The following is a 115,343-nucleotide window of genomic DNA, read 5'->3' as shown; positions in this document are numbered from 1 at the left end:
TTATTGCCATATATCGAAGCCAGCAAACAAGCCGGAGATAAACAAGGAAACGGAAAAATATTAATGGCAACCGTAAAAGGTGACGTTCATGATATTGGTAAAAATATTGTTTCGGTGGTTTTGGCTTGTAACAACTACGAGATTGTAGATCTTGGTGTTATGGTGCCTCCGGAAAAAATTATTGCTGCGGCGATTGAACATAATGTTGATATTATTGGTTTAAGCGGATTGATCACGCCTTCGCTTGACGAAATGGTGTATTTAGCTAAAGAACTAGATAAACAAGGAATTAAAATACCAATTATGATTGGTGGAGCAACGACTTCGCGCGCGCATACGGCCGTGAAAATCGCTCCGCAATACAGAGAAACTGTAATTCACGTAAACGATGCTTCTAGAGCCGTTACCGTTGCAGGAAATTTGTTAGATCATAATCGAAAAATATATGCAGCAGATATTCGTGCAGATTATGATGCGTTTAGAGAAACGTTTTTAAATCGTTCGAGAGATAAAAACTTCCTGTCGATTGAAGATGCCCGAAGAAATAAATTTCCATTAGATTGGTCTGAATATACACCAACAAAACCAAAAGTAATTGGCAAACAAATTGTTGAAGTTGACTTAGATGTTTTGGTTCCTTATATAGACTGGACGCCATTTTTTCAGACTTGGGAATTGCACGGAAAATATCCGGCAATTTTAACGGATGAGGTTGTGGGTAAAGAAGCTACTTCGGTCTTCGCAGATGCTCAGGCAATGCTGAAAGTGATTTTGGCTGAGAAAAAACTAAAAGCGAAAGGTATTTACGGAATTTTTCCTGCGAATCAGGTGGATGATGACGATATTGAATTGCGTGATGAAAACGGAAAAGTTTTAGAGAAATTCTTAACACTTCGTCAGCAGTCACAAAAAACAAAAGGCGCTCCAAACATCGCTTTAGCCGATTTTATTTTGCCAAAAGAAAGCGGAATAGAGGATTATATGGGAGCTTTTTGCGTAACCACAGGTTTTGGTGTAGACGAATGGGCAGCTGAATTTGAAAAAGATCTTGACGATTATAATTCGATCATGGTTAAAGCACTTGCAGATCGTTTTGCGGAGGCTTTCGCCGAATATCTTCACGAAAAAGTTCGTAAAGATTTCTGGGGTTATGATAGAGAAGAATCTTTAACGAATGAAGAATTGATTAAAGAAAATTATAAAGGAATTCGTCCTGCGCCAGGATATCCAGCTTGTCCGGATCACTTGGAAAAACCAACCATTTGGAAACTTTTAAATGTTGCCGAAGAAATTGGAGTAACCTTGACAGAAAGTATGGCAATGTGGCCAGCTTCATCAGTTTCTGGTTATTATTTCGGAAATCCAAAAAGCAGGTATTTCGGACTCGGGAAAATAAAAGAAGATCAGGTAGTAGATTACGCCAAACGACGCAACGTTCCAACAGATTACGCAAGTAAATGGTTAAACCCTAATATAGCAGACTAATTTGGTTGATGGTTGTTGGTTTTTGGTTGATAGATTTGAACTTAAAGTCCCATCAACCATCAACTATTAATGAACAACTAAAATGGAATACAGTGAATTGGGAGTTTGGCTGGAAGCTAGGAAATTAGTGAATTTACTATATGATTCATCTAAACTGTTTCCAAAAGAAGAATTATTTGGCTTGACAAATCAAATGAGAAGAGCAGCAATATCAATCCCTTCAAATATAGCGGAAGGTTGTGGACGTCAAACATCTAAAGATACAATACATTTTCTTCATATTTCAAGAGGATCTTTATATGAATTAGAAACGCAATATTATTTGGCACTTGATCAAAATTACATAGATCAAAATAATTTCAATATTGCTTTTGAACAGATTCAAACATGTAAAAAACTATTGAATGGGTTTATTAACTATTATAAAAAATTAATATAGTTGACGGTTGTTATTTTCACCTGCAAAATAAACCATCAACCATCAACCAAAAACTATCAACTATAAAGAATGAAAGTAACAGAACATATAGAAAACGCCAAAGGAAAAACATTATTCTCATTCGAACTTATTCCACCTCAAAAAGGGAAAAGTATTCAGGAATTATATGATAATATTGACCCGTTAATGGAGTTTCAACCACCGTTTATTGATGTAACAACTTCTCGGGAAGAGTATATTTATATCGATAAAGGCAATGGACTTTTGGACAAAAAGTTAACTCGTATGCGTCCGGGAACATTAGGAATTTGCGCTTCTATAAAACATAAATACAATGTAGATACCGTTCCGCATTTGCTTTGTGGTGGTTTTACACAAGAAGAAACCGAATATATGTTGGTAGATTGCCAGTATTTAGGAATCACAAATGTAATGGCACTTCGTGGTGATGCCATGAAAGACGAACAATCTTTTGTGCCAAAAGTTGGTGGTAACAAGTTTGCTATTGATTTAGTTCGACAAATCAACGATTTAAATTGTGGTAAATATCTGCATGAAGTGATGGATGCCGATAATAAAGCTGATTTCTGTATTGGCGTTGCGGGTTATCCGGAGAAACATTTAGAATCTCCATCTTTACAATCAGACTTAAAAAGACTGAAAGAAAAAGTCGATGCCGGAGCTGATTATGTGGTAACACAAATGTTTTTTGATAATGCGAAGTATTTTAACTTTGTCGAAAAAGCGAGAGAAATAGGCATCACAATTCCTATTATTCCAGGAATTAAGCCAATTGCAGTTCAAAGACATTTGCAAATTTTACCACAAATTTTCAGAATAGATTTACCAGAAGATTTAATTGATGCTGTAGACAAATGCAAAAATAACGCCGATATCAAACAAGTTGGAATCGAATGGGCAATTCAACAATCATTAGAATTAAAAGCTGCCGGAGTTCCTGTTTTACACTATTATTCAATGGGTAAATCTGAGAACATTCGCCAGATTGCAAGTCAGGTTTTTTAAACTTTAAACATAAAGTTTGTCATTTCGAGGAACGAGAAATCACATTAGAAACTCTTCAATCTTTGTCGATATACGAGTGCGATTTCTCCTTACTTCGAAATGACAAAAATGACTTTAAAACTGTTAGCGCGGTTGCTTCGTTCCTCGCAATGACAAAACAGCTTGAAATTTGTATTTTTTAATTTGGAATTTAATCACAACCACCATGAAACAAGAAGAATTAAAAGCCATAGCCTCTCAGTTAAAACATCCAACAGGCGAAAAAGGAATCGAAATGGGAAATATGATGAACGAAACGAACATCAATATGACACATCATTCGATTCAAAATCTACACATACAATCTGGAGATAAAATTTTAGAACTTGGACATGGAAATGCCGGGCATGTAGAATTTTTATTTGAACAAGCTCAAAATATAAAATATTACGGACTGGAAATGTCTGAATTAATGTTTCAGGAAGCGCGCCAAATCAACAGAAATTTTGTCTCTCAAAAACAAGCTTTCTTTTCACTTTACGATGGAAATAAAATTCCGTTTGAAGACGCTTTATTCAGTAAAGTATTTACAGTAAACACTATTTATTTTTGGGAAAATCCTGAGCAACTACTTTTAGAGATTTACAGAGTTTTACAATCAAAAGGAATTTTATGTATCACTTTTGCCGAAGAGAGTTTTATGAAGCAACTTCCTTTTACCCAATTTGAATTTGATCTTTACAGCACAGAAAAAGCCGAAAAATTAATTGAGAAAACACCTTTTAAAATTATTGGTAAAGAAACTTTAACCGAAAAGGTAAAAAGTAAAACAGGCGAATTGGTTGATAGAGATTTTACTACTTTAGTTTTAGAAAAATAATAATATTTTTTGCCATAGATTATGATGGTTTTATAGATTAAAAAATGTTCTTAAATCACCATAATCTGTGGCATCAAAAAATACCAAGTCAGTTTTTTGTAATCTTTTTTTGTGTATTTTCATTCTTTATTATTTAATCTTTCTCGATTGTAATCTTTAAAATATATGGAAGTTAAGAAAAACAATTTTTTAAAAAACTACAGCAGCATACTTTTGCTTTTGGGTGGTATCATTGCTGGAACTATTTTAGGTCTAACTTTTGGAAAAAAGATTGAAGTAATAAAACCAATTGGAGATATTTTCCTTAACCTGCTTTTTACAGCCATTATTCCTCTGATCTTTTTTACAATTAGTTCTTCTATTGCCAATCTGGAAAGAACCGATAAGTTAGGACGATTATTTGTTATAATGATAGTGGTTTTTCTAGGAACACTTCTTACTTCAGCAATCGTTATGATAATTGCAGTATATCTTTTTCCAATTCATCAAGATGTTATTCTTTCTAAAGTTCCGCTTGAGGCTATTAGCATGGGAAATACTGGCGACCAAATTGCAGGTTTGCTTACAACAAATGATTTTTTCGAATTATTGTCTCGAAAAAGTATGCTGGCACTAATTATTTTTTCATTTCTAATGGGTTTTTCGACCTTGCGCGCAGGAGAAAAAGGAAGCAGTTTTAAGAGTTTTTTAGACTCAGGAAACGAAGTCATGAAACAACTGTTAAATATAATCATGAAAATGGCACCATTGGGTTTAGGTGCGTATTTTGCTTATCAGGTTAGTTTTTATGGACCACAATTGCTTGGGACTTATGCCAAACCATTGGGTGTTTATTATGGAGCATGCCTATTTTATTTCTTTGTTTTCTTTAGTTTATACGCTTTTATAGCAGGAGGTAAAAAAGCTTTTGTCGTGTTTTGGAGTAATAATATAACACCAGCACTTACTGCGATAGGCACTTGCAGTAGTATTGCAACAATACCGGCAAATCTTGAAGCTGCCGAAAAAATGAAAATACCGGTTAATGTTCGAAATGTAGTTATACCGTTAGGAGCGCCATTGCATAAAGATGGTTCAAGTATGTCATCAATATTAAAAATAACGGTGTTATTTGCCATGTTTGGAAAAGATTTTACAGAACCAAGCACAATACTTTTAGCATTAGGAATTACCATTGTTGTTTCCATTGTAGAAGGCGGAATTCCAAACGGAGGTTATATTGGAGAAGTTCTGGCAATAACAGTTTATGGACTACCAATGGCAGAAGCTTTGCCCGTAGCAATGATTTTAGGAACACTTGTCGATCCAATTGCGACAGTATTAAACGCAAATGGAGATTTGATTTCGTCTATGATGATTTCTCGATTTTCTGAAAAAACAAAATGGACATAACAATTACTCAGCACAAATAAAATAAGTATAAATCTGCATAATCTAGAAGATCTTTCTGTACAAAGATTATGCATAAGCATTAAGATAGATATAATGAATTCAGCACTTCAGCACGATTTAGACCATATTGAAAATATTTTAGAAAAAGCAAAACAACAAGGAATTGATTTCTTGAATAATCTTGAGAATATTCCAACTTCCAACAAAGAATCGATTGATACAATACGAGAATTAAACCAATTAGGTTTAGGCGCATTAGGTACATTAGAAGAATTTAAAGAACGACTAGCGCCATTAATGGTTGCTTCTCCCGGGCCAAGATATTTAGGTTTTGTAACCGGAGGTTCAACTCCAGCTTCGATTGTAGGCGATTGGCTGGCTTCAGTTTACGATCAAAATGCTCAATCGATCAAATCACAAGGAGGAAATTCAGCTTTAATAGAATTTGAAACAATTAATCTATTATTGCAACTATTAGAATTACCAACATCATTTTCGGGCGGATTTGTAACTGGTGCAACAATGTCAAATTTTACCTGTTTGGGAGTTGCAAGACAATGGTTCGGAGCTCAATTGGGGAAAGATTTTGCCAAAAATGGAATTTCTGAAACCATTAATATTCTAACCGCAACACCTCATTCCTCATCAATTAAAACCTTATCGATGTTAGGAATAGGAAGTAACAATTACACCACAATTAAAACCATTGAAGGTAATCGTGAAGCTATTGATATTGCTGATTTAGAAAAAAACATTCAAAATTTAAACGGAAAGCCATTTATATTAATTTCGAGTGCCGGAACTGTAAATACTGCTGATTTTGATGATTTTAAAGCGATTTCGAGATTAAGAAAGAAATATAATTTCTGGTGGCATATCGATGCTGCTTTTGGTGGATTTGCAGCAGTTTCAGAAAAATTCAAACATCTTGTAGAAGGATGGGAAGGAGCAGATAGTATTACAATTGATTGTCATAAATGGTTAAATGTACCTTATGAAAGTGCTTTTTATTTAGTAAAAAAAGAGCATTTGAATCTTCAAATAGAATCTTTTCAGAATTCGAACGCGCCATATTTAGGAAATCCGTTAGAAAATTTTAATTACTTGAATGTAGTGCCTGAAAATTCTCGCCGTTTAAGAGCATTGCCAGTTTGGTTTTCTTTGTTGGCATACGGAAGAGAAGGTTTTCAGGATATTGTAGAAAATAGTACATTGCTGGCTCTACATTTTGGAAATGCACTTATTGAAGATGATAATTTTGAAATATTGGCTCCAATTCATCTCAATAATGTTTGTTTTACTTTAAAAGGAGATCATAATCAAGAAAAAGTAAGTGAGTTTTTGACAACTTTAAACGACAGAGGAAAGGTTTTTATGACGCCAACCGTATATCAGAACCGAAAAGGAATTAGAGCTTCGTTTGTCAATTGGCGTACAACAGAAAATGATGTTAAAATTGTTATAGAAGAACTTAAAGAGACTATTTTAGATTTAGAAATATAAGAGAAAAATACTTTTTTTTAAGCCCGCTTATTTGATAATCGGGCTTTTTTGTGCTCTTTTTTTTAGCTTTTAAGAAAATAATGCTTGAATGTTTTAACTTTTCGAATAGTAAATTTTAAGCTGATCTTAAGTTTAAGTTAATTATTTACTAAGGATGTTAAATTTTTTTATTGATTTCTCGGTTATACAGTTAATTACTATCCTTATTTAGAATAATTAAAAATAGTTTGGAAAAACTCTTTGAAGAGCCTAATTTTGTTGCCAATTTAATTTTCAAACCAAACTTAAATGATGCAAATAAATAGATTAATGCTCTTGATTGCGATTTTTTTTACTTCACTTCAAGGATACTCACAAAAAAGTAAAGTAACCTTAACAGGGATTATTTTAACAAATCTTGGTAAACCGGCCGAAGGAGTTTCGGTGGCCTTAAAAGGAACAACATATGCTATACTAACAAATAGTAAAGGAGAATATAAAATTAGTGCCGAGGCTGGCGATTATGTTTTATTGATTACTCATGTTGGTTTTAAAACCACAGAAACAGCAATCTTTTTAAAACAAGGAGGAAAGCCAACGCAAAATATTACAATGGAAGAAGATATGGCAACCTTAAACGAAGTTGCTGTAAAAGGAAAATCTAAAGTGCAAAGAGCGCGAGAGCAGGCATACAACATTACTTCTGTAGATCTTAAAAAAACATACAATACTTCTGCCGATTTAAATCAGGTATTGAACAAAACAACAGGAGTTCGTATTCGTGAATATGGAGGATTAGGATCTGCTTTTAATTTTTCATTAAATGGATTTTCAGGCAATCAGGTTAAATTTTTTCTAGACGGAGTGCCAATGGATAGTTATGGTTCTGCACTTACGCTAAATAATATTCCAGTAAACATGGCCGAAAGAATTGATGTTTACAAAGGGGTTGTTCCAATCGAGTTAGGCGCAGATGCTTTGGGTGGAGCGGTGAATATTGTAACCAATAAAAATGTAAATCGTTACATAGATGCTTCATACAGTTACGGTTCATTCAATACACACAGAGCAGCAATCAATACCAGGTTTTCTGGTCGCGACGGATTTATTGCTAACATTAATGCTTTTGCAAATTACTCAGACAACGATTATAAAGTAGATGTAAGCGTTGTAGATAAAAACACCTCAAAATTTTTGCCGGAGCAGAAGTATAAACATTTTCACGATGGCTATAAATCTGGAACAATAATGGCCGAAGCTGGATTTAAAAACAAAAGCTTTGCAGATTATCTACTTGTTGGTTTTGCTGTTGCCGGAAATAAGAAAGAAATTCAGCAAGGAAGAACAATGCAAAAAGTAGTTGGGCAAGCATTTACAGATAGTGAAAGTGTTATTACGTCTTTAAAATTTAAAAAGAGCGATCTTTTTACCAAAGGACTATCATTAAATATCAATACAACTTATGCTTTAGTCAACAATCGTTCAGTAGATACATCATCAAGAGTTTACGACTGGACAGGAAATTACGTGTACAGACAATTTGCCGGAGCCAATGATAAAGGAGAATTGGGAGACAAAACAATTTATGTTTATGATGAATTCAATTCGCAAGTAACAACAAATCTAAAATATCAAGTAAGCGACCAACACTCCGTTGCGTTAAATTATTCTTATTTAGGTTATAAAAGAAAAGCGACAAATGAATATTTAAAAGTAGTTGAACTTGGTGAGCCTACTATTAATAAAAACATTTTAGGATTAAGCTACAATTTTAGCGGTCTCGATAATCGATTGGCTATTTCCGGCTTTGGTAAAATGTTCGATTTATCTACAGAGATGATTGCAAATAGTATAACACAATCATCGTCATCTACAAATTACGGATATGGAGCCACATCCGCATATTATTTAACGGATAAACTTCAGATAAAAGGATCTTATGAGCATGCTTACCGTTTACCATCGGCTACAGAAATGCTCGGCGACGGATTAACAATAAACAGTAATATAGGTCTTAAACCCGAAAGTAGCGATAATGCAAATCTTGGTCTAGCGTTTCTTACCCAAAAAAGTAAAAACCAATTTAGTGCCGAGACAAGCTTGATCTACAGAGAAGCCAAAGACTTTATTCGTGAGAGACAAGACGGAGATAAAACAGTTTTCGAAAATCTGCAAAATGTACAAATAACAGGTGTTGACGGAGTTTTTAGATACGGATACAAAGATTTAATCAATTTTGAAATCAACGGGACATACCAAAAAAGTCTCAACAAAAACAAATACAAAGCAGGAACAACTAGCCCAGATGCATTATATGACGCACAATTGCCAAACGTTCCCATTTTTTACGGAAATGCTGATTTGACTTTTAATTTTAAAAACGTCAAATATCAAGGCGACAGACTTACGCTAAATGTGAGTGCAAACTACATCGACGCATTTTATCTGACTTGGCCAGTTTTAGGAAGCTTAGAAACTAAAAAAGCAATTCCGGAACAATTTACCGAAAACGCTATGATTGCCTATTCTTTTTTAAATGGGAAATACAATCTGGCTTTTGAATGCCGAAATATTACAGATGTAAAAGTGTACGACTACTTTAAAGTACAAAAACCGGGACGAGCTTTTTCGGTTAAGTTCAGGTACTTTCTTCAATAACTAAAATTAATAATAACCCTTAAATAATTATAATCATGTTTGTAAACAAATTCGCAAAATGCTTTGCATTGGCTTTTCTGTCAGTAACTATTTTTTCATGTAGCAGTGACGATGCTGCAAAAGACGAAACACCAGCAGTAAATGGTACTAAATACGTTGCATCTTATTGGTTGGCCGATTATACTCAGTATATATTAGATTTTAATTCTACAGATCAATTAATGATTGGAGAAATTAGTGCAAAAGGAGTAGGAATAGAAAAGGATGGAAGTTGTTTTCCGGTAAATAACACATTTTTTGCATTAACTACCGGAGATGAAGGATCAGTTTCATATCATCTTAATAGTGCTGGAAAATTAGTAGCCGGAGATAAACTTTCTTTCGAATCATCTTATGCTGTAGGTTATACAGATGATAAAAAAATGATCAATATTGGTGCGACATGGGACGGTAGTTCATCTGATTATGAATTGATGATTTACAACCCTACAACAGTTGCTATTGATGGTCGAAAATTCAACGACTTTACAGTTTCACCAGATAATAAAAAAGTATTGTACTGGCCAACAGGAGCTGCAGTTTCTGGAGACAAACTTTTTGTTCCGGTTTATATCAAAGATGTATCTGATGGAACAAACAAAGTATTATCATCTGATGCTATTGTGAGAATCTACAAATATCCTTCTTTAGATTATGTGACTACAATAAAAGACACTAGAACAGCTGCTATTGGAATGTATTATACTAATACCGGAATTGTACAAACAGAGTCTGGAGACATTTATACATTTTCGTCTAATGCTCGCGCTGGTGGTTACCCAGTTACAGCAGTTTCATCTGGAGTTTTACGTATTAAAAAAGGAGATGCAAAGTTTGATCCGGGATACTTTTTTGATCTTGAAGCAAGTTCATTAAAAGGAAAAGTTTTGGCTGCATACCCATTAGGAGGAGAAAAAGTTTTCATTTCTTATATTCCTAATACCATAGACGCAGTTAGTCCAGTTTACAGTTTCCTTAGAACAAATACACTTTTCAAATCTGCAATTCTTGATCTATCGGCTAAAACAGTTTTAGAAGTAACAGGATTACCAAATCACGGTGGAGATGAGTTTTTTGGTTTAGGAAGTTTATTTGTTGAAAACGGAAAAGCATACAAAAGTTTTGTAACTGGAGATCAGGCACGTGTTTATCAAATAGATATTGCAACAGGTACAGCAAAAGCCGGAGCACTTATCAAAGAAGGTCTTTATTTACCGGCAATTGGTAAATTGACTTACTAAATAAATACATTCTAAAATGGCTTGAGGTGTTATACAATAATCCTTAAGCCATTTTTTATATATCAATCTAATGTTGTTTTTCAAATACTAATTTCAATGAATATTTTTAAAAGCCGTTCAAGTAAACCACCCAATAAAGGAAAATCACGTTTTAGTAAAATCAATGCCTGGCTGCATTTATGGCTCGGATTGGGATCAGGAATAATAGTAGTTATCATGGCAATAACGGGTTGCATTTTAGTTTTCGAACACGAAATAAAAGAACTAACATCGCCATATTTAAATGTAGAAGCTCAAAGTCCGGACAAATTATTACCGCCTTCACAAATTTATGCAGCAGTTCAAAAAGTATTACCCAATAAAGAAATTCATGGAGTTTGGTATAATGGTTTAGATAAATCAATTAAAGTCGATATCGAATCGGATTCGCTGATTTATGTAAATCCGTATAACGGTAAAATTACAGGAATGGTAGACCATGAGGACTTTTTTCATATAATGGATGAAGGACATCGTAATCTTTGGCTCGATCGGGAAATTGGTTCGCAAATAACAGCTTGGGCAACCTTTATTTTCTTCCTTTTATTAATAAGCGGACTTATACTGTGGTTTCCTAAAAAGTGGAATAAAACAACCAGAAATAGTAGTTTTAAAATAAAATGGGATGCCAAATTTAAACGTCTGAATTATGATTTGCATAACGTTATGGGGTTTTATACGTTGATTTTAGCAATGCTTATTGCTTTTACCGGAATGTTAATGAGCTTTCATTGGTTGCGAGAAAGTACTTATTGGATTAGTGGTGGTTGGACCGACGAAAAAGATAAAAAAGAACAAGTTGTTGCGGTTAAAAAAGATACTTTATCCAAACAACAAATGGATAAGCTGGCTGCTGCCGATTTTCTTTGGAAGAAAGTACGAACAGAAATCGCCAAGGAAAATAAAGAAGCCGTTATTATTCATTTTCCAGATGATCCAAAAGAAGATTTTTATGTATGTACAGATATGTATAAAGGCGTTTGGAGAGATTTATATTTTGATTCGAAAACACTCGAATTGCTTCCAAAATCACATAAATATATTGGTGACGAACGTTTTTCAAAATGGTTAATGCGTTCCAATTACAGCCTTCATATTGGTGCGGTAGGCGGATTACCAACTAAGATTATTTATTTCCTGGCAAGTTTAATTTGTGCCAGTTTGCCCATTACAGGATTTTACATTTGGTGTGGAAAAAAGAAAAAGCAAAAAACCAGAGCGTAACTCTAGTTTGATTTTTATTTGTTATTTTTTGTTAGTTAGTTTTTAAAGTCTTTTGTGAGAAGTAATATTCTCCAAAAGACTTTTTCTTGTTTAAGAATTTAATATTAAAAGTTGTCAGGCTGAGCGAAGTCGAAGCCCTCAAAAGCGGGTAGCCCAACGTTATTGAGCTTCTTGCGAAGGATGGATTAAAATCCATCCCTACAATATGTTTTGTTCCTCTGGAACTTCTTAAAGAAAAATTCCGAAGGAATGATTTATATTGTAGCAAAGTCCCGAAGCTTCGGGATTAATCCGTTGTAAAATAAAAAATCAGCATAAAGCCATTTAAACCAGCATCATCTGCGTGCCATTTTTCGCCGTCTATTAATCTATCAACCAAAAACAGAAAGAGCCTGTTAACTACATACAGGCTCTTTTCCATCAAAAAAAAACAAAAACAAGGAAACTAAAGATCCAAAAACATTAGATTCTATAGGTAAAGGCAATCGTTGCAATGCGGTTGTCAAGATCATATCTTTTGTTGATACTTGTTTGTGCAATAACTGAGTTGATGTGGAAATTATTAGTATTAAAAATATCAGTAATGTTCAGTTTTATATTGCCTTTTTTAGACAATACCTGTTTCGAAATTCCGATGCTAAAATCAAAGAATGCATCTCTTTCATAAATACCAAGATTAGATTTTGATTGGTATTGAGCATTTGCTTCGGCTTTCCAGCTTTCAGTAATTGTAAATGAGTTTTGTACACTTAAATTTAGAGTTACAATTGGGTCAATTTTATCAGTATTCACAACATTGCCCATAAATTTATTTTCGAAAATATTAAATAGAGTATTTACAGACCACCATTTATAAATTTCGGTTGTATTGGTAATATTTGCCCCATAATTATAGGATTTGTCAACGTTAATTTGCGACGTTACTGTCGTGTTAGTTGCTGGATCATAAACATAAACTTCGGTAAAAACATCTTTAGTTTTACTGAAATACAATGAAGCCATAAAAGCACTTTTCCAGGCATATCCAATTTCTGTCGAATGAGTGATTTCAGGAACCAAATTTGGATTTCCCTGAGAGTAATTAAACGAATCATCATAAAAACGAAACGGATTCAAATCAAATTGGCTTGGTCTGTTTATTCTTTTGCTGTAAGAAGCGTGTAACGAGTGGTTACTACTTAATTCATACTTCAATGAAACACTTGGAAACCATTTTAAATAATCATCCTTATGCTCTTCATTTAAGGTTTTTTGTAAAATGTTTATCGCAGTATATTCAGTTCTTAAACCACCCTGAATATTAAAATTTTCCAGTTGATATTTATAATTGGCATAAGCCGCATAAATTTGTTCTTTATACTCAAAATGATTCGTAGAATTAAGATCAACAATCCATTGATTGTTATCATAATATTCGTAAACCGAAGGATTGTCATTGTTTTTTACACTTGCTTTAAATCCCCATTCAATAGATTGTTTTTCTTTTAAAGGATTTGTAAAGTCTACTTTTCCGGTAAAAACTTTTAATTGTGACGGAATATAACCTCGTCTGTCATTTACATTCGTTGTACTCGATGGATCAATGTTTTTTGCACTCTGAAACTGATTTGATCTAAATTTTGAAGTTTCATATTCAAAATCAAAAGACATATTTTTTCCTTCCGTATTAAATTTATGAACCCCAGAAAAAGCATACGTATAATCGTTCCATTTTTCTTTGCTGTCATTATAGGTCGAAGCATCAAATTGTATTTGATCTAATGCATTAAGTAACGTATTTCTACCGTTGGCAATATTTTCATAACGTCCAAGTTTTGCATCAATATAAACTTCTAAATTTGTTTTAGGAGAAACCTCATAAGTAGTTCCTATTTTAAAATTGTTAGAAGTCAACGGTTCATCAGTCGTTGAAGTTTGATGATTTTTTGTCGAAATAGTCTGGCGAGTATTATCTGTATATTGATTTTGATCAAATACTTTGCGTTCTTCTTCGCCTCTAAAAGTGTAGCTGTAGTTTCCGTAAACGCCAAATTTATCCTTGTTGTAACTAAGATTTACACCAGAATTTGTTCTGTTTTTTCGACCTCTTCCATAATTTGTAAAAACAGTTCCTTTAAGACCGCCCGCATTTGGTTTCTTTAAAATAATGTTGATAATTCCGGCTTTTCCGGTTGCATCATATTTAGAAGAAGGATTTGTAATAACTTCGATTTGTTTAATATTTGATGAGGTTGTAGACTTTAAATAATTAGCCAATTCTTTTTGCGAAAGCTGTGTTAATTTACCATTTATCATCACGCCAACACCTTGTTGTCCACGAATTGATAATTCTCCATCCTGAGACACCACAACACCCGGAGCGCGTGATAAAACATCGAGAGCAGTTCCTCCTTCAGAAACAATGCTATTTTCTACATTAAAAACTAATCGATCTGATTTTTGAGTATATAAAACTTTCTTTTTAGTAATTACAATTTCATCTAAAACGTTTATAGAGGTTTCGACAACGCTATCTTTCTCTTTTTCGGTCTGGGAAAATCCGTAGACCGAAAACGCAAGTATAATAGATGTTATAAAATTCTTCATGGTATTTTGATTTGATTTTATTGGAGTAAGGTTTTAATGTATTTGAGTATACGAATCTGTAAAAAATAAATACCTTTTTTATCGTTGTCAATAGATGTTTCTATTTTAAAACGATTTGTTCTAGTCTATCAGAAATTTTTTTTTGAAGATTAAAAAAAGGCTTTGATATCTTGAAAAATAAGGATTTAATAGTATTGATTATAGAGAACATCGGTGTGGTATTTTGAAGTTTCAGAGTTCAAATATATAACTATTTATAATAAGTCTAAATAAAAATAGTTAAAATTTGCAACAAAAAACCATAACGAACTGATAGTTAGTTGTTCGTGATTTAGATAAAAAGTAAAAAATAGAATTAAAAATCAGATTTTTGATAAAAAATCCAGTAAAAATAGGGCTTCACGCTTCGACAAAAAGTTGAGGTGAGAGCGGAATGTTTCATAAACAAAAAAGCCAATTCTTCAAATAGAAGAATTGGCTTTTAACCGTAAACTGCGACTATAAACTGTGACTTATTTAGTAATTTCTCTAAAGACAGCTTCCAGATTTTTATTTTTCTGATTTAGTTGTAATGTTTTTAAACCATTCTCGTTGGCGAAATCAAAAATAGCCGGACGCATATCTTTTTCGGCAACAAAGATCAATTCCCAAGTCATATCGTGAATGTTTCTGTATGATGTAATATTTTCAAGCTTTGCCAAAAGTTGTTCTTCGATTTGATAATCAAATTCGACTTCGATTACCTGTTCTTTATTTTCAGAAACCAAATGATCTAGTTTTTTGTCGGCAACAATTTGTCCTTTGTCAATAATAATGACACGATCGCAAATTGCTTCAACTTCCTGCATAATATGTGTCGAAAGAAAAACCGTTTTATCTTTCCCGACATTTTTAATAACATTTCGAATTTCCATCAACTGATTTGGGTCTAGACCAGTAGTTGGTTCGTCTAGAATTAAAACATCTGGATTGTGCAATAAAGCGTTGGCAAGTCCCACACGCTGGCGATATCCTTTAGATAATTGTCCTATTTTTTTATGACTTTCGTTTGACAGACCTGTAAGTTGAATAACTTCTTCGATTCTTGATTTTGGAACCTGATAAACATCGGCATTAAAAGCCAAATACTCGCGAACATACAAATCCAAATACAACGGATTATGTTCTGGTAAATATCCAATCGAACGTTGAACCGCTTTTGTATCCGTCATAACATCATGACCATTTACAAGAGCTGTGCCATCATCTGAAAGTAAATAAGTCGTCAAAATTTTCATCAACGTAGATTTTCCTGCTCCATTTGGACCCAGAAATCCAACAATTTCTCCTTTCTGAATAGAGAATGAAATTGAATTCAATGCTTTTTGAGTTCCGTAACTTTTTGATATGTTGTTTACTTCTATCGACATGACTTTTTATTTGCTACAAAAGTAAACAGAAATATTATTGATTACTAAATTTAGCCTTTTAAAGAATTTCTAATTTTAGGAATTATATATTTCAATTTTAAAAAAGCACTCCAATTGGAGTGCTTTTTTTGTGCACTAAGTAAAATTAATAAGTAGTAATTTGTATTAAAAGCTGAGTTTGTAAACTATGTGTTTGGTTTTTATCAAGTAATTGTAAATGTGAGTTTTCTGAATTTAATGAGCAATGTGATGGCATCGTTGTTGTTGAATAACTGTAAATTTTAACTTATAAAAAAACTATGAAAAAAATGCTACTTATTCTTGCATTAGCTATAGCTAGCTTTGCAAACGCACAGAAAGGAACAGTTTTAGTAGGAGGAAACATTGGTTATACTTCTGAAAAAGCCGATCGAGAAATCTCATCGGTAAAAACAAATACTTTTCAATTTTCTCCAAAAGTTGGTTACCAATTTCATGATAACTGGACGGCGGGAGTTGAGTTTATGATACAGTCTTCAAAAACTAATAATGGCGGGGCTGAAGGGAAAGCTAATAATTTTAAAGCTGGAGCATTTGTACGTTATACGGTGCCTTTGAGTGAAACTTTTTCAGTTTTTGCTGATTTAGGAGCTGGTTTTCAAAATCAAAAAGTGAAAAATTATGAAAATGGATCACTTGTATCGGATAATAAAGCTGACGGTTTATATGCAGGTATAACTCCAGCTTTATTTATTAATATGAAGAAGGGTTTTGGTTTAAATTTTAGTATTGGAGGTTTAGGCTACGAAACATTAAGTTATGATAAAACTGACGTAGATTATAATAAATTCGATTTCAATTTTGGAAAAACAGTAAACATTGGAATTTCTAAAAACTTCTAAATTTAGATTTTAAGGTAAAATAGAAAAGCACTTCAAACGAAGTGCTTTTTTGTTGATGAAAGATTTTATGAAAACGGAAATTTTCTGCTTCAAAAAAATAATACCAACCTAAACGAAATCGGAATTAATTCATAACTACAAGAGTTCCGATTTCGCCAGTTGGCACTAAAAACAAAAATATATCTAAATAAAAAAATGTAACTGTTTATGCCAAATCTCAAAGCGATAAAATTCAGCCACAGATTAAAAGATTTTCACAGATTTCTTAAAGAACAGCTATAAAGTATGTCTTAATCTGTGCAATCTGTGGCAAAAAAAGACTTGCTACTAACACAGTTAAATAAAAATTATGAAACAGGATTTTCAACAGCGGCTCTCATTTCCTGAGCGGCAGCAACCATTTCGATTAAAGCTTTTTTGGTTTCCTCCCAATGACGTGTTTTTAAACCGCAATCAGGATTTACCCATAATTGATCTACCGGAATAACCGCCGAAGCTTTTTCTAACAAACGAACCATTTCTTCGCTTGACGGAACACGTGGAGAGTGAATGTCGTAAACTCCAGGTCCAATTTCGTTTGGATATTTAAAATTGGCAAAAGCATCTAAAAGTTCCATTTGCGAGCGCGAACATTCGATCGTAATAACATCGGCATCCATATCGGCAATGTTTTGAATAATGTCGTTAAATTCGCTGTAACACATATGTGTATGAATTTGGGTATCGTCGTTTACGCCACTTGCCGAAATTCTAAAAGCCTTTACAGCCCAGTCTAAATAATTTGCCCATTCTTCTTTTCGCAACGGTAAACCTTCGCGAATTGCAGGTTCGTCGATTTGAATAATTTTGATTCCTGCTTTTTCCAAGTCAACAACTTCGTCACGAATCGCCAAAGCAATTTGCGTACAAGTTTCAGAACGCGGCTGATCGTTACGAACAAACGACCATTGCAAAATCGTTACAGGTCCTGTTAGCATTCCTTTAACCCATTTTGGCGTTAGAGATTGTGCATATTTCGACCATTTTACCGTCATAGGGTTTGGTCTCGAAACGTCACCATAAATAACCGGAGGTTTCACGCAACGGCTTCCGTAACTCTGTACCCAGCCATTTTTTGTAAAAGAAAAACCAGCCAATTGTTCCCCAAAATACTCCACCATATCGTTTCTTTCGAATTCTCCGTGAACAAGTACATCAATTCCGGTTTCTTCCTGAAAACGAATCGTAGCTTCGGTTTCTTTCTCGATTAGTTCGTTGTATTGTTCAGTAGTTAACTCACCTTTTTTAAATTTTGCTCTCCAGCTTCTCACTTCAGCCGTTTGAGGAAAAGATCCAATTGTAGTTGTAGGGAACAAGGGCAGGTTTAAGGCTTCGATCTGACTCTTTCTTCTCGTAGCAAAAGTACTTTTACGTTTGTCATCAGAAGCTGTAATTCCGGCAACACGCGTTTTAACTTCGTTGTTATGAATTAATTTTGATGTTTTACGATTTTCGTTTGCAATTCTATTTTCTTCAAAATCAATCGAGTTTTTAATGTCAATTTCGTTAGAGGCGAATTTTTTTAATAAAACAACTTCATTAATTTTTTGTTTTGCAAAAGCCAGCCATTGTTTAATTTCGGGAGTTAGAATTACATCGTTTGTTTCTAAATCTAAATCGCATGGACTGTGAATTAAAGAACAAGATGGAGCAATAAGAATTCTGTTTTCTCCCAAAGCATCAGTTGCTTTTTTGATTAACTCTAAAGATTTTTTAAAGTCATTTTTCCAGATATTTCTTCCGTCAACAACTCCCAAAGAAAGATTTACGTTTGAAGCCAATTTTCCAGATTCTAAAATATCATCTAATTGAGACGGACAACGTACTAAATCTAAATGAAAAGTATCAACAGGCAAAGCCAAAGCAGTTTCTAGATTTTCTCCAAAACAATCAAAATAGTTCGCTAAAATAATTTTGATATTTGGGAAACGCTCGTTGATTTCGTTGTACACTTTCGTGAAAGTATTTCTTTCTTTATCCGTTAAATTCAAAGCAAGGAACGGTTCGTCTAGCTGAATATATTCAACATTTTCGGCTTTTAATTTCTCGAAAATTTCGAAATAAACCGGAAGCAATTTATCGATAAGATCAATTCTATGAAAACCTTCTTCTTTCTCTTTTCCTAAAAGCAAATAAGATATTGGCCCAATTAAAACAGGTTTTGTAGTAATTCCTAAAGCATTTGCCTCTTTAAATTCAGTAATTACTTTTTCTGAAAACAGTTCGAATTTTTGGTTTTTTGTAAATTCAGGAACAATATAATGGTAATTGGTATCAAACCATTTTGTCATTTCCATTGCTACAACATCTTGTCCGTCTCTTTGTGCGCCTCTTGCCATAGCAAAATACAAATCGATAGGCGAGTTTGTTTTAGCAAGTTCTTGATAACGTTCCGGAATTGCTCCAACAGTTAGTGTTAAATCTAAAACTTGATCGTAAAAAGAAAAATCATTAGACGGAATCAGATCTACACCAGCTTCAGATTGTAAATGCCAGTTTTGGCGGCGAATATTTTTTCCGGCTTCGATTAATTCGTCGACAGCTATTTTTCCTGCCCAATACAACTCAGAAGCTTTTTTTAATTCTCTGTTGCTCCCAATTCTTGGATAACCTAAATTATTTGTTTTCATTTTTTATTTCAGTATTTTTTACTGAACAAATTTATTGTATTAGATTTTAAAACTTATATTTGGCAAATATTTCAGTAAAATGTATTTTAAAATTAGTTTATTGGAGATTATTTTACTGATGAAATCTTTTAAAAAGAACTTTAGCCGTAAAAAACACTATGGAAAATTTAGATAATACTGATTTATTGATCTTAAAATACCTTCAGGAGAACTCGAATATTAATACAAAAGACCTTGCGAGCAAATTATTCCTGACCGTGACGCCAGTTTATGAGCGTATAAAGAGGTTAGAACGCGACGGATTTATTACTAAATATGTTGCACTATTAGATAAGAAAAAAATGAATCGGGGAATGACCGTTTTTTGTAATGTTCGTTTAAAAGAGCACGCCAAAAATGTGGGAAGCAATTTTGTAAAAGATATTGTAGCACTTCCTGAAATTATCGAATGTTATAATATTGCAGGCGATTACGATTTTATGCTAAAAATTTTGGTAAAGGATATGGAGAGTTATCAGGATTTTGTAATGAATAAATTGTCTACAATCGAAAACATCGGAAACACAAATAGTATTTTTGTAATGGGCGAAATTAAACATAGTACTGCTTTAGAATTTTAAAATGTTTTTTTGCCACAGATTATAATTATCGTTATGTATAAAATTTTAGCCACGAATTTCACGAATTTTCACTAATTAATTTACCCGCAATGATTTGTGTTAATTCGTGAAATTCGTGGCGAACAAAACATTTAATCTTTTAAATCAAATTAATCTGTGACATATTTTATCCTAAAAATAAACTGTACTTTTGATCCTCGATCTAAAATCTAAAATCACAAATCTAAAATTAAACATGAACTGGGAACAACTTTTATCACTAAAACGCCAAGGCGATACTAGCAAAAGATTGCGTGTAGAACAAGATGATACTCGTTTAGGCTTTGAAGTAGATTATGACCGAATTATATTTTCGGCGGCGTTTCGATCTTTACAGGATAAAACTCAGGTGATTCCGCTTTCTAAAACAGATTTTGTGCACACCAGATTAACACATAGTTTAGAAGTTTCGGTAGTTGGGCGTTCGTTAGGGCGTTTGGTAGGAAAAAAAATTATAGAAAAATATCCGTATTTAAAAGAAGTTCATGGTTATCATATGAACGATTTTGGAGCTATTGTTGCTGCGGCATCTTTGGCGCATGATATTGGTAATCCGCCTTTTGGACATTCGGGCGAAAAAGCCATTGGAGAGTATTTTTCGATAGGAAACGGATTAAAACACAAAGAGCATTTAACACCAAAACAATGGCAGGATTTAATTGATTTTGAAGGAAATGCCAATGGTTTTTCAGTATTGACTGCAAGTCGTCCCGGAATTGAAGGAGGACTTAGAATTTCGTACGCGACTTTGGGTGCTTTTATGAAATATCCAAAAGAAAGTTTGCCTAAAAAGCCAACCAATAATATTGCCGATAAAAAGTATGGTTTCTTCCAGACTGATAAAACATTTTTTGAAGCTGTTGCCAAAGATATGGGAATGATTGCCAATAAATCTGGAGATGATATTGGTTTTGAAAGACATCCGCTGGCTTATTTAGTTGAAGCGGCAGATGATATTTGCTACACGATTATCGATTTTGAAGACGGAATAAATTTAGGTTTGGTTTCTGAGGATTATGCTTTAGAATATCTAATCAAACTTGTAAAAGACAATATTGGAGTTGCAAAATATAAAACGTTAACCACAAAAGAAGATCGTATTAGTTATTTACGTGCTCTTGCCATTGGAACTTTGATTAACGACGCCGTAGATGTTTTTATTGAAAATGAAGAAGCGATTCTAGCCGGACAATTTCCTTTTGCCTTAACAGATAAAAGTAAGTACAAAGCGCAAATGAATGATATTATCAATTTGAGCGTTGAAAAAATCTACCAGAGTAGAGAAGTTATCGAGAAAGAAATTGTTGGTTATCAAATTATCCAGACTTTATTGGATAAATTTATAACAGCTTTTAATAATAAATATGAAGGAACAGCATCAAACTACGATAAATTACTTTTGAAAATGTTGCCTGAAAAACATCATTTAGAGAAAACAAATTTGTACGAGCGTTTACTGCATATTTGCCATTATGTTTCGCTATTAACAGACGGAAATGCGTTAGAATTGTTTGAAACCATTAACGGAAGAAAGAATAATTAATCCAGTAATTCGAATTGGATTTAAAAATAAAAATGCCCTATAAAAGATATTTTATAGGGCATTTTTAGTACTCGTTAAGGAGTTTTATTATTGAAAAGCGTAAACCAGACCAACACCTAAAACTTGTCTTAACTGCATTCTTGGTCCGTCGTTAACCTGACTTTTTGATCCTGTAGTTGGATCAATAACATCTTTTTTGGTTTTAATATCATCATCATAAACCAAGTGAACACCAATATTAGCTTTTACATAAGCATTAACAACAAGATCTAAACGAGTGTCGTAATCAATATCGACATTTCCAAATTTATTCAAATAGTCTGTATACAAACTCAATCTGTTTTCGTAAAATACGTTTTTGTAAATTTCGTTCTTCATATATCCCGTAACCAAAATACCAAATTCCGCTTTTACTTTTTGTCCGTTTTCAATCAAAATTTGTTGAGTTGGATCAAGAGGATTCGGCGCATAAACAGCTTTTTTAACACCAAATGATCCTTGATTTGCTAAGTCCTGATCTAGAACTAAAGTGGTTTTTAATGTTATTGGAGAGAAATAAAAAGTTCTGTTTTTCTTTTTATTTGAGTTTTCAGCTCCAGCTCCTAAAAAGATATAAGCCGGTGCAAAAGGTTTAGAGATAGCAATATCTCTATTTGGGTAATTGTATCCGTTGGTAAATTGAGTGTTAAAATTAAATTTTGCAGAATAATACCAATTTGTAATCGAGTCTTTTCTAAAACCATAAGTAGAGTTTAGTAAAAAAGCATCATCGGTTTTTCTTAGTTCAGTACCATCTTGCTTATTCAAACCATATTTTACAATAAGTTCGTTCGCCCATTTGTGATTTCCTTTAATGTAAGTTCTTCCAAATTCGCCCTTAAACAAACCAGAAATAGAACTTGTTCCCCCGGCACTCCAGTTCACAAAAGCAATTTCGGAAATATCAAAACCCACCTGATTTTTTTTAGTCCAATTAGTTGGAAGCGGAGGTAATTGATTCGGGTCTAAAGTCGTTTGTATAATTTGAGCAAAGTTATTTGAAGTACACAAAAGCAATAGAAGCAAAAGGGTAGAACGCAATAATTTCATTATGATTTTAGTTTGTTTTGGTGTTGCAAAATAATTATTTTAGATCGTTTGGAAAAGATTTATCAAACTTTTAACGTCAATTTTACACAATTGTTGTAATTGATTTACCGTTCCGTGCTCAATAAACATGCCAGGAATGCCCAGCACTTCAATTTTATTCTTGAAATTATTTGAAGCCGAAAACTCTAAAATAGCACTTCCAAAACCGCCATTTACAGTACCGTCTTCTATAGTAATTATTCGATCGTAATTCGAAAAAACATCAAGTAACATGCCCGTATCCAATGGGTTTATGAATGGGAAATCGTAATGTGCGATCGCATCTTTGTTTTCAGATTCATTAATGGCTAAGATTACATTATTACCAATTGTTCCGGTAGATAAAACAGCCGCTTTTGTTCCGTTTTTTAAACAAAATGCCTGACCAATTTTTACTTCTTCATAATGTCCGAAATTTTCTACTTCCCAATTTGCAATAACACCTCGGCCTCTTGGATAACGAATCGCTATAGGATGATTTAATCCTAATTGAGCTGTATATAAAATGTTTTGCAACGCAATTTCATTAATTGGTGCATAAATTATAATGTTTGGGATTGCGCGCAAATAAGCAATATCAAAAACGCCGTGATGCGTAGCGCCGTCTTCGCCAACCAAACCAGCACGATCTAAACAAAAAATAACAGGTAAATCTTGCAAAGCAACATCGTGAATAACCTGATCGTAAGCGCGTTGTAAAAATGTCGAATAAATATTGCAATACACAATCATACCTTGCGTTGCCATTCCGGCTGCAAGTGTAACGGCGTGTTGTTCTGCAATTCCCACATCAAAAGCACGTTCCGGAATTTCGTCCATCATGAATTTTAGAGAACTTCCAGATGGCATTGCCGGAGTAATTCCGATGATTTTTTCGTTCTTTTTGGCCAAATCTAAAATAGTTAAACCAAAAACGTCCTGATATTTAGGAGGTAAATTTTCCTCAGATTTTAAAATGATTTCTCCGGTCGAAGCATCAAATTTTCCGGGCGCATGGTATTTAACCTGATTTTCTTCGGCTTGTTGTAAACCTTTTCCTTTTGTAGTAACAATATGAAGAAATTTTGGGCCTTTTATATTTTTTAAGCGATTAAGTTCTTTTATTAAATTAGGAAGATCATGACCATCAATTGGACCCGAATAATCAAAATTTAAAGATTTAATCATGTTGTTCTTCTTCGGGTTTTTTCCTTCTTTTACAGCAGTAAGATATTTTTTGAGAGCCCCCACACTTGGATCAATTCCAATGGCATTATCATTTAAAATAACCAACAAATTAGCATTTGTAACTCCGGCATGATTTAAACCTTCAAATGCCATTCCAGATGCAATAGAAGCATCGCCAATAACTGCAATGTGTTGTTTTTCGAAATCGCCTTTTAAATTAGAAGCAATTGCCATTCCTAAAGCTGCCGAAATAGATGTTGAAGAATGACCTACACCAAAAGTATCGTAAATACTCTCACTTCTTTTTGGAAAACCAGAAATACCGTTTAGTTGTCTATTTGTGTCGAAATTTTCTCTTCTTTCCGTCAAAATTTTATGCCCATATGCTTGGTGACCAACATCCCAAACCAGTAAATCGTTGGGAGTATTAAAAACATAATGCAATGCAATGGTCAATTCAATCACGCCCAAACTGGCGCCTAAGTGACCTTCTTTTACAGAAACGATATCAATTATAAATTGACGTAATTCCTGTGCGACTTCCGGTAGTTGAGTTTCAGAAAGTAAGCGTAAATCAGCCGGATTGTATATGTTTGAAAGTAAGTTGCTTTTCATTGTAAGGTAAAAAGCAAATTTACGGTTTTAAATTTAAATTTCCTTTTTAGATTACGTAGCAACACTCAAACGATATTTATTTGGATATTGGCTCGGGCAGCGTTATAGTATTGTTTTGTATAACTAATGGTAAAAAAAATCTCGTTCTAATTTTTTTGCCATTATATAATGCAGATACCCATTTAGGAGATAATTGTAAAACCCTAATGGTTTCTTTTTCCAGCGCTTCATCAATCGCTTCAATTTTTTCGTTTGATTCACGATAAATTTGATTTGGTTTAACATAAGTTAAGGAGCCATCTTGTTCTACCACAAACGAAATTCTAATTTTATTGTAAGTTTCAGAATTGTTTTCAGGAATCTTAAATGTATTGGTTAAGAAAGTATAAAACTTAGAAAGGCCTCCAGGAAACTCAGGAGCAATTTCAATTGCTATACCGCCATTCATTATAATTTGTTCTTCGGCTTTTTGGTTTGTAGTAGTCTCGACGCAATTTGTTGGTACTGGTTTTACAAGTTCAGCAGAAGCAACTTCTGTTGATGAAACATTTTTAGTTGCGTTCTCATTTACTGAAACTGCATTTTCGACTTTAGGTTGTTCATTACTTTCTCCCGTTTTAAAAACTTGCATAGAGGTAATTTTCGAAAATTTCCTTTTTCTTTTTTTTGGATTCAAAGTATCGAGCTCAAGAGTAATTGGCAGATCATAAAAAGTTCTAACTTTTTTTCCTTTGGTTTCGCCCGGAGTCCATTTTATAGATTTTTCTAAAACCCGAATGGCTTCTTCTCCAGTTCCAAAACCAAGATCTTCAATGATTTTTATTTCATCTAGTTTTCCGTCTTTTTCAATAACGAAAGACATTTTGATTACGCCAGTAGATTTCTTTAACTTTTTAGGTATTTCATATTCAGATCTAAACCTTTCATAAAATAAATCTTTTCCTCCAGGATAATCTGGCGAAACATCAATTCCCATACCGCCATAAACCGTATCGTCTACATAATCGTCAGTGTAAGTTATTGCTTCTCCACATTTTGTTTTTGTAAGAGAGAATGTTTTTTCTTTTTTAAGAGCAGAACGGCTTTTACGTTTTGTTGTTTTTGTGTCGCTAGCTTTTGATGATTGATTATTGACATCAAGCGTGTCGTTAGAAGTAGTTTTTACAACAGGAGAATCTTCGACAACTTCAATCTTGTCAATTTTTTGTTTGTTTCCGTCTTTATCCTGACAACTAAACAAAGTAGTTCCCATGGCAATAAACAATGCCAATAAAAACATTTTATGATAATGCGTTTGTGTATAAAGAATACGACTCGGAATTTGAATAGTTATCGAGTCTAATTGAGATTTTCTTATTCTTCCGCAGACATTTTTGTCCTGATTCTGAATAAAAAAATGCTGAATTTCTTCCGGTAGCATTTCGGTAAAATCGATAACCGTTTTTGAACAACTCAAACAAAACCTACCATTTTCATTTGGCGTCATTTTGTCCCAGTTTTCTGTACAAGGTTCCGGAATCGATAATTTGTATTTTTTATGCATTGTTTGAATATCAAAAAATAAATGTAATAAAAAATAAACAGTAAAACCTTATTTTTGCCATTATGATAAATCCTTTCACCGACGAATACTTCATGAAAAAAGCTTTGCAGGAAGCTGAAATGGCTTTTGATAAAGGCGAAATCCCTGTTGGAGCCATAATTGTTGTAGCCGATAAAGTAATTGCAAGAAGTCATAATTTGACAGAATTACTGAATGATGTTACAGCTCACGCCGAAATGCAGGCGATAACTGCTGCTGCCAATTTTCTTGGCGGAAAATATTTAAAAGATTGTACTTTATATGTTACCCTCGAGCCTTGCCAAATGTGTGCAGGCGCTTTGTACTGGAGTCAGATTTCTAAAATTGTTTTTGGAGCACGCGACGAACAAAGAGGTTTCATGACAATGGGAACAAAATTGCATCCAAAAACTACCGTAGTTTCGGGTATTATGGCCAATGAAGCAGCAGATTTAATGAAACGTTTTTTTATTGAAAGACGTAAATAATCCTTCTTTTTTTTAGCTTAAAAAAATAATTTAACCTAAAGAATTTTCCTCTTAAAATATTTAGAAAAATATTATACATTTACTACAATATAATTGGCATTTCGTTAGTTATGCTTTTAACAATGAAATGTTAAAACGTTCTGTCAATTTTTAAATTTGTAACCCATTAACTCTAAATAAAAGTGAAAGCAAAAGGATTAGTTCTCGTGTTTTGTGTGTTTTTTATTTTTCAATCTTGCGGCAGAAAATCAGCAGCCGATTTCAATTCCGATTTTTCATTATTCAAAGAGTATATAGTCAGTTTCACGGGGGGAATAGTCTCGTCGGAATCTGATATTAGGGTGGTTCTGGCTTTCGATAAAAAAGAATGGAAAGCCAATCAGGTTTTAGACAGCGATTTGTTTGATATTTCTCCAAGTGTCGATGGTAAAGTGGTAGCGCTTTCTCCTAATACAATTGCATTTATTCCCGAGAAAAAGTTAAAGCCCGGAACAGAATATCAAGTTACTTTAAACTTAGATAAACTGATTACAATTCCGAAAGAGAAAGAAAAAATACTTTCAGAATTTAACTTTACAGTCAAAACCATAAAGCAGGATTTTACCATAAACACGGCTGATATTCAATCGTACAGTAAAGAATATCAATATTTAAATTGCGTATTAAAAACAGCAGATAATATTGATATAGAAACGGCTAAAAAACTTGTTGAAGCAAAACAAAAAGGGAATAATCTTAAAATTAAATTCGAAAAAAAATCGGGTTCCGGAAAAGAATTCAATTTTATAATCGATAGTATTCAGCGTTATTCCGAAGCTACAAACCTTGAAATTTTGTACGACGGAAGCAGTTTTGATATCGATCAGAAAGGTCAAATTGATGTTCCGATTACAAATGTAAACGAATTTAAAATCGTAAAGGTCGAAGTTCCGGACGGAAGCAATCAATCTGTTTTAATTAATTTTTCTGAACCTCTTGAAAAAGGTCAGGATTTTAAAGGATTAGTTTCGATTCAGAATGCTAACAATTTAAAATTCTCAACTCAGGGAAATCTATTGAAAGTTTATTTTAGTAATGAAAAAACACCCGTAAAAAAGGAAGTTCCGGTTGTTGTAGAAGAAGCTTCGGTTTCGCTCGCAGATTCAACAACAATTGTAGTAGATAGTGCTGCAGCGGTCGTTGATACTCCAGTAGAAGTTGTTCAAAATGAAGAATCAGAACCGGAGCAAATTTTAGCGGGAGATTTATTAGTCGAAGTTTTTCAGGGAATTGAAAGCCAGTATGGCAAAAAAATGGACTCCAATTACAATGAGAAAATCACTTTTGACCAAATAAAACCAAGCGTTCGTTTTATTAAGAACGGAACAATTTTACCGAGTTCTAATAATTTAAAATTAAATTTTGAAGCCGTAAATCTTAGTGCTGTCGATGTAAAAGTGTATAAAATTTACAAAAATAACATCTTGCAATTTCTTCAATACAACGAATTAAACGGTAGCCAGAATCTCAAAAAAGTAGCACAGCCAGTTGCGAAAACAACTTTAAAGTTAAGCGAAAATAAACTTGTAAATCCGAGTAAATGGAATACGTATGCTTTAGATTTATCTAAAATAATTACGCCGGAACCTGGTGCAATTTATAGAGTTGAATTTGTGTATAAAAAGAAATATTCTTTATACAAATGCGAAACCTCAGACGGAGATCAAAATGATGAAGAGGAAGAAGAGGTTGATGAAAATGACGTAAACTACAGCGGAAACTCTTACGACGATTATTATTACGATGATTATGAGTGGAGAGAAAGTCAAGATCCTTGCTCAGGTTCATATTATTACAATGCCAGAATTGCAACCAATATTTTGGCAACAGATTTAGGTGTAATTGCCAAAAGAGGCGAGAATAAATCGTATTTATTTGCCGTAAATAATATTGTAACCACAGAACCAATTTCGAACGCAAGAGTTGAATTGTATACCTATCAGCAACAAAAAATTGCAACTGCCGCAACAAATAGTGAAGGGATTGCTTCATTTCAATTGGATAAGTTCGCCTATTTTGCAATTGTTTCATTAGGAAATCAATCGACTTACGTGAAGTTAGACGACGGACTTTCGTTGTCTGTCAGTAATTTTGATGTTGCGGGAGAGACTTTGCAAAAAGGCTTAAAAGGATTTATTTATGGAGAACGTGGCGTTTGGCGTCCGGGCGATAATTTGTATTTGTCCTTTATCTTAAATGATGCCTCGAATAAACTTCCAAAATCGCATCCAATTAAATTTAGATTGAATGATCCAAACGGAAAAACCGTTTATCAAACCATTCAAAAAACAAACGAACTAAATCATTACGCTTTTACAGTTCCAACAAGTGCTGAGGCGCCTACAGGAAATTGGGAAGCGATGATAAGTGTTGGTGGAGCTAAATTTTATAAAAGCATTAAAATAGAAACGATTAAACCAAATCGTTTAAAAATTAAAAATACATTCTCACGAAAAACACTTTCGTCATCTTATCCAAACACAAGTAATCTAGAGGTGACTTGGCTTCACGGTGCAATTGCTAAAAATTTGAATGTGGAAATGCAGGCTAAATTTTCGCAACAAACCACAACTTTTAAAGGATATGAAAAATTTACTTTTGATGATTTAGTACGTAAGTTTAGTACAGAAGAAATCAATGTTTTCTCTGGAAAGCTGAATGAAAACGGAAAAGCTTCTGTAAACATTCAACCAAAATTACAAGGTCAGGCACCGGGAATGCTTCGTGCTTCATTCATCACAAAAGTATATGAAGAAGGAGGAGACTTTAGCACAGATGTAATTTCGACAACCTATTCACCATATAAAACCTATGTTGGGATAAAATCGCCAGAACCTAATAAATACGGCATGCTGGAAACCAGAACGAATAATCGTTTTGAGATTGTGACTGTTGATGAAAATGGAAGACCAAAATCTGTTAGAAATCTTGAAGTAAAAGTGTATAAAGTAGAATGGCGCTGGTGGTGGGATGCATCGAGTGATAATTTATCTAATTATAATTCGTCGAATGCGACCACATCATACAAAACATTTATCGTGAATACCGACTCAAGCGGAAAAGGATATGTTCAGTTTTCATTAACTGATGAAGAATGGGGACGTTATTTAGTACGAGTTTCAGATAATACAGATGGTCATGCAACGGCATTAACCGTAAATATCGACTGGCCAATTTGGTCTGGAAAAACACGCAACACAGATGCATCTACAGCAAATATGTTGGTTTTTTCTACAGACAAGAAAAACTATGCAGTGGGCGAAAAAGCACAAATATCTTTTCCGTCAAGTGAAGGCGGACGCGCTTTGATTTCGATCGAAAACGGATCAAAAGTAGTACAGACAATTTGGGCAAAAACTCAAAAAGGCGAGACAAAAGTTCAAGTTCCAATTACATCAGCAATGGCTCCAAACGTGTATTTTAATATCACATTATTACAACCGCATGCTTCGACCAAAAATGATTCGCCAATTCGTATGTACGGAATCGTTCCTATAGAAGTTGTAGACAAGAATACTATTCTGGCGCCAACAATTTCAATGCCCGATGTTTTAAAGCCGGAACAGCCTTTTACAGTAAAAGTAGGCGAAAAAACAGGCAAAGAAATGACCTATACAATTGCAGTTGTCGACGAAGGTTTACTAGATTTAACACGTTTTAAAACGCCAAATGCATGGGATAGTTTCTATGTGCGTGAAGCTTTAGGTGTTAAAACATGGGATATTTACGATGATGTAATAGGAGCATATGGCGGAAAAATAAATCAAATTTTTAGTATTGGTGGAGATCAGGATTTAAGTGGTGGAAAAGCTAAAAAAGCAAACCGTTTTAAACCTGTGGTATTGTATTATGGACCTTTTAAATTAGAGAAAGGACAAACCAAATCACATCAATTAAAATTACCAAAATATATTGGTTCAGTTCGAACTATGGTAGTTGCCGGCGATGCAAATACAAGTGCTTACGGAAGTGTCGAAAAAGCAACTCCGGTTAAAAGTCCGTTGATGGTTTTAGCTTCATTGCCAAGAAAAATTTCGCCTTCAGAAAAAGTGACCATTCCGGTAACAATTTTTGCAACAGAAAATAATATTAAAAATGTTTCCATACAGATCAAAACCAGCAATGGATTAAAAGTGATGGGAAGTGCAACCCAATCGTTAACATTTACCCAGCCAGACGAAAAGATGGCATATTTTAATTTAGTTGTAGGCTCGGCAACAGGAATTGCCAAGGTGCAGGTAATCGCGACTTCTGGAAAAGAAAAATCAGTTTATGATGTCGAAATTGATATGACAAATCCCAATCCGGTTACGAATACTTTTACTGATGTAATTTTACCTCCAAATAGTACCAAAACGATTTCATGGAAAACTTTTGGAGTTGAAGGAAGTAATAAAGCAAGACTGGAAGTTTCGTCAATGCCAACCATGAATTTAAACGGAAGATTGCAGTTCCTTATTCAATATCCTCACGGATGTGTAGAGCAAACAACCTCGTCAGTTTTTCCACAGTTATATTTGAATGATGTAGTAGATTTAGATGCTACTCGTAAAGCACTCATTCAAAAAAATATTACAGCAGGAATTACCAGATTAGGAAGTTTTCAACTTTCAAATGGAGGTGTATCTTATTGGCAAGGTAATGCAATTGCCGATGATTGGGGGACTTCATACGCTGGGCATTTCTTGATAGAAGCCGAGAAAAAAGGGTATGTTTTGCCAATTAACTTTAAGTCAAAATGGATTTCGTATCAACAGAAAGAAGCAAAACAATGGCGTTTTGAACCAAAATATGGTAATGATTTGGCACAAGCTTACAGATTATACACTTTGGCTCTAGCCGGAAATGCCGATTTATCTTCGATGAACAGACTGCGTGAAACCAAAGGTATTTCGAACGAAAGTAATCTGCGTTTGGCAGCAGCATATGTTTTGGCCGGACAAAAATCAGCAGGATTGAATTTGTTTTTGCATAGTAAAATCGAAGACGAATCAAGCAATTATAATTACTATTATTATGGTTCTACGGCAAGAAACAGAGCGATGGCTTTAGAAACAATGCTACTATTAGGACAACAACAAAAAGCATTTGCAATGGCAACAAAATTAGCCAAAGAAATGTCAAATAATGAATGGATGAGCACGCAAACAACTGCTTACTGTTTATATGCAATGTCAAAATTTGCGATTAGTAATGGACCTAAAGGTATTAATGTTCAATTTAGTAAAAACGGAAAAGGAGAAACAATAAGCACGCAAAAAACAGTTGCAGACAGAAGTTTAATAGTTCAGGCAGGTTCTAATAGCGTTACACTCAAAAACCTTAAAAAGAATACTGTTTATGTTCGTGTTTTAAACACAGGAATATTACCAATTGGACAGGAAAATGTGATCCAGAGTAATGTTTCAGCGTCTATTGTTTTCAAAAACAGAAAAGGAAGTGTTATTAATGTTTCTAAAATTAGTCAAGGAACTGAATTTATTGCCGAAGTTACAGTTAAAAATCAAAGAAATGAGCACATAGAAAATGTGGCATTGTCGCAAATTCTTCCGTCAGGATTCGAAATTGTAAACACTCGTTTTACAGATTACGGAGACGCAACTAATAATATTGCCGACTATATTGATATTCGCGATGACAGAACTAATTTCTATTTTGGAATGAAAGCCGGAGAAACAAAAGTGTTCAGAATCCTGTTAAATGCATCTTATTTAGGGAGTTATTATTTACCTGGCTTACAATGCGAAGCAATGTACGATAATACATTCCTGGCCAGAACAAAAGGATTTTGGGTTGAGGTAGTAAAATAAATTTTTTTCTAGCCACAGATTACACAGATTAGCACAGATTTTAAAATCTTTTTTAATCCTTTAATCTGTGGCAAAAATCTTTGCGAACTTAGCGAATAACTTAGCGCCTTTGCGATAAAATAATCAGCATTGAAAAATAAATTAAAAGCGTTCTTGCAACGCATTATAAACTGGATAAAAAAGAATAAAATAAAATCAGCAATTGCATTTCTGCTCTTGCTGATTTATTATTTTTCTATCCCTAGAACTTTATTTAAGGAACCTTATTCTACGGTAATTGAAAGTAAAGAAGGTGAATTGTTGGGCGCAAAAATTGCTCGAGACGGACAATGGCGTTTTCCTGCACAAGATAGTGTACCTGATAAATTCAAAAAATGTATCGTTTATTTTGAAGACGAATATTTTTATAGACATCCAGGTTTTAATCCTGGAGCAATGGTAAATGCTTTTAAACAAAACAGAAAAGCAGGAAAAGTTGTTAGAGGTGGAAGTACATTAACCCAACAAGTAATTCGTTTATCCAGAAAAGGAAAAGGAAGAACATATTTTGAAAAATTTATAGAAATTATTCTGGCAACAAGATTAGAATTAGGTTATTCTAAAAATGGAATTCTTGAAATGTATGCCGCTCACGCTCCGTTTGGCGGAAATGTTGTGGGGCTTGAAATGGCCTCGTGGCGTTATTTTGGAGTACAATCGAACCAGTTATCTTGGGCCGAGAATGCTACTTTGGCCGTGTTGCCAAATGCACCAAGTTTAATTTATCCGGGTAAAAATCAGATAAAGTTATTGAAAAAACGCAACAGGCTTTTGCTGAAATTACATCAGGAAGGAATAATCGACAAGCAGACATATGATCTTTCAATTGAAGAGCCATTACCTCGAAAACCTTATGATTTACCTCAAATTGCTCCTCATTTATTGCAAAGAGTTGCAAAGAGTGAAGAAGGAACACGTGTAAAAACGACGATTGATTATGCGTTGCAAAACAGAGTCAATCAGATTGCAAAATATTACTACAATCAGTACAGACAAAATGAAGTTCATAATTTGGCTATTTTGGTAATTGACGTTCAAAACAGAAACGTAATGAGTTATGTTGGAAATGCACCAACAGATAAAGATCATCAAAAAGATGTAGATATTATTGATGCACCAAGAAGTACAGGAAGTATTTTAAAACCGCTTTTGTATGCGGGAATGCTCGATGATGGCGAATTATTGCCAAATACTCTGATAGCAGATATTCCAACGCAAATTGCAGGTTATACGCCTCAAAATTTTAATCTCACATTTGATGGTGCTGTTCCTGCGCATCGTGCTTTGTCGCGATCTTTAAATATTCCGGCAGTTTTAATGTTGCAGGATTTTGGAGTGAATAAATTCTATGAAGAATTGCAAAAATTCAAATTAAGAGATATCAACAAAACGCCAGATCACTATGGGTTATCACTTATTTTGGGAGGTGCCGAAAGTAATTTGTGGGATTTATGCAGAACATATGCAAATTTATCTTCAACAGTAAATTATTATACTAAAAATCAAGCTAAATACCGAACAAAAGAGTTTGCAGAGTTGAATTATAAAAATGATTTTGAACCTGATTTTGGTTCAGAAAGTGATCAGAAGAATATTTTGGGTGCTGGATCGATTTGGTTAACCTATAATGCAATGGAAGAGGTTAACAGGCCAGAAGGAGATGAAGCCTGGAAGTTTTATGATAGTTCACTAAAAATTGCATGGAAAACAGGAACGAGTTTCGGGAATAGAGATGCTTGGGCAATTGGAACTAATTCAAAATACGTAGTAGGAATTTGGGTTGGAAATGCAACAGGCGAGGGAAGACCAACTTTAACCGGAGTTACAAGTGCAGCGCCTATTTTGTTTGATGTTTTTAATTTATTACCACGACAAAAGTGGTTTCAAACGCCTTATAAAGATTTAGATGAAGTTGAAGTGTGTCGTTTGAGCGGTTATTTAGCCAAAGAAGATTGTCCGAAAATTAAACAATGGGTTCCTAAAAAAGGGAAGTCTACAGTAGTTTGTCCTTATCATAAAAGAGTGCATTTAGATAAAACAGAACGTTTTCAGGTAAACAGTAGTTGTGAAAGTGTCGACAATATTGTGACTAAAAGTTGGTTTGTACTGCCTCCAGTTATGGCTTGGTATTACAAAAGTCAACATATAGAGTATTTGCCTTTGCCGCCGTTTAAGGAAGATTGCCAAGGAACGCAAACCACAACAATGGATTTTATTTATCCAAAAACGAACAGTAAAATCTATTTAACCAAGAATTTTAATAGTGAAGTTCAGCCAGTAATTCTTAAAGTTGCTTATTCAGAACGTGATAAAGAGCTGTTTTGGTATGTTGATGATGTCTATAAAGCAACAACAAAAACGTTTCATGAATTGCCAATTATACCAACATCTGGTATACATTATATCACGGTTGTAGATGCTTTTGGGAATGAAATTAGGAAAAAAATAGAAATTGTGAGGGAATAAATGAAAATAAATCCCAATTTTTTAAATTCCAAATTCCAAAACGAATAGTTTAAAATTGTTGCTAAAAATTTTTCCGCCACGAATTCACGAATTTAAAATTATAATAATTCGTGAATTCGTGGCGGAAAAAAAGCCATAAAAAAACCGCCAATCTTTCGAGAGGCGGTTTTGTTTTTTATTCTGAAATAACATTTCCTTTTTTATCGTAGAAATGATATTCTAAGTACGTGTAAGCGTCACGAGGTATGATTTTCACCCATTTCTTATGCTCAAAAAACCATTTTGAACGTAATGATGGAAAACCTTGACTGAGGTATGCAGCCACAAATGGATGTACATTAAGTACAACATTTTTGTGGGTTTTTAATAGTCTGTCTAGATCAGATTTGATTCTGTCAATGATTAAAATTGGCGCTTCAATTTCGCCATTTTCATTGTTCGGATCTTCTTCTCTAGTTTTAATATTAACTTCTGGTCTTACGCGTTGTCTGGTAATTTGAACTAAACCAAATTTACTAGGCGGTAAGATTTTATGCTTTGCTTTATCGTCGCTCATTTCTTCTCGCAAGAAGTCGAACAAGACTTTCCTATTTTCAGGATTTGACATATCGATAAAATCTACTACGATTATTCCACCCATATCACGCAAACGAAGTTGTCTGGCAATTTCAGCGGCAGCAATCATATTTACTTCCATGGCGGTGTCTTCTTGATTAGTCGCCTTATTAGAACGATTTCCGCTGTTTACGTCTATAACGTGAAGAGCTTCAGTGTGTTCAATAATAAGATATGCGCCTTTGCTCATAGAAACCGTTCTTCCAAATGAAGTTTTGATTTGTCTCTCTATATTGTATTTCTCAAAAATTGGAGTGTCATTTGATTGATAAAACTTAACAATCGATTGTTTTGAAGGTGCAATTTCTTGCAGATATTCCTTCGTTTGATGGTACAACTCTTCGTCATCTATTTGAATACCACTAAAGGTATCATTAAATACATCTCTAAGTATTGAGGAAGCTCTGTTAAGTTCTCCTAATACTTTTGATGGATGATGAGCAGTTGGTAATTTTTTACACATTGCAGTCCATCTGCCAAGCAGGTTCTGCAAATCTTTTTCTAATTCGGCTACGTTTTTGCCTTCGGCTACTGTGCGAACAATAACACCAAATCCTTTTGGTTTGATAGATAATACAAGTTTTTTTAGACGATCCTTTTCCTTTTTGTCTTCTATTTTTTGAGAAATAGAAACGCGGTCAGAAAACGGAACGAGAACAATAAATCTTCCTGCCAATGAAAGCTCAGCGCTTATTCTTGGACCTTTGGTAGATATAGGTTCTTTTACAACTTGTACTAAAACAGATTGATTGGCACTTAAAATATCAGTAATGATGCCATCTTTGTCAATCTCTTTTTCAAACTGAAAGGTTTTTAGGGAGAAATCTTTTAATTTACCTGCGCTTACAAGTTTTATGAATTTCAGTTGGGAAGCTAAGTTAGGTCCTAAATCGTGATAATGTAAAAAGGCATCTTTTTCGAAGCCTACATTTACAAAAGCAGCATTAAGTCCAGCAACGGGTTTTCGTATTTTGGCAATAAAAATATCACCAACCTGAAAGTTGCTTTTCTCTTCTTCCTTGTGTAATTCAATTAGTTTTCCATCTTTTAATAAGGCAAAATCTACGGCTTCAGAACTAGATCTAATGATTAATTCTTTATTCACACTGTAAATTTTTATCTGTTTTTTCAGAAAATAGAGTATAGAGAGAAGAGTATAGACTTTTAAAAAAAATCTAAAATCTAAAATCTAAGATCTAAAATCTTATCTACAGATGGATTAAACAATATTTTTAACAGGTATTGAACCCGGGGAAAAGAAGATTGGTAGAGAATCGAGCAAAGAAAATAGATTTTGTCTATGTTCTTTTTTCTTTTCTCTCTTCAGTCTTTTTTTCAATTTCAATGAACGTTTAAAAAGAAAAAAGTAGTTTAAAACTACTTTTTCTTTTTGTGACGGTTAGCTCTCGCTCTTTTTTTACGTTTGTGAGTTGCTACCTTATGTCTCTTTCTTTTTTTACCACTTGGCATATCGTGTCGATTTTATGATTAATTAATATTATTTTGCTTCGTTATTAGTTTTTACTCCTTCTACAAAAACTTTTGCAGGTTTAAAAGCAGGAATGTTGTGTGCTGGAATTTTGATAGTGGTGTTTTTAGAAATGTTTCTTCCAGTCTTTTCAGCTCTAGTTTTCACTATAAAACTTCCAAATCCTCTTAAGTAAACATTGTCTCCAGTCTCTAATGAAGTTTTAACTTCTTCCATAAAAGTTTCTACTGTTGCTTGAACATCTCCTTTTTCAAGACCTAGTTTCTCTGAAATTTTCGCTACGATATCTGCTTTCGTCATTTTCTTTCCTATTTTATTTTATAAATGGTGTACTATTTTTTTGAGTTTGCAAATATAGGAATTAAAAAAATAATTAATCAAGCTAAATCGTTAAATTTTAATTACATAAACATTTACTTTTGTATTCTAAGTATTTTGCAATGAATTTTTCTAACATATTGATAAAATGGTATTTACAAAACAAACGTGATTTGCCTTGGCGAAAAACGACCAATCCATACCATATTTGGCTCTCAGAAATTATGTTGCAACAGACTCGAGTTGCGCAAGGAATGCCCTATTTTTTTGCTTTTACAAAGGAATTTCCTACGGTATTTGATTTAGCAAATGCCTCAGAAGAGCAGGTTTTGAAACTTTGGCAAGGATTAGGGTATTATTCTCGTGCCCGAAATTTGCATAAAACGGCTCAGAATGTCGCAAATGACCTAAATGGAATTTTCCCTTCTAATTATAAAGACTTGTTAAAATTAAAAGGTGTTGGTGAATATACTGCCGCAGCAATTGCTTCTTTTTCTTATAATGAAGTTGTGCCTGTTGTCGATGGAAATGTATTTCGGGTGCTGTCGCGCTACTTTGATATCGAGTCGGATATTGCCGCACCTGCAACTAAAAAAGAATTTACAGAACTGGCTTTCGAATTAGTGCCAAAGGATAATCCTGCAATTTTTAATCAGGCTGTAATGGAGTTTGGTGCTTTGCAATGTGTGCCTAAAAGTCCTGACTGTTCAATATGTTGCTTTAATGAGAGTTGTGCAGCACTGCAAAAGAAGAAAGTAGCGGTTTTGCCTGTAAAATCGAAGAAATTAAAAGTAACAAATAGATTCTTTAATTATTTAATTCTGGAAGATGTTGTGGGGAATACTCTAATTCAAAAAAGAACAGCAAAGGGAATTTGGCATAATTTATATGAATTTCCACTTTTAGAAACCAATGAAATTATTGATTTTGATGCAGTTTCGAAAGCGGTAACAAATGATATTTTCTCTTCTTATACAGTATTAAGTATAGAAGAATGTAATGAAGCGACAGTGATTCATAAACTTTCGCATCAGCATCTTCATATTCAGTTTTGGAAAGTAAAGATTCAAGAAGTGATAGTTAATGGAGTAAACTTCGATAATGTAAAGACTTTTCCTTTTCCTATTGTGATTTTTAATTTTATAGAAAAAAGTCTTGTGTTAAAATAGTTTTAGCTTTTTTAGTTTGTATTATGTTTGTAAAGGAAAAGTTAGAAAGTATCAAAAACAAACATGTAAATGAGTTTAACTTGTAAAAAAGAAATATGAAGCTATTTTTAAGGATTTTTCTTGTCTGCGCTATTTTAGTTAATTCGAATGCTGCTTTTTCTCAAAAGAGGAATGTAATAGAAGGTAGGACATTAAATGAAATACAAAAAGATACTGTTTTATTTGTCACTGGTATGTTAGATAAGAAGTATTACGAATTCCCTGAAATTTTTGCTGTAGTGATCGATAATAAATTTAGAATCAAAAAAACTTTCTCTTATCCACATAGATATTTTTTAGCTTGGGCAAGTGAACGAAACAATGTTCCGTTTCATTCAGAGTCATTTTTTCTTGATAATTCTACAAAGACAATTACTGTTGGTTTAAAAAACGAGACAGTTGGCAATTCGTCTTTAGAATTTACGAAAAAGTTTATTCCGTATATGCTAAAAGGAACTAATGTTGTAGAAATTGAGACTTACGAGTACGAGCACGGACTTGAATTTGATTCTAAATTAATTAGTTATATCAGACAAAATCCAGATTCATATGTTGCATTGTGGTTTTTAATTGAGCGATTTGAAGATGCCGGTTTCTCAAAGGTTTATGAAGAGGCGATTGATTTATTTTCTGATAAAATGAAAACCGGTAAGCTTTGGGGTATTATTTCGAAAGAGATAAAAAATACAAGAATCAGACAGAATGAAAAATTTCCGCAATTCGTATTGAAAGACATTGATCTTAAAAGTGAAAAAATAATATTGCCGGAAAAGAAGATTGTTTTAATTGATTTCTGGTTCAGTAGATGTAAACCTTGTTTGGCACAATTACCAAAACTAAAAGAAATATATGAAAGATTTGCAAGTACAAATAAGTTTGAAATAATTGGCATCTCGACTGATAAAGCCATAAATATTGATTTGTGGAAGAAAAGAGTGAGTGATAATCAATTAAAATGGAAGAGCTTTTTAGATGAAAATGCATTTGAATCAGATAAAGAAAAGATTAGAAGTTTTCCAACAAATTTCTTGGTGGATGCAAATGGCGTTGTGATTAAAAAAAATATCTCATTACTGGATTTAGAGGAGTTTTTAAATAAAAATTTGAAATAATTAAAATGAAAGATAGCATTGTTTTTAAAGTTGTAATGTTTTTGTTCTTTTCGACCATAATGATGAGTCAGTCTAAGAGGGATTACTTTTCTGTTACTGGTATAACTCACGGAGACTATAGCGGATATCTTTATATGGATTATAATGATACAAGAGATAGCTGTAAAGTTGTTAATAATCAATTTTATTTTAAAGGTAAAATGCCAATTATTGGTACAGGATCTTTTATTATTGGAAAAGGACCTACTATAATGACCCAAGATTTCTATTTGGAAAATGAGGATATAAACTTGGAGCTTACGCTTACCAAAAAGACAGTTAGGAATGTTGAATATGATTGGGTAATAATTAATTCAGTTTCAGGAACAAAAACAAGTTCTATCCAGAAAGATTACGAAATGTTTAAGGCAAAACATGAAAAGGATAAAAGCTGGCAGGCGAAACGTTATGATAAATTAGATTCAATAGTTTCGAAACATCCTGATCACCCTTATAGTTTAGGTTTGTTAGTTGAAGCATCTTAGGATTCTTTGGCTAATAAGCAAAGATTGCAACAATTATATCAAAAATTAGATTTAAGTTCACAAGATCCTCAAGATATATTGAGATTGAGAAAAAATATTTTTGCAAGTTTGAAAATAGGAAAACCTATGACAAATTTTGAACTTCCAAACGAAAAAGAAAAGTTGATTAATACAAATCAATACCGAGGCTCAGTATTATTAATAGATTTTTGGGCTTCGTGGTGCGCTCCATGTCGGGAACAAATTCCTAAAGTTAAAAAGCTATATGAGAAATATAAAAATAAAAACTTTAAAATTTTGACCATTTCTCTTGATAAAAGCAAAGAAAAATGGGTTTCTGCATTGAAAAAAGAAGATATGCTATGGGATAATGTTCTTGAAAGTAGAGATTTTTCGAGTCCAATTGTAAAAGAATATGAAATAATTTCTATTCCGTCTTCTTTCCTGATTGATGCAAATGGAATAATTGTTGGCAATGACATGACAATTACAGAATTAGACGATTATCTGAGTAAAAATCTAAAATAACGGTTTTTCTATACATCATTGAAAAATAAAAATATTTCATAAAGTGGGGTTGTTAGGTATATTTCTGAAGAGTAATTCATGCATTTCTATTTATTATCTTAAAAGTCAGTTTTAAACCGTAATATTTAATAGATAAAATAAGAGTTGTTTGATTTTCAGTTATTTAAAAGTTTTTAGTTTTCCATTTGTAATTTATAATTTTATTGAAAAGCAAGAAATAAATTGCTAAAAAAATGTATCTTTGAGGGAAATACCATTATTAAACTATGAACGGAACATTAAATAAAGTGATGTTAATTGGCCATTTAGGCGATGATATAAAAATGCATTATTTTGATGGAGGAAATTGCATTGGGCGTTTTCAGTTAGCTACAAATGAGGTTTATATTAATAAAACGACTAACGAAAAAATAACTTCGACAGAATGGCATAATTTAGTTGTGCGTAATAAAGCTGCCGAAATTTGCGAAAAATATCTTTCGAAAGGAGATAAAATATATGTTGAAGGACGTATAAAATCCAGACAATGGCAAGCTGAAGACGGTACGACAAAATATACAACTGAAATTCAGGTTACCGAGTTTACTTTCTTGACAACCAAAAAAGAAACCGGAAATCATAAGCCAAATAGCGATTCAGAATCCGTAAAAAATACTAACTTTGACGCGACCAATGAAAGCTTACCTATAAATGATTTGCCTTTTTGATTGTTTAACTAATATATTTTAATTTGGACCCAGAGCCCAGTTTGTTTTTTGCTACTACTTTAGACATCAATTTAATAATTGGTTTTGTCGGAATTTTTATTTTGCTGTTTTTATCAGCAATTGTCTCAGGTGCCGAAGTTGCACTTTTTTCTTTATCCCAAAAAGACATTGACGAAGCGTTGCAAGAAAATGTTTCAAAAGGAAAAATTATTTCCAATCTTTTAGATAAACCCAAGAAACTTTTAGCAACATTATTAGTAGCCAATAACTTTTTTAATATCGGAGTTGTTATTTTGTTTTCTTTTATAGGACAAAATATTTTTGCCAATATTAGTTCTCCAGTACTTAAGTTTATTCTCGAAATCATAGTTGTTACTTTTCTGATTTTGTTATTTGGAGAAGTTTTGCCAAAAGTTTATGCTTCTAGAAACAATATAAAGTTTGCAAAACGCATTGCTTATCCAATGGCTTTTTTAGATACAATACTTTCTCCAATAAGTTTACCTATGCGAAGTGTTACTCTATATTTGCATAATAAATTGGGGAAACAAAAAAATAATTTTTCAATCAATCAGCTTTCGCAAGCACTGGAACTTACAGATTCTGAAGGAACCTCGAGTGAAGAACAAAAAATACTCGAAGGAATAGTTTCTTTTGGAAATACAGATACCAAGCAGGTTATGAGTCCTAGAATCGATATTTTTGCATTAGAAATATCCGAATCTTTTGCTTCGATTTATCCTAAGATAATTGAAAAAGGCTTTTCGAGAATTCCTGTTTATCGCGACAATATAGATCAGATTGAGGGAGTTTTATTCGTAAAAGATTTATTGCCACATATTGATAAAGAAGAGTTTGATTGGACGACTTTAATTAGAGAAGCTTTCTTTGTTCCTGAGAATAAAAAGCTGGATAATTTACTAAAGGATTTTCAGAGCCTAAAAAGCCATTTGGCTATTGTGGTTGATGAATATGGAGGAACATCTGGTTTAGTTTCTTTAGAAGATGTTATCGAGGAAATAGTAGGAGATATTAGCGATGAATTTGACGATGAGAATTTAAACTACTCGCAAATTGACGAAAAGAATTTTCTTTTTGAAGGAAAAATTAACCTGAAAGATTTTTACAGAATCATTGATGTTGATGAAGATGTTTTTGAATCTAAAAAAGGCGAAGCCGAAACATTGGCAGGTTTTATTTTGGAGATTTTAGGTAATTTCCCAAAAAAAGACCAAAAAGTAATTTTTGAAAACTGTGTTTTTACAATAGAAACAGTAGACAAAAAGCGTGTAAAACAAATAAAAGTAACGATAGATTAAAATGCTAAAAAAAACAATTTCAATAGCGACAATTTTACTGGCATTGACTGTTTTAAGTTGTAAAGATGATGTGGTGCCAAAGCCGGCAGGTTTCTTGCGTTTAGATTATCCTGAAGCAAAATATGTTGGTTTTGAAAATAATTGTCCCTTTAGTTTTGAAATGAACGAGAACGCGATTATTAAAGGCGAAAAAAATTGCGGATTTGCAATTACTTATCCTAAAATGAAAGCGACAATATATTTAACTTATAAGCCCGTAAATGGCGATATAAATAAATTGCTTAAAGATGCTCAAAAATTAACTTACGAGCACGTTATTAAAGCAGATGATATATTAGAACAGCCGTATTTAAACCCGCAAAAAAAGGTTTATGGTATGTTTTATCAAGTTGACGGAAATGCGGCTACAAACTCTCAGTTTTACGTTACAGACAGTACAAAGCATTTTATAACAGGATCTGTTTATTTTTATGCAAAGCCAAATTTCGATTCGATTATGCCAGCGGCGAGTTATATCAAAAATGATATGCAAAGACTAATGGAAACATTGAAATGGAAATAGAAAAATTTGAACATAAAAAAAGCAGCTCAATTGAGCTGCTTTTTTTATGTCTTAAATAAGAAAAATCCCGATTGTTGTTTGGAATTTAAAAAAGGATTGAAATTTATTTTTTAAGATTTGATATTCGAAACCTTATATGTTTTTCCGTCTCCTGTTGCCTGAACAGTTTTGGTTAAGTTTTCTTGATTTAGAACCGTTTTGTCAAAGACAACTGTAGCAGTTTTTTTATCAAAATCAACAGTTGCTTTATCTACTCCGTCAAGATTCGATAATTCTTTTTCGATAGTTTTTGCACATCCCATAGCGCAAGTCATTCCTTCGATTTCGAAGCTTGCAGTTTGTAAATTTTCAGCAGCGATTGCTTTGTGTTCTTTTGGAGTCGACGTTTCCGTTTTTATATTCGCTAAGTTTTTATCTTCTTCTTTTTTACAGCTTACAAATACTAAACTTGCTATTGCTACAGTAGCTATGATTTTTGTGAATTTCATTATAGATGATTTTAATTTACAAATAGTGTTCTTTGCAAAATTAATAAAAAGGAAGAGGTCAGTTCGTAAAATTATTACAAATTTGCACTAAAATATCATTTATGGATGCAAAACAATTAAAATGGGCTTATTTACTCGTGCTTTCGCTTATCTGGGGAAGCTCTTTTATTTTAATAAAAAGAGGCTTAGTTGGGCTTACAGCAGTTCAGGTTGGGTCGTTCAGGATAATTTTTGCAGCTTTATTTTTGTTGATAATAGGCTTTAAAAGCTTGAAGAAAATATCCCGTCGTCAATGGAAATTTGTTGCCATAACATCGTTTTTTGGAACTTTTACACCGGCTTATCTTTTTGCAATTGCCGAAACTCAGGTCGATAGTTCGATTGTAGCCATTTTAAATTCGCTTACACCTTTAAATACTTTAGTGTTAGGGATTCTTATTTTTGGAATTCAGTTTCAAAAACGACAGGTTTTAGGTGTTTTTGTGGGTTTAGTAGGATGTCTTTTGCTGGTTTTAAGCGGAGCATCGGCGCATCCAGGACAAAACTATTATTATGTACTTTTAGTTGTAATTGCTACGCTTTGTTATGCAATCAATGTCAATTTGATTAAAAAATATTTATCAGATCTGAATTCGTTGAGTATTACAACAGGAAATTTTGCTGTTTTGCTTTTGCCGGCACTAATTATCTTAAGTACAACCGATATTTTGCAAAGAGTAAATCTAGAAGCAACACAACATTCTATTTTGTTTGTAATGATTTTAGGCGTCATGGGAACTGGAATTGCAAATGTTTTGTTTTTTAAATTAATACAAATGTCATCGCCAGTATTTGCAACATCAGTAACTTATTTAATCCCGATAGTTGCCTTTTTCTGGGGATTATTAGATAATGAAATGCTAACGCCAATTCAGTTTTTTGGTGCTTTTATTATTTTAATTGGAGTTTATTTATCGGCTAAAAAATAAAGTTTGTTTATAAAATGTAATTTGCTATTCTAATATTTTTTAGGAGCTAATCCCGCTATCCGTTTCAATCTTTTGTGGCAAAACCCGCCACAAAAGGATTTCCACTTCTATCGGGGCTAGGACATTCATTTTCATATAAATATTTTCGTTAAGTTTGTTGTTCAGTATTTATTAATAAAATAAATATTGTCTAAGAATTGTTAAAATCTTATCGCAAAGTTTGTCATTTCGACGAAGGAGAAATCACACTCGTAATTCGCAAAGATTAGAGATTTTATGAACGGAGCTTTATGTGTGATTTCTCCTTCGTCGAAATGACAAACTGCTTTTAAAAAACAATAACCCTCATAGGATGATGGCATTATTAGAAATAATTGCAAAAGCTTAAACGGCGAAGAATATCTTAGCAATGCGGTTTTTGTGTTTTTTTTTAAAAGAAAATTCTTACTTACATTAAGGTTTTTTAGGTATCTTTACTGTCCTAAATGCAAAAAAATGAACTCAAAAAATTTACCCGTGTGGTATGGTGGCGGTATTGGAAACAACTGCAACGCTCTTTTTGCAGCGTAGGACACCTAAGCTACGCGGGTTCTTATTTCCTAAACCTAAATGCAAAATTATGAGTACAAACAAGCTTTCAAAAGAAACAGAATTACGATTAGCTGATTTTTTCAACAATTCAATTGATCCAAAACTTATGGCAAAAACACTTCGAAAAGTAAATTATTTATTAGCCCTAAGTGTAATGCGAGAATCACAAATTCTTGAAGATGAGAAAATAAGTCTTGAAAATGGCTTTTATTGGCTGAATGAATTAGCAGAAATTTTAAATCCTTACCTAGATTCTGAATGTTAAATAATAAAGGCTGTCGATTATGACAGCCTTTTTTTTGTTTATGTTATGTCACCCTGAGCGATCCCGAGGCTTCGGGAGAAGGGCGCTTCAATTGGAACGTGGGCTTCGACTTCGCTCAGCCTGACAAACTCTAAGCTGAAGTAATCTGCATAAAAAAAGGCTTTGTCAAAGTTTAAACTTTGACAAAGCCTTTAAAAATCTCAGTGCCTCAGAACCTTTGTAATTTTTATCGTCTGCACCTTTGAACCTTCCTATAAAAAATCTGATTCAGAAACTCCTTCGTTAATCTTAATTTCAGACATTTTAATGTCTAATTCAAAACCAACATTCTGAACTAAATTAAAAGGAACTTTTACACCTTTTACTTCTTTATAGTTATTAAAGTTTGTTATTTGAGTTGTTGATTTTCCAGCTTGTTCGCGAACTTTAGATTCAGCTACTTTTAAACCAGATTTAACATCATAATAATAAGTTGTTTTACCATCTTTTATAGCATAAGCATCGCTTCCGTTAATTGGCTCAATTGCGTCAACTTTAAGATCAGTTCTTTTACTTAATTGTAGTTCTTCAAATGGAGCAGCGTTTGCTTTCATTTCAGCAAGATCTGCGCCTTCAAGATTTTTGCGTTGTCCTTGTTGTTCGATATAAGCACCTTTGTCGTTAACAACCTGTTTCATTATATTCATAGTTCCCATAGCAAGAGAAACCATCATTTTTCCTTTTGAATCTAATTTAGAAGTAAAAGTTAATGGAGTAGGAGCTTGTGGAACAGTTGTGCTTCCTGTCATAGCAAGAGTTTTTACGCTAGAAACAGCTTTTTCGCCACCAATTGCTTTTAGATAATTTTCAAAAACAGTTTTTGCTGTAACTCCTGCTGGAGCTTCTTTTTTAGTAGCTGGTTTTTCGATAGGATTTCCGTATTTGTCAAAATAGTAAATCGGAATTTGAAGTTTTTCTAAACCAGTAAGAACATCAGATCCTTTTCCTGCAATAACAATTCGCATATTATCCAATAAAAAATATTTGTTAGCAACACGATAAATATCATCTGCCGTAACACTGTTTATTGTTTGAATGTATTTTTCGTAGAAATCAGCAGGTAGTTTTTCTGTTTCGATATTCAAAGCATAACGCGCAACAGTTTGTGGTTTTTCAACTTGCATTACAAATCGCCCAATATATCCTGCTTTTACATTTTTTAAGACATCTTCAGAAACTTTTTCAGTTCTGATTCTTTTAATTTCTTTTATAAATTGAACTACAGCGCTATCAGTAACTGTATTTCTAACTGCTGATGAAGCTCTGAATTTAGTAACATATTTTCCGCTTCCAATGCTCGAGCTTGCGCCGTAAGTCCACGCATGTTGTTCGCGTAAGTTCATGTTTAGGTAACTATTGAAATCTCCTCCTAAAATTTGATTTGCAATTACAGCAGGGAAAAAATCAGGATCGCTCATTCTTAAGTTTACAGTGTTTACCAATGAAATCTCAGATTGAACTGCATTTGGAACATCAACAAAATCAATTTGAAGTTTAGTTACATTTTCCGGATTTGGATAAGTGTTTTTTGGAGCAGCTTGTTTTTTCCATCCGCCAAAAAGTTTTTCTACAGCCGCTTTTACTTCTTTAAACTTAACATCTCCAATGATTACCAAATAAGCATTTTCTGGAACAAAGTAAGTAGCATAATTTGTCTGAACATCTGCAAGAGTAACGTTTTTCAGTGTTTCTTCAGATAAGTATTCTCCAGAAGGATGGTTTTTTCCAAAAGCAAGAACATCAACTACGCGATTTGCAATAGCAGGAACACTTTTCTCATCGGCTTTAAGACCTTCTAATAATTTAGCTTTTTCTTTGTCAAACTCAGTTTGAGTAAAGTTAGGTTGAAGAGCGCCTTCGGCTAAAAGTTCTAGAACTCGTCCAGAATATTTAGAAAGGGAACTAGCGTAAGCGCCTGATGATGAAAAATTAATGTTAGCGCCGTAAAAGTCAATCTCTTCGTTAAAAGCTTCTTTCGTAGTTTTTTTAGTTCCGTTACCAATTAAGCTGCTAGTCAATTCGTCAACACCTTTTTTATTTCCTTCCGTAAAAGGAGCATTGTCTAGGGTTAAATTAAAGCTTACTCTAGGTAGTTTATGATTCTCTACCACCAAAACCTTCATACCATTTGCCAAAACAAAAGTTTGCGGTTTCTTGATGTTGACGACTGGCGAAGGGCCTGGTTTTGGTTGTGGACGATCTTGTGCTTGCATAATTCCAGTTAGGAATAAAAGGATTAAAAATGTATGTATTTTTTTCATGATTCGATAGTCTTAATTTTGAGCTTTTGTTGAAGGGATATAATCTAAAATTAAACGTTGGTTCGGGTTTAAGTACTTTTTGGCAACTTCTCTAATCTCTTCTCTTGTAATAGAGTGGTAAAGATCAATTTCGGTGTTGATAAGATTTACATCTCCATAAAGTAAATAATAAGAAGCAAGATTTTCAGCAATTCCTTCTACGCTAGCATTTGCATTCACAAAATTATTATCGAATTTATTCTGCAATTTTTGATAATCTTTTTCAGAAATCAGGTCAGTTTGGATTTTTACAATTTCTTCATCCATTTCTTTTAAAATGTCTGCAGTTGTGTTTGGTGCCATTGGCAAGCCATACAAAATGTACATTCCATAATCTTCCTGACTAAAACCGACAGCTCCAATTTGAAGCGCCATCTTTTTATCATCAACTATTTTTTTGTACAATTTAGAACTTTTTCCGTCACTAAGGTAAGATGAGATTAAATCTAAGACTCTCGCATCTCTAGTTTTCATTGATGGAGTTCTGTACGAAGCAACAATCATTGGAATTTGAATGTTTGGATCTTCGTAAGTTGCTTTTATGGTTTGGTTTATTGGTTCTTCAACAAAAGTTTGTTTTTTCACCTCTTCTCCTCTAGGAATTGGAGCAAAATACTTTTGAATCCATTCTTTCGTTTTAGCTTTATCGAAATCTCCTGCAACTACTAAAACTGCATTGTTTGGTGTGTAGAATTTCTTGTTGAAAGCTTGAAACTCTTCAAGAGTTGCAGCATCCAAGTCTTTCATCGAACCAATAGTTGTCCAGCGGTAAGGATGATTTTTGAACATGTTTTTCTTAACCTCCGGAAGTATGTTTCCGTATGGCTGATTGTCGTAACGCATTCTTTTTTCTTCCTTAACAACTTCATTTTGTGTTTCTACACCAATTTTATTAATAATAGGATGCATTAAACGCTCAGATTCCATCCATAAACCAAGTTCTAAACTGTTTGATGGAAAAACTTCATAGTAGTAAGTTCTGTCGTCAGAAGTATTAGCGTTATTTACTCCGCCATTTGCAGTGACGATTTTCATCCATTCACCGCGTTTTATATTTTGAGTTCCTTCGAATAATAAATGTTCAAAAAAGTGAGCAAAACCAGTTCGGTCAGGACGCTCGTCTTTTGAACCCACATGATACATAACTGAGGTTATTACAACCGGAGCAGATGGGTCATTGTGTAAAATAACATGCATGCCGTTATCTAAATTGTATTCTTCAAAAGCTACCTTTTGAGCGTGAGCCACTCCGCCGAGCATTAGTGCTGCACTTAACATCATTATTGAATTTTTCATAAAGATTAATAAATTTATATTTACCTAATAAGTAGGTAGCAAAGAGTTGAATATCGTTACACCAAAAATAACTTTTTTTAATTATGAATTTAAGATTCATCCTGATTTTCGTTATAATTTAACAGTCTTTTACTTCTAAACTAATTTTCAAGGACTATAAAAGCCCTTGAAAAACAGACTTTGAGACGAAATAAATATTTTTAGTTTTAGAGATTGCACAGTAAATTATTAATTGTATATTTGCAACCTTAAAAATCAATAAATCAATTTGGTATGTATGCAATCGTAGAGATAGCAGGGCAACAATTTAAAGTAAGCAAAGACTTAAAGGTTTATGTTAACCGTTTGGCTAACGAAGAAGGTTCAAGTATTTCATTTGACAAAGTTCTTTTATTAGACGATAACGGAAACGTAACTTTAGGCGCCCCAGCTATAGAAGGTGCTTCAGTAGAAGCTAAAGTGTTACAACACTTAAAAGGAGATAAAGTAATCGTTTTCAAAAAGAAAAGAAGAAAAGGTTACAAAAAGAGAAATGGTCATAGACAATATCTTACTCAAATTGTAATTGAAGGTATTACTGCAGCAGGAGGAACTAAAAAAGCAACAGCTAAAAAAGCAGTTGTAGCAGAAGATGCTCCGGCAACTGAAGTTGAAGCAGCTCCAAAAGCAAAAAAAGCAGCAGCTCCAAAAGCAAAAAAAGAAGCTACTAAAGAATAATAACAATATTTAAACTCATACGTCATGGCTCACAAGAAAGGTGTCGGTAGTTCGAAGAATGGTAGAGAATCAGAATCAAAACGTTTAGGCGTTAAGATTTTTGGAGGTCAAGCTGCTATTGCTGGGAACATCATCGTTAGACAAAGAGGTTCAAAACACAATCCAGGTGAAAATGTTTACATTAGTAAAGATCACACACTACACGCAAGAGTAGCTGGAGTTGTTAAGTTCCAAAAGAAAAGAGATAACAAATCTTATGTATCTATCCTTCCATTCGAAGCATAATCATTAGATTACTTATTATAAAAACCCGTTCTGAAAAGATCGGGTTTTTTGTTTTTATTAGTTTTAGATACATCGCTAAGTCTTTGCGAGGAACGAAGCAATCTCACTTTACAAGATTAATTTTTTGTTAATGAGGTATGCGGTTGCTTTGCTTTTCACAATGACAATGATTATGGTTTAAAACCTGTTAGGTCTAAACAATAATACAGATTAACTTTTCGGAGTTTATTGCAAAGATCCCCCGTTTTTCGGGATGACAAGATTGTGGTGATAAAAAAAACCTTTGTCAAAGTTTTAAACTTTGACAAAGGTTTTTATAGTTTTTAAAATAAGAAGTCAGGTAAAAATTGGAATTTTAAAATTTTAAGAATTTAATTTTTAATTCTCTGTGTCTTTAGTTTCTTCCAGATCTTCCGTTTTTCTTCCCACTTTTACTTTTGGACTATTCTGAGTTCCTGTTACGGTCAAAGGAATTCCAAAAATACCAAATGGAGGAAGGCCTAAACGCATTTTTAAGTTCAGTTTTCCGTCTAAGCTTGTTGTGCCTTCAATTCTTGGTCTGAAGCCGGCAAACTTAAATTTAAAACGTTCTACAGTCATAATATTGTTTTTGATTGTAGTTTTAATGTCGACTTTTGATAAGTCTGGATTTTTAATAGATTCCGTGTTTGTTTCTTTGCTTACAGCATTAAACATTTTTAAACCTCTTACTTTTACATCTTTTATAGAAAGTGTTCCGCCGCCAACAAGCGATGGGTAAACGGGATCCATGTTTCCGTTTAATCGTCCTTTTAATTGATAATCGACAGAAACAATACCTTGCGCTTTTTCTGCCGCGCTGGCCATTTTTCTAAATACTTCAATTTCATTGTAAGCTCGCTTGATATCAAAATCAGTTGCTTTAATAGCGTATTCAAAATTGGCTTTTTGAGTTGTTAATGCTTGATAAGTGGCATTCATATTAACATTACAGCCAATTAAATTAAAGCCTGTATTTTGCATCGTCAATTTTCCTTTATTCATATTCAAAGATCCCGTCGCATTTTGAAGATTTAATTTGTCGAAATTTACTTTTTGAGCATTCGCTATAAATTGTAAATTCAAATTGGTCGGAATTATGATCACTCCTGTTTGTGCAGGTTGCGCTTGAGGTTTTGTTTCTGTTTTAGCTTCTGTAACTGTTGTGTTTGTTGGGGTGCTCGACATGAACTCATCAACGTTAATGTATCTTGATGTAACTTTAAAAGAACCTTTTAAAACGCCTGTTTTTGTGGTTACATAATTGAAAACATTTTGTAGATAGCCATTCATTTTAAAATCTGATTGACCATAAGCTGCTAAGAAATTATTGAAAGACATTTTATCCTGATTGATCTTAAAAATACCTTCTTTGATAATAAATTTTTGAGGTAAATATTCAGATGCAATCCCAATGTTTCTTAATTCAAGAGTTCCTTTATTGTAAAGTTTGCTATAATTTCCTTTCTCGGCATCGCTTTGGTTTCCTTTTAAAACCAAATCAGCTTTTACAAAACCATCTAAGTCAAGACCCTTTTGAGAGAAAACTTTATAGATTTTATTTACATCAAGTTCGCCTTTGGCCGTAATGTCATAAGTTAGATTGTTGAAGTTACTTAGATCTGCTTGTATAAAAACAGGTTTTCCTTCAAAGGTAAATTGAGTTGGTTTTAAGCTAACTTTCAAATCGTCAAAAGTTCCTTTTTGGTTCTCAATTTTAGATTTAATTGTAATATTTGTAATTGGATTTGGGTAATAAGGTGTTTTTAAGTATCCATTTTCTAAATCTACAATTCCGTTTGTAACGGGGAAAAGTTTGTTTTTTAGATCAAATTTCCCGTTTGTTTTAATATCTCCGGCTAATATTCCTTTTAGAACAATGTTTGGAATGCCAAGAGCAGTAATTAATTTTTCAAGATCAATTTTAGCTTTAAATTCACCATTAATATCTGGAGTATTAACACCTTTAACGTAGAATTTTGATTTTAAGTAATCTTTGTTGATGTTTAACGACAGATTCTTAGCATCGACAATTGCAAGCTCTGGATTTAAAGATGGAACAGTTGTTTTGATGTCTAAATTAAGGTTTGAAACTGGAAAAGAACTTTTGTTATAATTGACAAATCCGCTGTCTATTTTTACGTCTAGATTAAGATCCGGTGCTATGTTTTTTGACGCAATATAATCTCCTTTTAGTGTAAAAAATAAATTTGTGTTTCCTTTTAATTCTGTTTTAGAAAGCCATGTAATGTATTTTGGAGGAAAAGCGGTAAAAACATCATGTAAATCGCTGTTGTCTGATTTTATGACAAAATCCATATTGTAGCCATCTTTTAGGAAATTGAATTTTCCTTTAAAATCGACTAATAGCTGATTGATTTTTAAGTTGTTTTGTTGAAAAAAGAAAGACAATGAATTTACGTTTACTTTAGTAATTAAATCAGCATCAATTTTTTTGTTCATTAAATAAGGTTCATTTTCATAAACGATATTTAGTTTTTCAATTTTGGCTTTTGAGTACAAATCAAAAACGGCTTTGTTTAGATCGCCTTTTCCTAAATAATTAAATCCAAAAGCATCAAAATGAACTTTGGTAGAGAGGTCGTCGTATATAATCTTACTGTTTAAAATTTCAATTCGTTCTAGTTTTAAAGCTGTTTCTGTACTGTCTTTTGGGTTTTGTTCTTGCGAAGATGATTTGTAAACATTGTAGTTAGCTTCTCCCTTTGCGTTTACTTTTACATTGATAAAGGCATCAGATAAATAAATCTGATCTATTTTAACTTCTTTGCTAAATACTAAACTGGCAACATTTATCCCAAAAGAAACCTCTTTAGCGGTAAGGAATTTTTCATCTTTATATGGAGCAGATCCATTTAAATGTAAATCACTTAAAGTTAAAGTTAATGAAGGGAAATGATGAAAAAATGAAATCGAAACATCAGAATAATTAAGTTCGGCACTTAGTTTTTCGTTAGCTGTTTTTTTAATTTGTTCCTTGATCTTATCTGCAAAAACTATGGGCGTTAAAAATAACAGTCCTAAAATAACAACAAAAGTAATTCCCAGGTATTTAGCCGTTTTTAATAAAATGGTCTTCGCTTTATTTGTAGACATAACAAATTGTGGTATTTATAGGTAAAATGTAAATTAAATTTGAATTGATGTATTATCCGTGAACAGTTTCACTTTTTCCGTAATTGGTGATAATAGAACCTTCATATTCAATCCATTCCTTCCAGCGTTTATCAATATCAATATTGTCTGTGTATTTTCGTGCAAATCCTAGAAAAGTAGTGTAATGTCCAGCTTCGGAAATCATTAAATCACGATAAAATTTTGCCAATTCTTCGTCTTTTATGTTTTCAGAAAGTACTTTAAAACGCTCGCAACTCCTAGCTTCAATCATGGCAGAGAATAATAAACGATCACAAAGAGCATCTTTTCGGCTACCGTCTTTTTTCATAAATTTAAAAAGCTCATTTACGTAATGATCTTTTCTTTCGCGCCCCAAAGTTAATCCTCTTTTTTTGATGATATCGTGTACCATTTGCAAGTGTTCTAATTCTTCGCGCGCTATAACAAGCATTTCGGTTACTAACTCTTCTAGTTCAGAGTTGTAAGTAACTAAGCTTATTGCATTTGAAGCTGCTTTTTGTTCGCACCAAGCGTGATCTGTCAAAATTTCTTCGATATTTGACTCAACGATATTTACCCAACGAGGGTCTGTGGCTAATTTTAATCCTAACATAATTTTATTGAAAAAAGTATTCTGCAAAATTAGTCATTTTTACAACTGAAATTTAGGAAATATCGTGTAAATACGCTCAAAAAAGTATTATTTTGTAGTTACAAACAATTAAAATGGAACAAACTAAAAAACTTTTAATCATTGGCTTTGTGTGGCCGGAACCTAATTCGTCTGCTGCTGGTGGACGCATGATGCAATTGATTTCGATTTTTGCAGAAAATGGATTCAAAATTACATTTGCAAGTCCGGCTTTAGATAGTGATTTTATGGTCGATTTATCTGAATTTGGAGTTGAGAAAAAATCAATTGAATTGAATAGTGCTAGTTTTGATGATTTTGTAGTCGAGCTAAATCCTGATGTTGTTTTGTTTGATCGTTTTATGATCGAGGAGCAATTTGGCTGGCGTGTTTCTGAAAACTGCCCAAAAGCCATTCGATTATTAGATACTGAAGATTTGCATTGTCTAAGGACAGTAAGGCAAAAAGCATTTAAAGAGAATAGAGTTTTTGAGTTGAGAGATTTGTTGTCTGAAGAGGTTGCAAAGCGCGAAATTGCTAGTATCTTAAGATGTGATTTGTCTTTTATTATTTCTGAATATGAAATGCAGATTTTGAAAGAGATTTTTAAAATTGATTCTAGTTTACTGCATTATCTTCCTTTTTTGGTTGATGAAATGTCTGACGAGGATTTGCAAAAATTGCCTTTGTTCGAAGATAGACAGAATTTTGTTTTCATCGGAAATTTTCTTCACGAACCAAATTGGAATACGGTTCAATATCTAAAAGAAACGATTTGGACTTTAATAAAAAAAGATTTTCCGGAAGCTGTTTTGGAAGTTTATGGTGCTTATCCTTCGCAAAAAGTATTGCAATTGCATCAGCCTAAAAATGGTTTTTTTATTATGGGTAGGGCTGAAGACGCTAATGAAGTGGTTAAAAAAGCTAGAATTGTTTTGGCGCCAATTCGTTTTGGTGCAGGTCTTAAAGGAAAGTTATTAGAAGCAATGCAATGTGGGACTCCAAGTGTGACAACTACAATTGGTTCTGAAGCTATGCATGATCATTTGCCTTGGAATGGTTTTATTACTGATGATATTCTTGAATTTGCGAAACAAGCTGTTGCTTTATATCATGATAAAAATTTGTGGTTAAAATCTCAAAAAAATGGAATCGCAATTGTAAATGAATGTTATCAAAAAGCGAATTATTCCGATCAATTAATTAATGTGGTTAATGCTTTGTTGGATGATTTAGAGAATCATCGTCTTCATAATTTTATGGGAAGTTTATTGCAGCATCATGCTTTAAAAAGTACTAAATACATGGCAAAGTGGATTGAAGCTAAGAACAAGAATTAAAAAAAAACCGATTACAAACGTAATCGGTTTTTTTGTCTCAGTTTGCAGTCTCAGTTTTCGGTCTTAGTAAACAATTTAGTGCTGTCTGACAACTGCGACTGAAAACTGAAAACTATTTCAAAATGCCTTCAACTGCCTGAACAGTTGTTGCGTGATAGCCAGATTTTGCTTTGTTGAAGATTTGTTTTGCCCAGATTTTTCCTTCTGGAGTTTTTGCCATTTCTTTATAAAGCATCATTACAGATCCTGTTCTGCTAATTCCAATTAAAAATTGTTCAATAGCTGGATTTGCTGCTTTGTATTGGTGACTGATTGCTTGTACAAACCATTGGCGTTTGATGATAAAATTTCCTCCTTTTGTAAAGTTGAATTCGGCATCAATAGCTTCCATTTCTTTTGGTGTAATATCTGTTGGAAGATGATCTATAAAATACTGTTTTTCACTTGTTGTTGTAATCTTTTTGGCTAGACCTTTTACGCCTGTTTCTCTCCAGTTTTTTTGGATTTTATCAATAGCGTCAAATTCGGCAGAGCTTACGGGGGTTATGTTTGATGGAGTTCCTGGTTTGTAAATCCAGTCCTCAGCTTTTATTTTATCTGCAAGTGCTTTGTCTCCTTTTATAAGATTCTCGTTGTAATATTTCAGAAAATCTTCTGTCGTAATAGATTTAAAAGCGTGAGCATCGAAGTAATTCTTGATGAAAATATCAAATTTTTCACGTCCAACAGCATTTTCGATTACTCTTAAAAATGCATATCCTTTTACATAAGGAATCATGCTAATTCCGTCATCCGGATTTCTTCCTGTAAGACTAACTTTTAATCTCGTGTCAGGGCTTGTGTCGCCATATTCGGCTACGTTGTCAATTAACTCTTTGCGGGTAATTACATTTTGCATGTCAAATTCCTTCTTGCCGAAAATAGCTTCTCCAATGCGGTGTTCTACATAAGTTGTAAAACCTTCGTTTAACCAAATATCATCCCAAGTTGCGTTTGTAACTAAGTTTCCGCTCCAGCTATGGCCTAATTCATGTGCTAGTAGGCTAGTTAGTGAACGATCGCCAGCGATAACACCTGGGGTTAAAAAAGTTAAGTTTGGATTTTCCATTCCGCCATAAGGAAAACTTGGAGGTAAAACCAAAACATCATAGCGTCCCCAACGATATGGGCCGTAAAGTTTTTCGGCGGCAACAACCATTTTTCCTAGTTCAGCAAATTCCCAAGCTGATTTTTTTAACATTGATGGTTCTGCATAAACTCCAGTTCTGTTGTCGATAGATTGAAATTCGATATCTCCAACTGCGATTGCCATTAAATAAGAAGGAATTGCTTTGTCTTGTTTAAAAGTATAAACACCTGTGTCATTTTTCTTCTGAGGGTTTACAGCACTCATTACTGCTAATAAATCTTTAGGAACGGTAACTTTTGCATTGTAAGTAAAACGAATTCCCGGAGAATCCTGACATGGAATCCATGTTCTTGACCAGATGCTCTCTCCTTGAGAGAAAAGAAAAGGTTTCTTTTTGTCTGCAGTTTGCTCAGGTTTTAGCCATTGTAGTGCAACAGCATCTTTGGTTGTGCTGTAGTAGATATTTACTTTGGTTGTATTTGGTTCAATAGTAATATGAATTGGTTTTCCGTGAAATTCCATGTCTTTTCCAAGTTCGAATTTGGTTTCTTTTTCGTCGTCTCCTAAAGTTACTTTGGTAATATTGAGCGTATTTTCGTCGAAGATAATTTCGTTTCCTTTGCTCACATTGTCAATTTGCCAAGAAGCTTTTCCGGAAATAGTTTGCGTGTCAAAATCAACTTTGATATCAAGATCTAGATGTTTTACTACAGCAAGTTCTGGTTTAGAATAGCTGTGTTCGTCTATAGTAACTGCTGATTTTTCTGTTTGATCTTTTTTCTGGCAGGCTAGTGCTGTCAGAAATAAAGTAGCAAGGATTAATTTTTTCATTTTATGAAGTATTGAATTAGTGGAGGAAAATTAAACAAAAAATCCCGTTTTGAATAAACAAAACGGGATTTTATTATGAATTACCTTCGATTAAGCTTAAGTTACCTTATGCTTCGCTCAGGTTGACAAATTATGCCAGCATTGTAACTGGGCTTTCGATGTATTGTTTTAATGTTTGTAAGAATTGAGCGCCAGTTGCACCATCAATTGTTCTGTGGTCACATGCTAATGATAACATCATTGTGTTTCCAACTACGATTTGACCGTTTTTAACTACTGGTTTTTCAACAATTGCACCTACAGAAAGGATGGCAGAGTTTGGTTGGTTGATAATTGAATTGAATTCAGTAATACCAAACATTCCAAGGTTAGATACTGTAAAAGTACTTCCTTCCATTTCTTGTGGTCCAAGTTTTTTGTTTTTAGCTCTTCCTGCAAGATCTCTTACTGAAGCACCAATTTGAGATAAACTCATAGCATCTGTAAATTTCAATACAGGAACTACTAATCCGTCTTCAACAGCTACGGCAACACCAATATTAACGTGGTGGTTTATGATGATAGCATCTTCTTTCCACTGAGAGTTAATTTTTGGGTGTTTTTTCAATGCTAAAGCACAAGCTTTAATTACCATATCGTTAAAAGATACTTTTGTATCTGGAACGGTATTGATTGTTGCTCTTGAAGCCATTGCGTCATCCATGCTTACTTCGATCACTAAGTTATAGTGAGGTGCAGTAAATAATGATTCAGCTAGACGTTTAGCAATAATTTTACGCATTTGAGAGTTTTTGATCTCTTCAGTGAAAACTTCACCGGCAGGAACAAATACTTTTGGCGCAGCAGGTGCAGCAGTTTCTGCTTTTGGTGCAGCGGCAGTTGCTGTTGCAGTAGGTTGTGCTTGTGTAGATGGAGTAAAGTTTTCGATATCGCTTTTTACGATACGTCCGTTTTCTCCAGATCCTTTAACCTGAGTTAATTGGATTCCTTTGTCAGAAGCAATTTTTTTCGCTAATGGCGAAGCTAAAATTCTTCCTCCATTTGAAGTTTCAGCAACAACTTCTGGTGCTTTTTCGGCAGTAGGAGCGGCTTTTGCTTCTTCAGTTGCAGGAGCACTTGCAGTTGTAGCGCCTCCGGCAGTATAATTGCTGGCAATTCCAGAAACGTCAGTTCCAGCAGGCCCAATGATAGCTAGTAAACTATCAACAGGAGCTGTATTTCCTTCTTGAATTCCTATGTATAATAATGTTCCTTCATTGAATGACTCAAACTCCATTGTAGCTTTGTCTGTTTCAATTTCAGCTAGTATATCACCTTCAGCAACAGCATCACCAACTTTTTTCAACCAAGTTGCTACTGTTCCTTCAGTCATAGTATCGCTCAAACGAGGCATAGTTACAACTACAACACCTTTTGGTAATTCAGTTGCTGCTTTTGCAGGAGCGGCTGTTTCTGTTTTAGCTTCGGCAGCAGGAGCAGCATCTGTTTTAGGAGCTTCAGCAGCTGCAGGAGCATCTCCACCAGCTAAAAGAGCAGAAATATCTTCTCCTTCGTTACCAATAATTGCTAATAATGAATCAACAGGAGCAGTTTCTCCAGCTTGAATTCCGATATGTAAAAGAGTTCCTTCGTTGAAAGACTCAAATTCCATTGTTGCTTTATCTGTTTCAATTTCAGCAAGGATGTCTCCTTCGCTAATTTTGTCGCCTACTTTTTTTAACCAAGTCGCTACCGTTCCTTCCGTCATAGTATCGCTCAAACGAGGCATTGTTACTTTAATCGCCATGATGTTATAGTTTGTGAGGTGTAAATGGATAGTCTTCTTGTGCGTATACTACATCGTATAATTGTTGCAATTCTGGATATGGAGATTCTTCAGCAAATTTCACACACTCTTCAACTAAATCTTTAACTCTTTGGTCGATTGCTTCGATTTCTTCTTCTGTAGCATATTTTTGATCCATAATTACATCTAAAACCTGAGTAATAGGGTCAATTTTTTTGTACTCTTCAACCTCTTCTTTAGAACGGTATAATTGTGCATCAGACATTGAGTGTCCTCTGTAACGGTACGTTTTCATTTCAAGGAAAGTTGGTCCGTCTCCACGACGAGCTCTATCGATAGCTTCAGTCATTGCTTCGGCAACTTTTACAGGATTCATTCCGTCAACTGGTCCGCAAGGCATTTCGTAGCCTAAACCAAGTTTCCAAATGTCTGTGTGATTTGCAGTTCTTTCAACAGAAGTTCCCATTGCATAACCATTGTTTTCAACAATAAATACAACTGGAAGTTTCCATAGCATTGCCATGTTGAAAGCTTCGTGTAATGAACCTTGTCTAGCAGCTCCATCACCAAAGTAAGTCATGGTAACACCACCAGTTTCAAAATATTTATCAGCAAAAGCTAAACCAGCTCCTACCGGAATTTGTCCACCTACGATTCCGTGTCCTCCATAAAAACGGTGCTCTTTAGAGAAAATGTGCATAGAACCTCCCATACCTTTAGAAGTTCCTGTTGCTTTTCCTAATAGTTCAGCCATTACTCGTCTAGGATCAACTCCCATACCAATTGGTTGTACGTGATTTCTGTAAGCGGTAATCATTTTATCTTTAGTCAGGTCCATAGCATGCAAAGCACCTGCTAATACAGCTTCCTGACCATTGTATAGGTGTAGAAAACCTCTAACTTTTTGTTGAATGTATAATGCTGCAAGTTTGTCCTCAAACTTTCTCCAAAGTAGCATGTCTTCGTACCACTTTAAATATACTTCTTTTGTAACTTCTTTCATCTGAATTCTTTCTTTTGCTAAAGTTTGTTTGTGTTATCAATTGTTGCCTATAACGCAAAATAGTTTCCTCCCACAAATTTGCGCCCGAAAGGTCGGGATGCAAAAATAAGACATTCCTATTAAGAAGTAAAATTTAAAAGGTACTTTTTGGCTTTTTTTTACAAGAACTTTTTATCAAACATAAAAGGAAGCAAATTTTTTAGGGATGCTGATTTGTAAACTTCGCCAATTTCGCCCATAAAATAGATTTCAATAGGGGTATCTTGTTTGATTTCGTATTCTGCAATAGATTGTCTGCAAGAGCCACACGGCGGAATTGGGGCAGTAGTTTGATTGGTATCTGAGGCAGCTGTGATTGCTATTTTTAAAATTTTAGCTTCAGGATAAATACTTCCTGCATGAAAAATGGCAACTCTTTCTGCGCATAATCCCGATGGATAAGCAGCATTTTCCTGATTTGATCCTAAAACTATTTTTCCGTTGTCTAAAAGTAATGCCGCTCCAACTCTAAATTGAGAATAAGGTGCGTATGCTTTTTTACGAATTTCAACGGCTTGATTCATTAGGTCCTGAATTTCTTTTGAAAGTTCTTCCAGTGAGTTATAGACAGAGAATGATGATGTAATGCTTATTTCTTTCATTTGTTTTTATGGGAAAAAAAATCCAAATCTCTAAGAAATAGAAATTTGGATTGTTATTGTTTTTTATTTTATATGTTTAGTAAACTTCGTATTTGTCTCCAAAGTTAAAGGTTAAAGAAAAACGAAGTGTGTTTTCTAACGGATTTTTAACTTTTGATGTTGAAAATAAGTATGAAACATCGATTTTTACGACATTGTATTTAAATCCGGCTCCTAAAGAGAAAAATTGTCTAGCTCCTTTCATCGGACTTTCATGAAAATATCCTGCGCGCAATGCAAAAGCGTCCTGATACATGTATTCTGCACCTAGGCTATAAGTGATTTCCTTTAATTCTTCACTGAATCCTCCTGGAGCATCTCCAAAAGATTTAAAAATTCCAGAAACCCAACCTATGTCTTTGTAGTTTTTGTAGTTAGTCGCGTCTGCTTGTTCTTGAGAAATATCTCCCGGATCTGTAAAGTCTCCGTCTCCATTAGCATCTACAGGTGTTCCAGGTCCTGGAGGAGTTGGTACTAAAAGTTTAGTAAACTCCAAGCTCACTGCAACTTTATTATAATCGTCTAAGATAAAATCAAAACCTCCTCCTAATCTTAAGTTAGTTGGTAAAAAGTTAGAGCTTAAATTGTCGTTGTCGTAGCTTATTTTTGGACCAATGTTTTGCATGTTGAAACCAGCTCTCCATCTACCGTTAAAGTCATTATATGCAATTTCTTCTGATTGATAAAATCCTGCAACATCTACTGCAAATGAACCAGCTGCTGTTGCGTCAATATCTTCAGAGGCGATTTTTAAATTAGAACGTATGTATCTACCGGCAACTGCCATTGAAAATTTTTCGCTCAATTTTAATGAGTAAGATCCGTCTAATGCAAATTCATTTGGAGAAACTATTCTTGCAGCTTCATTAGGGTCTCCGGTTGTTCTTAGTTCGATATCTCCAAAACCAAAATAACGTAGACTTCCTGCAAAGGCACTTTTTTCATTGATTTTGTTGTAATAAGTTACTTGTCCTAATGAAATGTCGTTTGCTAGATCTGTTAAATAGGGTGTGTAACTAATTGAAAAACCTTGTTTGTCAACTGAAAAAGCATATTTTGCTGGATTCCATTGTTGAGAGAAAGCATCTGCAGATGTTGCAACACCTTGATCTGCAAGACCGGCTGCTCGGGCGTCTGCTGCAACTAGTAAAAATGGAACTCCGGTAGTAATTGGACGTTCAATAGTTTGCGCTTTCGCAAATGAGATAATGAATAAACAAATTAATAATGGTGATATTTTTTTCATTTATAGATAGAGGGTTTTTTTGTGGTGCAAATATATATATTATTATAAGATGACAAGCTTTTCATATTTTTCTGCTTTTTTATTTGTTAAATTAGATCTAACAGTAAGCTTATAGATGTAAACGCCTTTTCCTATTCGATCTCCAAAATCATCTTTTCCGTCCCAGGTTATTTCTCTTGATAAAAAACCTTCTGTTGTAATTACCTGATTTTTTGTCCAGACTACTTTTCCGGTTATAGTCATAACTTGAACTTGTACATCTAGAGGTTCATAAGGTCTGTTGTGAGAGAACCAAAACTGCGTGTAGGTTGAAAAAGGATTTGGATAATTAAGAACGTGTGATAGTGTTAATGTTTCATCTCCAACAACTATAAATTGTATTTCACTCGTTACAGGATTGTTGTAAACATCCCATGCGGTAAAACTTATTGTGTGCATTCCCGGGGCTAAGTTTCTTAACGGAAAACGTAGATTTCCGTTTGTATAATCGTCTAATTTTGTTTGATAATAATCATTTAAAATATATGGATTACTAACGTCGCCGTCTAAAATTGCTACAATATCATGTCCGATTCCGCTTGCTGTATTTATACCGTTTTCATCTTCAAGAAACGCCAATAAAAAAGGTGATTCATTTGTAATTCCGCCAGATACAAAAGTTTCATCGTTCATATATAACTTCACTTTTGGACTTATATTGTCCTGTGGTGCATTTTCATTTATTCCTCCTATTTTTATAGTGGTATTGTATCCAGATTGGTTTTCCAGAAGTTGATTTTTTTTCGCATAAAAACTAATTCTGCCATAATCAACAGGAATTCGAATGTCTCTTGGAACAACAAAGCTAAATTCAAATTGTCCATTTGTGACAGATGAATTTCCTCTAAAGATTGTTTCTCCAAGGATTTTAAATGACATTGCAGGGCTATATCCGTCGTTGTTTAGAGTGGAAGTTGTAATTAGTTTGTCAAAAATAGCAGTTGATAATTCTCCGTTGTAATTGCTTAAAATGTTATTGTTTTCATCTGTAACTTCCCCTGTAATTTTAATTTTTGCTAAAGATTTAAAATCAGGAATTGGCTGAGAAATCACAACGTCATTTACTTTTGTTAAATTAATTCTCGGTTTTGGAATTGCCAGCATTAAAGCGGGATCTCCAATATAAAAAATAACATTACTGGCAGAGCTTGGACTTTCGTTTTTTGAAATTCTTAGTGATTCAGAAATGGCAGTATATTGGTTTGATTCATACGAGAATAAATTTTTATTCAAGACGTCATTAAAATCTTCGGCATTGGGTTGTCCTATTTCACGAATAGTTGTTAGCATTGAAATGGCACCGCCTTTTGGATTCCAAAAAATGTATTCTCCGGCTGTTGGTCGCGTAGGGTCGTCAAATCTTGAAAACTCGCAAGTAATAGTTATAAATAAAGGATATTTGTATTGATTGCTTAAATTTTGCCCGTCAGATTTCTCCCAAATTCTTTCGCTTGCTAATCCATCTTCACCTCCGTGACCTAGATAATTAAAGACTAAAGCTCCTTTTTCAAAAGCGTTAAAAAAATCAGTTCTTGCTTTCGGGTATCTTGATCCTCCGGCTGAAGCTTCCTGAGTATAGGAGTCTAGGAGAATTTTGTCTACATTAAAAAAAGGCTTTTTAGTAGAGATAAGATCGGCTAGACTGTTTTGACGTGCTTGTAAAGTGGCATCTGAACTTTTGTCAGAATCGTCACTAATTAATACGAGATTGTTTCTCCAGTTTCCATAAGATTTCGTGTCGTGATATTCTAAGACTTTATTCACCATTTCTTCGGCCTGTGCATTGTCAGAAATTAACATTCTGCCTACGGCAATATCAATTCCCCCAAAAAATGAAATGTCATTTCCTTCGTTAGGATCCATGCGTCCATAAAAATCATCAGATGCAAATGAAGCTTCGCCAACGGTATTGCTTTTTAAGGCATGATATATAGGTACAATATTTTCGTTGTTTGTAATTCGATTTTTATAGTCAAAAGAAGCGTCTCCAAATAAATTCAAGAATTTAATTCTTTTTTCGGGTGCAGATGCATTGTTGTAGATATACTTTATGAAATTCCTAATGGCTGCAACGTCTTGTTTCCCAGATGAGAATTCTTGATAGATATTTTCTAATGCAATTACTTTTACATTTAAATTAGAATGAGTGCGATGAAAATTGGCTAGTTTTTCGGCTTGAGAAACTAGAAATTTAGGTGCTACTATTACATAATCGATGTCTTGAAAAGTGTTTTGACTGTTTCTGAAAACAGTTCCTTTTAAGTTTTGATTTATGACTTTTGGTTGACTTTCTTTTAAAGGAGTGAAATAGTCGGCAGGGTCAATTGCGATATATTTTCTGATTTCTCCTAACGGAGCTTTAAAGCTAAAAGTTGCCTGATTTTGATTTTCTAGTTTAGATACATTATATAGGTCTGTAATATCCCAAATTTGTGATATTCCTGTTGCGTTTCCAATAGTGTAATTTACAATTCCTGCGGTCGAGCCGGCAAGGTCGTATTGAAATTTAAATTGTTTTCCTGTACCAAGTAGTTTTCTTTTGGCAATTAAATTGATGTAATCTAAATATCCTTTTGATCCCGGAACACCGTTATTATTATAGGTGAGTTTTATTTTTATGCTTTCGGCTCCGGTAAATGTACTTTGAAAAGGAGAGTTTAAAGTTTCAAATTTAATATCTGAGTTGGCTACTAATGCTTTAAAATTTAAGGTGCCAATATTTTGATTGTTTGATGATATGACAAATGAAGTAGGGGTAAAGGCTGCCGAAGCTGCATTTATCTGTATTTTGACGGGAACTGATGTTTCTATATTTGGAAAACTGAATGTAAATTCTTGTTCTTGAGTTATATCAAAAGATTCACCGTACCATTGACGTCCTAAATGAGCAATGTTGGTTTTGTCGACTTCATGGAATTGATAGTCGTCAAAAGTGTTTAGTTCTAAAGTGCTGCTATTAGTTGGTTGGTTTAGGTTTGGAATTCGTTTTCCTTCATTGCCAATAACTGTTACATAATAATAAGATTTGGTGTCGTATGCATTAATGTTTGTTAGGCTCTCGTCGCTCCAGTTTTCAACTCCTTCGGCATAAAATAGGATGTAATCTTCATTGTTAAAAATGCCATCGTTTTCTCCGATAATCTGAATTGTGTTTTCCATTAAATCTTCTGGATAGTACGCGTCATTGCCTAGAGGGAGCATTCTGCCTCCATTTCCATAAATTTTAATTCTTCTTGGGTCTACTTTGCTAGGGTCAAAGCCTAGGCTTTGCAGAAATGATTTTGAGAGTTTGTAAACGCCGGATTTTTCAATGTAAAAACGATACCAATCTCCCGATGCTAAAACTGAATTGTAAACTGAATTGGATTTTTGAAAGGAAGAAGAGTTGCTGTTTTTTGCTGAAGAAGGACTCATATTGTAGGAGAATGATCTAATTCGTTTAAAACCATTTCCGTCCTTTATAATAGGTGATAAAGAAAGGAATGTTTGCTTTTTGTCTCTAGAAGTTGTTGTTATTAACGTTTCATTTGGTTTTTGAGGAATGTTGGGTAGTGATAAGTCACCTAATTCAGTAACTGAAATAGATTCGTAGATGACGTTTGTAATTTGTATTGAATTATTGCCCGAAGAACTTGACTCGTTTAGATTGAGTAACAATGTTATGCTTTTTTTAGTAGTATCGAAACGAAAACTACTTCCTGAAAAATACGGAATTTGTATTTTAGAATCGCCAAAACTCATCTCTTTTTTATTTTGCCAATCCAACGTGAAGTTCCCATTTATCTGAGAAAATGAGATAATTGGAAGTAAAAAAAGATATAGTGCTAAGGCTTGTTTCATAGGTGCGTAAAATGGTTTTAATCTAAAAATATTTTAGTAAGTAAAAATATAGTATTTCATGTTATAGTAAATAATAAAAAGTATATTTTTGCGTTCGTAACTATAGGTTATTTTCTGGTAAAAAACAGCTAAATAAAATTATTAGAACGGATGTTGCTAATTAAATGTTAATTATTATATTGCAGCACCTAAATTTATCACCTAAGAATGAGTATGAAAGTAAACAAAATTGTAGTCTTGCAATTAATGATGTCAATGGTATTGATGTTGGGCACGGCTAGTTGTAGCAAAAAATCGAGTTCCACTCACGCTTCCAGAGCAACTGGTTGGGATGTAGATAGTCAGAATGGAACTGCTGCCAGAAATGCAGGAAAAAAACAACAGGCAGGACCTGGTTTAGTTTTTGTTGAAGGAGGTACGTTTACTATGGGTAAAGTACAGGATGATGTAATGCATGATTGGAATAATACGCCAACTCAACAGCACGTTCAGTCTTTCTACATGGACGAAACTGAAGTTACAAATGGTATGTACTTAGAATACCTAGAGTGGTTAAAGAAAGTTTTTCCACCAACAGAAGAAAATTACAAAAATATTTACGAAGGAGCATCTCCTGATACATTAGTTTGGAGAAATCGTTTAGGATATAATGAAACGATGACTAACAACTACTTAAGACATCCTTCATATGCAAATTATCCTGTAGTAGGAGTTAACTGGATTCAAGCTGTTGAATTTAGTAAATGGAGAACTGACCGTGTGAACGAAGCAGTTTTAGAAAAAAACAAATACATTAAAAAAGGAGCTAAAACTCAAGATGTAAGCGCTGAAAGTTTGTTTAATACTGAAGCTTACTTAGCATCTCCATCTACAACTTATGGTGGTAACGAAGAATTAGTTTTAAAAGTTAATCCAAACGGAAGAAAACCAAAAGCAGGAAAAGACGGTGTAGTACCTGAAGAGAAAAATGTGTATGCACAACGTTCTTCTGGAATTATCTTACCAGAATACAGACTTCCTACAGAAGCAGAATGGGAATATGCTGCTGCTGCTGATGTTGGGCAAAGAGAGTACAATATTTACAAAGGACAAAAGAAATATCCTTGGTCTGGTGACTATACTCGTTCATCTAAACGTAAAAACAAAGGCGATCAATTGGCTAACTTTAAACAAGGAAACGGTGATTACGGTGGAATTGCAGGTTGGTCTGATGATGGTGCAGATATTACAAATGCTGTAAAAAGCTATGCTGCCAACGATTTTGGATTATACGATATGGCTGGAAACGTAGCCGAATGGGTTGCTGACGTTTACAGACCTATTATTGATAATGAAGCAAATGATTTTAACTATTTTAGAGGAAATCAATATGCTAAAAACAAAATTGGTAAAGACGGTAAAATTGAAATCATTACTAAAGATAATATCCAATACAAAACTTTAAGTAACGGTAAAAAAGTTGCAACAAACTTGCCAGGAGAAATTGCTCAGGTTCCAGTTGATGAGAACGAAACTTACTTGAGACAAAACTTCACAACAAGTGATAACATAAATTATAGAGATGGTGATAAACAATCATCTAAATATTTTGACTTTGGAGATCCTGAATCAGGATCAAAAGCAGATCAAGCAATGTACAACTCTCCTAAACATAATGTAACTACAGATAGTTTAGGGAAAATGGTTAGAAAATATGACAACTCTAGTAAACGTACAACGTTAATCGATGATAACGTAAGAGTTTACAAAGGTGGTTCTTGGAGAGACAGAGCATATTGGTTAGATCCAGCTCAAAGAAGATATTTCCCTCAAGATATGGCAACAGATTACATCGGATTTAGATGTGCAATGTCAAGAGTAGGTGCAAAATCTGAAAAAAGAAAATCACCAAGAAATTAAGTTTTAGAAATTTCAACATAAAAAAATTCCAAATTCCAAAAGCTGAATATTTCAGTAAGGAATTTGGAATTTTTTTATTGTTTTTTTTCTACTTTTATGACCTATAAAAAAATGTGTAAATGAATATTCAAGACATTCATAATTTGTTTTTACAATGTAAATCAGTTTCAATTGATACGCGAAAAATTGAAAAAGATTCTATGTTTTTTGCTATAAAAGGCGAAAATTTTGACGCAAATACTTTTGCTGCTTCAGCATTAGAATTAGGTGCTCTATTTGTTGTTATTGATAATGCATCTTATGTTATAGATGAGCGAACTATTCTTGTCGAGAATAGTTTAGAAACATTACAGGAATTGGCAAAGTTTCATCGTGCTTATCTAAAATTGCCAATAGTAGCCTTGACTGGAAGTAATGGAAAAACAACCACTAAGGAGCTTATAAATGTGGTTTTGTCTAAAAAGTACAAAACGAAAGCTACAGTTGGAAATTTAAATAATCATATTGGAGTTCCGTTAACTTTGCTGTCTTTTACAAAAGAAACAGAAATTGGAATTGTTGAAATGGGTGCGAATCACAAAAAGGAAATTGAGTTTTTGTGCCAAATCGCACAACCTGATTTTGGTTATATTACCAATTTTGGAAAAGCACATTTAGAAGGTTTTGGAGGTGTTCAAGGTGTAATTGAAGGTAAAAGCGAGATGTACCAATATCTTGCTAAAAACGATAAATTGGTTTTTGTAAATCTAGAAGACCCAATTCAGATTGAGAGGTCTAGAGGAATTAAAACCTTTACTTTTGGTGTCAATAATGACGCTGCTGATATTAAAATAAAAGGTATTAAAGCAAATCCGTTTGTAGCAATCGAATATGACAATTTTAATGTAGAATCTCATTTAATTGGACTTTACAATGCTAATAATATCAATGCAGCAGTGGCAATGGGATATTATTTTAAAGTTGATGAAAATGACATAAAACAAGCTATTGAGCATTATATACCTGAGAATAATAGGTCTCAGTTGTTGAAAAAAGGAAGCAACCAGATTATTTTGGATGCTTATAATGCAAATCCTAGTAGTATGGCCGTTGCAATTACTAATTTCTTGCAATTAGAAGGTAAGAATAAAGTAATGATTTTAGGCGACATGTTTGAGCTTGGTGAAGAAAGTGAGCAAGAACACAAAATACTTGTTGACTCATTATCCAATCAAAAAGAATCTGTTTGTTACCTGATTGGGAAATCATTTTATGAGAATAAAGTCTCGGATGAAAATCTTCATTTTTACGAAACTTTTGATGCTTTTTCAGCTCACCTTAAAACAATTCATTTTAACGAAAGTACGATTTTAATAAAAGGCTCAAGAGGGATGGCGCTGGAACGATCGTTAGATTATATAGTATAAAAAAAACAAAGCCATCAGCCACAACTAATGGCTTTGTTTTTTTTGCTTAAATGCTCATTAAGAAACCAATTAAATTCTCTTTTTTATTTAGTCCGAGTTTTTTTCTTAGACGATATCTGGCCAGTTCAACTCCTCCAGTAGAGATGTTCATGATCTCTGCAATTTCTTTAGTCGACATATTCATTAATAAATAAGTTGCCAAATCGAGCTCTCGTGGAGAAATAGTTGGGTATTTTTCTTTTAATCGTTTCAAGAATTCAAAATGCACGTTTTTAATATGCTTTTCTAAATCCTTCCAACTTTTGTCTGTGTTTACTTCTTTTACGATACTTTTATTTAATTTACTCACTTGAAATTTTGTTGAATCATCCAGTGCTTCAACATCAATTTCTTTTAGTTTATGTATAATTCCATTTAAGATTTTATTCTTTTTTACTACTTGCAAAGAATTGTTTACGAGTTCTTTGTCTTTTGCTAAGATTTTTATTTGAAGCTTGTCATTTTTTAGTTTTTCAATTTCTTTTTCAAGATCATATTGTTCTTGTCTTATTTTTGATTCTTTTTCAAGATAAAGCCTTCTTTGTTCAATAGTCTCATAATATTTATTCTTTCTAATCTTCATTTTAATCTGATTCGAAATGATATAAATACTTATTACAATAAGTACAAAGTAAATCATAAGGGCTAGAAAATGTCTGTACCAAGGTGGCGAAACGGTAAACGAAAGTACAGATGGTTCAGATTGAATTCCGTAACTATTTCTAACCTTTACTTTCATGGTATAATCGCCTTCACGTAAATTAGTATATTCTTTAATTGATATAGTCGACCAATTACTCCATTTATCATCAAAAGGCTCTAGTTGATAAGAAAACTGAACGTTTTCGAGATTTTCATAAGTAGGCGAAGAAAAGGTAAATCGAACATGATTTGAAGAATACGGAATTCGAATGCTTTCAGATTTAGTTTGATTATTTCCTAAAATTATAGTGTCGCCCGGGAACGAAAAACTGCGAATGAAAGCCTTTGGTTTTGTTACAAAATTATTAAGCAGTTCTGAATCGTAATGCGCCAAACCATCTGTAAGTCCAATAAATATATTTTTAGAGTCGATTGTGTTTACAGATAGATAATTGCTAACCAAATTACCGGTAAGGTTCGAAAACGGTGCAACAATATTCTTGTAATGATTGTTTTGCTTCATTAAAACCCCTATAGACTCATCAAATGCATACCATAAATTAGATTGTGAATCTTGACTTAAGGCATTTATAGTTGGGATGTTTTTAAATAAATTGGATATCTTTTTGTCTTCGTAAAACAAATCCTGCTCTTTAGAAAACTTATAAAAATGATTGTTAGTTTGAAAATATATTTTTCCGTCAATTTTCTGAATACTTCCAATGTTCCTATAATTTGACGATAATTGATTTATTTTTTTGATAGTCGAGAAATTTGTCAAATCATCACTAAGTTGCATTCTATAAATAGATTCATCTTTTTTAAGCCAAAAATAAGATTCATCAAGTTCGAAACTATTCGACGATTTGTCGAAACCATTTATTTGATTTTTAAAAGTTAAACCATTTGGTGTTTTTTGAAAAATGGCAAATCCATCATAATTAGAGCCAATGTAAAAGCCCGGATGACTTGGAATTTTCTTAAGCCCAAAATATCCCTTAGAATCAATTATACGAGTAACTCGTCCGCCTTTTATAACTAATGCGCCTCGGTTATTAGAACAAATAAGTTCATTGTCAATAACCTGAACATTCCAGGATTGTGCCGTAGTGCCTTCTACGAGTTTGAAAACGTCTTCTTTAAAATTACTATTCCACGCATGATAAAATACTCCCTGATTGGTCGCTACATATAGATTTCCTTCATAAATAACAGAGGCGTAGACCGTACTAATGTCGTAGCTAAAGCCAAAATAAGTAAAAGGAGAACTCTCGTTTATGTAAGCGATACCATTGTCAAGTCCAAGCCACAGATTGTTTTTATTGTCTATGAACGAAGATAAAACCGTGTTGTTTTGTAAACCCTTTTTTCGGTTAACATGCTGAATTATTTTTCCATTAAAATCACAGATAATAATACCATCTAAAACTGAATTTAAAACAATTGAGTTTTTGTTTATAATAGATCCTCCGAGAGAATTGTTTTTTTTGACAAAAGCATTGGCCTCCGTGTCCCAAGGTTTTAAATTATTGTCTTCATAAATAAATAAGCCTTTTTCTAAAGTTATAATTAAAGTTTTGTCCTTAGTTAAAGTGTACATTCCCCATATTTCGGTATTGTTTAAGCTCGTCGTGTTTGGTAAACTGTATAATTTGCCATCTCGATACTCTAAGATGCCTTTTTCTACATCTTGAAAGTAAAGCCTATTGTTTACTACAAATGAAAATTGAAATCGTTTAGGGGCTTTGAGTATAGTAAGTTTTCCGTCTTTAAATAAATATGCTCTTGCAAAAGACTGAAAAATGATTTGATTATTTAAGGAATGAATTTTCCAGATAAAATCAATGATTTTGATTTTTTTACTATCTACTCTTTTTGCTAGAGAAGTATATTTTAATTTTCCTTTAGAATCAGGTTGAAAATATCCAAATTCATTATATCCTCCAACGTAAATTTTACCTGAATCATCAATTTTTAAGCATCGAACAGAAGTTAAATTAGGTAAAGGATACTTTCGCCAGGACGAGCCATCAAATTGCAAAAGGCCATTGTTGTTTGCAAAATATAGGTTTCCGTTTTTGTCTTGTCCTATATTCCAGTTCTGCGTACCTCCCTTGTATTCGTTTCGCTTGTAATTTCTTACATCAGGAACACCGATGTTTTTAACTTGTCCAAAAAATGGTATTATGAATAATATAAAAAAAGTAATAATAAAATATGATTTTATCAATTTCATGATTTTTTCGATTTATTTCAGGTTTTTGGATTTAGTTTATTGATTTTCAGGTATTTATTTTGTGAATGATCGTGCTATTTCGATGTAGTAGCGTCTTTTTTTAATAAAAATAAGCATTCTAATACAATGTAGTGTTTATTTTTATAATTAACATTTTAATAACATCTAAAAAAAATATTTTAAATTATTGATTAATAGGTTTTTATAAAATAAATGATGTGTTTTTGTAATGTAATAAAATTTACTTTGATGTGTTTTTGTAATGAATTTTAATTATCAATAGTAGAAAATTAACATTACTATTGCATTGAATTACTAATTAATTAACCAAAATTTTTAGAAAAATGAAATTAAGAAAATTACTTATTTTTTGCATTTCATCTTTATTATTCTCGGTTGTAGCTGTGGCTCAGGATGTCACAGTAAACGGAATTGTAAATGATGAAAGTGGAATGCCAGTTCCAGGTGCATCTATTGTACTAAAAGGTACAACTAAATCAACGGCATCAGATTTTGATGGAAAATTCCAAATTCAAGTGCCTTCAAATGGTATTTTGACGGTTACTTTTATTGGATACACAACAGTTACAGAAGCTGTAAACGGAAGAACAAAAATTACAATTCAATTAAAACCTGAATCACAATCATTGAGTGAAGTTGTGGTAGTAGGATATGGAACTCAAAAGAAAGCGGTTGTTACAGGAGCAATCTCTAGTGTAAAAGCAGCTGATCTTGAAAAAGTGCCAAACGGACGTGTAGAGCAAGCACTTCAAGGTAGAGTTGCCGGTGTAACAATTGCATCAAGTTCAGGTCAGCCTGGAGCAGCATCTACTATTCGTATTCGTGGTATAACTACTTTTGGAGACGGAGGTAATAATCCGCTTTGGGTAATTGACGGTAACGTTGTCGATGCTGGAGGAATTGGTTTCTTAAACCAATCAGATATTGAGTCTATTGAGGTTCTTAAAGATGCTGCATCTGCTGCAATTTATGGAACTCGTGCTGCAACTGGAGTAATTTTAGTGACAACTAAAAAAGGGAAATCTGGAAAAATAACAGTGAATTACACTGGTTTTTCAGGAGTTTCTTCTCCGGCAAAAAAGTTAGATTTATTAAATTCAACACAATACGCTACAATAATGAATGAAAAAGCCGTAGCAGATGGTGGAACAATTAGATATCCAAATCCTAATTCTTTAGGAGCAGGAACAAATTGGCAAGATGCCATTTTTAATAATCAGGCTTACAGATATTCTCACGAATTAAGTATTAGTGGCGGAGGAGAGTTCTCTACTTTTTATGCTTCTTTTGGTATTCAGGATCAACAAGGTATTGTAACAAGTGATATCTCTAATTATACTAAAAAGAGTTTTCGTTTAAACTCTACGCACAAAATATCTAAGTATTTTACTTTTGGACAAACTTTTGGTTTTGCAAGAGAGAAAACGTTGGATATTGGAAATAAAAATAGCGAATTTGGTGGACCTTTAAGTTCTGCAATCAACCTTGATCCAACTACACCTTTAGTAGTTACAGATCCTGCGGTTGCAAATGCTTCTCCATATTCTACAAATCCTGTGATGCGTGACGCAAATGGAAACCCTTACGGAATTTCTAGTGTTGTAGGTCAGGAAATGACAAACCCTCTAGCATATGTTCAAACAAGATTAGGAAGATACAATTGGGCTGATAATTTTGTTGGGAATGCTTATCTGGAAGCAAACATTACTGATCATTTAAAAATTAGAACTACTCTAGGAGGTAAAATTTCGTACTGGGGAGAACAAGGATTTACGCCAGTAAGTTTCTTAAGTTCAAACGTAAGTACATTAAAAAATAGTTACTATCAAATAAATAGACACTCATTTAACTGGAACGTAGAAAACGTTCTTACTTATAGTAATAAATTTGGCGATCATAACATTAATGTGTTAGTAGGACAAGGATCTTATGTTGAAAACATTGGTGGAGAAACCACAAATACAATGTTTGGTTTACCAATTTCTAGCTATAAAGACGCATCGTTTGATTTTGATATTCCGCAATCAGATAGAACAAGTGCTACTGACGATTACATTCAACATAAAGTTACGTCATTATTTAGCCGTTTAAATTACGATTACAAAGAGAAATATCTTGTAACAGGAGTAATTCGTCGTGATGGATCAACTCGTTTTGGAGGAAACAATAAATTTGGAGTTTTCCCTTCATTCTCTTTAGGATGGGTACTTTCAAAAGAAGGTTTTTGGAAAGAAAACAGTGTAGTTAATACTATAAAATTCCGTGGAGGTTATGGAGTTGTAGGTAATGATAACCTTACTGATTTTAGATACCTTTCTTTAGTATCTGGAGGGTATAATTATTCTTTTGGAAACACAGGATCTATTACAACAGGTTATGCTAATGTAACGCTTGATAATCCTGATTTGAAATGGGAACAAACTTCTCAAACAAGTATCGGATTTGATGCAAGACTTTTCAATGATTTTAATCTTACTATCGATTATTACAAAAAAAGAACAACAGGTATCTTGAGACCAGTAGTTATTCCAGGATTTGTTGGAGTTGCTGAGCAACCATGGGCAAACGTTGCTAATATGGACAACAGCGGTTTAGAATTTGAACTTGGATACAAGAAACAATTAGGTGAGTTTAATTTAGGAATTAACGGAAACGTTGCTTACTTAAAAAACGAAATCACTTATGTAGGACCAGATAACGATTATATTATTGGAGATGCTACATTTCAATCTATGGGACCAGTTACAAGAACTCAGGTTGGACATTCTTACAATGAATTCTTTGGTTACAAAACCGCTGGAATCTTTCAAAATCAAGCAGAAATCGATGCTTACAAAAATGCAGCAGGAGGCATGATTCAACCAACTGCTAAACCTGGAGATTTCCGTTGGGTAGATAATAATGGCGATGGTTCGATCTCTGATGATGACAAACAATATTTAGGAAGCAGTATTCCAAAATATACTTTTGGTTTAACAGTAAATTTAAACTATAAAAATCTTGATTTTATGGCTTTTGCTCAAGGAGCGGCCGGAAGCAAAATTTTTCAGGGATTACGCAGATTAGATATCTTAAATGCTAACTATCAAACAGAAGTTTTAAATCGTTGGACGGGAGAAGGAACTTCAAATGATTATCCTAGACTTGGTAACAATGACGGAAATGGAAACTTTAGTAAAATGTCTGATTTTTATCTTGAAAGCGGAGATTATGTACGTCTAAAAATTGTTCAGGTAGGATATACACTTCCGCTTAATTTATCGTCTAAAATTGGTGCAGATAAGATTCGTTTCTATGTTACAGGAGAGAACTTATTCACTTTTACAAAATACACTGGATATGATCCTGAAATTGGAGGTCAAGTATTTGGTGTAGATAAAGGTATCTATCCACAAGCAAAATCTTTCATGCTTGGAGCTAACTTACAATTTTAATACATAAAGAATCATGAAAAATATAAAACTTAAATATATATACATTGCAATTGCAATGGCTGCATTAGGAGGATCTTGCTCTGAGGATTTCGTAACGATTGAACCAAAAGGATCTTTTCTTTCGACAAATTATTATAAAAATGAGCAACAAGCAACCGCTGCACTTGTAGGAGTTTATGATCCTATTAGAAAAAATACCGGTGGTTTTGAAAACATGGTAGCCATGTTAAATGCTGGTTCAGACGATTTTTATGCTGGAGGTGGTGGAGCATCAGATGGTGCAGGAATTCAAAATTTCTCGACACACTCACTTACTTCAGTAATAATTCCGGGTAGTTACTGGAACGATCATTACCAAGGAGTTTACAGAGCAAATGTTTTATTAGCAAATATGGCAAACGTAGATATGTCTGATGCATTAAAAGTTAGATTTACTGCTGAGTCTAAAGCTTTACGCGGACTATATTATTTTAACTTAGTTAGAATGTTTAAAAACATTCCGTTAATTCTACAGCCATTAACAACAGCTTCAATTGCAACTGTAGAACAAGCAACTCCGGAAGCGATATACGGTCAAATTGAAAAAGATTTATTAGAAGCAATTCCAGGTTTACCAGCAAGCGTTGATGTTGCAACAGAGTCTGGACGTTTAACAAAAGTTGCTGCTCAAGCATTGTTAGGTAAAGTTTATTTATTTGAAGGGAAAAAAACGGAGGCAGCTGCAATACTTGCTCAGGTAAATGGAACTCCGGGACAACCAAATCAATACGGAAACAAACTGTTACCGAACTACAGTGATTTATGGGTTACAACTAATAAGTTCAATGCTGAATCATTAATCGAAGTATCTCATACAAGTGCAGGTAACTCTGATTGGGGATTCTGGGGAACAGGAAGAGACGAAGGAAACTCATTAAACGTTATGGTTGGACCTAGAGGTTATACCAGACCGGCAAATTCTTCTGCGCCAGACCTTCCTTCAGGATGGAGTTTTAGTATTCCTACTCAAAAATTATATGATGCAATCAAAGCAGATCCAAGATTTGGAGCTACAATTTTTGATCTGAAAGCTTTAAAAGCAGCAGGTACTGCAAGCTATATTCCAGGTTATCAGGACACAGGATATTTCTTGAACAAATACCTTCCAAGACAATCAGATGTTCGTACTGGTGGTGGAGCTGCAGAGTTAAACTACAGACAAAATTCATACATCATTAGACTTGCCGATACTTATTTAATGGAAGCCGAAGCATTAGGTTCAGGGCCAAGAGCACAAGCTTTATTAGATGCAGTTAGAAACAGAGTTGGTTTAACACCAGTTCCTGTAACATTGGCGGCGATTAAAAATGAGAGAAGAATGGAGCTTGCAGGTGAAGGTCATAGATTTTTTGACTTAGTAAGATGGGGTGATGCAGCAGCAGCATTAGCTGATAGAGGATTTAACGCTGGTACTGACGAGATTTTCCCAATACCATTTGTAGAATTAAAAGGAACAAAATTGAAACAAAATCCTAATTACGAATAGCCATTTACGAACCAAAAAAATAAAAATAATGAACCTAAATATAAATATAAAAAGAGGAGTTTTCTTAATGCTGGCATTAGCATTAGGAACATTAACAAGTTGCGACGACGAAGTTGGCAATGGCAATGGTTTAACAGCTACTAGTGTCGATCCTTCATTTACCATCACTCCGGTTGCAGGAGAAGTCAATACATATATATTAACGGCGCAAGCTAAGGGCGTTATTGCCTCTAAATGGGATATTGGATACGGTCCGTATATGGGAAAAATGGTTGAAAAAATTGTACTGCCAGATGCCGGTAAATATACCGTAACACATACCGCTATTGCAGCTGGAGGTTTTACACAGCAAGTTTCGCAAGATATAGTAGTAGCACAATCTGATCCAAGTAAACCAAATCTAGTAAAAGGAGGTTTCTTTAATGATGCAACAGATGTTGCAAAATGGACCATACTAAAACTTAGCGCAACAGGAGCTGCTTTTTGGGATTTTAAACCAGGAAGCGCAACACTTCGTTCTCCGGGAGGATGGGCGCAAGAAGGTATTTATCAGGCAATTGATGTCGTAAAAGATAAAGAATACACAATCGATATGCTTGTTTCATCAGCAAGTGGTTCAGATGAAACATGGTTTGAAGTTTACGCAGGTAAATCAGTTCCTGAACTTGGTGTAGAGTACAAAGACAACAAAGTAATGGGTTTAAGTACTTGGGATGGCTGTGCTAAGAGCGGTTTTTTGGGTAGATTATCGATCGTAGGATGTGTAAAAAACGATGCAACAGCGTCAGTTTCCAATGTAGTAAATTTGATATAACAGGTAAAATTTATTTACTTATTCGTTGTGGAGGAAACACATTTACCAAAGACGGAATTACAGTAGGAAGAATCGAAATGCGAGCAAAATAAGTTTAAGTTAAGTTTAAGTTTGGTTGTAAATAGCCCATAATCACTATGAGTATGGGCTATTTTTAAATCCTTTAGGCGAGCAAAAAGTGTTTTTATAGAAGAAGAGATTCATTAAAAACGTCAAATTAGAATTTAAAATAATAAAGAAAGAATGAGAAAAAATAGTTTTAAGATTCTCTTTTTTTTGTTTTCGTTAACGGCTTTTGCCCAGCAACCCAAAGCAAAAAAAGAATTTACGACCAATGGAAAAAAAGTAAAGGTTTATACAACAGCCGAGAATTCGAATTTAAGAATAACAGCTACAGACGATTTAACTTTTTCGGCTGCAAAACAACCTTTAGAGATCGAAACCTCCGTTTTTGTTGAACCATCAAAAAAGTTTCAAACCTTCATGGGAATTGGAGGAGCGATTACTGATGCGAGTGCCGAAATATTTGCTACACTTTCAAAAGAAAAACAAACAGAATTTTTAAATGCCTACTATGATAAACAAAAAGGAATAGGCTATTCATTGCTAAGAACCACGATACAAAGTTCTGATTTTAGCAGTGCAAGCTATTCTTACATCGAAGAAGGAGACAAAGATTTAAAAACGTTTTCTATAGATCACGACAAGCAATATCGTATACCATTAATTAAGCAGGCGATACAAACTGCGGGTGGAAAATTAACCACATATGTAGCACCTTGGTCACCAAATGCATTCATGAAAAGCAATAAAAATGTACTGAAAGGCGGAACATTATTGCCGGAATATTACCAGACTTGGGCCAATTTTTATGTCAAATTTATAAAAGCTTACGAAAAAGAAGGAATTCCAATTTGGGGAACATCAACACAAAACGAACCAATGGCAGTTCAAACTTGGGAATCGTGTATTTATACCGCCGAAGCTGAAAGAGATTTTATCAAAAATTTTCTTGGGCCAACTTTAAAAAAAGAAAAACTAAACAACATAAAAATTATCGCTTGGGACCATAATCGTGATTTAATGAATTATCGAGCAAATGTAATTTATTCTGATCCCGAAGCTTCAAAATATGTTTGGGGAATGGGTTTTCATTGGTACGAAAACTGGTCAGGAGGTTCATCAATGTTTGAAAATGTTGCAAAAGTAAATGAAGCATATCCAAACAAAGGATTGTTGTTTACAGAAGGTTGTGTAGAGAAATTTGATGCCAAAAAATATCAATTCTGGGGCAACGGCGAAAGATATGGTATTTCGATGATTAATGATTTTAACAACGGAACAGCCGGATGGACAGACTGGAATATTCTTTTAGATCAAAACGGAGGACCAAACCACGTTGGTAATTTTTGCTTTGCACCAATTCATGCCGATACAACTACAGGAGAACTGATTTACACACCGTCTTATTATTATATTGGACATTTTTCAAAATTCATTCATTTGAATGCCGTAAGAGTGAGTTCAGCCGTGAGCAGAAGCGGTTTATTAAGCACTTCATTTTTAAACACAGATGGAACAATGGCAACAATAGTTATGAACCAAACCGATAAAGAAGTTACTTATAATTTGATTATAGCAGCCGAAAAAACAATAGTTAAAATTCCTGCACACGCAATACAAACACTTGTTTATTAGTAAGCTGTAGTAAATGCGAGGGTTAATTTGAATCATCCACTTTAGCCCTCATTACTTTAAATTAAAATAAAAGTCATCAATAGAATTTAATAGTACCAAAACCAGTACTGCAATTAAATTATTACTCATCAAAAAATGACGAGAATTCCTCGATTAAATCAAACTCAAAAGTTCAACATCAAAACACAAAAATCAACAATTTTTATAATTGTAGATTTAGAAAACACACACTATACAAACCACTGTAAACTAGTTGCCCTACTAACTAAAAAATATAAAAATGAAACTAAATTTTAAAAACACTATAAAAGTATTATTTCTTGCAATAGCCGTTTTTGCTCAGGCAAAATGTTCTTCGTCTAGCGATACCGTAGATCCGCCACCTGTTGTACCGCCAGTTGTAGTGCCTCCCGTAGTGGTAACCAATGATGTCGATTTTTGGTTGACAAAAGGGAATCAGAGCGTTTTATTAGCAAAACAAACAGGAACGTTAGGCTTTGGTACAACTACAAATACATACACAAATATCGAAGTAAATGCTTCTCAAAAATACCAAACTGTAGATGGTTTTGGATATACATTAACCGGCGGAAGCGCAGATGTAATTAATCAATTAAATGCATCAAAAAAGAGTGCGCTTTTACAGGAATTATTTGGCACAGGCGAAAATTCAATAGGAATAAGTTATCTCAGAATCAGTATTGGAGCATCAGATCTAAATGCCGCACCTTTTACTTATAATGATCTTGCAACAGGAGATACAGATTTGACTTTAGCAAAATTTAGTTTAGATAAAGATAGAGCCGGAGTAATTGCGTTGCTAAAAGAAATTCTAGCCATAAACCCAAAGATTCTAATTCTGGCAACACCTTGGTCAGCGCCACTTTGGATGAAAGATAAAGACAGTTTTATTGGCGGAAGACTGCAAACTCAATATTATGATGTTTATGCAAAATATTTTGTAAAATACATTCAGCAAATGAAAGCCGAAGGAATTACAATCGATGCCATTACACCTCAAAACGAACCTTTGCACGACGGAAACAACCCGAGTATGTATATGTCAGCTTTAGAACAAACCAACTTTATAAAAAATAATTTAGGCCCGGTATTTAAAGCGGCAGGAATTACCACAAAAATTATAGCCTACGATCATAATTGCGATAATCCAAACTATCCGAAAGCAATTCTGGCAGATGCAGATGCATTTCCTTACGTAGATGGCTCAGCGTTTCATTTATACGCAGGAGATATCAGCGCGCTTTCTAATGTTTACAATTCTTATCCAACCAAAAATGTTTATTTCACGGAACAATGGACCTCATCGGCAGGTGAATTTGCGGGAGATTTAAAATGGCACGTTCGAAATGTAATTATTGGTTCAATGCGTAATTATAGTAAAAATGCACTAGAGTGGAATTTAGCCAACAACGGAGCTTTCGAACCTCACACAGCAGGCGGTTGCAATATGTGCAAAGGCGCGCTAACCGTAACAACAAGCGATACTTTTCAGCGCAATGTTGCGTACTACATTATTGCACATGCATCAAAATTTGTTCCGGCTGGTTCCATAAGAATTGATAGTAACTCAAGCGGAAATCTACAAAATGTTGCTTTCATCACACCATCTGGTTCAAAAGTATTAATTGTTGAAAATGATGGAACGGCAAACGAAATCTTCAATATCAAATTCAATGGTAAATGGGTTACAACATCATTAGATGGAGGCTCAGTGGCAACTTATACTTGGAAATAATCCTATAAATTAAAAACAGATTTTCAGATGAAAAAAGCATTTATAGCATTACAACTTTTGCTTTCGATTACGTCTTTTGGGCAAGGTTTTTTACATAGAGACGGACAAAAAATTGTTGACGGAAACGGGAAAAACATACTACTAAGAGGACTTGGTCTTGGCGGATGGATGGTACAGGAAGGATATATGATACAAACCCAACCTTTTGCAAGTCCGCAATATGTTATCAAACAAAAAATTCAGGAAGTTATTGGCGAACAAGGAACAAAAGAATTTTACGCAGCATACAAAGCAAACGGAATCACCAAGCGCGATGTCGATTCGCTTGCGGCTTGGGGTTTCAATTCGATTCGTTTACCAATGCATTACAATTTATATACACCATCGATTCAAGAAGAAAAAAATGGCGAAATTACCTGGATAGAAGAAGGATTCACCATGACAGATAATTTGCTAAAATGGTGTGCGGAGAATAAAATCTATCTTATTTTAGATTTGCATGCAGCGCCGGGCGGACAAGGAAACGATGCCGCAATATCAGATTACGACACCACAAAACCATCACTTTGGGAGAGCGAAGCCAATCAGAAAAAAATGATTGCTTTATGGAAAAAGCTAGCCACTCGTTACAGGGATAATCCTTGGATTGGAGCTTACGATATTATCAACGAACCAAACTGGAATTTTACAGGAACCAATAAAAATGGTTGCGACGAAAATTCAAACGGACCTTTAAGAGATTTAATGGTTCGTGTTACAAAAGCCATTCGCGAAGTAGATACCAACCATTTAATTTTTATAGAAGGAAATTGCTGGGGAAATAATTACAACGGAATTTTTCCTTTATGGGATGATAATATGGCGTTGAGTTTTCATAAATATTGGAACTACAATACCAAAGAATCGATTCAGAAAATGTTAGATTATAGAACCCAATATAATGTTCCGATTTGGTTAGGCGAAAGCGGAGAAAACTCTAATGTTTGGTTCAAAGATGTACTACGATTAATGGAAACCAATAATATTGGATGGGCTTTTTGGCCAATGAAAAAAATCGAAAATATTGCAGGCGTAGCTTCCGTAACCAAAATACCGGAATATGATGTTTTGTTGAATTATTGGAAAGATGGCGGACAAAAACCATCCGTTGAATTTGCCAAGAAAACATTAATGAAAATGGCAGATAATTATAAAATGGAAAACGTAACCGTAAAACCAGATGTAATAGATGCCATGTTCAGACAAGTACAAACAGACGACACTAAACCCTATAAGACAAACGCAATTCCAGGAAAAATCGCCGCAACTCATTATGATCTTGGTACGAACGGATACGCTTATTCTGATACAGATTTTGTGAACTATAGAGTTGAAACAGGAAATTTTGAAGAGTGGAATAAAGGAAATACCATGCGAAATGATGGAGTTGATATTTTGCCATGCAAAGATGCAGGATCAAACGGTTATCAGGTTTCCTTTATCGAAGATGGAGAATGGCTACAATTTACAACCCAAGTTGCAAAACAAAATACATACAAAGTGGCAATTCGATATTCAAGTGAAAAATCAGAAGGAAAGCTTTACTTAGAAACAGAAAACGGTAAAAAGTCAGCAACCATTACACTTCCAGTAACTGGCGGAAATGACAAATGGAAAACAGTTGTTTTAACGGGAATGGAATTGAATAAAGGAATCAATAAAATCAAAGTAGTTTTTGAAAAAGGAGGCTTCAATTTGAATTATTTAGACTTTTCAGAAGCAAAAAAAGATTCTTCAAAAAAATAATAAAACCAACACAAATTAGCGACGATGAAAATAAATAATCTCTTAGAAAAAATAGGTGTTTTTGCATTTGTCTTATTGTTTGCATTTCAGTCCTGCAGCAGCGGAAGCGACTCTGGCGAAGGAACACCAGTAAATCCACCACCTTCAAATTTATCTGTTCAGATAGAGGTAACAGGAAAAACAGCCGACAAACCTGAGGGTGACGGAAGCGGAAAAATTCATTTAACCATTACAGCATCCAATGCAACTTCGTATAAAGTTCTGCTAGACGGTCAGTTAAAAGAATTAACAACAGGCGATTTAACCTATATATTTACAGCTTCGGGTACAAAAACATATCCTATAATTGTTTCCGCCTATAATGCCGCAGGTCAATTTGTAAGTTCTACCACCTCAATAACTATTAATGTATCCAGAAAACTGCTTTGGTCAGACGAATTTGATGCTGATGGAGCACCAAATACCTCCAAATGGGGTTATAATACGGGAACAGGCGACGGTTGGGGAAATAACGAATTAGAATATTACACCACAAGACCAGAAAATGTAATTATTTCAAACGGAACTCTAAAAATCAAAGCCATAAAAGAAGAGTATATGGGAAGCCATTATACCTCAACAAGAATGCTTACAAAAGGTAAATTTTCGTTTAAATACGGTCGAGCCGAAGTTCGTGCCAAACTGCCAGTTGGAGGCGGAACGTGGCCGGCATTCTGGATGTTAGGCGATAATATTGATACAGTAGGTTGGCCATTATGTGGCGAAGTAGATATTTTAGAATCAGTAGGAAATAATCCAAACGTAAACCATTCGTCATTACATTCTCCGGGACGCTCTGGAAATACACCAGATACAGCCATAACAACAGTACCAAATTCAGCCACAGAATTTCATGTTTACGCTGCCGATTGGACAGCCGAAAGTATTAAGTTTTATGTAGACGATAAATTGTTTTACACCTATGCAAATAGCAGTACAACACCTTTTAATCAAAACTTTTTTCTGATTCTCAATTTGGCAATGGGAGGAAACTTTGGAGGAACAGTCGATCCTAATTTTACCAGCGCAATATTCGAAGTAGATTATGTAAGAGTATACAATTAACATAACTTTTAAATTAATTTGTTCCAGTAAAGTCTCTGAAATAGTAGCTTTACAGGAATAAAATTTTTTAACATGAAAAAGATAAATACAATTGTTTTAGTGCTAATGCTACTTTTAGTTAGCGGTTCATTTTACGGTCAAAATTTAAAAATCATGACCTACAATATTCGTTTAGATGTTGCATCTGACGGAGAAAATGCGTGGCCAAACCGAAAAGACTATTTTACATCTCAAATTCAATTTTATAGCCCGGATATATTTGGAGTTCAGGAAGCAACACCAAATCAAGTTACAGATATTGCATCAGCTTTCCCGGATTATAATAGATACGGAGTAGGAAGAGAAGAAGGAGGAACTGGAGAAGCTTGTACTATTTATTATAAAAAAGATCGTTTCCAAGTGCTACAATCCAATACATTTTGGCTATCAGAAACACCAAATGTAGTTTCCAGAGGTTGGGATGCAGCTTGTAACAGAGTTTGCACCTATGCGCTTTTTAAAGATTTAAAAACAAAAAAAACATTTTGGGTATTTAATCTTCATTTAGATCATATGGGTGAAGTTGCCCGAGTAAAAGGAGTTCAGCTTGTTCTTTCAAAAATCAAAGAACTAAACACTAAAAATTATCCAGCTTTTTTAATGGGCGATTTTAACTCAGAACCCAAGACAAAACAAATTGCCGAAATCAAAAAAGTAATGGATGACACCAGAGATGTTTCAAAAGAAAAGCCATTTGGACCTTCAGGAACTTTCAATGATTTTAAGCACAATGAACCTGTAACATTATTACTAGACTATATTTTTATTTCAAAAAATAGTGGACTAACAATTCAAAAACACGCGGTTTTAAGCGATTCCAAAGATTTAAAATATCCGTCAGATCACTTGCCCGTTCTAATAGAAATACATTAAATATGAAAAACATCAACAAAAAACTCCAAATTTTACTTTTGCTGCCACTTATTGCAGTGCAAATAAAATGTGGAACTTCAAAAAATGCTGTTGCCAATTCAGGAAAAGCAGAATCCTGGATAACAACAACAGATGAAACATCAAAACTTAAAAAGCAAAATGACTTGGTTTTTAGTATCGAAACCAATTCAAATCAAACCATTTTAGTAGACGCTTCTCAAAAATTTCAAACCATCGAAGGTTTTGGATTTTCGCTAACAGGAGGAAGCGCTCAGGCAATTCTTAAACTAGATAAAGCAAAAAGAGAAGCACTGCTTCAGGAATTGTTCTCCATAAAAGAAAATGCAATTGGTTTGAGTTATTTGCGAATAAGTATTGGTGCATCAGATTTGAATGAAACAGTTTTTTCGTATGATGATATGCCAGAAGGCCAAACAGATTTAAAACTGGAACACTTTAATCTTGGACCAGATTTAAAAGATGTCGTACCCGTTTTAAAAGAAATTTTAGCCATAAATCCAAATATTAAAATAATGGGTTCACCGTGGTCTCCGCCCGTTTGGATGAAAGACAACGGAAGCTCAAAAGGCGGAAGTTTACAACCCAAATACTATGCTGTTTATGCAGATTATTTTGTAAAATATATTCAGGCAATGAAATCGCACGGAATCGTAATTGATGCGATAACGCCTCAAAACGAACCCTTGCATCCCGGAAATAATCCGAGTTTATTAATGCTTGCAGAACAACAAGCAGAATTTATTAAAAACAATTTAGGACCCGCTTTCGTGAAAGCAAAAATCAAAACCAAAATTGTAGTTTACGATCACAACTGTAACAAACCCGAATATCCACTAACAATTTTAAACGATCCAAAAGCATTGCCATTTGTAGCAGGTTCAGCGTTTCATTTATACGAAGGCGACATCAGCGCTTTATCTAAAGTACACGACGCATATCCAAAAAAAGATTTGTATTTTACAGAACAATATACAGGATCAGGAAGCAGTTTTGAAAGCGATTTAAAATGGAGTGTAAAGAATGTTGTAATAGGTTCAATGCGCAACTGGAGTGTAAACGCACTTTCGTGGGGATTAGCAAATGACGAATTTTACAAACCGTTTACACCTGGCGGATGTTCAACATGTAAAGGCGCATTGATGATCGATCAAAATCAAAATATTAAAAGAGAAGTAGGCTATTATATAATTGGTCACGCATCTAAATTTGTTCCCGAAGGATCTGTTAGAATTGGCAGTAATATTAGTAATAATTTATACAATGTGGCGTTTAGAACACCGTTAGGACAAATCGTTTTAATTGTTGAAAACGACGGAAGTACACCGGAAACATTCAATATAAAATACAATCAAAAACAAATTTCAACTACCTTAAATGCAGGTTCAGTCGCAACTTACGTTTGGTAATCAAAATTAAATACATGAAGAAAATAACCACATTAACCTTGTTGATGGTCTCGCTTTTTGCGGCTGCACAACAAGAAACAATCGATCAAAAAGTAAATGCTTTATTGAAAAAAATGACCCTTGAAGAAAAAATAGGTCAGCTTAATCAATACAGTAATGATAATTCCATAACTGGACCAATAACAATTAACCCAAATAAACAAGCCGAAATTAAAAATGGGTTAGTAGGTTCAATGCTAAATGTAACAGGCGCAGAATCGACAAAAAATTATCAGAAATTAGCAATGCAATCACGTCTTAAAATACCAATGTTATTTGGTCAGGACGTTATACACGGATACAAAACCACGTTTCCAATTCCGCTGGCAGAAGCTGCAAGTTGGGATTTAGCAGCAATTGAATTGGCAGCAAGAGTTGCCGCTACAGAAGCATCGGCAAGTGGAATACACTGGACATTTGCACCAATGGTCGATATTGGTCGTGACCCACGTTGGGGAAGAGTTATGGAAGGAGCAGGAGAAGATACCTACTTGGGTTCTAAAATTGCTTATGCAAGAGTAAAAGGTTTTCAAGGAAATAAGTTAGGCGATTTAAACTCCGTTATGGCTTGCGTAAAGCATTTTGCAGCATATGGAGCAGCAGTTGGCGGAAGAGATTATAACTCTGTAGATATGAGCGAAAGAATGTTGTGGGAAACCTATTTGCCGCCTTTTAAAGCTGCTTTAGATGCAGGCGCAGCAACTTTTATGAACTCTTTTAATGATTTAAACGGAATTCCTGCCACAGCAAATGCACACTTGCAACGTGATATTTTAAAAGGAAAATGGAATTTTCAAGGATTTGTAGTTTCAGACTGGGGTTCGATTGGAGAAATGGTAGCACACGGATATTCTAAAGATCTAAAATCCGCTGCACTTGCTGCAATTACAGCCGGAAGCGATATGGATATGGAAAGTATCGCCTACAAGAATCATTTGGCCGAATTGGTTAAAGAAAGTAAAGTTTCTATTGATTTAGTAGATGATGCAGTGGAACGTATTTTACGCAAGAAGTTTGAATTAGGATTATTTGAAGATCCTTACAAATATTCAGATCAAAAAAGAGCAGATAAAGCTTTGAATGATCCGGAAAATAGAAAAGCCGCTCTTGATATGGCTCAAAAAAGTATCGTGCTATTAAAAAACGAAAATCAGACATTACCACTTTCTAAAAACCTAAAAACAATCGCTTTTATTGGACCAATGGTAAAAGAATACAAAGAAAACATGGGATTTTGGTCTGTAGAATTGCCAAATGTCGATTATGATAAATGGATCGTTTCGCAATGGGATGGTTTGCAAAATAAAGTAGGTAAAAACACAAAACTACTTTACGCAAAAGGTTGCGAAGTTGAAGGAGATAACAAAGATGGTTTTGCAGAAGCAGTAGCAACAGCAAAACAAGCCGATGTGGTTATTTTGAGTATTGGAGAAAAACGCGACATGAGTGGCGAAGCAAAAAGCCGAAGCGATCTGCATTTACCTGGCGTTCAGGAAGATTTAGTTAAAGCAATTCAGGCAACAGGAAAACCAGTCGTAGTTTTAGTAAATGCAGGAAGACCACTTATTTTTAACTGGACAGCTGATAATGTTCCGGCAATCGTATACACTTGGTGGTTAGGTACAGAAGCAGGAACAGCAATTGCAAATGTTTTATTTGGAGATTATAACCCATCAGGAAAACTACCAATGACTTTTCCTAGAGAAATAGGGCAGATTCCTATTTATTACAATCATTTTAGTACAGGAAGACCAGCAAAAGATGAAGATTCAAAAAATTATGTATCCGCTTATATTGATTTGAAAAACTCGCCAAAATTCCCATTCGGATATGGTTTGAGTTATACAAAATTCAACTACTCTGATTTGAAACTGTCTTCAACAAAAATGAAAAGCAATGAAACGATCAAAGTTTCTTTTCAATTATCAAATGTTGGAAAAGTAGCGGGAGAAGAAGTAGTACAATTATATTTAAAAGATAAATTTGGATCTGTAGTTCGTCCGGTTTTAGAACTAAGAGATTTTCAAAAAATAAAATTAAACGCAGGAGAATCTAAAACAATCGAGTTTACAATCGACAAAGAGAAACTATCTTTCTATAATAATAAATTAGAATGGACAGCAGAACCAGGAGATTTTGAAGTTATGATTGGAGCTTCGTCTGCAGATATTAAACTAAAATCAGATTTTGAATTAGTGCAATAAATAGAATGTCAATTAAAATTGGCGCTATGAATTTTATAAAGGTTTTTGAATTATTTCAAAACGGTATTTATAAAATCCATAGCGCCAATTCCTTTATAAGAAGCAAATAATGCTTTGTCGAAAGCTTCGCGTTTTGCTTTTTTATCCTTCGCCTCAGTTTCAACAATCATCTCGTTGAAAATCTTCTCTTGCTCCTGACTGTATTTTATAGATTCTTCTAAAAGATACGTTTTAGAAACAAATCCGAAAGAAGTCCAGATTTTAGTTCTAATTCTTTGATTTATATTTTTTAATGGATTGGTATTCATATCTCTTGCATTAACTTTTTAGGTTTTCATCTTGTGAATCAAACTACAAATATAAATTTATTACGTAATACAATTCTTTCTTTTTAGTTAAAATGTAACAATTTGCTTTTCAAATGTGTTATTATGACGCAATGTACTTATTTTTTCAATTTTATTTTTCAATTTTAAGTTAAAATTGTGATTGCTACACTTCTGTTTTTATGATTTGATTTTGGCTAATTAATGAAGTCGAATTTTAAAAATGGTTTCGTTCTTTAAAAATGAACTAAATTGCAACACTTATCAGGATACGAAAGTTGTATTTAATTAAAATTGAATGTTAAAAGACATCATAGAGAATAATCAAAATTATCAGCCAGGACTTTCGATAGATTGCGTGATTTTTGGTTTTCACGACAATCAGCTTAAAGTTTTATTGATCAAGATTCCACACAGCAAAAGTTGGTCTTTACCCGGCGGATTCATTCCAATTGATCAGGATATTGATACCGCTGCCGTAACAGTTTTAAACGGGAGAACCGGTGTAGAAGGTATTTTTTTAAGACAATTTGCCACTTTTGGAAAGATAAAACGAAACGATCAGCACTTTGGAAAAGAAGTGTTAGAATACCTGAAAATTGAAGAAGAAAAAGGAAAATGGCTCACACAACGATTTGTTACGATTGGCTATTATGCCTTGGTCGATTTTTTAAAAACGATTCCGAAATCTGCTAATAAAGAAGAAGTGATCGAATGGATTGATCATAAAGAAGTACCCGAACTTATTTTGGACCACAAAGAGATTCTTGATAAAGCCTTGCAGACGTTAAGAACTGAGTTGAATTTAATGCCAATAGGATACAATTTATTACCCGAGAAATTCACAATTCCCGAACTTCAAAAATTGTATGAAACCATTTTGGATAAAAAACTCGACAGAAGAAACTTTCTAAGAAAAATAACCAATATTGGAATCCTGACTAAACTTGACGAAAAGAAAAGCAATGTCGCACACAAAGCTCCAAACCTATATTCTTTTGATAAAGATAAATACGATGAGGTTCTTAAAAATGGATTAAATCAAGGTTGGTAGAAGTAAAAGAACAGTTGATGTAAACCCGACAAGTTTTTATCCCGAGGCTTCGGGACTGTCAGGTCAGCTAAATTATTACGAAACAATAAACCTAAACGTTAAATTTACCCGAGGTTTTGTAGTTGTTTTTGTTGGTGGCAATCGATGCAACCAATGTGTTTGCGTTTCATCTTTCATGACCAATAAACTTCCATGTTCTAAGATTAATGAAACCACTTCTTTAGTTTCTTTATGTTTAAAAGCAAACTTGCGTTCAGCTCCAAAACTTACTGAACCAATGGCGCCATTTTTCTTTAAATCCTTTTCGGCATCGCTGTGCCACGCCATTCCTTCATCTCCGGAATGATATAAATTAAGCAAACAAGAATTAAAAATTTCACCTGTTTTTTCTTCAATGATTTTCTTTAATTCTAAAAGTTCTTTCGTCCACGAAAGTGCCTTTTTGGTAGTGTTCGAATACGTATATTCAAAACTAGAATTGCCGTACCAAGCTACTTTTCGTTTCGTGAGAATCAATTTTCCAAAAATGATAGCCTCATCGTTTTTCCATTCGATCGATTGGAGTAAAATATCCAAATAACGATTGGCCTCTTCTCGAGAAAACAGTTTACCATAATAATGTACCGTTCCATCTTTAGGAAGCAAATTAGTCGTTTCGTCAGAATGCGGATTAAATAAGTCCATTTTTCCAGTTTTGATATTCGGTTTTCATACAATGTCCGCAAGGTCTAAAGCCATTTTGTATGGCTTCATGTTCAGATAAAAAGAAAACCCGATTTTCTCGTTTCATCCTTTTACCCGAAGGACATTTTAAAGTTCCGTAGATTTTTAGTTTTCGGTTTCCACCAAAGCAAATTTCCACATTTTTAATTTTATTTCGTAGATCGCGGTCGAGAATTTTATTGTGTTCGATCATTTTTTTGTCATTTTTTTTGCCACAGATTACAGGATTAAAATGATTTAAAAAATCTGCTTAATCTGCCTGAGCTGCGTGAAAAAAATATGGGTTTTTATATTGTAGAGACGCATAGCGGTGCGTCTAACGTTTTGAGATTTTTCCGCCACCAATTCATGAATTAAATCAATTCTATTCGCATAGATTTTTAAAATAATTCGTGAATTTGTGCCGAAAAAAAAGACGGTTATAGATTTATTTGCGCGCCTTCCCAACCAATAATGGCCGTTTTTCGGGTATTTCCCCACATATAACCGCCAAAGGTTCCAGTAGATTGAATCACGCGATGACATGGAATTAAAAATGCTACAGGATTGCTGCCAATGGCTGTTCCAACAGCTCTAGAAGCATTTGGTTTATCGATTTGCTGTGCAATTGAGCCGTAAGTAGAAAGTTGACCCATCGGAATTTTAAGCAGCGTTTCCCAAACCTTCAATTGAAAATCGGTTCCTTTTAAGTGGAGTTTTATTTCCGATAATTTACTCCAATCGTGTTGAAAAATAAATAAAGCGTTTTGTTGTACTAAATCTAGTTTTCGAGAAAATATTGAATTTGGGAACTTGTTTTTTAAATTTTCAAATCCTGTTTCTTCATCTTCGGCGAAAGCCATAAAACAAACACCTTTATGGGTCGAAGCGACAATAATATTTCCAAAAGGACTTTCGGCAAAACTAAAATTAATTTCAAGATTTTTACCGCCATTTTTATATTCGGCTGGTGTCATTCCTTCGATGTTTACAAATAAATCATGCAAACGGCTCGTTCCGGAAAGTCCCGTCTCAAAAGCAGCATCAAACAAAGTGGCTTGATTATCTTCTTTCAGGATTTTTTTGGCATGTTCTACACTAATATATTGCAAGAACTTCTTCGGACTTGTTCCTGCCCATTCTGTAAACAGCCGTTGAAAGTGAAACGGACTCAAATGAACTTGATCTGCAACTTGATCTAAGTTAGGCTGTTCTTTAAAATTCGCTTTGATATAATCTATTGCTTCGGCGATACGATTATAATTGATGTTTTCCTGTGTGTTCATCTTCATTCAATTTTATAATGCAAATATCGACTGTGTTTTGCGGGTATAAAATCCGAAACTTGCTTTCTTTTTAACCGCAAAGTACACAAAGGTTTACGCAAAGCACGCTATGTTTTTTGCAATATTGTCATCCTGAGCGAAGTCGAAGGTCGCAAAGTAAATCGACAAAGATTGACTTAAATTTTATGAACAAAACTTTGCGAGAGATTATATTATAACAAATGCTTCTCCATTTTGTAATTAATCAATTCAACACCCAATCTAATATTTCGTTGTTCGGCTTTTGCGACAAAGCCTTTCTTTTCGAAAAATGGTTTTGCAGTTATGCTAATATCTGATGTTATTATTTTTGAATTATGATTTTTGGCTTCAGTTTCTAATGCAGTTAAGATTTTATCGGCAATTCCAAGTCGTTGAAAATCTTTATGAATGTAAAAGAAATCAATATAATTAGCATCCTTCAATGTGCCGAAACCTGCAATTTGGTTTTCGATAATAGCTAATAAAACAAATTGTGTATTGATAACTTCCAGCCAGCGATCTTTATTTTTTACTCCCGAAATCCAAGCTTCAATTTGAGCAGAATTATAATCGTTTTTACAAACATGTTTAATCGTTTCGATATACAATTCCTGCATTTCTTTCAAGTCTGAAATAGTAGCTTTTCTGAAATTCATTTTTTAAAGTTTGAAATTAGTGCGCTGTCGTTTTAGAAAAAACATTAATTACAACAACTCCAATTAATATTAAAGCCAATCCAATAATTGCAGGTAAATCTGGAATTTGCTTGAAGAATACAGCGCCAATTATAGTAATTAAAACAATTCCAACTCCCGACCAAATCGCATAAGCAATTCCAACCGGAATGGTTCTAATAGCAAAACTTAAAAAATAAAATGCACCACAATAGCCAATTACAGTAATGATACTTGGGAGTAATTTGGTGAATTCTTCAGATTTTTTTAATGCTGATGTGGCAATGATTTCGAACATTATTGCAATTCCTAAAAAGATAAAGTTTTTCATATCACGTTTTTTACAAAGTTAACGTTTGTATTGGTCTGGGATGAACTATTTTTTGTGAGATTTAATTATCGCAGATGAATTTCTGATTCATTATTTTTAGCTTCATCAAAACAATCCGCACATAACATTTTAAAATCGGCTTTGGCTTGAAAAACTTCAGTCCATTCTTCTCCATTATCCAGCAACCATTGTTCGCATTTTCCACACCAGGCAATTTGAGGAAGATCTTCTTCTGCTTCCGAATAATAAAAACCAACTTTTTCTTTTTCGTCTATCGCCATCGCAATATGAATGCAGGTAAAAGACATGTCATTTGAACCATGCTGGTCGCATAAAACTTTTTCAATCATTTTAATATCGTTTTATAATCTGTTTGATTGCTAATATAAAAATATAATTTGCAATTATTTTCTGGATATAAAAGAAAAACCCTTACGTAAATTGTATTTAGTAAGGGATTAATATTAATTCCAATTTATGAGATTTTTTTTAAGGATTAAGCGATAATCCAACACTAAAAAACAATCGGACTTTGTCAATATTATTGATCCAGGTAGTATCAAAATGAATAGGCCCCAAAATGGACTGATAAGAAATCGCAGCTCCTCCAGATATTACCAGGCTAGGGTCGAAGCCATCGTCCCAATTTCCTTTTGGATTAAATGCTTTTTTTATGTATTCATCAAAAGAATCAAACCCAACAGTTGCAACATTAAAATGAGGCGTTAGATAGATTTTTCCCAAAAGGTTTACTTGAGAAGCTATTTTTAAGCCCATATATTGCGAAACATTGAGTTCATCTTCGTGTAGACCGGCAAATAAAAAACGATTACTACCGGAACTTGGTATAATTCCTCCTAAGAAATATTTTGAAGCATAACCATAATCCAAAAATGGGATTTGATTGTCTTTGAGTTTATCCTGAAAAATAAAATAAGAATCAAAGCCAATGATTCCTGTAATTTTCTTTTTTAAAAGTGCTCTCTTTTCAAAGCTAAAACCAAATTTTGTATAACCATTTGTTTTGCCGGATATACTTATTTGATTTGGATCGCTAAAAGAGGTGTAAACATGTGATAGTAATGATCGGGTTACATTTGCTTTTATAATTGTTCCATTTTCAGCAAAGTAAACTTTATCCATATCATTATATGAATAATGCATGTTTAATTCTATTGTGTTCAAGGAGTAATTCTTGATGTCGATCGAGTTAGGATTGTATTCTCGTTCGTACTTTGGTTTTAAATTAGCAAATTGATAATGTAAGCCATAACCAAAATAACTCTTAAGCGAATTTATATTTCGGTTGATTTCATTATTAAATTCAACAGAATTATAAAGAACATTGTCTGAAGCTTTGCCGTTAAAATAAATTTCTTGCCTTAATAAGGCTCCATAAAGTTCAGATGACCACCACCAATCTCGGTTTTTTCCAAAATTTTTCTGATAATTGATTCGTGCTTTTGGCTGTTCAGCAATATCGACTGTTACAAGAAGACGAGATGCTCTGGCAAGAACATTTCTGGCGGTGTAATTAAAAATGATTCCAACGCCTCGATAAGTGTCATAATGCACAGAGGTATTTAGCTGGTTTTTGGCGCGTTCATGTCCAAATATTGTAACACCTAGTTTGTTGTCATCTTTGATGAAATAGTTATAGGTAATTTCGTCAAAAAGGTTGGTGCCCATTGCTCTGTTAATGCCTGCTATTAAATCTTTGGTAGTATATTTTACATTTGTTTTAAGGTTTATTCTTCCTAATACCAAAGCAAGGTTTTCCGGACTGATTTTTTTGTATACAATCGTATCTAGAATAATTTCTGAGGGCATTTGTGGTAATTCGTGAATTCGTTGTTGATACCCTTTTAATTTTTCGGATAATGCTACTAAAGCTGGAAGATTTTCGTTCGTCGCGATTTTACCATCTTTATAGATTTCGTTACTATCTGCAAAATCTGCCGTCGAAAAACGAAGGTTTGGCATGTGATCGACTAAAATATCACAGAGTTTTCTATTTGCAGGATTCTTAATGTTACTCGGAAACATACTGGTTTGCGTTAGTATAGTTATAACATTATTCAGTTTGTCTATCGGTTCCAATCCGCCACCAACATCACTACCAATAATAATATCAGCACCCATTTGTTTGGCAACATCTGTAGGGAAATTGTTCAAAACACCACCATCTACTAATATTGTTTTTTCATAGGTCATAGGTTTAAAAATGGCGGGAAGTGACATACTGGCTCTCATGGCATAAGCTAAGCTGCCTTTGCTTAAAATAACCTCCTTTCCTTCAGACAAATCGGTAGCCATGGCTCTAAACGGGATGGGCAGGCTGTCAAAATCTCTAATGTTATATACCGGGTATGTTAATTCAGAAAGATATTCTCTTAAGTTTTGATCATTTAATAAAGAGCCAATGCTGTTTAATTTTTTATTTTTAATTCCAATTCCAACTAAATATCTCTGAAATTCTCTTTTTTCCTCTACGCTTACAGATTTCAGTGACTGGCCTCCGCCAAGTAATTTATCCCAATTAATGTTTTTGGTTAATTTCTCGATGCTATCACCAGAATATCCCATGGCGTATAAACCTCCAATGATGCTTCCCATACTATTCCCTACAATAAGATCAGGAACGATATGCAAAGAATCTAGTTTTTGTAAAAGCGGAATATGTGCAATTCCTTTTGCGCCACCACCACTTAGTACCAAAACGACTTTAGGTTTCTTTTCCTGAGAAAAAATAATTTGTGGGAGAGTAACTAAAACTAAGAAGAGGAATAAATAAGTTGTTTTTTTCAAGTTTGTACTATTTAAGTATTTGAGAAATAGATTCTTATTCTAATTCTTAAAAGTAAGTAGATATTTATAAACGTGCAATTTTTTGAAAGAAATGTTTTTTTGCTGAAATGTAGAAACAACTAAACCTTGCATTTCTGCAAGGCTTAGTTAATTGTTATTTCGATAAGGTATATATAGTTTTTCCTTCCTTTTTCATTTTTTCTTCTTCTTCAGATTTGAGAGCTTCTACTTGTTTTTTTAAATCTTCTATTTTTTTTGAACTCAATTCTAATTCGTTATAATTCTGGTTAAGTTTTTCGTGAGATTTTTCGATGTTTTTTTGAAGCTCGATATTATTGTTGGCTTTTGCATTATTTTTAATATTTTCAAGTTCGTCCTGATTCGCTTTTAAATCAGCTTTTAATTTTTCTGCTTTCTCCTCTAGTTTCTTTTTGTTTTCTTCTTCTTTGACTAATTTTTTTTCAGCAGCTTGAATTTTATTTGATGAGTGAGGTTTCATTTGCTGCATATGCCAGTCATTTGACCACCTTTGTCGCTGGTTGTTAATTTGTTGATGCATTTGTTGACTGCTAGATTGTGCAGAAACAAAAAATGGTAGAATTATTAATGCTAATAAAATAAATCGTGGTATCATAATTTGGGTAAAAGGTTGGTTTTGAATCCAAATGTAAATGTTTATTTTAAAAATTATGATAAAATATCTGAATAAATGTAAGGTTTAAAAAAGAAACCCCGACAGATTTTTAAAATCTATCGGGGTTAAATATGTAATTAAAAGAAATCTGAAATCTAAACTCCAGAAATCTAAAATTTATTAATATCTGTAGTATTCTGGTTTGAATGGACCTTCAACCGGAACACCAATATAAGCAGCCTGATCGTCACGTAGAGTTTCAAGTTCAACGCCTAATTTAGCTAAGTGCAAAGCAGCAACTTTTTCATCTAAATGTTTAGGTAACATATAAACGTCATTGTTGTAAGCAGCACTGTTTTTCCATAATTCGATTTGAGCCAAAGTTTGATTTGTAAATGAGTTACTCATTACAAAACTTGGGTGACCTGTAGCACAACCAAGGTTTACTAAACGACCTTCAGCAAGAATGATGATATCTTTTCCAGCGATAGTATATTTGTCAACTTGTGGTTTGATTTCGATTTTTGATGCACCGTGGTTTTTGTTCAACCAAGCCATATCAATTTCGTTATCAAAGTGTCCGATGTTACAAACAACAGTTTTGTCTTTCATTTGTTCGAAATGAGATCCAAGAACGATATCTTTATTTCCAGTAGTTGTAATGATGATATCAGCATTAGCAATTACAGTGTTTAATTTTTTAACTTCGTAACCGTCCATTGCAGCTTGTAAAGCACAAATTGGGTCAATTTCAGTAACAGTTACAATAGATCCTGCACCTCTAAAAGAAGCAGCAGTTCCTTTTCCAACATCACCATATCCACAAACGATAACTCTTTTTCCAGCCAACATTAAGTCAGTTGCACGACGTACAGCATCTACAGCAGATTCTTTACATCCGTATTTGTTATCAAATTTAGATTTAGTAACAGAGTCATTAATGTTGATTGCAGGCATTGGTAAAGTTCCGGCTTTTACTCTTTCGTAAAGTCTGTGAACTCCAGTTGTAGTTTCTTCAGACAATCCTTTGATTCCAGGAACCAATTCAGGGAAACGGTCAATAACCATATTAGTTAAATCTCCACCATCATCAAGAATCATGTTCAATGGTTTTCTGTCTTCACCAAAGAATAAAGTTTGCTCAATACACCAGTCAAATGATTGCTCATCTAGACCTTTCCAAGCGTAAACTTGAATTCCAGCAGCAGCAATAGCAGCAGCAGCCTGATCTTGAGTTGAGAAAATGTTACAAGAAGACCAAGTAACTTCAGCACCAAGAGCGATTAAAGTTTCGATCAAAACGGCAGTCTGGATAGTCATGTGTAAACATCCAGCGATACGAGCACCTGCAAGAGGTTGTTCGTCTTTATATTCAGCACGAAGCGCCATTAAACCTGGCATTTCAGCTTCAGCTAGTTCAATTTCTTTTCTTCCCCAAGCAGCTAGAGAGATGTCTTTTACTTTGAAAGCCACAAAAGGCGTAGTTGTAGTACTCATTTATAGTATATTTGTAAATTGTAATATTTTTTGCAAATTTACGTAATAACTTTATAATTTTTACTAACTTCTATAAGTTTTGTGAAATGTTTAATTTCTTAATCTTTTGAACTTTAGCTAAATAATTTTGTTTTCAAAAGCTAATAATGAAAGTAAGGAGCTATTTCCTGCTGTTCGCTATATCTTTTCCTTGCTAAAGAAGCAAGAAAAAGGATGTCGCTTCCATTAGGGCTAGAAACACCAGACTATAAATTAAAAGTTTCATTTTCAGATCAGGAAAATAATTCATAACTTAAAACTCACAATTCATAATTAAAAAATAATGCCTTTATTCCAGACCATCCAGTGCAACGAAACTACCAAAATCTTAATTTGGGAAATAACCGAATCTTTTGAGGAGCTATTGGCCAAAGTAGTTTTAAAAGAAAAAACACAATTGAGGTTAAACGGAATGAAATCTCAAATGCATCAACGTGCTTTTTTGAGTGTTCGCATGCTAATTCAAGAGATGGGTTTTACAGATCTGGATTTACATTATGACGAATTTGGAAAACCTTATTTTGATTGTCATAATTTTATTTCGATCACGCATTCGCATAATTTTGCTGCTATTATTATAAGTCATGAAACCGTTGGAATTGACATGGAATTGCAACGCGAAAAAATTCTTCGCATTGCTGATAAATTTGTAGATACAGAATTCAGTTATTTACAACCGAATGTTTTAGAAGAATACGTAAAGAAACTTACTGTAATTTGGGGCGCAAAAGAAGCCATCTTTAAAATTAGAAACGAAAAAGGAATCAGCTTTAAAGATCATATTAGAGTAGAGGATTTTTCATTAAATGAAAATCATACTCAGGCCAGTCTGCATTTTGATAATTTGGTAAAAGATTTTGATGTACATTATAAAGAAATCAAATCTGATAATTCTGAAGGAACCTTTACTTTGGTTTATGCTTTTGAGAAATAGTTTTTAGTCTCATTCACAATATTGTCATTTCGAGGAACGAGAAATCACACCAGAAACTCCGCAATGAACTTTGTCAATCTACGAGTATCATTTCGAGCGAAGGGAGAAATGATAAAAATGCTGTAATTTCTATTCTTTTAAAGATTCCTCAGCCAATTTCTTGCGATGCTCAAACATACTCATAAACAAAAATGTTCCCATTTTTCTGGCGCGTCTTTTTAGTGTTTCGACATTTTCGCCCTCAAAATGTTCATCCAGAGTCTGAAACCAATAGTTCAGCCAGATTCCAAATTCGTTAGAGGTTATTTTGCCATCAAAACGAGCGTCAACTTCATTGTGTACTTCATGCGGATTACCTTTGTATTTTTTTACGGCAAACAAATTAGTTTCCCAAAAATCAGTTAGTTTTTCCAAATGAGCATCCCAATCTTTAATCATTGTGTTAAAGTAGAAACCAATTTCTTCATCGGCTCTTATTTTAGCATAAAACTGATGTACCAAAAAAGATACATCAGCTCTGTTTTCTATTTGTTTTCTCAAAGTATTAAGCTATTTAAAAGTATAAAAAAGACACTCAAAAGTGTGCTAACAATAATAAGGTTAAAAATAACTTTATGTTTCATTTGTGCCAAAATTGAAGTGTTTGCAAAAACACAAGCCAGAACAATAATGGCAAGTTGTATCATTTGTGCAATAGATGTTCCATTAGCTAAAACATACATTGCAGCAGCGCCTCCTAAACAGCTCTGACCAATTACAGCCATTGCAGCAGAACCCATATAATTTTTATTAAAATTGTCGAATGTTGTTTGATATAGTGTCATGATATTAAGTTTTTTATATCAACAAAGGTACATGCACAATACCACTACGTTTTATGACTTAAATCATAAAACAAGAACTTTTTTATCGGTATACTTTTCTATTTATGATCTTTAAAACACCTTTTTTCTCGAGCATCTTTATGGTTCTAATAACGGTTTCGACACGTAAACCTGTTAAATCTCCAATTTGTTGTCTGGTAAAGTTGATGAGGTAACCGTTTTCATCTTTTTTAAAATTAAAGTAAGCAATACCGGTACCTATCAATTTTAAAATGCGATGTTCTGGTTCTTGTGTAGACATTTCGGCTGCCATTATTGATTTGTAATACAAACGCTGGGCTAAATTCTCAATTATTTTAAGACTAATGGCAGGGTTTTCTTCCAGCAACTTCATGAAATTTTGTTTAGGCAACAAAAGAATTTCTGAATCATCTACAGCAATTGCATTAGCAGGATAAGTTTGATTTAAAAATAACGGAGGTTCACCAAAAGATTGTTCTTTATAAAAAATGCCCTGAATAAATTCGCGTCCATCATCATTATAATTGCTCATTTTTATTTCGCCCGATATAATCTGATAGTAATGCGTTGGAAGATTACCTTCTTCAAAAATAATTTCATTTTTATCAAAAGATTTTTTCAGTGCACCATATTTTTCCAACAGATCAATTGCAATCATAAAATTTGTTTAGATGTAACACAAATATAATTCATTCAAAATAGTTCTTCTACATTAAAAAACTTTTACTTTTACGCCCGTTATGAGACAAAAAATACCCAATATACGCCAGCAAATTCTTGAAGCTAAAAGTAATGGACAAAAATTACTTGCCATACTTTTAGATCCTGATAAAATTGTTTGGGAAAATTTAGATCATTTATTGCTTAAAATAAATCAATCTCCCGCAACGCACATTTTTGTGGGCGGAAGTATTGTAGAATCTACAATCTTAGAGGATTTAATTGAGGCATTAAAACAAAAAACAAATTTACCGGTTGTAATATTTCCCGGTAATCCTTCACAAATTTCACCTCAGGCCGATGCTATCTTGTTTTTATCCTTATTATCGGGCAGGAATCCAGATTATTTAATAGAATATCAAGTACAGGCAGCGCCAATTCTAAAAAAGACAAATCTGGAAGTTATTTCTACAGGTTATATTTTGATTGAAAGCGGAAACGAAACTGCTGTAGCGAGAGTAAGCAAAACAAAACCATTGAATAGAGAAAATTTTGATTTGGTTTTGGCAACTGCACAAGCCGGAGAAATGTTAGGCAATCAATTCATTTATTTAGAAGCAGGAAGTGGAGCAAAAATGGCAGTTCCGCTGGAAATGATAGAGTTAATTGCGCAAAATGTTAATATTCCTCTAATTGTTGGAGGAGGAATTGTAGATTTGCACGGAATTCAAAAAGCGTATAAGGCAGGCGCTGACTTAGTAGTTATAGGAACTGCTTTTGAAAACGATAGTCAGTTTTTTGAATCATAACCAAAAACAACCAAAACAAGTAACCAATGATTGATTTTTTTTTAGACAGTTATAAAAATGCTCCTTTATGGCATATTGCTTTAGAGTTTTTGGTTTTTGTTTGTGGGATCTTGAGTGTTTGGTTTGCCAAAAAAGAAAACATTTGGGTATATCCAACCGGTTTAATCGCGACTGTTATCTCAGTTTATCTGCTCTACATTGCGGGCTATATTGGTGATATGATTATCAACGGATATTTCTCAATCATGAGTATATATGGTTGGTACGTTTGGGCAAAAGGAGGAACCGTAGAAGACAATTTGCCAATAACACGAACGAATCTTAATGAAAAAATAATTGGAATTATATTGTTTTTTGTAACTGTTTTTGTAGTTTTCGGAATTTATAAGTATTTTGATTACGAAATCAAAAAAGACAACTATGTCGATATGATTTCATCGGGAATATTTTTTGCGGGAATGTGGTATATGGCCAAGAAAAAAATCGAAAACTGGACACTTTGGATTATTGGTGATATAATTGTAGTACCCCTTTATGCGTATCGCGGCTTAGGGATGTTGTCACTACAATATTTAATTTTTACAATTTTGGCTATTTCAGCTTATTTAGAATGGAAAAAAATCTTAGACAGCAAAAGACAGCTATCATAAAAATTGCCTTATTTGGCCCTGAGAGCACAGGTAAAACTACCTTAGCAAAACAACTTGCAGAATATTATGAAACCGAATGGATTCCTGAGTTTGCACGTGATTATTTGCAAGAAAAATGGGAAGAAAACCAACACATTTGTGTTGCCGATGATATGTTACCTATTGCATATGGACAAGTTGCACTTGAAAATCAAAAGTTAGCCGTAGCAAAAAAGTATTTGTTTTGCGATACTAATTTAATGGTTACAAAAGTTTTTTCTGAAATGTATTATGGTTTCTGTGATCCGCTTTTAAACGAAGCTGCATTAGAGCATGAATACGATTTGTTTTTCCTTACCGATATTGATGTTCCTTGGGAAAAGGACGATATTAGAGATACGCCAGACGGACGGGAAACAGTATTTTCGGTTTTCAAACAAACCTTAATTGATACAAATAAACCTTTTATAACACTTTCTGGTAATAAAGAAAGTCGTTTGGCAAAAGCTACAGCTATTATAGATCGCTTGGCTATTGCAAAAAAACAAGGTCTTTCATCTGCAGATTTTGTACAGATTTATGATCACGGTATTTCATTTGATAAAATTTTAAATCAGTTAGAAATTTTTAAAAACGGAATTCTAAAAGCTAATTTAATTAGTCCGGCAACGATTAATAACGGAATTTTAAGTCTGTCGGAAGAAGATTTTGAGAAAAAAGCTCAATTTTTTGATACACAAAAAGCACAACTTAAACTTAAAAAATTTGTTCCCGCATCTGGTGCTGCAAGCAGAATGTTTAAGTTTTTAACTGCTTTTTTAAATGATTTCAATGTTAAAAAAGAAACAATAAACGCTTACGTCAATAGAACAAAATGTAGTGAGTTGTCTATTTTTATAGTAGGAATGGACAAATTTCCTTTTTTTGAAACTGTAGACAAAAAGTTGCATGAGATTTATCCTGATTTTCAATCTCTGGAAAGTGATTGTAAAAATTACTACTTTATAAAAACCTTATTAGCGTCGGATTATTTTGATTTTGCAAACAAGCCAAAAGCCGTTTTGCCTTTTCATCAATATCAAGAACATATTGCAAATCCAATAGAAGAACATTTGAACGAGTGTGTGCATTATGCATCCTCAAATCAAATTTCTAATTTGCATTTTACTGTTTCAGAAACCCATCAAAGTCTGTTCGAAAAAGAAGTTGAGGTTCTTAAAGAAAAAGTAGAGAAAGATTCTGGAATTAAAATTGAGGTTGCATATTCGTATCAAAATAAAAGTACAGATTCTATTAGCGTAGATTCAAAAAATGTCCCTATCCGTGATAAAAGCAATAAATTGGTTTTTAGACCTGGAGGACACGGAGCATTAATTGAGAATTTGAATGAACTTGATTCTGATATCATATTTATAAAAAACATCGACAATGTAATTCAGAATCATATAGATAAAATTGCTTTGTATAAAAAAGCCTTGGCAGGAATTCTAGTCGAAATTCAGCAAAAAGTTTTTGGTTATTTAAATGCCATAGAAAAGCAGGAAATAAAAGAAAATAATCTCGAAGAAATTGTAGCGTTCTTGATGCAAAAGTTAAACATCGAGATAAGTCGCGACTTTAATAAGTTTACGTTCGAAAATAAAATTATTAAAATTAAAGATTTGCTAAACAGGCCAATTCGCGTTTGCGGAATGGTAAAGAACGAAGGCGAGCCCGGCGGAGGTCCGTTTTGGGTAATGAATGATAAAGGTTCGGTTTCGTTACAAATTGTCGAAACTTCGCAAGTCGATTTGTCAAACAAAAAACAACAGGAAGTTTTAGCAGAAGCAACACATTTTAATCCTGTTGATTTAGTTTGCGGAATCAAAAATTATAAAAATGAAAAGTTTGATCTCTTAAAATTCGTAGATCAAAAAGCCGGTTTTATTGTCGAAAAAAGTGTTGATGGAAAAGCAATTAAAAGTTATGAATTGCCGGGATTGTGGAATGGCGCAATGGCAAATTGGTTAACTATTTTTGTAGCAGTTCCTTTAATTACCTTTAATCCTGTAAAAACAGTAAACGATTTATTAAAGCCTGCACATCAACCACAATAATGGATATAGAAAAAATCATATCAGAATTAAGTTTTAAAGCCGTTAGAAGCAGTGGTGCTGGTGGGCAAAACGTAAACAAAGTGTCATCAAAAGTGGTTCTAACTTTTGATGTGAATGCTTCACAAGCTTTATCCGATGAAGAAAAACTGCTATTATTAACAAATATTGCCCCACGCTTAACGACCGAAAATATCTTAATTTTAAATTGTGACGAAGATAGAAGCCAGCTAAAAAACAAAGACATTGTTATAAAACGCTTTCTGGAGATTATCAAAAAAGGATTATTTGTTCCTAAAATTCGAAAAGCAACCAAGATTCCAAAATCTGTAATTAAAAAACGAATCAAGGATAAAAAGAATGTTTCAGAGAGAAAACAATCTCGTAGAAAGCCAGACTTAGATTAAAAATCTAAATTATAAAATCCAAATTCCAAAAAGCTCACTTTATAGGGCTTTAATTGGAATTTGGAATTTATTTTTTGTAGTTCTAAAATTGAAAATTTTGCAAGTTTTGGAATTTGGAATTTCAATTCTTGGAATTTGATTTTTTAACATTACATTTGCACTGTCTCAAAGGGGTGCTCTAAATAACGAGCTGAGATCATACCCAAAGAACCTGAGCGAGTAATGTCGCTAAGGGAAAAAACGACAATTTTAGCGTACACACTATATTTTGTCGTGAAACATTTATTAATTTAACAAAGAATAATTCCCCCTTTTATTCGTAATTCTTTACGAATGAAAACATTTTTTTTAGGTACTGAGGTACTAAGTTACAAAGGTTCTAAGTCTAAAAATAGGACCAGAACAAAGTCTATTTTCTTTCTTCTTTCTTCTATTTTCCTTACACAATTCTCTTTCGCACAGGAACAAGATTCAACCAAAGTCAATAAGCTTGATGATGTGTTAGTTTCGGCAGTTCGTGTTACTACAAAAACGCCAGTTTCGTTTAGTAATATGACTAAAAAAGATATTAAATATCGAAATCTGGGTCAGGATATTCCAATTTTAATGAATTATTTGCCGTCTGTAGTAACCACTTCAGATGCAGGAGGAGGAATTGGTTACACCGGAATTAGAGTGCGTGGTAGCGATGCAACAAGAGTAAATGTTACAATAAACGGAATTCCGTATAACGATGCCGAAAGTCAAGGAACATTTTGGGTAAATATGCCTGATTTTGCTTCATCTGTAGAAAGCTTACAATTACAACGTGGAGTAGGAACTTCTACAAATGGTGCAGGTGCATTTGGTGCAAGTTTAAATATGCTTACAGATAACTATGCTACAAAAGCAACTGGAGAAATATCGAGTTCTTACGGAAGTTTCAATTCAAACAAAAATACAGTAAAGTTTAGTACAGGATTATTAAACGATCATTTTGAACTTGCAGGACGTTTGTCTACCATTAAATCTGATGGTTATATAGATCGTGCGAGCTCTGATTTAAAATCGTATTTTTTGCAAGGTACTTATGTTGGAAAAACAACTTTAATAAAAGCGTTGGTTTTTGGAGGAACTGAGAAAACATATCAATCATGGAATGGAATTGATGCCGAAACCTTAAATTCAAATCGTACCTACAATTCTGCCGGAAAGTATAAAGATGAAGCAGGGAATGTACATTTTTATGATAACGAAACAGACAACTACAATCAAAATCATTATCAATTGCATTGGAGCGAATCAATTTCGGATAAATGGAGTACTAACTTAGCCTTGCATTACACAAAAGGGTTGGGGTATTACGAAAATTATAAATACAATGAACCAATTGAAGGATATGGCCCAATTCAGCCTACAAAACAAGTTGAAAATGATTTAGGAGAATTAGTGCCAGGAACTGATTTAATTCGTCAGAAATGGTTAGATAATGATTTCTACGGTACAACATTTTCAGCAAAATATGTAGCAGAAAAACTAGACGTAATTATTGGTGGAGGCTGGAACAAATACGAAGGAGATCATTATGGAAAAGTAATTTGGGCGAGAAATTCTGGGCAATCAGAATTAGGCAATCATTACTATGATGATTTTTCGACAAAAACAGATGGAAATATTTTTGCAAAAGCAAATTATCAGTTTACAGAGAAGCTTAGCTTTTACGGAGATTTACAATACAGAAATGTAAAATACAAAGCAAATAGTGCAGAAACTGGATTGGTTGACGATCATTTTAATTTCTTTAATCCAAAAGCAGGTTTTAATTACGAATTCAACCAGAACAACACACTTTACTTTTCATACGCAAGAGCGAATCGCGAACCAAACAGAACCGATTATGAAGGAGGAAATGTGAAACCGGAGAAATTAAATGATTTCGAGTTGGGTTGGAGATTCAATTCAGATAAATTTCAATTGACTTCAAATGTTTATTATATGGCTTACAAAGATCAATTAATCTTAACTGGAAGACTTGACGATGTAGGAAATCCAATTCGTGCCAATAGTGAAAAAAGCTACCGTTTAGGACTTGAAGTAGATGCAACTATAAAGCTTTCAGAAAAGTTTATGCTTAGACCCAATTTTACTTTGAGCAGTAATAAAAATGTTGATTTAGCTGTTGATGGGCAAGTTTACGGAACTACAGATATTGCTTATTCACCATCAGTTATTGCTGGAAATATTGTAGTTTACAGTCCAATTGAAAGTTTGCATATTTCGTTATTGCAAAAATATGTAGGAGAACAATATATGAACAACATCGAATTACCATCGGCTAAACTGGCTGATTATTTTGTAAACGATCTTAATGTGTCTTATGAGATTAAACCAAAATCTATTTTTAAATCGATTATGATTACAGGTTTAGTAAATAATATTTTGGATAAAAAGTATGTTTCAAACGGAGCCATGTGGGATATTTATCCTTACTATTATCCTCAAGCAGGAATAAATTTCTTAGCCGGATTGACTTTAAAATTCTAATAATATTTGAAAATAAAAAAGCCTGAAAATTTAAACTTTCAGGCTTTTTTTATTTTAATTATAAACGTGAATCACAGTTCCGCTTACTTCAACACGATATTGTTTTAGAGGATATTCTTTGCCGCCAAGACCAGTAAACAAACTATATTCTGATTTGTCGCAAGAACAAACAGCATTTATTCCGTTAATTGTCATTGCAGTACAAGCAGTGATAGGTTGGTTTGGACACGCAGCATCAAAAGCATTGTAACCGCTTCCCGTATTAAAAATAATAATTCCTTTAGCACCATAATTTGGAACTATTACACCATTGCTTACAAATTTAAGATTCGAATACGATGGCAAATTCATATCTATAGATAAATTAACGGCATAACTAGGTATGTTTGGGTTTTTGTTGCTAATGCCATTATCACTACATGAGAAAAGGATTGAAACAAATACAAGTAAGATCCAGAATTTTTTCATTATTTTATTAAGAATTAGTGAAACAAAATTAAATTATTTAGTTTTGAATTCTATATGATTAACATATAATTATGTACTATTAAAAATAATAGTATATTTGTAATACAAAATCCCGTCCCGATGGGATTTTTTGTATTTATATAAACGACGAAGTTATGAGTAAAGTATCTTATTATACAGCAGAAGGATTAAAAAAATTAAAAGATGAGTTGGAGCACTTAAAAAGTGTAATGCGTCCAAAGGCATCTCAAGATATAGCAGAAGCAAGAGACAAAGGTGATTTATCTGAAAACGCCGAGTATGATGCAGCAAAAGAAGCACAAGGTTTATTAGAAATGAGAATTGCTAAACTGGAAGAAGTATATTCTAATGCAAGATTAATTGATGAATCGCAACTTGATGTTTCGAAAGCATTGGTACTTTCTAATGTAAAAATTAAGAACCAAAGCAACGGAATGGAAATGAAATATACGCTTGTTGCTGAAAGTGAAGCTGACTTAAAAACTGGAAAAATCTCAGTAACTTCTCCTATTGGAAAAGGATTACTAGGAAAATCAGTTGGTGAAGTAGCTGAAATTACAGTACCAAACGGAGTTTTGAAATTCGAAATTCTTGAAATTTCAAGAGACTAAATTAATGGTTTAACTGTTCAATCGGTTAAACGAATAAACGAATAAACGAATAAACGATTGAACGATTTAACAAATAAACAATATGTCATCAATATTCACGAAAATAGTAAACGGAGAAATTCCTGCATATAAAATTACTGAAGACGATAATTATTTAGCTTTTTTAGATGTCAATCCAAATGCAAAAGGACATACACTATGCATTCCAAAACAAGAAATCGATAAGATTTTTGAGATGGATGATGAGTTGTATTTAGGATTGATGAAGTTTTCTAAGAAAATTGCAATTGCTTTGGAAAAAGCAGTTCCATGTAAAAGAGTTGGAATGGCCGTTGTTGGGTTAGAAGTTCTTCATGCACACGTACATTTAATTCCGTTAAACCATATGGATGAAATGCGTTTTCATGATAAAGTTGCCCTTTCTAAAGAAGAATTTGAAGCATTGGCTAAAAGTATTCAGGAGAATTTGTAAATAAAAATATTAAGTTTTAAGAAAAAAATCACAATTTTTATTGTGATTTTTTTTTAAGTAAAAATTTTAATCATGAATAGATATATAGTTTTAGCGTTCGCATTTTATTCGATTATGGCTACGGGACAAGTTAAAAATAATTATGAAGTTACAGACAAACAGGTTTCTAAAATTGAAACTAGTTCAACTAAATCAACGGAAGATATTGCTAATTATATAAAAGATAATTTTAAAACAGATGGCGACAAAATAAGAGCTGTATTTTATTGGACGGCTTCAAATATTAGTTATGATGTTGAAAATATGTTTGCGGTAAATTTTAACGAAAGCAAAGAAGATAAAATAAATAAAGCACTTAAAAACAGAAAAGGAGTTTGTATTAATTATGCTGAGGTTTTTAATGATATTGCAAATAAAGTAGGAATTGAATCTGTAGTCATAGAAGGGTACACAAAACAAAATGGTTTTACAGACTATATATCTCATGCTTGGTGTGGGGCGAAAATAGAAGGGAAATGGTTTGTTTTTGATCCAACTTGGGGATCGGGATCTATTTCTGGAGGTAAATTTATTAAGAAAATAAATAATTATTATTTTAAAGCCGATCCATCAAAAATCATTACTTCTCATATGCCTTTTGATTATTTGTGGCAGTTTCTTAATTACCCTATAACAAATCAGGAATTCTACAATAATAATTTTGTTATAAATAAAACAAAACCAAATTTTGATTTTGAAGCTGAAATCGAAAAGTATAATTCGTTATCATATATCGATCAATTGAGAAGTTCAGCAGACAGAATAGAAAAAAATGGAGTTAAAAACGCTATGATCTTCGATCGATTATCATATAAAAGAAATGAAGTTGAAGTTTTGAAATTTAATCAAATTGTAAGCTTATATAATGATGGAATTAATGAGCTAAATTTGTTTATTACATTTAGAAATAATCAATTTAAACCGAATGTTTCAGATGAGGAATTAAAAAAAATGATTGATTCTCCTAAAATGAAACTTTTAAATAGTAAAGAACTATTAGATGATTTAAGTGCAGTTTCAAAAAATAATCAGTCAAATGTTACCTCTTTAAAAGCGGGAGTAAATCAAACATTAAGTCAAGTTGAGGAACAATTTTTATTTGTGGAGAAATATTTAAGCAAATCAAAAACGTCTAGAAAGACAATGTTTACAAAAGTAAGCTGGTTTGGCATTCCAATCAATTAGATTTTTTTATTTATAGAAACCTGAAAAGTCGTTCCCTTTCCAATTTCAGAATGTAAGACCTTTATTTTTCCGTTGTGATATTCTTCAACAATTCTTTTTGTCAAAGAAAGCCCCAATCCCCAACCACGTTTTTTAGTCGTAAAACCAGGTTCGAAAATAGTCTTGAATTGTTTTTTCGGAATTCCGGTTCCAGAATCTTTAATATTTATTTTTACAGAATGAGCATCTTGTTCAATTTGAAGATCCAAAATTCCTTTACCTTTCATAGCATCAATTGCATTTTTTATCAGATTTTCGATCGTCCAACTATAAAGTGTTGGGTTTAACATAGCCAATATAGGTTCGTTTGGGGTGTGAAATGAAAACTCGACCTGTTTTGAGAAACGGGATTGCAAATATTTAAAAGTATTTAAAGTCTCTGCAACAATATCCTTGGCCTCTAAAACCGGAACTGAACCAATTTTCGAAAAACGATCAGTAATAGTTTGTAATCTATCAATATCTTTTTCAATTTCGGCAGTAATAGATTGGTCAATTTCTTCTGTTTTTAATATTTCAACCCAACCAATTAAAGACGATAATGGTGTGCCAATTTGATGTGCCGTTTCTTTTGCCATTCCTGCCCATAATTTATTTTGCGTGGCCATTTTAGTGCTTTTGTAAAAATTGTAAATCAAAGCACCGAACAAAAAAATGATCAATAACAATGCTACAGGATAATATTTCAACTTATTAATCAAAGCTGAATTTCCATAATAAATCTGCTGAAATTTTCCTGGTGCATACTCGATATTAATAGGCTCATTTTCATTTTTTAGATTATTTAAAAATGACATCGACTCTTTTTTATCATTCATAATATGATCAGGAACATTTTTAGAATTAATAATTTTCCCGTACATAACCAGCATTACCGGTACCGAAGTATTACTATTTGTAATTTCAAGAGGTAAATCAAGCTCCGTATATTCATCAGCGTTGATGATTGTTTTTTGAGCGTTGGCCCAAATGTTCATTTTTAGGCGTTCTTCATTTTTAAAAATTTGGAAAAAAGTATAAGTATTCCAAAGAATCAGCGATATGATTAGAAAGGAAATGAAAATAATAATCCAACGAGTTGTATTTCTTGTCTCAGAAAAAGGCATAAACATTATTTTGAGGTATAAATATAACGAAATAAACACATTTTATATTTTGTTGCCCGCTAAAGATTTTTGTTTTTTATGTTCAAAAGTATTTCTTCGAATTAAACCATTTATCTACTTTTGTAGTTATCGAAATGAGATTCGGTTAAAACGGAAAATATATGATTAGCATAGATCCAAAAGAGATAACGACGGCAAAATTACATGGTTATTTACAAAGCGCAATTGGGCCAAGGCCTATTGCATTTGCAAGTACAATTAGTGCAAAAGGAATTCCAAATTTGTCGCCTTTTAGTTTCTTTAATGTGTTCAGTGCCAATCCGCCAATTTTGGTTTTTTCTCCAGCAAGACGTGTGCGCGATAATACAGTTAAACATACTTTAATTAATGTCGAAGCAACTCGCGAAGTGGTAATAAATGTTGTGAATTACGATTTAGTACAGCAAACATCATTGGCAAGTACAGAATATGGAGAAGGAGTAAACGAATTTATAAAAGCCGGATTAACACAAATTCCTTCAGATTTTGTAAAACCGTACCGTGTAAAAGAGTCTCCCGTGCAGTTTGAGTGCAAAGTCACGCAGATTATTCCACTAGGAACAGAAGGCGGAGCAGGAAATTTGATTTTATGTGAAGTAGTCAAAATTCATATTCACGAATCTGTTTTAGATGAAAACGGAGCGATCGATCAACATAAAATAGATCTTGTTTCAAGATTAGGAAGTAACTGGTATTCAAGATCAAATCAGGGGCTTTTTGAAGTGCCAAAACCGCTTACAACTTTAGGAGTTGGAGTAGATGTAATTCCGAATTTTATCAGAGAAAGTCCAGTTTTTAACGGAAATGATCTTGGAAAATTAGGTAATATTGAAGCCTTGCCTACAAAGGAAGAAGTTAGTATATTTGTGAAAGAAAATTTTTCAGTCAAAGGAGTTTTGAGCTCAGACGATCAGGAAAAAATTCATTTAGAAGCAAAAAAATATCTGAATAATGACGATATTGCATCGGCTTGGAAAGTGCTTTTAGCCAAAAAATAAGAATAGAAACAATAATTAATATAGACGAAGATGGAAGTTACAGGAAAAGTAAAAGTGGTGAACCCAGAGCAACAAGTTAGTGCTGCATTCAAAAAAAGAGAGTTGGTTGTTACTACAGACGAGCAATATCCTCAACATATTTTGATTGAATTTACTCAAGATAAATGTGATTTGTTGAGCAGCTACAAACAAGGTGAAGCGGTAAAAGTTTCTATCAATTTAAGAGGAAGAGAATGGGTTAATCCACAAGGAGAAACTAGATATTTCAATAGTATTCAAGGTTGGAGAATCGAAAGATTAGCGCCAGAAGGTCCAGGTCAAACTGCTCCAATGCCTGCTGCAGAAGCTTTTGCTCCAGCAACAAACTTAAACGAAGACGAACCAGACGATTTGCCTTTCTAAAAAGTAAATCTTAAGGATTAAAACTTAAAAAGTAAATTCCAAATTCCAATTCATATTCGTGAAATTGGGATTTGGAATTTTTTGTATTAAACGTAATATTGTCATTCTGAGGAACGAAGAATCACACTCGTAACTTGACAAAGATTGGCGATTTTGATTGTGGACTTTCTAATGTGATTTCTCCCTTCGGTCGAAATGACAAGATTGTACACAGTTTAAAATTTTAAAATTTCGGATTTTTAAAAATGTATTACATAACTAAAGAACTATTTTTCCCTCCAGTTTCAGAAGCCGACGAAGAAGGCATTCTGGCAATTGGTGGTGACTTGGATACAGAAAGATTAAAATTAGCTTATAAAAGCGGAATTTTTCCTTGGTTTAATGAGGGAGAACCTATTTTGTGGTGGTCGCCAGATCCCAGAATGGTGTTGTTTTTAGATGAATTAATCGTTTCTAAAAGCATGCGTAATATTTTGAACAGGAATCAGTTTAAGGTGACTTTTAATCGGAATTTTAAAGACGTAATTTCCAATTGTCAAAAAATAAAACGCGACGGTCAAAATGGAACTTGGATTTCAAACGAAATGATCGATGCTTATTGTAAATTAAATGAAGAAGGTGTTGCAAAATCTATTGAGGTTTGGCAAGATGAAGTTTTAGTTGGAGGTTTGTACGGTATTGATTTGGGTCACGTTTTTTGCGGAGAAAGTATGTTTTCAAAAGTCTCTAATACTTCAAAAGTAGCTTTTATTGCTTTGGTGCAGTATTTAAGAGAAAACAATTATAAGCTTCTGGATTGTCAGGTTTATAATCCGCATTTAGAAAGTTTAGGTTGTTTTGAAATTGATCGTAAAGGATTTATGTCTATTTTAAAAAGTAAGTAAAAATGAGTTCAGTTTTTGTTGTAAAAGAGATTTATATTTATCCGATAAAAAGCTTAGCAGGAATTAGTTGTAATAATGCAAAAGCTGAAGAAATGGGCTTCGAAAACGACCGTCGATGGATGTTAATTGATGCAGATAATCAAATGATAACGCAGAGAGAACACCGAATCATGAGTCAGTTTTATCCAAAGATTTTAGAAGGGAAAATCAGTGTAACTTTTCAAGATCATGAGCATGAATTCACTATTGATGAACATTTACAAAATGCTTTAGATGTTAATGTTTGGGATGATAAAAGTGAAGTTGTTGAGGTAAATCAAACCACATCAGAATGGTTTAGTAAACACTTGGGTTTTGAATGTAAATTGGTCAAAATTCTCAAAACCGGAAATCGCAAACACGAAAGTTCCAAATTAAAAGAAACCTTTAATGTTAGTCTGGCCGACGGTTATCCTTATTTATTAATAGGGACAGAAAGTTTGGATTTTTTAAACGAAAAGTTAGACGAAAAAATCACAATAAAAAGATTTCGTCCAAACATCTTAATAAATACCAAAAACGCTCACGAAGAAGATGATTTTGATACTTTTAAAATAGGAGAAGTTCAATTTAAAAATATAAAGCCTTGTGGAAGATGTGTAATGGTTAATAATGATCCTGAAAATGGTAAATTAAAAAAAGAGCCTCTCAAAACCTTAAGTAAATACAGAAATGTAAATAATTCGGTTTTATTTGGAACAAATATTGTAAGCTTAAACTCTGGAATTATAAGTGTTGGCGACGAACTTGTTTTCTAGAAATTCAGTTTTGTAAAACCCCAATTTAAAGTATTAAAGAGTACTAATTCATTTCGTAAAGTTGGTAATTCCATAATTAATTTAAGCGTTTCATGTGCCATCATGGTTCCAATAATGCCGGGTAAAGTTCCCAAAACACCATTTACATTACAATTTGGAACATCTTTTGGATCAGGTATTTCAGGAAATAAATCACGCAGATTTTTACTTCCGTTATGATTAAAGACTGCTACCTGACCTTCAAATTTTAAGATACTTCCATAGATTAACGGTTTTTGCAAAGTAACACAAGTGTCGTTAACCAAATAACGCGTTGTAAAATTATCAGAACCATCAACAACAACATCATATTGTGCGATAATTGTACTGGCGTTTTCGATTGTTAGTTTCTCTGTAATTGCAATGACTTCGATTAAAGGATTTAATTTCGAAAGAACTTCTTTAGCAACAATTGCTTTCTCTTTTCCAATTTCATTTTCAGTGTACAAAATCTGCCTATGAAGATTGTGAATTTCAATCGTATCAAAATCTATGATTCCAATATAACCCACTCCGGCAGTTACAATATATTGCAAAATGGGACAGCCTAAGCCGCCTGAACCAATTACCAAAACCTTAGCTTTTTTAAGTTTTTCTTGCCCTTCGTCACCAATTTCAGGTAAAATAGTTTGTCTGTTATAGCGTAAAAATTCTTGTATAATACTCATTTTGGAATTTTAGATTGTTGATTTTAGATTGAGAATTGAATTTGGAATTTAGATCTTGGAATTTTTAAACAAAACTCTTGTCCCAATCTTTCCAAACAGGTTCATAGCCGGCATTTTTTATAATTTTGGAAATTTCTTCTGCAGAGCGTTCATCACTTATTTCAAATTGTTCTAATGATTGCGGATCAACAACATAACCTCCCGGATTTGTTTTAGATCCTGCGCTCATACTTGTAACACCAATTGGAATAATGTTGTTTCTGAATTTTTCGTTTTCACGTGTCGAAATTGAGATTTCAAGATCTTCATTCCACAAACGATAAGCGCAAATTAATTGAGTCAAGTCTTTATCATCCATAATGAAATTAGGTTCGATAATTCCTTCTGCGGGACGTAATCTCGGAAA

General features: G+C 33.5%; 90 protein-coding genes (2 of these 90 cut by a window edge). 53 read left to right on the top strand and 37 right to left on the bottom strand.

Annotation, left to right across the window (positions count from 1 at the left end):
* From metH to IW18_RS05035, 9 genes are all read left to right on the top strand, one after another.
* Nucleotides 1-1,485: the 3' portion of a methionine synthase gene (metH, locus tag IW18_RS05075; RefSeq protein ID WP_084607918.1), read on the top strand. 1,191 nt of this gene lie to the left of the window's left edge; the window shows 1,485 of its 2,676 coding nt (coding positions 1,192-2,676); its start codon lies beyond the left edge, outside the window; its stop codon occupies nucleotides 1,483-1,485.
* Nucleotides 1,486-1,567: 82 nt separating this feature from the next.
* Nucleotides 1,568-1,924 carry a four helix bundle protein gene (locus tag IW18_RS05070; protein WP_041516496.1) on the top strand — a complete coding sequence of 119 codons (357 nt, stop codon included), beginning with the start codon at nucleotides 1,568-1,570 and terminating at the stop codon, nucleotides 1,922-1,924.
* Nucleotides 1,925-1,993: 69 nt separating this feature from the next.
* Nucleotides 1,994-2,950 carry a methylenetetrahydrofolate reductase [NAD(P)H] gene (gene metF / locus IW18_RS05065; protein WP_041516495.1) on the top strand — a complete coding sequence of 319 codons (957 nt, stop codon included), beginning with the start codon at nucleotides 1,994-1,996 and terminating at the stop codon, nucleotides 2,948-2,950.
* A 205-nt stretch (nucleotides 2,951-3,155) separates the two neighbouring features.
* Nucleotides 3,156-3,809 carry a class I SAM-dependent methyltransferase gene (locus IW18_RS05060; RefSeq protein WP_041516494.1) on the top strand — a complete coding sequence of 218 codons (654 nt, stop codon included), beginning with the start codon at nucleotides 3,156-3,158 and terminating at the stop codon, nucleotides 3,807-3,809.
* A 165-nt stretch (nucleotides 3,810-3,974) separates the two neighbouring features.
* Nucleotides 3,975-5,201 (top strand): dicarboxylate/amino acid:cation symporter, encoded by a 1,227-nt coding sequence (locus tag IW18_RS05055; RefSeq protein ID WP_041516493.1) that lies wholly within the window; start codon nucleotides 3,975-3,977, stop codon nucleotides 5,199-5,201.
* A 93-nt stretch (nucleotides 5,202-5,294) separates the two neighbouring features.
* Nucleotides 5,295-6,704, top strand: coding sequence for a pyridoxal phosphate-dependent decarboxylase family protein (locus IW18_RS05050; RefSeq protein ID WP_041516492.1), 1,410 nt, complete (start codon nucleotides 5,295-5,297; stop codon nucleotides 6,702-6,704).
* Nucleotides 6,705-6,992: 288 nt separating this feature from the next.
* On the top strand, nucleotides 6,993-9,341 hold the full coding sequence (locus IW18_RS05045; RefSeq protein ID WP_240475532.1) for a TonB-dependent receptor: 2,349 nt from the start codon (nucleotides 6,993-6,995) through the stop codon (nucleotides 9,339-9,341).
* Nucleotides 9,342-9,376: 35 nt separating this feature from the next.
* The gene (locus IW18_RS05040) at nucleotides 9,377-10,621 is read left to right on the top strand and encodes a DUF4374 domain-containing protein (protein WP_041516491.1); all 1,245 of its coding nucleotides are present in this window, start codon (nucleotides 9,377-9,379) and stop codon (nucleotides 10,619-10,621) included.
* Nucleotides 10,622-10,717: 96 nt separating this feature from the next.
* Nucleotides 10,718-11,884, top strand: coding sequence for a PepSY-associated TM helix domain-containing protein (locus IW18_RS05035; protein WP_052480087.1), 1,167 nt, complete (start codon nucleotides 10,718-10,720; stop codon nucleotides 11,882-11,884).
* A gap of 462 nt (nucleotides 11,885-12,346) precedes the next feature.
* On the opposite strand, the gene IW18_RS05030 is transcribed toward IW18_RS05035, so the two are convergent.
* The gene (locus IW18_RS05030; protein WP_041516490.1) at nucleotides 12,347-14,470 is read right to left on the bottom strand and encodes an outer membrane beta-barrel family protein; all 2,124 of its coding nucleotides are present in this window, start codon (nucleotides 14,468-14,470) and stop codon (nucleotides 12,347-12,349) included.
* Nucleotides 14,471-14,982: 512 nt separating this feature from the next.
* Entirely contained in the window at nucleotides 14,983-15,879 is an 897-nt protein-coding gene (gene gldA / locus IW18_RS05025; protein ID WP_041516489.1) for a gliding motility-associated ABC transporter ATP-binding subunit GldA, read from the bottom strand.
* Between the two features lie 299 nt (nucleotides 15,880-16,178).
* Here gldA and IW18_RS05020 point away from each other — a divergent pair, with 299 nt between their 5' ends.
* On the top strand, nucleotides 16,179-16,760 hold the full coding sequence (locus tag IW18_RS05020) for an outer membrane beta-barrel protein (RefSeq protein ID WP_041516488.1): 582 nt from the start codon (nucleotides 16,179-16,181) through the stop codon (nucleotides 16,758-16,760).
* Between the two features lie 347 nt (nucleotides 16,761-17,107).
* On the opposite strand, the gene metE is transcribed toward IW18_RS05020, so the two are convergent.
* Nucleotides 17,108-19,429, bottom strand: a complete 2,322-nt coding sequence (gene metE, locus IW18_RS05015; RefSeq protein ID WP_041516487.1) for a 5-methyltetrahydropteroyltriglutamate--homocysteine S-methyltransferase — start codon at nucleotides 19,427-19,429, stop codon at nucleotides 17,108-17,110.
* A 158-nt stretch (nucleotides 19,430-19,587) separates the two neighbouring features.
* Between metE and IW18_RS05010 the strand changes: the two genes are divergently transcribed.
* Nucleotides 19,588-20,049, top strand: coding sequence for an Lrp/AsnC family transcriptional regulator (locus IW18_RS05010; protein WP_041516486.1), 462 nt, complete (start codon nucleotides 19,588-19,590; stop codon nucleotides 20,047-20,049).
* A 235-nt stretch (nucleotides 20,050-20,284) separates the two neighbouring features.
* Entirely contained in the window at nucleotides 20,285-21,631 is a 1,347-nt protein-coding gene (locus IW18_RS05005; RefSeq protein ID WP_041516484.1) for a deoxyguanosinetriphosphate triphosphohydrolase, read from the top strand.
* A gap of 87 nt (nucleotides 21,632-21,718) precedes the next feature.
* Here the strand turns inward: IW18_RS05005 and IW18_RS05000 are convergent, their stop codons facing one another.
* From IW18_RS05000 to IW18_RS22615, 3 genes are all read right to left on the bottom strand, one after another.
* Entirely contained in the window at nucleotides 21,719-22,720 is a 1,002-nt protein-coding gene (locus IW18_RS05000) for a DUF3078 domain-containing protein (protein WP_041516483.1), read from the bottom strand.
* Nucleotides 22,721-22,759: 39 nt separating this feature from the next.
* Nucleotides 22,760-24,541: a 1-deoxy-D-xylulose-5-phosphate synthase gene (locus IW18_RS04995; protein ID WP_041516482.1), complete on the bottom strand. Its 1,782-nt coding sequence runs from the start codon at nucleotides 24,539-24,541 to the stop codon at nucleotides 22,760-22,762.
* A gap of 76 nt (nucleotides 24,542-24,617) precedes the next feature.
* Nucleotides 24,618-26,084 (bottom strand): energy transducer TonB, encoded by a 1,467-nt coding sequence (locus IW18_RS22615; protein ID WP_052480086.1) that lies wholly within the window; start codon nucleotides 26,082-26,084, stop codon nucleotides 24,618-24,620.
* 62 nt (nucleotides 26,085-26,146) lie between these two features.
* On the opposite strand from IW18_RS22615, the gene IW18_RS04980 reads away from it, so the two are divergent.
* The 3 genes from IW18_RS04980 (at nucleotide 26,147) to pbpC (ending at nucleotide 34,944) form a co-directional block, all read left to right on the top strand.
* Entirely contained in the window at nucleotides 26,147-26,590 is a 444-nt protein-coding gene (locus tag IW18_RS04980) for a nucleoside deaminase (RefSeq protein ID WP_041516481.1), read from the top strand.
* A gap of 182 nt (nucleotides 26,591-26,772) precedes the next feature.
* Nucleotides 26,773-32,439, top strand: a complete 5,667-nt coding sequence (locus tag IW18_RS04975) for an alpha-2-macroglobulin family protein (RefSeq protein ID WP_041516480.1) — start codon at nucleotides 26,773-26,775, stop codon at nucleotides 32,437-32,439.
* Nucleotides 32,440-32,568: 129 nt separating this feature from the next.
* Entirely contained in the window at nucleotides 32,569-34,944 is a 2,376-nt protein-coding gene (gene pbpC / locus IW18_RS04970) for a penicillin-binding protein 1C (protein ID WP_041516479.1), read from the top strand.
* Nucleotides 34,945-35,119: 175 nt separating this feature from the next.
* Here the strand turns inward: pbpC and IW18_RS04965 are convergent, their stop codons facing one another.
* A complete protein-coding gene (locus tag IW18_RS04965; protein WP_041516478.1) occupies nucleotides 35,120-36,664 on the bottom strand; it encodes an Rne/Rng family ribonuclease in 1,545 nt (514 codons plus the stop codon).
* Nucleotides 36,665-37,057: 393 nt separating this feature from the next.
* Entirely contained in the window at nucleotides 37,058-37,348 is a 291-nt protein-coding gene (locus IW18_RS04960; RefSeq protein ID WP_007805026.1) for an HU family DNA-binding protein, read from the bottom strand.
* Between the two features lie 140 nt (nucleotides 37,349-37,488).
* On the opposite strand from IW18_RS04960, the gene mutY reads away from it, so the two are divergent.
* The 7 genes from mutY to gldD all read left to right on the top strand — a co-directional run bounded on the left by mutY (nucleotide 37,489) and on the right by gldD (nucleotide 43,326).
* On the top strand, nucleotides 37,489-38,535 hold the full coding sequence (mutY, locus tag IW18_RS04955; RefSeq protein WP_041516477.1) for an A/G-specific adenine glycosylase: 1,047 nt from the start codon (nucleotides 37,489-37,491) through the stop codon (nucleotides 38,533-38,535).
* A 95-nt stretch (nucleotides 38,536-38,630) separates the two neighbouring features.
* Nucleotides 38,631-39,686 (top strand): TlpA family protein disulfide reductase, encoded by a 1,056-nt coding sequence (locus IW18_RS04950; protein ID WP_041516476.1) that lies wholly within the window; start codon nucleotides 38,631-38,633, stop codon nucleotides 39,684-39,686.
* Nucleotides 39,687-39,691: 5 nt separating this feature from the next.
* Entirely contained in the window at nucleotides 39,692-40,210 is a 519-nt protein-coding gene (locus IW18_RS04945; RefSeq protein ID WP_041516475.1) for a DUF4369 domain-containing protein, read from the top strand.
* A 126-nt stretch (nucleotides 40,211-40,336) separates the two neighbouring features.
* The gene (locus IW18_RS04940; protein WP_123902501.1) at nucleotides 40,337-40,738 is read left to right on the top strand and encodes a TlpA family protein disulfide reductase; all 402 of its coding nucleotides are present in this window, start codon (nucleotides 40,337-40,339) and stop codon (nucleotides 40,736-40,738) included.
* 266 nt (nucleotides 40,739-41,004) lie between these two features.
* Nucleotides 41,005-41,445 (top strand): single-stranded DNA-binding protein, encoded by a 441-nt coding sequence (locus IW18_RS04935; RefSeq protein ID WP_041516474.1) that lies wholly within the window; start codon nucleotides 41,005-41,007, stop codon nucleotides 41,443-41,445.
* Nucleotides 41,446-41,468: 23 nt separating this feature from the next.
* Nucleotides 41,469-42,764, top strand: a complete 1,296-nt coding sequence (locus IW18_RS04930) for a gliding motility-associated protein GldE (protein WP_041516473.1) — start codon at nucleotides 41,469-41,471, stop codon at nucleotides 42,762-42,764.
* Nucleotide 42,765: 1 nt separating this feature from the next.
* Entirely contained in the window at nucleotides 42,766-43,326 is a 561-nt protein-coding gene (gene gldD, locus IW18_RS04925; RefSeq protein WP_041516472.1) for a gliding motility lipoprotein GldD, read from the top strand.
* A gap of 110 nt (nucleotides 43,327-43,436) precedes the next feature.
* On the opposite strand, the gene IW18_RS04920 is transcribed toward gldD, so the two are convergent.
* Entirely contained in the window at nucleotides 43,437-43,814 is a 378-nt protein-coding gene (locus tag IW18_RS04920; RefSeq protein ID WP_041516471.1) for a heavy-metal-associated domain-containing protein, read from the bottom strand.
* 101 nt (nucleotides 43,815-43,915) lie between these two features.
* Between IW18_RS04920 and IW18_RS04915 the strand changes: the two genes are divergently transcribed.
* Both IW18_RS04915 and IW18_RS04910 read left to right on the top strand, forming a co-directional pair.
* Nucleotides 43,916-44,782: a DMT family transporter gene (locus IW18_RS04915; protein WP_041516470.1), complete on the top strand. Its 867-nt coding sequence runs from the start codon at nucleotides 43,916-43,918 to the stop codon at nucleotides 44,780-44,782.
* 619 nt (nucleotides 44,783-45,401) lie between these two features.
* Nucleotides 45,402-45,638 carry a hypothetical protein gene (locus tag IW18_RS04910; protein ID WP_041516469.1) on the top strand — a complete coding sequence of 79 codons (237 nt, stop codon included), beginning with the start codon at nucleotides 45,402-45,404 and terminating at the stop codon, nucleotides 45,636-45,638.
* 251 nt (nucleotides 45,639-45,889) lie between these two features.
* On the opposite strand, the gene IW18_RS04905 is transcribed toward IW18_RS04910, so the two are convergent.
* Both IW18_RS04905 and IW18_RS04900 read right to left on the bottom strand, forming a co-directional pair.
* Nucleotides 45,890-47,938: an insulinase family protein gene (locus IW18_RS04905; protein ID WP_052480084.1), complete on the bottom strand. Its 2,049-nt coding sequence runs from the start codon at nucleotides 47,936-47,938 to the stop codon at nucleotides 45,890-45,892.
* Nucleotides 47,939-47,950: 12 nt separating this feature from the next.
* Complete coding sequence (locus IW18_RS04900; RefSeq protein WP_041516467.1) at nucleotides 47,951-49,273, bottom strand: M16 family metallopeptidase; 1,323 nt, start codon at nucleotides 49,271-49,273, stop codon at nucleotides 47,951-47,953.
* A 273-nt stretch (nucleotides 49,274-49,546) separates the two neighbouring features.
* Here IW18_RS04900 and rplU point away from each other — a divergent pair, with 273 nt between their 5' ends.
* Nucleotides 49,547-49,990: a 50S ribosomal protein L21 gene (gene rplU, locus IW18_RS04895; RefSeq protein ID WP_041516466.1), complete on the top strand. Its 444-nt coding sequence runs from the start codon at nucleotides 49,547-49,549 to the stop codon at nucleotides 49,988-49,990.
* Nucleotides 49,991-50,014: 24 nt separating this feature from the next.
* Entirely contained in the window at nucleotides 50,015-50,275 is a 261-nt protein-coding gene (gene rpmA / locus IW18_RS04890; RefSeq protein ID WP_035685981.1) for a 50S ribosomal protein L27, read from the top strand.
* A gap of 378 nt (nucleotides 50,276-50,653) precedes the next feature.
* On the opposite strand, the gene IW18_RS04885 is transcribed toward rpmA, so the two are convergent.
* Nucleotides 50,654-53,410 carry an AsmA family protein gene (locus IW18_RS04885; RefSeq protein WP_041516465.1) on the bottom strand — a complete coding sequence of 919 codons (2,757 nt, stop codon included), beginning with the start codon at nucleotides 53,408-53,410 and terminating at the stop codon, nucleotides 50,654-50,656.
* 52 nt (nucleotides 53,411-53,462) lie between these two features.
* Nucleotides 53,463-54,044: a tRNA-(ms[2]io[6]A)-hydroxylase gene (gene miaE / locus IW18_RS04880; RefSeq protein ID WP_035685975.1), complete on the bottom strand. Its 582-nt coding sequence runs from the start codon at nucleotides 54,042-54,044 to the stop codon at nucleotides 53,463-53,465.
* 113 nt (nucleotides 54,045-54,157) lie between these two features.
* On the opposite strand from miaE, the gene IW18_RS04875 reads away from it, so the two are divergent.
* Nucleotides 54,158-55,402: a glycosyltransferase family 4 protein gene (locus IW18_RS04875; RefSeq protein WP_041516464.1), complete on the top strand. Its 1,245-nt coding sequence runs from the start codon at nucleotides 54,158-54,160 to the stop codon at nucleotides 55,400-55,402.
* A gap of 112 nt (nucleotides 55,403-55,514) precedes the next feature.
* On the opposite strand, the gene IW18_RS04870 is transcribed toward IW18_RS04875, so the two are convergent.
* The 6 genes from IW18_RS04870 to porU form a co-directional block, all read right to left on the bottom strand.
* Complete coding sequence (locus IW18_RS04870; protein WP_041516463.1) at nucleotides 55,515-57,362, bottom strand: hydrolase/aminopeptidase; 1,848 nt, start codon at nucleotides 57,360-57,362, stop codon at nucleotides 55,515-55,517.
* A gap of 130 nt (nucleotides 57,363-57,492) precedes the next feature.
* Nucleotides 57,493-59,148, bottom strand: coding sequence for a pyruvate dehydrogenase complex dihydrolipoamide acetyltransferase (locus IW18_RS04865; protein WP_041516462.1), 1,656 nt, complete (start codon nucleotides 59,146-59,148; stop codon nucleotides 57,493-57,495).
* A gap of 4 nt (nucleotides 59,149-59,152) precedes the next feature.
* Nucleotides 59,153-60,151: a pyruvate dehydrogenase (acetyl-transferring) E1 component subunit alpha gene (gene pdhA, locus IW18_RS04860; RefSeq protein ID WP_026983801.1), complete on the bottom strand. Its 999-nt coding sequence runs from the start codon at nucleotides 60,149-60,151 to the stop codon at nucleotides 59,153-59,155.
* A gap of 158 nt (nucleotides 60,152-60,309) precedes the next feature.
* On the bottom strand, nucleotides 60,310-60,792 hold the full coding sequence (gene cdd, locus IW18_RS04855) for a cytidine deaminase (RefSeq protein WP_041516461.1): 483 nt from the start codon (nucleotides 60,790-60,792) through the stop codon (nucleotides 60,310-60,312).
* Nucleotides 60,793-60,868: 76 nt separating this feature from the next.
* Nucleotides 60,869-62,077 carry a type IX secretion system outer membrane channel protein PorV gene (porV, locus tag IW18_RS04850; protein ID WP_041516460.1) on the bottom strand — a complete coding sequence of 403 codons (1,209 nt, stop codon included), beginning with the start codon at nucleotides 62,075-62,077 and terminating at the stop codon, nucleotides 60,869-60,871.
* Between the two features lie 42 nt (nucleotides 62,078-62,119).
* The gene (gene porU / locus IW18_RS04845; protein WP_041516459.1) at nucleotides 62,120-65,956 is read right to left on the bottom strand and encodes a type IX secretion system sortase PorU; all 3,837 of its coding nucleotides are present in this window, start codon (nucleotides 65,954-65,956) and stop codon (nucleotides 62,120-62,122) included.
* Between the two features lie 213 nt (nucleotides 65,957-66,169).
* On the opposite strand from porU, the gene gldJ reads away from it, so the two are divergent.
* Entirely contained in the window at nucleotides 66,170-67,855 is a 1,686-nt protein-coding gene (gldJ, locus tag IW18_RS04840) for a gliding motility lipoprotein GldJ (RefSeq protein WP_041516458.1), read from the top strand.
* 119 nt (nucleotides 67,856-67,974) lie between these two features.
* Entirely contained in the window at nucleotides 67,975-69,261 is a 1,287-nt protein-coding gene (locus tag IW18_RS04835; RefSeq protein ID WP_041516457.1) for a UDP-N-acetylmuramoyl-tripeptide--D-alanyl-D-alanine ligase, read from the top strand.
* Between the two features lie 46 nt (nucleotides 69,262-69,307).
* Here IW18_RS04835 and IW18_RS04830 read toward each other — a convergent pair whose 3' ends face one another.
* Complete coding sequence (locus tag IW18_RS04830; protein ID WP_041516456.1) at nucleotides 69,308-72,178, bottom strand: triple tyrosine motif-containing protein; 2,871 nt, start codon at nucleotides 72,176-72,178, stop codon at nucleotides 69,308-69,310.
* Nucleotides 72,179-72,522: 344 nt separating this feature from the next.
* Here IW18_RS04830 and IW18_RS04825 point away from each other — a divergent pair, with 344 nt between their 5' ends.
* The 10 genes from IW18_RS04825 to IW18_RS04780 all read left to right on the top strand — a co-directional run bounded on the left by IW18_RS04825 (nucleotide 72,523) and on the right by IW18_RS04780 (nucleotide 88,897).
* On the top strand, nucleotides 72,523-75,633 hold the full coding sequence (locus tag IW18_RS04825; RefSeq protein ID WP_041516455.1) for a SusC/RagA family TonB-linked outer membrane protein: 3,111 nt from the start codon (nucleotides 72,523-72,525) through the stop codon (nucleotides 75,631-75,633).
* A gap of 13 nt (nucleotides 75,634-75,646) precedes the next feature.
* Nucleotides 75,647-77,158 (top strand): RagB/SusD family nutrient uptake outer membrane protein, encoded by a 1,512-nt coding sequence (locus tag IW18_RS04820; protein WP_041516454.1) that lies wholly within the window; start codon nucleotides 75,647-75,649, stop codon nucleotides 77,156-77,158.
* Between the two features lie 28 nt (nucleotides 77,159-77,186).
* A complete protein-coding gene (locus tag IW18_RS04815; protein WP_041516453.1) occupies nucleotides 77,187-77,972 on the top strand; it encodes a hypothetical protein in 786 nt (261 codons plus the stop codon).
* Between the two features lie 243 nt (nucleotides 77,973-78,215).
* The gene (locus tag IW18_RS04810; RefSeq protein ID WP_041516451.1) at nucleotides 78,216-79,670 is read left to right on the top strand and encodes a glycoside hydrolase family 30 protein; all 1,455 of its coding nucleotides are present in this window, start codon (nucleotides 78,216-78,218) and stop codon (nucleotides 79,668-79,670) included.
* 280 nt (nucleotides 79,671-79,950) lie between these two features.
* On the top strand, nucleotides 79,951-81,426 hold the full coding sequence (locus IW18_RS04805; protein ID WP_041516450.1) for a glycoside hydrolase family 30 protein: 1,476 nt from the start codon (nucleotides 79,951-79,953) through the stop codon (nucleotides 81,424-81,426).
* A 27-nt stretch (nucleotides 81,427-81,453) separates the two neighbouring features.
* On the top strand, nucleotides 81,454-83,211 hold the full coding sequence (locus IW18_RS04800) for a cellulase family glycosylhydrolase (RefSeq protein WP_041516449.1): 1,758 nt from the start codon (nucleotides 81,454-81,456) through the stop codon (nucleotides 83,209-83,211).
* Between the two features lie 24 nt (nucleotides 83,212-83,235).
* Nucleotides 83,236-84,315 (top strand): glycoside hydrolase family 16 protein, encoded by a 1,080-nt coding sequence (locus IW18_RS04795; protein ID WP_041516448.1) that lies wholly within the window; start codon nucleotides 83,236-83,238, stop codon nucleotides 84,313-84,315.
* 72 nt (nucleotides 84,316-84,387) lie between these two features.
* Nucleotides 84,388-85,227 (top strand): endonuclease/exonuclease/phosphatase family protein, encoded by an 840-nt coding sequence (locus IW18_RS04790; protein ID WP_041516447.1) that lies wholly within the window; start codon nucleotides 84,388-84,390, stop codon nucleotides 85,225-85,227.
* A gap of 2 nt (nucleotides 85,228-85,229) precedes the next feature.
* Entirely contained in the window at nucleotides 85,230-86,654 is a 1,425-nt protein-coding gene (locus IW18_RS04785; RefSeq protein WP_041516446.1) for a glycoside hydrolase family 30 protein, read from the top strand.
* A 14-nt stretch (nucleotides 86,655-86,668) separates the two neighbouring features.
* Nucleotides 86,669-88,897 (top strand): glycoside hydrolase family 3 N-terminal domain-containing protein, encoded by a 2,229-nt coding sequence (locus IW18_RS04780; protein WP_041516444.1) that lies wholly within the window; start codon nucleotides 86,669-86,671, stop codon nucleotides 88,895-88,897.
* Nucleotides 88,898-88,947: 50 nt separating this feature from the next.
* Here IW18_RS04780 and IW18_RS04775 read toward each other — a convergent pair whose 3' ends face one another.
* Complete coding sequence (locus IW18_RS04775; protein ID WP_041516443.1) at nucleotides 88,948-89,205, bottom strand: hypothetical protein; 258 nt, start codon at nucleotides 89,203-89,205, stop codon at nucleotides 88,948-88,950.
* Nucleotides 89,206-89,521: 316 nt separating this feature from the next.
* On the opposite strand from IW18_RS04775, the gene IW18_RS04770 reads away from it, so the two are divergent.
* On the top strand, nucleotides 89,522-90,277 hold the full coding sequence (locus tag IW18_RS04770) for an NUDIX hydrolase (protein WP_041516442.1): 756 nt from the start codon (nucleotides 89,522-89,524) through the stop codon (nucleotides 90,275-90,277).
* 75 nt (nucleotides 90,278-90,352) lie between these two features.
* Here IW18_RS04770 and IW18_RS04765 read toward each other — a convergent pair whose 3' ends face one another.
* The 9 genes from IW18_RS04765 to ahcY form a co-directional block, all read right to left on the bottom strand.
* On the bottom strand, nucleotides 90,353-90,961 hold the full coding sequence (locus IW18_RS04765) for an alpha-ketoglutarate-dependent dioxygenase AlkB family protein (RefSeq protein WP_041516441.1): 609 nt from the start codon (nucleotides 90,959-90,961) through the stop codon (nucleotides 90,353-90,355).
* Entirely contained in the window at nucleotides 90,948-91,193 is a 246-nt protein-coding gene (locus IW18_RS04760) for an Ada metal-binding domain-containing protein (RefSeq protein ID WP_041516440.1), read from the bottom strand. The genes IW18_RS04765 and IW18_RS04760 overlap by 14 nt, the downstream gene beginning before the upstream one ends.
* A 226-nt stretch (nucleotides 91,194-91,419) precedes the next feature.
* Nucleotides 91,420-92,265 (bottom strand): methylated-DNA--[protein]-cysteine S-methyltransferase, encoded by an 846-nt coding sequence (locus IW18_RS04755; protein WP_084607917.1) that lies wholly within the window; start codon nucleotides 92,263-92,265, stop codon nucleotides 91,420-91,422.
* Between the two features lie 212 nt (nucleotides 92,266-92,477).
* Complete coding sequence (locus IW18_RS04750; protein WP_041516438.1) at nucleotides 92,478-92,942, bottom strand: GNAT family N-acetyltransferase; 465 nt, start codon at nucleotides 92,940-92,942, stop codon at nucleotides 92,478-92,480.
* 16 nt (nucleotides 92,943-92,958) lie between these two features.
* The gene (locus tag IW18_RS04745; RefSeq protein WP_041516437.1) at nucleotides 92,959-93,291 is read right to left on the bottom strand and encodes a DMT family transporter; all 333 of its coding nucleotides are present in this window, start codon (nucleotides 93,289-93,291) and stop codon (nucleotides 92,959-92,961) included.
* Between the two features lie 65 nt (nucleotides 93,292-93,356).
* Nucleotides 93,357-93,641: a hypothetical protein gene (locus IW18_RS04740; RefSeq protein ID WP_041516436.1), complete on the bottom strand. Its 285-nt coding sequence runs from the start codon at nucleotides 93,639-93,641 to the stop codon at nucleotides 93,357-93,359.
* Nucleotides 93,642-93,780: 139 nt separating this feature from the next.
* On the bottom strand, nucleotides 93,781-96,099 hold the full coding sequence (locus IW18_RS04735; protein WP_041516435.1) for a patatin-like phospholipase family protein: 2,319 nt from the start codon (nucleotides 96,097-96,099) through the stop codon (nucleotides 93,781-93,783).
* A 154-nt stretch (nucleotides 96,100-96,253) separates the two neighbouring features.
* A complete protein-coding gene (locus IW18_RS04730) occupies nucleotides 96,254-96,733 on the bottom strand; it encodes a hypothetical protein (protein ID WP_041516433.1) in 480 nt (159 codons plus the stop codon).
* Nucleotides 96,734-96,913: 180 nt separating this feature from the next.
* Nucleotides 96,914-98,230, bottom strand: a complete 1,317-nt coding sequence (ahcY, locus tag IW18_RS04725) for an adenosylhomocysteinase (RefSeq protein WP_041516432.1) — start codon at nucleotides 98,228-98,230, stop codon at nucleotides 96,914-96,916.
* Between the two features lie 322 nt (nucleotides 98,231-98,552).
* Between ahcY and IW18_RS04720 the strand changes: the two genes are divergently transcribed.
* A complete protein-coding gene (locus IW18_RS04720) occupies nucleotides 98,553-99,203 on the top strand; it encodes a 4'-phosphopantetheinyl transferase family protein (protein ID WP_041516430.1) in 651 nt (216 codons plus the stop codon).
* Between the two features lie 129 nt (nucleotides 99,204-99,332).
* Here IW18_RS04720 and IW18_RS04715 read toward each other — a convergent pair whose 3' ends face one another.
* The 3 genes from IW18_RS04715 to IW18_RS04705 form a co-directional block, all read right to left on the bottom strand.
* On the bottom strand, nucleotides 99,333-99,743 hold the full coding sequence (locus IW18_RS04715; RefSeq protein WP_041516429.1) for a group III truncated hemoglobin: 411 nt from the start codon (nucleotides 99,741-99,743) through the stop codon (nucleotides 99,333-99,335).
* A complete protein-coding gene (locus IW18_RS04710; RefSeq protein ID WP_041516428.1) occupies nucleotides 99,740-100,027 on the bottom strand; it encodes a hypothetical protein in 288 nt (95 codons plus the stop codon). The genes IW18_RS04715 and IW18_RS04710 overlap by 4 nt, the downstream gene beginning before the upstream one ends.
* Nucleotides 100,028-100,109: 82 nt before the next feature.
* Complete coding sequence (locus IW18_RS04705; RefSeq protein WP_041516427.1) at nucleotides 100,110-100,706, bottom strand: Crp/Fnr family transcriptional regulator; 597 nt, start codon at nucleotides 100,704-100,706, stop codon at nucleotides 100,110-100,112.
* 82 nt (nucleotides 100,707-100,788) lie between these two features.
* Between IW18_RS04705 and IW18_RS04700 the strand changes: the two genes are divergently transcribed.
* The 5 genes from IW18_RS04700 to IW18_RS04680 all read left to right on the top strand — a co-directional run bounded on the left by IW18_RS04700 (nucleotide 100,789) and on the right by IW18_RS04680 (nucleotide 107,169).
* Nucleotides 100,789-101,517 (top strand): geranylgeranylglyceryl/heptaprenylglyceryl phosphate synthase, encoded by a 729-nt coding sequence (locus IW18_RS04700; protein WP_041516426.1) that lies wholly within the window; start codon nucleotides 100,789-100,791, stop codon nucleotides 101,515-101,517.
* 26 nt (nucleotides 101,518-101,543) lie between these two features.
* Complete coding sequence (gene pnuC, locus IW18_RS04695; protein WP_041516425.1) at nucleotides 101,544-102,167, top strand: nicotinamide riboside transporter PnuC; 624 nt, start codon at nucleotides 101,544-101,546, stop codon at nucleotides 102,165-102,167.
* Nucleotides 102,128-104,242, top strand: a complete 2,115-nt coding sequence (locus IW18_RS04690) for a DUF4301 family protein (protein ID WP_041516424.1) — start codon at nucleotides 102,128-102,130, stop codon at nucleotides 104,240-104,242. Before pnuC ends, IW18_RS04690 begins: the two co-directional genes overlap by 40 nt.
* Nucleotides 104,242-104,646 (top strand): alternative ribosome rescue aminoacyl-tRNA hydrolase ArfB, encoded by a 405-nt coding sequence (gene arfB, locus IW18_RS04685; protein ID WP_041516423.1) that lies wholly within the window; start codon nucleotides 104,242-104,244, stop codon nucleotides 104,644-104,646. Before IW18_RS04690 ends, arfB begins: the two co-directional genes overlap by 1 nt.
* A gap of 333 nt (nucleotides 104,647-104,979) precedes the next feature.
* On the top strand, nucleotides 104,980-107,169 hold the full coding sequence (locus IW18_RS04680; protein WP_041516422.1) for a TonB-dependent receptor: 2,190 nt from the start codon (nucleotides 104,980-104,982) through the stop codon (nucleotides 107,167-107,169).
* Nucleotides 107,170-107,223: 54 nt separating this feature from the next.
* On the opposite strand, the gene IW18_RS04675 is transcribed toward IW18_RS04680, so the two are convergent.
* A complete protein-coding gene (locus IW18_RS04675; protein WP_041516421.1) occupies nucleotides 107,224-107,637 on the bottom strand; it encodes a Rieske (2Fe-2S) protein in 414 nt (137 codons plus the stop codon).
* Nucleotides 107,638-107,792: 155 nt separating this feature from the next.
* On the opposite strand from IW18_RS04675, the gene greA reads away from it, so the two are divergent.
* The 3 genes from greA (at nucleotide 107,793) to IW18_RS04660 (ending at nucleotide 109,965) form a co-directional block, all read left to right on the top strand.
* Nucleotides 107,793-108,269, top strand: a complete 477-nt coding sequence (gene greA / locus IW18_RS04670; protein WP_029271926.1) for a transcription elongation factor GreA — start codon at nucleotides 107,793-107,795, stop codon at nucleotides 108,267-108,269.
* Between the two features lie 82 nt (nucleotides 108,270-108,351).
* A complete protein-coding gene (locus IW18_RS04665) occupies nucleotides 108,352-108,741 on the top strand; it encodes an HIT family protein (RefSeq protein ID WP_041516420.1) in 390 nt (129 codons plus the stop codon).
* Between the two features lie 72 nt (nucleotides 108,742-108,813).
* Complete coding sequence (locus IW18_RS04660; RefSeq protein ID WP_084607916.1) at nucleotides 108,814-109,965, top strand: transglutaminase domain-containing protein; 1,152 nt, start codon at nucleotides 108,814-108,816, stop codon at nucleotides 109,963-109,965.
* Here IW18_RS04660 and IW18_RS04655 read toward each other — a convergent pair.
* Entirely contained in the window at nucleotides 109,962-111,110 is a 1,149-nt protein-coding gene (locus IW18_RS04655) for a sensor histidine kinase (protein ID WP_041516418.1), read from the bottom strand. The genes IW18_RS04660 and IW18_RS04655 overlap by 4 nt on opposite strands.
* A gap of 161 nt (nucleotides 111,111-111,271) precedes the next feature.
* On the opposite strand from IW18_RS04655, the gene IW18_RS04650 reads away from it, so the two are divergent.
* The 4 genes from IW18_RS04650 (at nucleotide 111,272) to IW18_RS04635 (ending at nucleotide 114,230) form a co-directional block, all read left to right on the top strand.
* Nucleotides 111,272-112,147 (top strand): flavin reductase family protein, encoded by an 876-nt coding sequence (locus IW18_RS04650; protein ID WP_041516417.1) that lies wholly within the window; start codon nucleotides 111,272-111,274, stop codon nucleotides 112,145-112,147.
* Between the two features lie 30 nt (nucleotides 112,148-112,177).
* Complete coding sequence (locus tag IW18_RS04645) at nucleotides 112,178-112,549, top strand: DUF3127 domain-containing protein (RefSeq protein ID WP_041516416.1); 372 nt, start codon at nucleotides 112,178-112,180, stop codon at nucleotides 112,547-112,549.
* 245 nt (nucleotides 112,550-112,794) lie between these two features.
* The gene (gene aat / locus IW18_RS04640) at nucleotides 112,795-113,433 is read left to right on the top strand and encodes a leucyl/phenylalanyl-tRNA--protein transferase (RefSeq protein WP_041516415.1); all 639 of its coding nucleotides are present in this window, start codon (nucleotides 112,795-112,797) and stop codon (nucleotides 113,431-113,433) included.
* Nucleotides 113,434-113,435: 2 nt separating this feature from the next.
* Nucleotides 113,436-114,230: an MOSC domain-containing protein gene (locus IW18_RS04635; RefSeq protein WP_041516414.1), complete on the top strand. Its 795-nt coding sequence runs from the start codon at nucleotides 113,436-113,438 to the stop codon at nucleotides 114,228-114,230.
* On the opposite strand, the gene IW18_RS04630 is transcribed toward IW18_RS04635, so the two are convergent.
* The gene (locus tag IW18_RS04630; protein ID WP_041516413.1) at nucleotides 114,227-114,937 is read right to left on the bottom strand and encodes a HesA/MoeB/ThiF family protein; all 711 of its coding nucleotides are present in this window, start codon (nucleotides 114,935-114,937) and stop codon (nucleotides 114,227-114,229) included. The two genes, IW18_RS04635 and IW18_RS04630, sit on opposite strands and share 4 nt — an antisense overlap.
* Nucleotides 114,938-115,001: 64 nt before the next feature.
* Nucleotides 115,002-115,343, bottom strand: partial view of a 2-iminoacetate synthase ThiH gene (thiH, locus tag IW18_RS04625; RefSeq protein ID WP_041516412.1) — the end only. Its footprint extends 771 nt past the window's final position; only the last 342 of its 1,113 coding nucleotides appear in the window; its start codon lies off the right edge, out of view; its stop codon occupies nucleotides 115,002-115,004.

It is taken from the genome of Flavobacterium hibernum, assembly GCF_000832125.1.
Taxonomy (GTDB): domain Bacteria; phylum Bacteroidota; class Bacteroidia; order Flavobacteriales; family Flavobacteriaceae; genus Flavobacterium; species Flavobacterium hibernum.
This window is presented reverse-complemented; position numbering and strand designations above follow the sequence as displayed.

Bases quoted from the DNA above. Each gene is read 5' to 3' on its own strand.
- IW18_RS04910 (WP_041516469.1), top strand. From the start codon at position 45,402: ATGAGTACAAACAAGCTTTCAAAAGAAACAGAATTACGATTAGCTGAT.
- IW18_RS04960 (WP_007805026.1), bottom strand. From the start codon at position 37,348: ATGACGAAAGCAGATATCGTAGCGAAAATTTCAGAGAAACTAGGTCTT.
- IW18_RS04920 (WP_041516471.1), bottom strand. From the start codon at position 43,814: ATGAAATTCACAAAAATCATAGCTACTGTAGCAATAGCAAGTTTAGTA.
- ahcY (WP_041516432.1), bottom strand. From the start codon at position 98,230: ATGAGTACTACAACTACGCCTTTTGTGGCTTTCAAAGTAAAAGACATC.
- IW18_RS04765 (WP_041516441.1), bottom strand. From the start codon at position 90,961: ATGGACTTATTTAATCCGCATTCTGACGAAACGACTAATTTGCTTCCT.
- pnuC (WP_041516425.1), top strand. From the start codon at position 101,544: ATGATTGATTTTTTTTTAGACAGTTATAAAAATGCTCCTTTATGGCAT.
- IW18_RS04820 (WP_041516454.1), top strand. From the start codon at position 75,647: ATGAAAAATATAAAACTTAAATATATATACATTGCAATTGCAATGGCT.
- IW18_RS04790 (WP_041516447.1), top strand. From the start codon at position 84,388: ATGAAAAAGATAAATACAATTGTTTTAGTGCTAATGCTACTTTTAGTT.
- IW18_RS04650 (WP_041516417.1), top strand. From the start codon at position 111,272: ATGATTAGCATAGATCCAAAAGAGATAACGACGGCAAAATTACATGGT.
- IW18_RS04675 (WP_041516421.1), bottom strand. From the start codon at position 107,637: ATGAAAAAATTCTGGATCTTACTTGTATTTGTTTCAATCCTTTTCTCA.
- IW18_RS04830 (WP_041516456.1), bottom strand. From the start codon at position 72,178: ATGAAATTGATAAAATCATATTTTATTATTACTTTTTTTATATTATTC.
- IW18_RS04805 (WP_041516450.1), top strand. From the start codon at position 79,951: ATGAAACTAAATTTTAAAAACACTATAAAAGTATTATTTCTTGCAATA.
- IW18_RS04770 (WP_041516442.1), top strand. From the start codon at position 89,522: ATGTTAAAAGACATCATAGAGAATAATCAAAATTATCAGCCAGGACTT.
- IW18_RS04810 (WP_041516451.1), top strand. From the start codon at position 78,216: ATGAGAAAAAATAGTTTTAAGATTCTCTTTTTTTTGTTTTCGTTAACG.
- pdhA (WP_026983801.1), bottom strand. From the start codon at position 60,151: ATGAAAGAAGTTACAAAAGAAGTATATTTAAAGTGGTACGAAGACATG.
- porU (WP_041516459.1), bottom strand. From the start codon at position 65,956: ATGAAACAAGCCTTAGCACTATATCTTTTTTTACTTCCAATTATCTCA.
- rpmA (WP_035685981.1), top strand. From the start codon at position 50,015: ATGGCTCACAAGAAAGGTGTCGGTAGTTCGAAGAATGGTAGAGAATCA.
- arfB (WP_041516423.1), top strand. From the start codon at position 104,242: ATGGATATAGAAAAAATCATATCAGAATTAAGTTTTAAAGCCGTTAGA.
- IW18_RS04800 (WP_041516449.1), top strand. From the start codon at position 81,454: ATGAAAAAAGCATTTATAGCATTACAACTTTTGCTTTCGATTACGTCT.
- metE (WP_041516487.1), bottom strand. From the start codon at position 19,429: ATGAAAACAAATAATTTAGGTTATCCAAGAATTGGGAGCAACAGAGAA.
- IW18_RS04660 (WP_084607916.1), top strand. From the start codon at position 108,814: ATGAATAGATATATAGTTTTAGCGTTCGCATTTTATTCGATTATGGCT.
- IW18_RS05005 (WP_041516484.1), top strand. From the start codon at position 20,285: ATGAACTGGGAACAACTTTTATCACTAAAACGCCAAGGCGATACTAGC.
- metF (WP_041516495.1), top strand. From the start codon at position 1,994: ATGAAAGTAACAGAACATATAGAAAACGCCAAAGGAAAAACATTATTC.
- IW18_RS04635 (WP_041516414.1), top strand. From the start codon at position 113,436: ATGAGTTCAGTTTTTGTTGTAAAAGAGATTTATATTTATCCGATAAAA.
- IW18_RS04865 (WP_041516462.1), bottom strand. From the start codon at position 59,148: ATGGCGATTAAAGTAACAATGCCTCGTTTGAGCGATACTATGACGGAA.
- IW18_RS04645 (WP_041516416.1), top strand. From the start codon at position 112,178: ATGGAAGTTACAGGAAAAGTAAAAGTGGTGAACCCAGAGCAACAAGTT.
- IW18_RS04780 (WP_041516444.1), top strand. From the start codon at position 86,669: ATGAAGAAAATAACCACATTAACCTTGTTGATGGTCTCGCTTTTTGCG.
- IW18_RS04815 (WP_041516453.1), top strand. From the start codon at position 77,187: ATGAACCTAAATATAAATATAAAAAGAGGAGTTTTCTTAATGCTGGCA.
- IW18_RS04665 (WP_041516420.1), top strand. From the start codon at position 108,352: ATGTCATCAATATTCACGAAAATAGTAAACGGAGAAATTCCTGCATAT.
- IW18_RS05020 (WP_041516488.1), top strand. From the start codon at position 16,179: ATGAAAAAAATGCTACTTATTCTTGCATTAGCTATAGCTAGCTTTGCA.
- IW18_RS04795 (WP_041516448.1), top strand. From the start codon at position 83,236: ATGAAAATAAATAATCTCTTAGAAAAAATAGGTGTTTTTGCATTTGTC.
- IW18_RS04745 (WP_041516437.1), bottom strand. From the start codon at position 93,291: ATGAAAAACTTTATCTTTTTAGGAATTGCAATAATGTTCGAAATCATT.
- IW18_RS04950 (WP_041516476.1), top strand. From the start codon at position 38,631: ATGAAGCTATTTTTAAGGATTTTTCTTGTCTGCGCTATTTTAGTTAAT.
- IW18_RS04980 (WP_041516481.1), top strand. From the start codon at position 26,147: ATGATAAATCCTTTCACCGACGAATACTTCATGAAAAAAGCTTTGCAG.
- IW18_RS04630 (WP_041516413.1), bottom strand. From the start codon at position 114,937: ATGAGTATTATACAAGAATTTTTACGCTATAACAGACAAACTATTTTA.
- IW18_RS04900 (WP_041516467.1), bottom strand. From the start codon at position 49,273: ATGAAAAATTCAATAATGATGTTAAGTGCAGCACTAATGCTCGGCGGA.
- aat (WP_041516415.1), top strand. From the start codon at position 112,795: ATGTATTACATAACTAAAGAACTATTTTTCCCTCCAGTTTCAGAAGCC.
- IW18_RS05010 (WP_041516486.1), top strand. From the start codon at position 19,588: ATGGAAAATTTAGATAATACTGATTTATTGATCTTAAAATACCTTCAG.
- IW18_RS04730 (WP_041516433.1), bottom strand. From the start codon at position 96,733: ATGATACCACGATTTATTTTATTAGCATTAATAATTCTACCATTTTTT.
- IW18_RS04750 (WP_041516438.1), bottom strand. From the start codon at position 92,942: ATGAATTTCAGAAAAGCTACTATTTCAGACTTGAAAGAAATGCAGGAA.
- IW18_RS05035 (WP_052480087.1), top strand. From the start codon at position 10,718: ATGAATATTTTTAAAAGCCGTTCAAGTAAACCACCCAATAAAGGAAAA.
- IW18_RS04885 (WP_041516465.1), bottom strand. From the start codon at position 53,410: ATGTCTACAAATAAAGCGAAGACCATTTTATTAAAAACGGCTAAATAC.
- IW18_RS04945 (WP_041516475.1), top strand. From the start codon at position 39,692: ATGAAAGATAGCATTGTTTTTAAAGTTGTAATGTTTTTGTTCTTTTCG.
- gldJ (WP_041516458.1), top strand. From the start codon at position 66,170: ATGAAAGTAAACAAAATTGTAGTCTTGCAATTAATGATGTCAATGGTA.
- IW18_RS04935 (WP_041516474.1), top strand. From the start codon at position 41,005: ATGAACGGAACATTAAATAAAGTGATGTTAATTGGCCATTTAGGCGAT.
- IW18_RS04995 (WP_041516482.1), bottom strand. From the start codon at position 24,541: ATGAAAAGCAACTTACTTTCAAACATATACAATCCGGCTGATTTACGC.
- cdd (WP_041516461.1), bottom strand. From the start codon at position 60,792: ATGAAAGAAATAAGCATTACATCATCATTCTCTGTCTATAACTCACTG.
- IW18_RS04915 (WP_041516470.1), top strand. From the start codon at position 43,916: ATGGATGCAAAACAATTAAAATGGGCTTATTTACTCGTGCTTTCGCTT.
- gldD (WP_041516472.1), top strand. From the start codon at position 42,766: ATGCTAAAAAAAACAATTTCAATAGCGACAATTTTACTGGCATTGACT.
- IW18_RS05045 (WP_240475532.1), top strand. From the start codon at position 6,993: ATGATGCAAATAAATAGATTAATGCTCTTGATTGCGATTTTTTTTACT.
- IW18_RS04905 (WP_052480084.1), bottom strand. From the start codon at position 47,938: ATGAAAAAAATACATACATTTTTAATCCTTTTATTCCTAACTGGAATT.
- IW18_RS05040 (WP_041516491.1), top strand. From the start codon at position 9,377: ATGTTTGTAAACAAATTCGCAAAATGCTTTGCATTGGCTTTTCTGTCA.
- IW18_RS22615 (WP_052480086.1), bottom strand. From the start codon at position 26,084: ATGCATAAAAAATACAAATTATCGATTCCGGAACCTTGTACAGAAAAC.
- IW18_RS04700 (WP_041516426.1), top strand. From the start codon at position 100,789: ATGAGACAAAAAATACCCAATATACGCCAGCAAATTCTTGAAGCTAAA.
- miaE (WP_035685975.1), bottom strand. From the start codon at position 54,044: ATGTTAGGATTAAAATTAGCCACAGACCCTCGTTGGGTAAATATCGTT.
- IW18_RS04785 (WP_041516446.1), top strand. From the start codon at position 85,230: ATGAAAAACATCAACAAAAAACTCCAAATTTTACTTTTGCTGCCACTT.
- mutY (WP_041516477.1), top strand. From the start codon at position 37,489: ATGAATTTTTCTAACATATTGATAAAATGGTATTTACAAAACAAACGT.
- IW18_RS04825 (WP_041516455.1), top strand. From the start codon at position 72,523: ATGAAATTAAGAAAATTACTTATTTTTTGCATTTCATCTTTATTATTC.
- IW18_RS04690 (WP_041516424.1), top strand. From the start codon at position 102,128: ATGGAAAAAAATCTTAGACAGCAAAAGACAGCTATCATAAAAATTGCC.
- IW18_RS04740 (WP_041516436.1), bottom strand. From the start codon at position 93,641: ATGATTGAAAAAGTTTTATGCGACCAGCATGGTTCAAATGACATGTCT.
- IW18_RS05030 (WP_041516490.1), bottom strand. From the start codon at position 14,470: ATGAAGAATTTTATAACATCTATTATACTTGCGTTTTCGGTCTACGGA.
- IW18_RS04705 (WP_041516427.1), bottom strand. From the start codon at position 100,706: ATGATTGCAATTGATCTGTTGGAAAAATATGGTGCACTGAAAAAATCT.
- rplU (WP_041516466.1), top strand. From the start codon at position 49,547: ATGTATGCAATCGTAGAGATAGCAGGGCAACAATTTAAAGTAAGCAAA.
- IW18_RS04940 (WP_123902501.1), top strand. From the start codon at position 40,337: ATGACAAATTTTGAACTTCCAAACGAAAAAGAAAAGTTGATTAATACA.
- IW18_RS04755 (WP_084607917.1), bottom strand. From the start codon at position 92,265: ATGAACACACAGGAAAACATCAATTATAATCGTATCGCCGAAGCAATA.
- IW18_RS04760 (WP_041516440.1), bottom strand. From the start codon at position 91,193: ATGATCGAACACAATAAAATTCTCGACCGCGATCTACGAAATAAAATT.
- IW18_RS05070 (WP_041516496.1), top strand. From the start codon at position 1,568: ATGGAATACAGTGAATTGGGAGTTTGGCTGGAAGCTAGGAAATTAGTG.
- IW18_RS04875 (WP_041516464.1), top strand. From the start codon at position 54,158: ATGGAACAAACTAAAAAACTTTTAATCATTGGCTTTGTGTGGCCGGAA.
- IW18_RS04680 (WP_041516422.1), top strand. From the start codon at position 104,980: ATGAAAACATTTTTTTTAGGTACTGAGGTACTAAGTTACAAAGGTTCT.
- porV (WP_041516460.1), bottom strand. From the start codon at position 62,077: ATGAAAAAAATATCACCATTATTAATTTGTTTATTCATTATCTCATTT.
- IW18_RS05000 (WP_041516483.1), bottom strand. From the start codon at position 22,720: ATGAAATTATTGCGTTCTACCCTTTTGCTTCTATTGCTTTTGTGTACT.
- IW18_RS04720 (WP_041516430.1), top strand. From the start codon at position 98,553: ATGCCTTTATTCCAGACCATCCAGTGCAACGAAACTACCAAAATCTTA.
- IW18_RS05060 (WP_041516494.1), top strand. From the start codon at position 3,156: ATGAAACAAGAAGAATTAAAAGCCATAGCCTCTCAGTTAAAACATCCA.
- IW18_RS05055 (WP_041516493.1), top strand. From the start codon at position 3,975: ATGGAAGTTAAGAAAAACAATTTTTTAAAAAACTACAGCAGCATACTT.
- IW18_RS04870 (WP_041516463.1), bottom strand. From the start codon at position 57,362: ATGAAAAAATTAATCCTTGCTACTTTATTTCTGACAGCACTAGCCTGC.
- gldA (WP_041516489.1), bottom strand. From the start codon at position 15,879: ATGTCGATAGAAGTAAACAACATATCAAAAAGTTACGGAACTCAAAAA.
- IW18_RS04775 (WP_041516443.1), bottom strand. From the start codon at position 89,205: ATGAATACCAATCCATTAAAAAATATAAATCAAAGAATTAGAACTAAA.
- IW18_RS04835 (WP_041516457.1), top strand. From the start codon at position 67,975: ATGAATATTCAAGACATTCATAATTTGTTTTTACAATGTAAATCAGTT.
- IW18_RS05050 (WP_041516492.1), top strand. From the start codon at position 5,295: ATGAATTCAGCACTTCAGCACGATTTAGACCATATTGAAAATATTTTA.
- IW18_RS04655 (WP_041516418.1), bottom strand. From the start codon at position 111,110: ATGCCTTTTTCTGAGACAAGAAATACAACTCGTTGGATTATTATTTTC.
- IW18_RS04710 (WP_041516428.1), bottom strand. From the start codon at position 100,027: ATGACACTATATCAAACAACATTCGACAATTTTAATAAAAATTATATG.
- greA (WP_029271926.1), top strand. From the start codon at position 107,793: ATGAGTAAAGTATCTTATTATACAGCAGAAGGATTAAAAAAATTAAAA.